At 42.3% G+C, this 115,343-nt stretch carries 115 protein-coding genes, 1 riboswitch and 1 other annotated feature (2 of these 117 cut by a window edge); of the genes, 9 read left to right on the top strand and 106 right to left on the bottom strand.

The genetic code is table 11. The features are described 5' to 3' along the window. The 4 genes from sdaAA to ACP7A0_RS01475 form a co-directional block, all read right to left on the bottom strand. Window positions 1-333 carry the beginning of an L-serine ammonia-lyase, iron-sulfur-dependent, subunit alpha gene (sdaAA, locus tag ACP7A0_RS01490; protein WP_034663849.1) on the bottom strand. 570 nt of this gene lie to the left of the window's left edge, so 333 of the gene's 903 nt are visible here — the first part of the coding sequence; it begins with the start codon at window positions 331-333; its stop codon lies beyond the left edge, outside the window. A gap of 20 nt (window positions 334-353) precedes the next feature. Then, complete coding sequence (sdaAB, locus tag ACP7A0_RS01485; protein WP_034662425.1) at window positions 354-1,016, bottom strand: L-serine ammonia-lyase, iron-sulfur-dependent subunit beta; 663 nt, start codon at window positions 1,014-1,016, stop codon at window positions 354-356. 149 nt (window positions 1,017-1,165) lie between these two features. Further along, window positions 1,166-2,839 (bottom strand): DAK2 domain-containing protein, encoded by a 1,674-nt coding sequence (locus tag ACP7A0_RS01480; protein WP_106061508.1) that lies wholly within the window; start codon window positions 2,837-2,839, stop codon window positions 1,166-1,168. Window positions 2,840-2,854: 15 nt separating this feature from the next. Then, the gene (locus ACP7A0_RS01475; protein ID WP_003211680.1) at window positions 2,855-3,217 is read right to left on the bottom strand and encodes an Asp23/Gls24 family envelope stress response protein; all 363 of its coding nucleotides are present in this window, start codon (window positions 3,215-3,217) and stop codon (window positions 2,855-2,857) included. Between the two features lie 271 nt (window positions 3,218-3,488). On the opposite strand from ACP7A0_RS01475, the gene rpmB reads away from it, so the two are divergent. Then, on the top strand, window positions 3,489-3,677 hold the full coding sequence (gene rpmB, locus ACP7A0_RS01470; RefSeq protein ID WP_003212514.1) for a 50S ribosomal protein L28: 189 nt from the start codon (window positions 3,489-3,491) through the stop codon (window positions 3,675-3,677). 69 nt (window positions 3,678-3,746) lie between these two features. Here rpmB and spoVM read toward each other — a convergent pair whose 3' ends face one another. From spoVM to ACP7A0_RS01385, 17 genes are all read right to left on the bottom strand, one after another. Then, the gene (spoVM, locus tag ACP7A0_RS01465; protein ID WP_008354550.1) at window positions 3,747-3,827 is read right to left on the bottom strand and encodes a stage V sporulation protein SpoVM; all 81 of its coding nucleotides are present in this window, start codon (window positions 3,825-3,827) and stop codon (window positions 3,747-3,749) included. A 71-nt stretch (window positions 3,828-3,898) separates the two neighbouring features. Continuing rightward, window positions 3,899-4,543, bottom strand: a complete 645-nt coding sequence (locus ACP7A0_RS01460; RefSeq protein WP_106047784.1) for a thiamine diphosphokinase — start codon at window positions 4,541-4,543, stop codon at window positions 3,899-3,901. A gap of 60 nt (window positions 4,544-4,603) precedes the next feature. Next, entirely contained in the window at window positions 4,604-5,254 is a 651-nt protein-coding gene (rpe, locus tag ACP7A0_RS01455; protein WP_106038753.1) for a ribulose-phosphate 3-epimerase, read from the bottom strand. A 3-nt stretch (window positions 5,255-5,257) separates the two neighbouring features. After that, window positions 5,258-6,154: a ribosome small subunit-dependent GTPase A gene (rsgA, locus tag ACP7A0_RS01450; RefSeq protein ID WP_106061509.1), complete on the bottom strand. Its 897-nt coding sequence runs from the start codon at window positions 6,152-6,154 to the stop codon at window positions 5,258-5,260. A 12-nt stretch (window positions 6,155-6,166) separates the two neighbouring features. Further along, window positions 6,167-8,122 (bottom strand): Stk1 family PASTA domain-containing Ser/Thr kinase, encoded by a 1,956-nt coding sequence (gene pknB / locus ACP7A0_RS01445; protein WP_426004015.1) that lies wholly within the window; start codon window positions 8,120-8,122, stop codon window positions 6,167-6,169. Further along, the gene (locus ACP7A0_RS01440; RefSeq protein ID WP_034662439.1) at window positions 8,116-8,886 is read right to left on the bottom strand and encodes a Stp1/IreP family PP2C-type Ser/Thr phosphatase; all 771 of its coding nucleotides are present in this window, start codon (window positions 8,884-8,886) and stop codon (window positions 8,116-8,118) included. The genes pknB and ACP7A0_RS01440 overlap by 7 nt, the downstream gene beginning before the upstream one ends. Window positions 8,887-8,889: 3 nt before the next feature. Beyond that, entirely contained in the window at window positions 8,890-9,972 is a 1,083-nt protein-coding gene (gene rlmN / locus ACP7A0_RS01435) for a 23S rRNA (adenine(2503)-C(2))-methyltransferase RlmN (RefSeq protein ID WP_034662441.1), read from the bottom strand. 3 nt (window positions 9,973-9,975) lie between these two features. Continuing rightward, window positions 9,976-11,319, bottom strand: coding sequence for a 16S rRNA (cytosine(967)-C(5))-methyltransferase RsmB (gene rsmB, locus ACP7A0_RS01430; protein ID WP_106061511.1), 1,344 nt, complete (start codon window positions 11,317-11,319; stop codon window positions 9,976-9,978). After that, a complete protein-coding gene (gene fmt / locus ACP7A0_RS01425; RefSeq protein WP_426004012.1) occupies window positions 11,306-12,259 on the bottom strand; it encodes a methionyl-tRNA formyltransferase in 954 nt (317 codons plus the stop codon). Before fmt ends, rsmB begins: the two co-directional genes overlap by 14 nt. 5 nt (window positions 12,260-12,264) lie before the next feature. Further along, window positions 12,265-12,747: a peptide deformylase gene (def, locus tag ACP7A0_RS01420; protein ID WP_034662448.1), complete on the bottom strand. Its 483-nt coding sequence runs from the start codon at window positions 12,745-12,747 to the stop codon at window positions 12,265-12,267. 15 nt (window positions 12,748-12,762) lie between these two features. After that, a complete protein-coding gene (priA, locus tag ACP7A0_RS01415; RefSeq protein ID WP_426004010.1) occupies window positions 12,763-15,171 on the bottom strand; it encodes a primosomal protein N' in 2,409 nt (802 codons plus the stop codon). Next, window positions 15,168-16,385 (bottom strand): bifunctional phosphopantothenoylcysteine decarboxylase/phosphopantothenate--cysteine ligase CoaBC, encoded by a 1,218-nt coding sequence (gene coaBC, locus ACP7A0_RS01410; RefSeq protein ID WP_034662453.1) that lies wholly within the window; start codon window positions 16,383-16,385, stop codon window positions 15,168-15,170. Before coaBC ends, priA begins: the two co-directional genes overlap by 4 nt. 117 nt (window positions 16,386-16,502) lie before the next feature. Continuing rightward, window positions 16,503-16,706, bottom strand: a complete 204-nt coding sequence (gene rpoZ, locus ACP7A0_RS01405) for a DNA-directed RNA polymerase subunit omega (protein WP_003211647.1) — start codon at window positions 16,704-16,706, stop codon at window positions 16,503-16,505. A 3-nt stretch (window positions 16,707-16,709) separates the two neighbouring features. After that, window positions 16,710-17,324, bottom strand: coding sequence for a guanylate kinase (gene gmk, locus ACP7A0_RS01400; RefSeq protein ID WP_003212381.1), 615 nt, complete (start codon window positions 17,322-17,324; stop codon window positions 16,710-16,712). A 9-nt stretch (window positions 17,325-17,333) separates the two neighbouring features. After that, window positions 17,334-17,603 carry an extracellular matrix/biofilm regulator RemA gene (gene remA / locus ACP7A0_RS01395; RefSeq protein WP_008344898.1) on the bottom strand — a complete coding sequence of 90 codons (270 nt, stop codon included), beginning with the start codon at window positions 17,601-17,603 and terminating at the stop codon, window positions 17,334-17,336. A 76-nt stretch (window positions 17,604-17,679) separates the two neighbouring features. Beyond that, the gene (locus ACP7A0_RS01390; protein ID WP_106037773.1) at window positions 17,680-18,555 is read right to left on the bottom strand and encodes a YicC/YloC family endoribonuclease; all 876 of its coding nucleotides are present in this window, start codon (window positions 18,553-18,555) and stop codon (window positions 17,680-17,682) included. An 83-nt stretch (window positions 18,556-18,638) separates the two neighbouring features. Then, the gene (locus ACP7A0_RS01385) at window positions 18,639-21,314 is read right to left on the bottom strand and encodes a calcium-translocating P-type ATPase, SERCA-type (RefSeq protein WP_034662458.1); all 2,676 of its coding nucleotides are present in this window, start codon (window positions 21,312-21,314) and stop codon (window positions 18,639-18,641) included. Window positions 21,315-21,478: 164 nt separating this feature from the next. Here ACP7A0_RS01385 and ACP7A0_RS01380 point away from each other — a divergent pair, with 164 nt between their 5' ends. Continuing rightward, window positions 21,479-23,188 (top strand): Rqc2 family fibronectin-binding protein, encoded by a 1,710-nt coding sequence (locus ACP7A0_RS01380; protein WP_034662460.1) that lies wholly within the window; start codon window positions 21,479-21,481, stop codon window positions 23,186-23,188. A 30-nt stretch (window positions 23,189-23,218) separates the two neighbouring features. Here ACP7A0_RS01380 and ACP7A0_RS01375 read toward each other — a convergent pair whose 3' ends face one another. The 59 genes from ACP7A0_RS01375 to ACP7A0_RS01085 all read right to left on the bottom strand — a co-directional run bounded on the left by ACP7A0_RS01375 (window position 23,219) and on the right by ACP7A0_RS01085 (window position 85,139). Continuing rightward, entirely contained in the window at window positions 23,219-23,722 is a 504-nt protein-coding gene (locus ACP7A0_RS01375; protein ID WP_106037774.1) for a precorrin-2 dehydrogenase/sirohydrochlorin ferrochelatase family protein, read from the bottom strand. Further along, on the bottom strand, window positions 23,703-24,488 hold the full coding sequence (locus tag ACP7A0_RS01370; protein ID WP_106037775.1) for a sirohydrochlorin chelatase: 786 nt from the start codon (window positions 24,486-24,488) through the stop codon (window positions 23,703-23,705). Before ACP7A0_RS01370 ends, ACP7A0_RS01375 begins: the two co-directional genes overlap by 20 nt. A 73-nt stretch (window positions 24,489-24,561) precedes the next feature. Continuing rightward, window positions 24,562-25,317, bottom strand: a complete 756-nt coding sequence (gene cobA / locus ACP7A0_RS01365) for a uroporphyrinogen-III C-methyltransferase (RefSeq protein ID WP_034662468.1) — start codon at window positions 25,315-25,317, stop codon at window positions 24,562-24,564. A gap of 29 nt (window positions 25,318-25,346) precedes the next feature. Then, window positions 25,347-25,940: an adenylyl-sulfate kinase gene (gene cysC, locus ACP7A0_RS01360; RefSeq protein ID WP_034662471.1), complete on the bottom strand. Its 594-nt coding sequence runs from the start codon at window positions 25,938-25,940 to the stop codon at window positions 25,347-25,349. A gap of 14 nt (window positions 25,941-25,954) precedes the next feature. Continuing rightward, entirely contained in the window at window positions 25,955-27,091 is a 1,137-nt protein-coding gene (sat, locus tag ACP7A0_RS01355; protein ID WP_034662474.1) for a sulfate adenylyltransferase, read from the bottom strand. Between the two features lie 57 nt (window positions 27,092-27,148). Then, window positions 27,149-28,213: an inorganic phosphate transporter gene (locus tag ACP7A0_RS01350; RefSeq protein ID WP_065097246.1), complete on the bottom strand. Its 1,065-nt coding sequence runs from the start codon at window positions 28,211-28,213 to the stop codon at window positions 27,149-27,151. Between the two features lie 13 nt (window positions 28,214-28,226). Continuing rightward, on the bottom strand, window positions 28,227-28,928 hold the full coding sequence (locus tag ACP7A0_RS01345) for a phosphoadenylyl-sulfate reductase (RefSeq protein ID WP_309415522.1): 702 nt from the start codon (window positions 28,926-28,928) through the stop codon (window positions 28,227-28,229). Window positions 28,929-28,969: 41 nt separating this feature from the next. Then, on the bottom strand, window positions 28,970-29,107 hold the full coding sequence (locus ACP7A0_RS01340; RefSeq protein ID WP_113754944.1) for a DUF2292 domain-containing protein: 138 nt from the start codon (window positions 29,105-29,107) through the stop codon (window positions 28,970-28,972). 68 nt (window positions 29,108-29,175) lie between these two features. Beyond that, a riboswitch (SAM riboswitch) is annotated at window positions 29,176-29,278 on the bottom strand. 295 nt (window positions 29,279-29,573) lie between these two features. After that, the gene (gene pyrE, locus ACP7A0_RS01335; RefSeq protein ID WP_113767646.1) at window positions 29,574-30,212 is read right to left on the bottom strand and encodes an orotate phosphoribosyltransferase; all 639 of its coding nucleotides are present in this window, start codon (window positions 30,210-30,212) and stop codon (window positions 29,574-29,576) included. Between the two features lie 7 nt (window positions 30,213-30,219). Continuing rightward, on the bottom strand, window positions 30,220-30,924 hold the full coding sequence (gene pyrF, locus ACP7A0_RS01330) for an orotidine-5'-phosphate decarboxylase (protein ID WP_034662484.1): 705 nt from the start codon (window positions 30,922-30,924) through the stop codon (window positions 30,220-30,222). Beyond that, complete coding sequence (locus ACP7A0_RS01325; protein WP_095285154.1) at window positions 30,896-31,828, bottom strand: dihydroorotate dehydrogenase; 933 nt, start codon at window positions 31,826-31,828, stop codon at window positions 30,896-30,898. The genes pyrF and ACP7A0_RS01325 overlap by 29 nt, the downstream gene beginning before the upstream one ends. Continuing rightward, window positions 31,822-32,598, bottom strand: coding sequence for a dihydroorotate dehydrogenase electron transfer subunit (locus ACP7A0_RS01320; RefSeq protein WP_375567425.1), 777 nt, complete (start codon window positions 32,596-32,598; stop codon window positions 31,822-31,824). Before ACP7A0_RS01320 ends, ACP7A0_RS01325 begins: the two co-directional genes overlap by 7 nt. Continuing rightward, a complete protein-coding gene (gene carB / locus ACP7A0_RS01315; RefSeq protein ID WP_426004000.1) occupies window positions 32,595-35,810 on the bottom strand; it encodes a carbamoyl-phosphate synthase (glutamine-hydrolyzing) large subunit in 3,216 nt (1,071 codons plus the stop codon). The genes ACP7A0_RS01320 and carB overlap by 4 nt, the downstream gene beginning before the upstream one ends. Continuing rightward, the gene (locus ACP7A0_RS01310; RefSeq protein WP_106037781.1) at window positions 35,795-36,889 is read right to left on the bottom strand and encodes a carbamoyl phosphate synthase small subunit; all 1,095 of its coding nucleotides are present in this window, start codon (window positions 36,887-36,889) and stop codon (window positions 35,795-35,797) included. The genes carB and ACP7A0_RS01310 overlap by 16 nt, the downstream gene beginning before the upstream one ends. Beyond that, window positions 36,886-38,172 carry a dihydroorotase gene (locus tag ACP7A0_RS01305; protein WP_375567421.1) on the bottom strand — a complete coding sequence of 429 codons (1,287 nt, stop codon included), beginning with the start codon at window positions 38,170-38,172 and terminating at the stop codon, window positions 36,886-36,888. The genes ACP7A0_RS01310 and ACP7A0_RS01305 overlap by 4 nt, the downstream gene beginning before the upstream one ends. Further along, a complete protein-coding gene (locus ACP7A0_RS01300; protein ID WP_034662498.1) occupies window positions 38,156-39,079 on the bottom strand; it encodes an aspartate carbamoyltransferase catalytic subunit in 924 nt (307 codons plus the stop codon). The genes ACP7A0_RS01305 and ACP7A0_RS01300 overlap by 17 nt, the downstream gene beginning before the upstream one ends. A gap of 130 nt (window positions 39,080-39,209) precedes the next feature. Next, window positions 39,210-40,538 (bottom strand): solute carrier family 23 protein, encoded by a 1,329-nt coding sequence (locus tag ACP7A0_RS01295; protein ID WP_106037782.1) that lies wholly within the window; start codon window positions 40,536-40,538, stop codon window positions 39,210-39,212. Window positions 40,539-40,693: 155 nt separating this feature from the next. Further along, window positions 40,694-41,236: a bifunctional pyr operon transcriptional regulator/uracil phosphoribosyltransferase PyrR gene (gene pyrR / locus ACP7A0_RS01290; RefSeq protein WP_024424234.1), complete on the bottom strand. Its 543-nt coding sequence runs from the start codon at window positions 41,234-41,236 to the stop codon at window positions 40,694-40,696. A 170-nt stretch (window positions 41,237-41,406) separates the two neighbouring features. Continuing rightward, window positions 41,407-42,321 carry an RluA family pseudouridine synthase gene (locus tag ACP7A0_RS01285; protein WP_034662506.1) on the bottom strand — a complete coding sequence of 305 codons (915 nt, stop codon included), beginning with the start codon at window positions 42,319-42,321 and terminating at the stop codon, window positions 41,407-41,409. Then, window positions 42,318-42,785 (bottom strand): signal peptidase II, encoded by a 468-nt coding sequence (lspA, locus tag ACP7A0_RS01280; protein WP_012009890.1) that lies wholly within the window; start codon window positions 42,783-42,785, stop codon window positions 42,318-42,320. Before lspA ends, ACP7A0_RS01285 begins: the two co-directional genes overlap by 4 nt. A 94-nt stretch (window positions 42,786-42,879) precedes the next feature. Then, window positions 42,880-43,254: a TraR/DksA family transcriptional regulator gene (locus tag ACP7A0_RS01275; RefSeq protein WP_034662509.1), complete on the bottom strand. Its 375-nt coding sequence runs from the start codon at window positions 43,252-43,254 to the stop codon at window positions 42,880-42,882. A 160-nt stretch (window positions 43,255-43,414) separates the two neighbouring features. Further along, a complete protein-coding gene (ileS, locus tag ACP7A0_RS01270; RefSeq protein ID WP_034662512.1) occupies window positions 43,415-46,180 on the bottom strand; it encodes an isoleucine--tRNA ligase in 2,766 nt (921 codons plus the stop codon). A 59-nt stretch (window positions 46,181-46,239) separates the two neighbouring features. Then, window positions 46,240-46,477: a binding site (T-box leader), on the bottom strand. Window positions 46,478-46,536: 59 nt separating this feature from the next. Continuing rightward, window positions 46,537-47,031: a DivIVA domain-containing protein gene (locus tag ACP7A0_RS01265; RefSeq protein WP_003211323.1), complete on the bottom strand. Its 495-nt coding sequence runs from the start codon at window positions 47,029-47,031 to the stop codon at window positions 46,537-46,539. Window positions 47,032-47,057: 26 nt separating this feature from the next. Then, complete coding sequence (locus ACP7A0_RS01260) at window positions 47,058-47,834, bottom strand: RNA-binding protein (protein ID WP_034662515.1); 777 nt, start codon at window positions 47,832-47,834, stop codon at window positions 47,058-47,060. A 53-nt stretch (window positions 47,835-47,887) separates the two neighbouring features. Beyond that, window positions 47,888-48,169 (bottom strand): YggT family protein, encoded by a 282-nt coding sequence (locus tag ACP7A0_RS01255; RefSeq protein ID WP_095285147.1) that lies wholly within the window; start codon window positions 48,167-48,169, stop codon window positions 47,888-47,890. A gap of 6 nt (window positions 48,170-48,175) precedes the next feature. Continuing rightward, window positions 48,176-48,634 (bottom strand): cell division protein SepF, encoded by a 459-nt coding sequence (locus tag ACP7A0_RS01250; protein WP_034662521.1) that lies wholly within the window; start codon window positions 48,632-48,634, stop codon window positions 48,176-48,178. 1 nt (window position 48,635) lies between these two features. Then, on the bottom strand, window positions 48,636-49,325 hold the full coding sequence (locus ACP7A0_RS01245; protein WP_066031761.1) for a YggS family pyridoxal phosphate-dependent enzyme: 690 nt from the start codon (window positions 49,323-49,325) through the stop codon (window positions 48,636-48,638). Window positions 49,326-49,331: 6 nt separating this feature from the next. Beyond that, a complete protein-coding gene (gene pgeF, locus ACP7A0_RS01240; RefSeq protein ID WP_106042319.1) occupies window positions 49,332-50,171 on the bottom strand; it encodes a peptidoglycan editing factor PgeF in 840 nt (279 codons plus the stop codon). A 237-nt stretch (window positions 50,172-50,408) separates the two neighbouring features. Beyond that, entirely contained in the window at window positions 50,409-50,645 is a 237-nt protein-coding gene (locus tag ACP7A0_RS01235; RefSeq protein WP_008344958.1) for a YlmC/YmxH family sporulation protein, read from the bottom strand. Window positions 50,646-50,724: 79 nt separating this feature from the next. Further along, entirely contained in the window at window positions 50,725-51,504 is a 780-nt protein-coding gene (locus ACP7A0_RS01230) for an ABC transporter ATP-binding protein (RefSeq protein WP_106036777.1), read from the bottom strand. A gap of 127 nt (window positions 51,505-51,631) precedes the next feature. Next, on the bottom strand, window positions 51,632-51,988 hold the full coding sequence (locus ACP7A0_RS01225) for a PTS glucitol/sorbitol transporter subunit IIA (RefSeq protein ID WP_106033186.1): 357 nt from the start codon (window positions 51,986-51,988) through the stop codon (window positions 51,632-51,634). 26 nt (window positions 51,989-52,014) lie between these two features. Then, complete coding sequence (gene srlE / locus ACP7A0_RS01220; RefSeq protein WP_060596196.1) at window positions 52,015-53,025, bottom strand: PTS glucitol/sorbitol transporter subunit IIB; 1,011 nt, start codon at window positions 53,023-53,025, stop codon at window positions 52,015-52,017. Between the two features lie 13 nt (window positions 53,026-53,038). Beyond that, window positions 53,039-53,569, bottom strand: coding sequence for a PTS glucitol/sorbitol transporter subunit IIC (gene srlA, locus ACP7A0_RS01215; protein ID WP_003210918.1), 531 nt, complete (start codon window positions 53,567-53,569; stop codon window positions 53,039-53,041). An 18-nt stretch (window positions 53,570-53,587) separates the two neighbouring features. Next, on the bottom strand, window positions 53,588-54,019 hold the full coding sequence (locus ACP7A0_RS01210; protein WP_034662530.1) for a transcriptional regulator GutM: 432 nt from the start codon (window positions 54,017-54,019) through the stop codon (window positions 53,588-53,590). 12 nt (window positions 54,020-54,031) lie between these two features. Next, complete coding sequence (locus ACP7A0_RS01205; RefSeq protein ID WP_066030942.1) at window positions 54,032-55,276, bottom strand: NAD(P)H-dependent oxidoreductase; 1,245 nt, start codon at window positions 55,274-55,276, stop codon at window positions 54,032-54,034. Window positions 55,277-55,722: 446 nt separating this feature from the next. Beyond that, window positions 55,723-56,661 (bottom strand): sugar-binding transcriptional regulator, encoded by a 939-nt coding sequence (locus ACP7A0_RS01200; RefSeq protein ID WP_066030943.1) that lies wholly within the window; start codon window positions 56,659-56,661, stop codon window positions 55,723-55,725. Between the two features lie 152 nt (window positions 56,662-56,813). Then, the gene (sigG, locus tag ACP7A0_RS01195) at window positions 56,814-57,593 is read right to left on the bottom strand and encodes an RNA polymerase sporulation sigma factor SigG (protein ID WP_003211879.1); all 780 of its coding nucleotides are present in this window, start codon (window positions 57,591-57,593) and stop codon (window positions 56,814-56,816) included. A 142-nt stretch (window positions 57,594-57,735) separates the two neighbouring features. Next, window positions 57,736-58,455, bottom strand: a complete 720-nt coding sequence (gene sigE, locus ACP7A0_RS01190) for an RNA polymerase sporulation sigma factor SigE (RefSeq protein WP_268421182.1) — start codon at window positions 58,453-58,455, stop codon at window positions 57,736-57,738. A 58-nt stretch (window positions 58,456-58,513) separates the two neighbouring features. Continuing rightward, window positions 58,514-59,443: a sigma-E processing peptidase SpoIIGA gene (gene spoIIGA, locus ACP7A0_RS01185; RefSeq protein WP_060596194.1), complete on the bottom strand. Its 930-nt coding sequence runs from the start codon at window positions 59,441-59,443 to the stop codon at window positions 58,514-58,516. 248 nt (window positions 59,444-59,691) lie between these two features. Further along, the gene (locus ACP7A0_RS01180) at window positions 59,692-63,198 is read right to left on the bottom strand and encodes a S8 family serine peptidase (protein WP_426003988.1); all 3,507 of its coding nucleotides are present in this window, start codon (window positions 63,196-63,198) and stop codon (window positions 59,692-59,694) included. 292 nt (window positions 63,199-63,490) lie between these two features. Beyond that, entirely contained in the window at window positions 63,491-64,636 is a 1,146-nt protein-coding gene (ftsZ, locus tag ACP7A0_RS01175; RefSeq protein ID WP_024424252.1) for a cell division protein FtsZ, read from the bottom strand. Window positions 64,637-64,669: 33 nt separating this feature from the next. Further along, complete coding sequence (gene ftsA / locus ACP7A0_RS01170) at window positions 64,670-65,992, bottom strand: cell division protein FtsA (RefSeq protein ID WP_034662541.1); 1,323 nt, start codon at window positions 65,990-65,992, stop codon at window positions 64,670-64,672. A gap of 159 nt (window positions 65,993-66,151) precedes the next feature. Further along, window positions 66,152-66,520, bottom strand: coding sequence for a small basic family protein (locus ACP7A0_RS01165; protein WP_003210988.1), 369 nt, complete (start codon window positions 66,518-66,520; stop codon window positions 66,152-66,154). Beyond that, window positions 66,520-67,245, bottom strand: coding sequence for a DUF881 domain-containing protein (locus ACP7A0_RS01160; RefSeq protein WP_106030807.1), 726 nt, complete (start codon window positions 67,243-67,245; stop codon window positions 66,520-66,522). Before ACP7A0_RS01160 ends, ACP7A0_RS01165 begins: the two co-directional genes overlap by 1 nt. Before the next feature lie 20 nt (window positions 67,246-67,265). Beyond that, entirely contained in the window at window positions 67,266-67,955 is a 690-nt protein-coding gene (locus tag ACP7A0_RS01155) for a DUF881 domain-containing protein (protein WP_060596192.1), read from the bottom strand. Next, complete coding sequence (locus tag ACP7A0_RS01150; RefSeq protein WP_060596191.1) at window positions 67,952-68,731, bottom strand: cell division protein FtsQ/DivIB; 780 nt, start codon at window positions 68,729-68,731, stop codon at window positions 67,952-67,954. Before ACP7A0_RS01150 ends, ACP7A0_RS01155 begins: the two co-directional genes overlap by 4 nt. Window positions 68,732-68,858: 127 nt before the next feature. Next, on the bottom strand, window positions 68,859-69,770 hold the full coding sequence (gene murB, locus ACP7A0_RS01145; RefSeq protein WP_034662552.1) for a UDP-N-acetylmuramate dehydrogenase: 912 nt from the start codon (window positions 69,768-69,770) through the stop codon (window positions 68,859-68,861). Between the two features lie 31 nt (window positions 69,771-69,801). Beyond that, window positions 69,802-70,896 (bottom strand): undecaprenyldiphospho-muramoylpentapeptide beta-N-acetylglucosaminyltransferase, encoded by a 1,095-nt coding sequence (murG, locus tag ACP7A0_RS01140; protein ID WP_095285129.1) that lies wholly within the window; start codon window positions 70,894-70,896, stop codon window positions 69,802-69,804. A gap of 197 nt (window positions 70,897-71,093) precedes the next feature. Next, complete coding sequence (gene spoVE / locus ACP7A0_RS01135; protein WP_003212197.1) at window positions 71,094-72,194, bottom strand: stage V sporulation protein E; 1,101 nt, start codon at window positions 72,192-72,194, stop codon at window positions 71,094-71,096. Between the two features lie 59 nt (window positions 72,195-72,253). Then, window positions 72,254-73,600 (bottom strand): UDP-N-acetylmuramoyl-L-alanine--D-glutamate ligase, encoded by a 1,347-nt coding sequence (gene murD, locus ACP7A0_RS01130; protein WP_375567678.1) that lies wholly within the window; start codon window positions 73,598-73,600, stop codon window positions 72,254-72,256. Window positions 73,601-73,609: 9 nt separating this feature from the next. Then, on the bottom strand, window positions 73,610-74,584 hold the full coding sequence (gene mraY / locus ACP7A0_RS01125; RefSeq protein ID WP_003211854.1) for a phospho-N-acetylmuramoyl-pentapeptide-transferase: 975 nt from the start codon (window positions 74,582-74,584) through the stop codon (window positions 73,610-73,612). Between the two features lie 135 nt (window positions 74,585-74,719). After that, a complete protein-coding gene (locus tag ACP7A0_RS01120; protein ID WP_375567676.1) occupies window positions 74,720-76,195 on the bottom strand; it encodes a UDP-N-acetylmuramoyl-L-alanyl-D-glutamate--2,6-diaminopimelate ligase in 1,476 nt (491 codons plus the stop codon). Between the two features lie 212 nt (window positions 76,196-76,407). Next, window positions 76,408-78,327 (bottom strand): stage V sporulation protein D, encoded by a 1,920-nt coding sequence (locus ACP7A0_RS01115; RefSeq protein WP_106061525.1) that lies wholly within the window; start codon window positions 78,325-78,327, stop codon window positions 76,408-76,410. A gap of 125 nt (window positions 78,328-78,452) precedes the next feature. Further along, window positions 78,453-80,603, bottom strand: a complete 2,151-nt coding sequence (locus ACP7A0_RS01110) for a penicillin-binding protein (protein WP_060596402.1) — start codon at window positions 80,601-80,603, stop codon at window positions 78,453-78,455. 7 nt (window positions 80,604-80,610) lie between these two features. Next, complete coding sequence (gene ftsL / locus ACP7A0_RS01105) at window positions 80,611-80,958, bottom strand: cell division protein FtsL (RefSeq protein ID WP_426003983.1); 348 nt, start codon at window positions 80,956-80,958, stop codon at window positions 80,611-80,613. A gap of 37 nt (window positions 80,959-80,995) precedes the next feature. Then, entirely contained in the window at window positions 80,996-81,928 is a 933-nt protein-coding gene (gene rsmH, locus ACP7A0_RS01100) for a 16S rRNA (cytosine(1402)-N(4))-methyltransferase RsmH (protein WP_034662564.1), read from the bottom strand. Between the two features lie 66 nt (window positions 81,929-81,994). Then, window positions 81,995-82,426, bottom strand: a complete 432-nt coding sequence (gene mraZ, locus ACP7A0_RS01095) for a division/cell wall cluster transcriptional repressor MraZ (protein ID WP_003211163.1) — start codon at window positions 82,424-82,426, stop codon at window positions 81,995-81,997. Window positions 82,427-82,554: 128 nt separating this feature from the next. Further along, window positions 82,555-84,174, bottom strand: a complete 1,620-nt coding sequence (gene bshC, locus ACP7A0_RS01090; protein WP_375567413.1) for a bacillithiol biosynthesis cysteine-adding enzyme BshC — start codon at window positions 84,172-84,174, stop codon at window positions 82,555-82,557. 65 nt (window positions 84,175-84,239) lie between these two features. After that, window positions 84,240-85,139 (bottom strand): 2-dehydropantoate 2-reductase, encoded by a 900-nt coding sequence (locus tag ACP7A0_RS01085; protein WP_375567411.1) that lies wholly within the window; start codon window positions 85,137-85,139, stop codon window positions 84,240-84,242. 210 nt (window positions 85,140-85,349) lie between these two features. On the opposite strand from ACP7A0_RS01085, the gene ACP7A0_RS01080 reads away from it, so the two are divergent. Then, complete coding sequence (locus ACP7A0_RS01080; protein ID WP_003211702.1) at window positions 85,350-85,829, top strand: N-acetyltransferase; 480 nt, start codon at window positions 85,350-85,352, stop codon at window positions 85,827-85,829. A gap of 46 nt (window positions 85,830-85,875) precedes the next feature. Here the strand turns inward: ACP7A0_RS01080 and gerR are convergent, their stop codons facing one another. From gerR to ACP7A0_RS01065, 3 genes are all read right to left on the bottom strand, one after another. Next, the gene (gene gerR / locus ACP7A0_RS01075; RefSeq protein WP_060596186.1) at window positions 85,876-86,415 is read right to left on the bottom strand and encodes a sporulation-specific transcriptional regulator GerR; all 540 of its coding nucleotides are present in this window, start codon (window positions 86,413-86,415) and stop codon (window positions 85,876-85,878) included. 138 nt (window positions 86,416-86,553) lie between these two features. Beyond that, window positions 86,554-86,727, bottom strand: a complete 174-nt coding sequence (rpmF, locus tag ACP7A0_RS01070) for a 50S ribosomal protein L32 (RefSeq protein ID WP_008354700.1) — start codon at window positions 86,725-86,727, stop codon at window positions 86,554-86,556. A gap of 21 nt (window positions 86,728-86,748) precedes the next feature. Further along, window positions 86,749-87,267 carry a YceD family protein gene (locus ACP7A0_RS01065; protein ID WP_034662575.1) on the bottom strand — a complete coding sequence of 173 codons (519 nt, stop codon included), beginning with the start codon at window positions 87,265-87,267 and terminating at the stop codon, window positions 86,749-86,751. 206 nt (window positions 87,268-87,473) lie between these two features. Here ACP7A0_RS01065 and ACP7A0_RS01060 point away from each other — a divergent pair, with 206 nt between their 5' ends. Continuing rightward, a complete protein-coding gene (locus ACP7A0_RS01060) occupies window positions 87,474-88,718 on the top strand; it encodes a nucleotidyltransferase (RefSeq protein ID WP_426003978.1) in 1,245 nt (414 codons plus the stop codon). Between the two features lie 38 nt (window positions 88,719-88,756). Here ACP7A0_RS01060 and ACP7A0_RS01055 read toward each other — a convergent pair whose 3' ends face one another. Together ACP7A0_RS01055 and ACP7A0_RS01050 are read right to left on the bottom strand one after the other, a co-directional pair. Continuing rightward, the gene (locus ACP7A0_RS01055; RefSeq protein WP_060596185.1) at window positions 88,757-89,785 is read right to left on the bottom strand and encodes a SepM family pheromone-processing serine protease; all 1,029 of its coding nucleotides are present in this window, start codon (window positions 89,783-89,785) and stop codon (window positions 88,757-88,759) included. A 4-nt stretch (window positions 89,786-89,789) separates the two neighbouring features. Further along, window positions 89,790-90,569: a patatin-like phospholipase family protein gene (locus ACP7A0_RS01050; protein ID WP_034662583.1), complete on the bottom strand. Its 780-nt coding sequence runs from the start codon at window positions 90,567-90,569 to the stop codon at window positions 89,790-89,792. Window positions 90,570-90,727: 158 nt separating this feature from the next. On the opposite strand from ACP7A0_RS01050, the gene ylbJ reads away from it, so the two are divergent. Beyond that, window positions 90,728-91,936 (top strand): sporulation integral membrane protein YlbJ, encoded by a 1,209-nt coding sequence (ylbJ, locus tag ACP7A0_RS01045; RefSeq protein WP_060596184.1) that lies wholly within the window; start codon window positions 90,728-90,730, stop codon window positions 91,934-91,936. 18 nt (window positions 91,937-91,954) lie between these two features. Here ylbJ and coaD read toward each other — a convergent pair whose 3' ends face one another. The 9 genes from coaD to ACP7A0_RS01000 all read right to left on the bottom strand — a co-directional run bounded on the left by coaD (window position 91,955) and on the right by ACP7A0_RS01000 (window position 97,013). Next, window positions 91,955-92,437 carry a pantetheine-phosphate adenylyltransferase gene (gene coaD, locus ACP7A0_RS01040; protein WP_212040968.1) on the bottom strand — a complete coding sequence of 161 codons (483 nt, stop codon included), beginning with the start codon at window positions 92,435-92,437 and terminating at the stop codon, window positions 91,955-91,957. 3 nt (window positions 92,438-92,440) lie between these two features. Then, complete coding sequence (rsmD, locus tag ACP7A0_RS01035; RefSeq protein ID WP_258182064.1) at window positions 92,441-93,028, bottom strand: 16S rRNA (guanine(966)-N(2))-methyltransferase RsmD; 588 nt, start codon at window positions 93,026-93,028, stop codon at window positions 92,441-92,443. 280 nt (window positions 93,029-93,308) lie between these two features. Further along, window positions 93,309-93,581, bottom strand: coding sequence for a YlbG family protein (locus tag ACP7A0_RS01030; RefSeq protein WP_003212137.1), 273 nt, complete (start codon window positions 93,579-93,581; stop codon window positions 93,309-93,311). Between the two features lie 66 nt (window positions 93,582-93,647). Next, window positions 93,648-94,097: a YlbF family regulator gene (locus ACP7A0_RS01025; RefSeq protein WP_007499807.1), complete on the bottom strand. Its 450-nt coding sequence runs from the start codon at window positions 94,095-94,097 to the stop codon at window positions 93,648-93,650. 57 nt (window positions 94,098-94,154) lie between these two features. Then, entirely contained in the window at window positions 94,155-94,562 is a 408-nt protein-coding gene (locus ACP7A0_RS01020; protein WP_375567404.1) for a hypothetical protein, read from the bottom strand. Window positions 94,563-94,634: 72 nt separating this feature from the next. Beyond that, the gene (locus ACP7A0_RS01015; protein ID WP_034318044.1) at window positions 94,635-94,883 is read right to left on the bottom strand and encodes a YlbE-like family protein; all 249 of its coding nucleotides are present in this window, start codon (window positions 94,881-94,883) and stop codon (window positions 94,635-94,637) included. Window positions 94,884-94,902: 19 nt separating this feature from the next. Further along, window positions 94,903-95,316, bottom strand: a complete 414-nt coding sequence (locus ACP7A0_RS01010; protein ID WP_375567401.1) for a YlbD family protein — start codon at window positions 95,314-95,316, stop codon at window positions 94,903-94,905. 108 nt (window positions 95,317-95,424) lie between these two features. Then, entirely contained in the window at window positions 95,425-96,468 is a 1,044-nt protein-coding gene (locus tag ACP7A0_RS01005; protein WP_060596180.1) for a CAP domain-containing protein, read from the bottom strand. Window positions 96,469-96,590: 122 nt separating this feature from the next. Beyond that, window positions 96,591-97,013: a CBS domain-containing protein gene (locus ACP7A0_RS01000; protein WP_034663862.1), complete on the bottom strand. Its 423-nt coding sequence runs from the start codon at window positions 97,011-97,013 to the stop codon at window positions 96,591-96,593. Between the two features lie 161 nt (window positions 97,014-97,174). On the opposite strand from ACP7A0_RS01000, the gene ACP7A0_RS00995 reads away from it, so the two are divergent. Continuing rightward, on the top strand, window positions 97,175-97,540 hold the full coding sequence (locus tag ACP7A0_RS00995) for a YugN family protein (RefSeq protein WP_060596179.1): 366 nt from the start codon (window positions 97,175-97,177) through the stop codon (window positions 97,538-97,540). Window positions 97,541-97,619: 79 nt separating this feature from the next. Here the strand turns inward: ACP7A0_RS00995 and ctaG are convergent, their stop codons facing one another. The 6 genes from ctaG to cyoE form a co-directional block, all read right to left on the bottom strand. Beyond that, complete coding sequence (gene ctaG, locus ACP7A0_RS00990) at window positions 97,620-98,498, bottom strand: cytochrome c oxidase assembly factor CtaG (protein WP_426003972.1); 879 nt, start codon at window positions 98,496-98,498, stop codon at window positions 97,620-97,622. Between the two features lie 30 nt (window positions 98,499-98,528). Beyond that, window positions 98,529-98,858, bottom strand: a complete 330-nt coding sequence (gene ctaF, locus ACP7A0_RS00985; RefSeq protein WP_003211520.1) for a cytochrome c oxidase subunit IVB — start codon at window positions 98,856-98,858, stop codon at window positions 98,529-98,531. 2 nt (window positions 98,859-98,860) lie between these two features. After that, complete coding sequence (ctaE, locus tag ACP7A0_RS00980; RefSeq protein ID WP_034662610.1) at window positions 98,861-99,481, bottom strand: cytochrome c oxidase subunit III; 621 nt, start codon at window positions 99,479-99,481, stop codon at window positions 98,861-98,863. After that, the gene (gene ctaD / locus ACP7A0_RS00975) at window positions 99,481-101,352 is read right to left on the bottom strand and encodes a cytochrome c oxidase subunit I (protein WP_034662613.1); all 1,872 of its coding nucleotides are present in this window, start codon (window positions 101,350-101,352) and stop codon (window positions 99,481-99,483) included. Before ctaD ends, ctaE begins: the two co-directional genes overlap by 1 nt. 170 nt (window positions 101,353-101,522) lie before the next feature. Beyond that, window positions 101,523-102,590 (bottom strand): cytochrome c oxidase subunit II, encoded by a 1,068-nt coding sequence (gene coxB, locus ACP7A0_RS00970; protein ID WP_034662616.1) that lies wholly within the window; start codon window positions 102,588-102,590, stop codon window positions 101,523-101,525. A gap of 279 nt (window positions 102,591-102,869) precedes the next feature. Beyond that, complete coding sequence (cyoE, locus tag ACP7A0_RS00965; protein ID WP_003211774.1) at window positions 102,870-103,787, bottom strand: heme o synthase; 918 nt, start codon at window positions 103,785-103,787, stop codon at window positions 102,870-102,872. A 394-nt stretch (window positions 103,788-104,181) separates the two neighbouring features. On the opposite strand from cyoE, the gene ACP7A0_RS00960 reads away from it, so the two are divergent. Further along, window positions 104,182-105,105 (top strand): COX15/CtaA family protein, encoded by a 924-nt coding sequence (locus tag ACP7A0_RS00960; RefSeq protein ID WP_060596176.1) that lies wholly within the window; start codon window positions 104,182-104,184, stop codon window positions 105,103-105,105. A gap of 40 nt (window positions 105,106-105,145) precedes the next feature. On the opposite strand, the gene ACP7A0_RS00955 is transcribed toward ACP7A0_RS00960, so the two are convergent. The 5 genes from ACP7A0_RS00955 to glsA all read right to left on the bottom strand — a co-directional run bounded on the left by ACP7A0_RS00955 (window position 105,146) and on the right by glsA (window position 112,961). Further along, window positions 105,146-106,579, bottom strand: coding sequence for a cryptochrome/photolyase family protein (locus tag ACP7A0_RS00955; RefSeq protein ID WP_106030796.1), 1,434 nt, complete (start codon window positions 106,577-106,579; stop codon window positions 105,146-105,148). Window positions 106,580-106,678: 99 nt separating this feature from the next. Further along, on the bottom strand, window positions 106,679-110,125 hold the full coding sequence (gene pyc, locus ACP7A0_RS00950; protein ID WP_106037795.1) for a pyruvate carboxylase: 3,447 nt from the start codon (window positions 110,123-110,125) through the stop codon (window positions 106,679-106,681). An 80-nt stretch (window positions 110,126-110,205) separates the two neighbouring features. Further along, the gene (gene ftsW / locus ACP7A0_RS00945; RefSeq protein WP_034662626.1) at window positions 110,206-111,417 is read right to left on the bottom strand and encodes a putative lipid II flippase FtsW; all 1,212 of its coding nucleotides are present in this window, start codon (window positions 111,415-111,417) and stop codon (window positions 110,206-110,208) included. Window positions 111,418-111,627: 210 nt separating this feature from the next. Beyond that, on the bottom strand, window positions 111,628-111,909 hold the full coding sequence (locus ACP7A0_RS00940) for a YlaN family protein (protein ID WP_003212509.1): 282 nt from the start codon (window positions 111,907-111,909) through the stop codon (window positions 111,628-111,630). 122 nt (window positions 111,910-112,031) lie between these two features. Next, window positions 112,032-112,961, bottom strand: a complete 930-nt coding sequence (gene glsA, locus ACP7A0_RS00935) for a glutaminase A (RefSeq protein WP_106038779.1) — start codon at window positions 112,959-112,961, stop codon at window positions 112,032-112,034. Window positions 112,962-113,081: 120 nt separating this feature from the next. Here glsA and ACP7A0_RS00930 point away from each other — a divergent pair, with 120 nt between their 5' ends. Next, window positions 113,082-113,564, top strand: coding sequence for a peptidyl-prolyl cis-trans isomerase (locus ACP7A0_RS00930; RefSeq protein ID WP_426003965.1), 483 nt, complete (start codon window positions 113,082-113,084; stop codon window positions 113,562-113,564). Window positions 113,565-113,580: 16 nt separating this feature from the next. Here the strand turns inward: ACP7A0_RS00930 and ACP7A0_RS00925 are convergent, their stop codons facing one another. Beyond that, complete coding sequence (locus ACP7A0_RS00925; RefSeq protein WP_106036760.1) at window positions 113,581-114,903, bottom strand: PhoH family protein; 1,323 nt, start codon at window positions 114,901-114,903, stop codon at window positions 113,581-113,583. Window positions 114,904-115,043: 140 nt separating this feature from the next. Here ACP7A0_RS00925 and ACP7A0_RS00920 point away from each other — a divergent pair, with 140 nt between their 5' ends. Further along, window positions 115,044-115,343, top strand: the beginning of a protein-coding gene (locus ACP7A0_RS00920) for a YhcN/YlaJ family sporulation lipoprotein (protein WP_034662638.1). The gene runs 318 nt beyond the window's last position; only the first 300 of its 618 coding nucleotides appear in the window; its start codon is at window positions 115,044-115,046; the stop codon falls past the right edge of the window.

Genomic DNA, 115,343 nt, shown 5'->3' with positions numbered 1-115,343 from the left:
TGCACAAATCGTCCCCATTGCGGCATTGACTTCATTCGTTGCCACTGCCTTACTGACAGCATCTAATATAGTATGTCCAGACAGCGTTTTGCCTGATGCGATATATGCTTGAAGCTTGACCGCATCTCCGCCTGTTAAACCTGATAATGATTTCACACCTTTCAGCCCGTTTTCTACGGCCTGTTCCATCACTTCTAGGTTGCGGTACATCTGGGAGAAAATATCTTCACGTGACTTCCCTGTCACTTCCATTTCTTGCGCGATCATTATTTCTGAAATGGAGGTATTCCGTTCTTCTGTTAGCTGCACGAGTTCTTTGACGTTTTTAAACATCATTCATAACCTCCTTGTTGTTACTCTGCAATTTGTGTGACTTGAATAATGTTTGGCAGCGTTTCAAGCTCTGATAGGACAGCTGGGTCAATATTTTGATCCACTTCGATGGTCATCAGAGCCTCTTGCCCGACATCTTTACGTGCCACTTCCATATGACCGATGTTGATGGCGAATTTCGCTAACACATTGGCCACTGCTGCAATCGTGCCGTAGCGATCGTTATGAACCACAAGAATGGCAGGATGATTTCCTGAAAGCCTGAGCTCAAAGCCATTCAGTTCAGTGATTTCAATTTTACCACCGCCGATGGAAATCCCGATTAATTCAAGCTTTCCATTTGCATCTGATATCTCTACTTTTGCTGTATTCGGATGCGCTGGCACCGCATCTTCTTCTTTAAATTCAATGTCGATCTCTTTGCTTTTTGCAATATCAATCGCTGTTTTGATGCGTTCATCAAATGTATCAAAGTCAAGAACACCGCCGATAATGGCGACATCTGTACCGTGTCCTTTATACGTATCTTTAAAAGAGCCATAAAATGAAACGACAATTTGTTTCGGTTCTCTTCCAAATAAGCTGCGAGCCACTCTTCCTATACGAGCCGCACCCGCTGTGTGCGAACTTGATGGACCAATCATGACGGGTCCAATAATATCAAACACACTTCTAAATTTCATAGGTCTTCCCCTCTCATAACCACTCACATATTGGTTTGGTTCTTTCTTTAGACTAATGGATTCATTCGTTTCCCGCAACTCATTTCACCGTTGAATCACTAGTAAAAAATTGCAAAAGAAGAAGAAGGGCTTTATTTGCCCTTCTTTCGTTATTCAACAGCCAAAATATATGAATAAAGCGGCTGTTTTCCATCGTGGACTTCAACTTCTACCTCTTCAAATGTTTCTTCAATAAAGGCTTCTAACGCATCCATCTCTTCAGATGATGCATCTTCCCCTTTAATGATCGTGACAATCTCATCATCTTCTGTCACCATTTTGGTCAAAAGCTCTTTTGCTGCATCTAATTGATTTTTCGCGGTTAAGGTAATTTTCCCGTTAAAGAGACCCATATAATCGCCTTTGGCAATATCAATACCATCAATTTGGGTATCTCTCACTGCAAAGGTAATTTGGCCGCTTTTCACGTGGTCAATCGCTTCTAGCATCGCTGCTTCGTTGTCTTCATTTGAAGCTGCTTCATTTAGAGAAAGAAGTGCCGACATTCCTTGGGGAACGGTCTTCGTCGGAATGACAACGACCTCACGACTTGAGACAGTTGCCGCCTGTTTCGCTGCCATGACAATATTAGAATTATTAGGTAAGATAAAGACGGTTTCGGCATGTACGCTTTCAATTGCTGTGACAATGTCTTCTGTGCTCGGGTTCATCGTCTGTCCGCCTTCAATGACGACGGAAGCTCCGATACTTTTAAACAAGTCAGCAATTCCTTCTCCCATTGCGACACTGACGACTCCAAAGCGCTGTTTTTCAGCAGCAGGTGCCTTTGGTGCAGCGGGCGCGTGTTCTCTTTCTTCGTTCACAATCGAGCTATGCTGCTCTCTCATATTTTCAATTTTCATATTGATCAGGCTGCCGTAGCGCTGTGCATAGGATAAGACATCTCCAGGCTGCTCTGCATGAATATGAACTTTCGCCAGCGTTTCATCAGACACCACAAGAAGTGAATCTCCGAATTCGCTTAAGTCTTCTCTGAAGGCATTCTCATCAAAGGACTGTTTGTCTTCTTCAAATTTCACCATAAATTCAGTACAATAACCAAATTCGATATCTTCAGTGTTCATATGGCTTTGTGCACTTTTATGATGCTCTGCACTGACAAGTTCTTTTAACGTTGGCAAAGAGGCCGCTTTCAGATGGAGGTCCTCTCCTCTTAATGAAGCAAGGAAACCTTCATATACGCACAGAAGTCCTTTACCCCCACTATCGACAACGCCCACTTCTTTTAAAACAGGAAGCAGATCTGGCGTTCGATCAAGTGATGCTCTCGCTTCCTCAATCGTTAACTCAAGAACGCGGTCAATGTCATTTTCTGCTACTGAAACAGCAACCGCTTTCTTTGCTGCATCCTTTGCAACCGTTAAGATGGTCCCTTCAATCGGTTTCATCACGGCTTTATATGCTGTATCAACACCTGCCTGTAAAGCAAGGGCAAATTCTTTTGCATCAATCGTTTCTTTTTGTTCAATATGTTTACTGAAACCTCTAAAGAGCTGTGAAAGGATCACGCCTGAGTTTCCTCTTGCGCCCATCAACAGCCCTTTTGACAGGGCCACGCCGACCTTCCCAATATGATCGGTATTTGTTTCTTCAACTGCTTTTGCCCCTGAAGTCATCGACAAATTCATATTTGTCCCCGTGTCTCCGTCTGGCACTGGAAAAACATTTAACGCATCAACAATTTGTGCGTTTTGAGAAAGATGGTGAGCACCTGCAAGAATCATTTTTGCAAATGAGCGGCCATCAAGATTTCTAATAGACAATATATTTCCTCCTTACTACGGGTTCGTAACTCTTACTCCTTGTACATAAATGTTGACCGAATCAACAGAAAGTCCAACTGTGTGAGAAATCGTATATTTGACTTTCGTTTGAACATTATGTGCGACTTCTGATATTTTTGTACCGTAGCTGACGATGATGTACATATCAATATGAATGCGGTCTTCTTTTTGACGCACAAGAACACCCCGGCTGAAGTTCTCTTTGCGGAGAATATCCGTCAAACCGTCCTTGATTTGATTTTTGGACGCCATCCCAACAATACCATAACAATCGATCGCAGCGCCTCCTGCCACCATTGCAATGACTTCATTTGATATATCAATTTGTCCGTATTTCGTTCTAAGTTCAATGGACACATTGGTTCCCCCTTTTTGAGAAATTGCCCTGAGTTATCACTATTTTACTATAAGACCCTTCTTTTTAAAAGAAATCATTCAATCCGACCCAATCCTACTTATACTATAGCCTAGATTTTTTATCAAGATGTCAAGGTATTTTTCTTGAAAGAGGAGTAAACAATCCTTGCAAACCCCTTGAAGCTGTGGTAAATTATTAAAGTATCTTGAGGCATCTCTAAGTACGTATATGAAGAATATGATGATGTTTTCGCAGTTAGGAGGGAAACAAATGGCACGTAAATGCGTTATTACAGGCAGAAAAACAAAAGCTGGGAACAACCGTTCTCACGCAATGAACTCTACAAAACGTACATGGGGCGCGAACCTTCAAAAAGTTCGTATTCTAGTGGACGGTAAGCCTAAAAGAGTATATGTATCAGCTCGAGCTTTGAAATCTGGTAAAGTTGAGCGTGTATAAGCAAGAGTAAACGCCTGCTACAATTAATTGTAGCAGGCGTTTTTATGTGGAAATAAAGGAGATTACTCATTAATCTTTCTTAAATGAACCAAGCATCGCACGGACAATGCCGCCAAGAAATCTAGGCAGTTTGATTGTATAAAATTTCATTTTGTCCCCCTCCTAAAAGTACCGCTTGCAGCACAATTGAGCTTAATCAGCCATCCACATTGATAGGTTGGTCAATCTTTGCTTCTTACCATTATTAATATGCCTTCATGAAAAGAAAAAGTACCATTTGAGTGGATGAGTTCGTTACTAATACATAGTGTGGAACCAGGCTCAATATGACAATTTTTCAGAGGATATTTGAAACCTTTTAATGTCAGCTTTTCAACCGGTGTTCCAAAGGGTAGAAACGACACATATTTTTTATCCTGATCTTCTTTTATTTCGTATGTACCAGGTTCAAACATTTGAATGATATTTTGTTTGTCTACAAGGGTGATATTCTGCTTGTGCTGAATCCCTTTGTAAAGAAGATGGATATTTCCTAGAAAATGATCAGCCCTTCCTCCCGTAATACCGTAGATGTAAATATGTGCTGGATGCTGACTCAATGCCCAGTTCAGTGCAAGCTCTAAATCGGTTTCATCCTTTTCAGCTTGAAATACATTCAGGGCAGGCAATTTTTCTTTCAGCTCCCGAAGCTCTTCTTCTGTCACACTGTCAAAATCACCAAAGGCTTTGGCAGGGATGATGCCTTGCTCTAGTAAGAAGAGGGTTCCACGGTCTACGCCAATCCAGAGAATATCCTTCTGTGATGCTTCATGTTCAAGTGGCGGAATGTATCCAAAAGGACCGCCGGCTACGATATGTATGTGCATGATATACGCTCCTCTCTATATAAAAAGAACCAAAGATCACAATGACTTTGGTTCCTTTCTTTACGCTTCTCGAATTGCCTGGATCGCTGCTGCGCGGTTGTCTTTACTGTATACCGCTGAGCCCGCTACAAGTAAATTAGCGCCTGCTTCTTTGCAATCCTTTGCAGTTTCTACATTGACACCACCGTCTATTTCTATCAGTAAATCGGTTAAGCCCTTTTGTTCACTCAGTGCTTTTACTTCTTTTACCTTCGTGAGAACAGATGGAATAAATGCTTGTCCCCCAAAACCAGGATTTACCGTCATGAATAACACAAGGTCCACATCCTCTAATACATGCTCAATGTGAGAAACAGGTGTGTGAGGATTCAAGACGACCCCTGCTTTTACACCTTGTTCTTTAATGTGCTGTATTGTTCGGTGTAAGTGCGGACAAGCTTCCACATGAACAGAAATAATATCAGCGCCTGCTTTTGCGAATGCAGGAATATACCGGTCTGGCTGCTCAATCATTAAGTGAACATCAAGCGGAAGACGCGTATGCGGTCTGATCGCTTCGACAACATTCGGCCCAAATGTCATATTCGGTACAAAATGACCGTCCATGACATCGATATGAATGTAATCCGCACCGCCTTGTTCCACATCACGGATATCTTTCTCCAAATTGGCAAAATCTGCTGATAAAATGGAAGGGGCAATATAAACCATGATTTAGTACCTCGGCTTTCTGTCTTTGATTTCAGTTAAAAACTCTAAATAATGCTGATAGCGATACTCTCTGATTTGATCATGCTCGACCGCATCTTTTATCGCACAGCCAGGCTCTTTCACGTGCAGGCAGCCTCTAAATTTACAATCTGCACTCCGCTCTCTGATGTCTAAAAAGTATAGACCTAGATTTTCTGCTTCGATGCCAGTAAATTCGAGCGAGCTAAAGCCAGGAGTATCTGCAATGAGCCCGTCTGCTGTTCGAATAAGTTCAACATGCCTTGTCGTATGCTTTCCTCGTCCGAGATGGGATGAGATATCATTTGTTTTCAGCGCCAATTCAGGACTCATCGCATTTAAAAGGGAGGACTTGCCTACACCAGACTGACCGGCAAATACAGTGATCTTATTGTGAAAATGCGGGGTCAGCTTCTCAATTCCGTCTCCCTCCATCGTAGAGGTTAAATGAACATCATAGCCAATTTGCCGATAGTCGTCTGCATATGCCTCGATAGCTTCACGCTCTTGATCTGTTTTCAATAAGTCCATTTTAGTGATGCAGATAATCGGCTCAATATGATTGGCTTCAACAAGCACTAAAAATCTGTCTAAGAGTGATGTGCTAAAGGTTGGTTCTGCTGCTGAGAAAACAAGTACCGCTTGATCGACGTTACTAATAGGGGGACGAACAAGTTCGTTTGTCCGTTCTTTTACTTCTAATAAGTAGCCTTCTTTATCGTTGTCTGCTTGATACACGACATAATCTCCAACAAGAGGTGTGATTTTGTTTTTTCGAAAAATGCCTCTTGCTCTGCACTGAACCACTTTTCCACTTTCTTTTGACTCATCCAGCACATAGTAGAATCCGCTTAATGCTTTAATAATTTTGCCCTCAGGCATAAAGTCCCTCCTTTATTCATCATCAGGGTATTCGATCGTTTTAGAGCTTACGACTTTATCATCAACCGTCACTTGATAATATCCTTTTTGACCTGGTTCAATCTTAAACTTAATGGTCCGCTCAGTCGGCGCAGTGATTTTAAAGCTTTCATATGAATCAGAGATGCTATGCTCCGCATCATCAATGGAAATTTGGACCTTCATCTCCTGCCCTTCCGTTTCTGGTTCATAAGGGATCGCAATCTTTTCAGTCACCGTTTTGGCTGGTTTTTCCTTCGGTCCAAGAGAGAATGTAATCTTGACCGTATCACCTGGTTTAACAGCAGTTCCTGCTCCTGGTTCCTGCTTCATGACCTCGCCTTTTGGTACTTCGTCAGAATGCGCTTCTTTTTCATAAAGCTTTAATCCGTTATCCTCTAAATAATTCGATGCCGCCTGCTTACTATACGTCGTTAAATCACGTAATGTAATATCGGCAGGACCTATGCTGACAGTCAACGTGACTTCTTCATCTGCTGCTACAAGCTCTGTATTCGCTGAAGGATTCTGTTCCATGACAATCCCAGATTCGGTGTCATTATCATTCACTTCCTCCACAACGACCTGTTTAAACCCTTTTTTCTCTAATAATTCTTTTGCTTTATCGACCTTTTCGCCTGTAACATCAGGTAATTCGGTCTTTTCCTTGCCAGTACTTTCGTAAAGCTGAATTTCTGTCCCTTCTTTTACCTTTGTGCCGATTTTCGGATCTGTTTTGACGACAAGCCCTTTTTCAATTTTCTCATCAGCGATCTCAATTGGTTCCGAAGCGACGGTGAACCCAGCTTTCTTCAAGGTATCTTCTGCTTTTTCAACCGTCATGCCAGATACATCCGTGACCTCAACATCTTTTGGAAAAAGCAGCCCTGGAAACACAGTGATGGCTAAAATCGTCGCAGCGGTCAAAATAAATAAGATGGATGCCACAATCCATGGCCATTTTTTTCGTTTCTTTTTCGGCTTTTGTTTCTCTTTTTTCTTCGGTTTTTGAGCCGGGTGGACAGCTGTTTTTTCATTGTCTTGATCGATTAGATGATCTTGAATGATTGGGATCGCTTTCGTTGCTTCATGGTCTTCTTCAATGACAAAGCGTTTTTCTTTTAATCTGGCTGGATCGAAAGCGGTTTTTAAGTCTTTTTGCATTTCAGATGCATCTTCATATCGATAAAATGGATCTTTGGCCATCGCCTTTAAAATGATGTTTTCCACGCTTTGTGGAACAGAAGGATTCCATCTCCTCACAGATGGAGGCTCTGATTGCAAATGCTTCAGTGCGACACTGACAGCCGATTCCCCTTCAAATGGCATGCGTCCTGAGATGAGTTCATAAAGCACAATCCCAAGCGAATAGATGTCTGACTTTTTCGTTGCAAGACCTCCGCGTGCTTGTTCTGGAGACAAATAGTGCACGGAGCCTAGGACAGAATTTGTATGGGTAATGGTCGCTGAGCTGAGTGCCATGGCAATCCCAAAATCAGTGACTTTGATATTCCCCATATTGTCTATTAATATATTGTGAGGCTTAATGTCACGGTGGACGAGCTGTTTCGCATGGGCTTCTTCCATCGCCGCAACGACTTGCTCCATGATGCGAACGGCTTCTTTCGGATGAAGCGGGCCATTGGCGTGTATGTATTCTTTCAGCGTCATCCCCTCGACATATTCCATCACAATATAATAAATATCATCTTCTTCCCCTACATCGTAGATGCTGACAATATTCGAATGATCTAAGCTTGCAGCTGATTGCGCTTCCCGTCGGAATCGTCTAATAAAATCATCATCGCTCGCAAAGTCAAACCGCAAAATTTTAATCGCTACTTCGCGATCTAAAATCATATCCTCCGCCAAATAGACGTTTGCCATTCCGCCTCCGCCTATGACGCGAAGAATCTGATAACGGCCGCTGATCCTTTTTCCGATCAACACTTGCTGTCACCCTCCTCTGGCTGGGAGGAGATTTCTAACAGTACTGCTGTAATGTTATCTTCACCGCCGTTGTCATTCGCTGTTTGAATTAACTCTGTTACTTTTTCCTCTGGTGCGTTCGTTTGCGTTAAAATATGAATCAAATTCTCTTCTTCTACTTTATTCGATAGACCATCTGAGCAAAGCAGGATTTGATCTCCTGGGTCCACTTCAAAGGTGCGTGCATCAATTTGAACACGTTTATCTGTTCCTAATGCTTTCGTGAGCACATTTTTTCTTGGATGATATTCTGCATCCGCTTTTGAAATTTCACCTGTTTTCACAAGTTCATTCACAAGTGAATGATCATCCGTTAATTGGGTCAGCGCTCCTTCTCTTAGCAGGTAGCAGCGGCTGTCTCCAATATGCGCAATTGTGACCGTTTGCAAATGAACGAGCGCACACACAATGGTCGTCCCCATTCCTTGGCACTCCTCATTGTTTTTCGCATGTTCATATACTTGGTCATTAATGTCACTGATTTTTGAGATTAACCAGCTTTCTTGATCGGCTGGCTTTTCTGGAATTGAAGATGTTTTTTCCCAGTATTCTTTCAAAGAAGAGACTGCCATCTTGCTGGCGACATCACCAGCAAGATGACCTCCCATGCCGTCTGCTACAACAGCGAGAAGTGAGTCTTCTTTTGCTTCAAAAATACCTGCATCATCTTCATTATGCTGACGGACTTTTCCTGTATCGGTTAGAAAGGCTGCCCTTATCAACATTCGTCACCTCGTCTCTTCCTGACGCTCCTTCGCTCTTAGCTGACCGCAAGCAGCATCAATGTCATGGCCTTGCTCTCGTCTAATCGTTACGTTTACGCCGCGTTCTTTCAGCGTTTTTTCAAATAGGAAGATTTGTTCTCTAGGTGTTCTCACATAATCTCTCTCTGGTACATAGTTCACCGGAATGAGGTTTACGTGGCACTTGATTCCTTTTAAAAGGTCTGCAAGTTCTTCCGCATGGTGAACTTGATCATTTACTCCGCCAAACAGGCCGTATTCAAAGCTGACACGTCTACCCGTCTTTTGAATGTAGTATTCAATGGCTTCCATTAATTTTGGCAGCTTATATGCCTTATTGATCGGCATCAGGCGGCTTCTGATCTCTGTGTTCGGTGCGTGCAGAGATACAGCAAAGTTGATTTGCATTTGCTCATCAGCGAATTGATAAATCTTTGGAATGATTCCGCTTGTCGAAACTGTAATATGACGTGCACCAATATTTAAGCCGTTGTCATGGTTGATGATTTTAAGGAAGGCAAGCATTTCTTCAAAGTTATCAAACGGTTCGCCAATTCCCATGATGACAACAGAGCTGACTCTCTCATCTGTTTCGTCAAGTGCCTGCTGCACTTTTAATACTTGTGCAACGATTTCTCCCGCTTCAAGGTTTCGTTTTAAACCGCCAAGTGTAGATGCACAGAATGTACAGCCAATTCTACAGCCAACCTGAGTCGTGACACAGACAGAGTTTCCATATTCGTGACGCATAAGCACTGTTTCAATTGTATAGCCATCATGCAGTTCAAATAAAAACTTGATCGTTCCGTCCTGAGACGTTTGTTTGATCACGGTTTTTAAAGTTGTGATTGTAAATTGATCTTTTAATTTTTCTCTTAAATCTTTGGAGAGGTTAGACATTTCATCAAAGGATGTCACACGTTTCTCATAAAGCCACTCAAAAATTTGAGCTGCGCGGAAAGGCTTTTCGTCTTGTTCTTTTAACCATTCTTTCATTTCGTGAAGCTCAAATGAATAAATCGACGGCATATCTGTTTTCAGTTCTTTTCTTACTTTTTGTTCTGTCATTTTTTATCCCTTCTTTCTCATGCTGCAAATAAAGAAACCATCTGTTCCGAAATAATGAGGAAGAATTTGTACACTTCCGTTTTGAACAAACGGAGCAACCTGCTCAGGCAGCCGTTCATTAAGAGATAGATCGGGTTCGAAGTCTTGGTGTTCTTGTAAAAACGCATGAATCACTTGTTGATTTTCTGTTGGGTCCATTGTACATGTACTATATACAAGGGATCCGCCAGGCTTTAAAAGCGGAGCTGCTTCTTTTAAGATTGCCTGCTGAATAGCAGCAAGCCTTGCTGAGTCTTCTGGAGACTTAGTATATTTCATATCTGGTTTTCGTCTGATGACACCAAAACCAGAACACGGCGCATCAATCAGAATACGGTCAAATGAAGCTTCGCTGTAATAGTCATTCGCTTTCCTCGCATCAAGCGCTTTTGCCTCAATCTGAGTAAGGTTCAGGCGTTTTGCTGCTTGTTTGATGAGTTTCACTTTGTGTTCATGTAAATCAAGTGAAACAATTTGTCCTTCGTCGTTCATACGCTCTGCGATATGTGTTGATTTTCCGCCTGGAGCCGCACAGGCGTCAAGCACTGTTTCTCCCGGCTGAGGGTCTAGTGCTCTTGCGACAAGCATTGAGCTTTCATCTTGAATGGTCACATAGCCTTCTTGAAAAGAAGGGGTTGAAACGATGGACCCTTTCATCAGCTTGAGTGCATCTTCAGATAAGTCGCCGAGCTCCGTTTCGATTCCGGCATCCAGCAGTTCTTGCTGCAATACCGCGCGGCCGGTTTTCATTCGATTGACACGGAGGGTTTGCTTTGGCGGTACTAAATGAATGCGGCACATGCTTTCTGCCGCTTCAAATCCGTACGACTGAACCCATTCCTGCACGAGCCATAATGGGTGGCTTGTCTCAATTGAAAGCCGCTTGACCGGATCTTTGATGTCATCAAAAGCCGGAACACCTTCTCTTTGCACGGAACGAAGAACGCCGTTCACAAGTGAAGAAATGCCCTTGTGCCCTCTCTTTTTCGTTAGCTCAACTGCTTCATGGATGGCTGCACGGTCTGGAATCTTTTCAAGGTAGACCATTTGATAAAGAGACATTCGCAAAAGCTGCATGACCCATGGAGCCACCTTTTGCGGTTTTTTCACAAATGGTGCCAGCATATAATCTAATGCCAGCTTATTTTGCAGTGTACCGTACACAAGCTCTGTTAAGAGCGGTTTGTCCTGATCTGCCAAGTCTTTGTCTTTCATGACTGACTGCAAAAGCAAATTACTGTAAGCTTGGTTTTGTTCGAGTTTGATTAAAGCGTCCAGCGCTACTTCTCTCACATTACTTTTCTTCATTCATTAACCCTAATTTCTGTCCAATTTCGATATTTGCGCCTCTTAAGAAGTCTTCGCCGCTCATTTTTTTCTTACCAGCTGGCTGCACACCTGTTAATAAAAGGCCTTGCTTATTCCCAGTTCCAATGACCGGACCTTCTTTTTGAAGCACAATCACTTTCCCAGGTTCTTCTTGCACTTGAAGTGGAACTTTTTTCGCTTCCCATACTTTTAGATGAGCCCCGTTCCATTCAGTATAGGCAACTGGCCATGGATTTAAGCCGCGAACTTGGTTGTAAAGCTCTTCTCCGGTCTTTGTCCAGTCTAACCTTTCTTGCTCTCGCTTTATATTAGGTGCGTACGTTGCCGCTTCTTCATTTTGCGGAATTGGAGAAATAGATCCGCTCAGAACATTTGGCACAGTATCTTTCAGCAATGCGGCGCCTGCTACACTTAATTTGTCATGTAATGTACCGACATTGTCTAATTCGTCGATTTCTACTTCTACTTTACTGATCATGTCCCCTGCATCGAGTCGTTCCACCATGTACATGATGGTGACGCCTGTTTTCTTTTTACCTTGAAGGATCGCATAATGGATCGGCGCGCCGCCTCTTAGTTCTGGCAGCAGTGAGGCATGAACATTGATACAGCCAAACTGAGGTTCATCCAGTAATCGTTTTGGTAGAATTTGTCCAAATGCCGCCGTTACAATTAAATCGGGCTTTAATGAAAGCACTTTATCAATTTCTTCATCAAGACGCACCTTTTCAGGCTGCAGTACAGGAATGCCGTGCTTTAAGGCTTCCACTTTCACAGGAGGCGGTGTGAGTACTCGTTTTCTGCCTTTTGGGCGATCTGGCTGCGTGACGACCCCGACAACTTCGTATCCTTCTGTTATGAGTGTTTGCAGCACAGGTACTGAGAAATCAGGGGTTCCCATAAATACAATACGTGCCATTTTCTTCACCCTTCCATTTCCGCAAGTTCTTTTTCTGTATAGGTTTGAATGATTTTCGACGTGAATAATATACCGTCTAAATGATCAATTTCGTGCAATAAGGCTCTTGCTAAAAATCCTTCTGCTTCTATTGTAAATGGTTTGCCTTTCTTATCAAAGGCTTTTACCTTCACATAGCTCGGTCTTTCTACTGTGCCGTATAAAGATGGAAAGCTCAGGCAGCCTTCAATATCTGTTTGACTTCCTTTCACTTCAAGAACCTCGGGATTCACTAAATCAATTCTGCCAGGTTCCTCTCCGATATCGACAACAGCCATTCTTTGTGAAATGCCGATTTGTGGTGCTGCTAGTCCGACTCCATCTAGCTCAAGCATTGTATCATACATATCATCAAGCAGTTTTTTGAGCTTTTTATCGAACGTATCAACAGGCTCTGCCTTTTGTTCAAGTACTTCTGCCGGATGTATGACTATTGGTTTTACTGCCACTTAAAGCCCTCCGTTTTACATCATCATATATGGATTCATATCTATTGAAATCATCAATTGTTTTTGTTCCATTTCCTTTTGATAATGATCTTGTATTTTCCGTAGTAAACTTGCCAGTTCATTTTCCCTTTTGTATTTTATCACGCATTGATATCGATATCTATCTTTGATCTTAGCGATTGGTGATGCAGCCGGACCAAGGATTCTTGTATTCGGTGCACAGTTCATTTTTAGGAACTGGACAATTTGATCAGTGACATGCGCTGCCTTCGTCACTTCCTCGTGTGATACCGTCACCATTGCCAAATAGTAATACGGCGGATAGGACTGGTGGCGGCGATGCAGCATCTCCTGTTCATAAAAGGCTTCATAGTCATGGTGCTTCGTTAATTCAATACTATAGTGAGAAGGCGTATACGATTGAATGATCACAGAACCCGCTTTTTCATGACGTCCTGCCCTGCCGCTGACCTGCGTGAGAAGCTGAAATGTTTTTTCACTTGAACGAAAATCAGGAATATGAAGAGACGTATCCGCACTGAGAACACCAACAAGTGTGACATCTGGGAAATCTAGCCCTTTTGCTATCATCTGCGTCCCGAGCAAAATGTCCGCTTCTTTATTGCCAAAAGACGTGAGGAGCTTTTCGTGAGCACCTTTACGAGACGTTGTATCCACATCCATTCGGATCACTCTTGCCTCAGGCAGTACTTTTGTAAGCTCTTCTTCTACACGCTGCGTACCCGTCCCAAAATAGCGAATATGCTCACTATGGCATTCTGGACATTCAGCAGGCACCGGTGCTTCGTGCCCGCAATAATGGCATTTCAGCCGTTTTTGATAGCGGTGATAGGTGAGAGAAATTTCGCAATGAGGACATTGCTCCACATATCCGCAATCACGGCACATCACAAAGGATGAATAGCCCCTTTTATTCAGAAATAAGACGGCTTGTTCTTTTCTTTCAAGCACTTCCTTTAATCTGAGCATTAATTCTTCTGAAAACATGGACCTGTTGCCATTTCTCAATTCTTCTCTCATATCAATTAACGAAACGTGCGGCAGCTGCTGCTGGTTGACCCGGTTTTTGAGCGCCAGCAATGTAAACACGCCTTTTTTCGCACGCGCATAGGTTTCAAGTGAAGGGGTTGCACTGCCTAATACGACTGGGCATCGATGCCTTCTGGCTCGTTCAATGGCGACATCCTTGGCATGATAACGAGGCATTTCTTCTTGTTTATAAGAAGATTCATGCTCTTCATCTATGATAATCATGCCTAGATTTTCAAATGGAGCGAAAACAGCAGATCTCGCGCCCACGACAAGCTTGACTTCCTTGCGGTGGATTTTCCGCCATTCATCATATTTTTCCCCTGTCGATAAGCCGCTGTGAAGTACAGCCACATTTGAGCCGAATCGTTCTTTAAACCGCTGAACCATTTGAGGGGTTAACGAGATTTCAGGAACGAGGACGATCGCTTCTTTTCCTTTTTGAAGGGCATGATCAATCGTCTGCAAGTATATTTCCGTTTTACCGCTTCCTGTCACCCCGTGCAGCAGAAAGGTTTCATGCCGGTCATCACTGACTGCTTGATGAATATGTTTTGCCGCTTCTGCTTGTTCTGGCATGAGATCAAGTGAAGCAGATGGTGTAAACGCCCGGCCACGATAAGGATCCCGGTAGACCTCTTCATAGCTTTCTGTTAGCAGCCCTTCTTGAATAAAGGTTTTAAGCGTTTGAGAACTCGCGCCTGTTTGCTGCTGCAAGTCTTTCGCTAAAAAGGCCGTCTCACTCGCTTGAAGCAAAAAGGAGAGCAGTGCCTTTTGTTTCACCGCATTTTTCTTAAGCTGCTGTTGTTTTTCTTCAAGCTTATCTTTCGATACAGCTAGATGGAGCATGCGTACCTTTTTCTTTCCAGATTTTTGCGAGACATGATACCTTACCTCTAGATGACCTTTTTGGACATGCTTTTGAATCTGTTTTAGTTGTTCGGCCGGGATGTCAGCGTAAAGAATGCTATCTCGCTGACCGAAAAGCTCTTTCAATGACTGCGGAAGTTCTTCATCTGACAGCACCTGAATTTCTTTTTCATACTTCGCCTTCATGGCTGCAGGCAGCATCGATTGAAGTGCCGTAATGTGATAGGACAATGTTTTTTCCGTCAGCCAGTGGGAAAGCTCCAATAGCTCATCTGTCAGAACAGGTGATAAATCAAATAAATCGACAATGTCCTTGATGTTTCCTGTCTTTATGTCTGTTTCGTCTTTGACTTTTGTCACAAACCCTTGAATCTTCCTTGGGCCAAAGGGAACGACCACCCTCATTCCCGCTTTGACGAGATCTTTGAATCGATCTGGTACACGGTAATCGAATGGCCGGTCAATGGCTTTCGTTGTGACATCCACGATGACTTCAGCAATCATGCTCGATCACGCTCTTTTGGCAACAGCTGTTTTGCCTCCTTTAAGATTTCAAAAGCGAGGTCTTTTTTGCTCATCATCGGCAGCTCTTTTGTTGTACCATCTGCTTTGATGACGGCTGCTACATTTGTGTCTGTGCCAAAGCCTGCACCTTCTTTTGTGACGTTGTTGGCCACAATCATATCTAAATGCTTGGATTCGATTTTCTTTTTCGCGTAATATTCTACATCCTGCGTTTCAGCTGCAAAACCGACAAGCACTTGATGCTCTTTTCTTTTCCCCAGCTCTTTTAAAATATCTTTTGTCCGGGTGAATTCAATCTCTAAGGCGCCGTCCTGTTTTTTCATTTTATGAGGATATGATGTCACAGGGGTATAGTCGGCGACAGCTGCTGATTTAATGACAAGGTCCGCTTCCTCGTACACATCTAATACGGCTTGATACATGTCCTCTGCCGATTCAACGTGCACCACATGTACATGGTCAGGTGCCGTTAAAGAAACAGGTCCTGAAATGAGCGTGACATCAGCCCCCATTTGCTGCGCAGCCTCTGCAATCGCATAGCCCATTTTTCCTGACGATCGATTTGTAAAGAAACGCACAGGATCGATGACTTCTCGTGTAGGACCTGCTGTCACCACGACTTTTTTACCTGAAAGCGGTAAGCTTTTTGGCTTTTCAAAAAATGCACGGATGTGCTCAACAATTTTTTCAGGCTCCTCTAACCGCCCTTTTCCAATGTAGCCGCAGGCTAAATAACCTTCACTCGGCTCAATAAACCGGTAGCCGTCCTCATATAATGTGCGAATGTTCCGCTTTACAGCCGGGTGATCATACATATGCACATTCATTGCTGGTGCGATCCATACAGGAGCGGTTGAAGCAAGTAAGGTCGTCGTGAGCATATCATCTGCAAGCCCTGCCGCCATTTTACCAATCGTATGTGCTGTTGCAGGGGCAACAAGAATGAGATCGGCCCAGTCAGCTACGTCAATATGCGCAATGACTTTTGGATTGTTTTCTTTAAATGTATCCACATACACCTCATGTCGAGACAGAGCTTGGAAGGTAAGCGGAGACACAAATTCACGGGCAGATTCCGTCATAATCACTCTTACATTTGCGCCCGCCTGTACGAGTTTACTAGTAAGAGCAGCTGCTTTATATACGGCGATTCCTCCGCTGACGCCGAGCAAAATATTTTTTGACTGTAACATTTGTTTGTCCCCCTTAAAGGCCTTTTTCACAAATTCGTCTACAATTCAAAAAAGTCAAAACCAATCATAGTTTTGACTTTTTTGAACGTATCGTATCTGCATAGCAGAAGCGATGTGTTATTCTTGATCCTCTTTTTCAAATGTCAAAAGACCGGCATCGATTTCTTCCAGTGCTTTGCCTACGAATTTGTAAGACTTTGTATTTTCGATTTGCTGATCTTGGTGGATCTGCATTTCACGTGCACGGCGTGCAGACACTGTCACAAGTGTATATTTTGAATCAAGTTTGTTCATCAATGAGTCAATTGAAGGATCTAACATAGTTTATTCTACCCCCAGCATTTTTTTATATCTTGGTGCGACTCTGTCTCTGCGCAGGTGTTCTGCAAGGACGATCGCTTTGATTCTTTCACAAGCAAGCTCGACATCATCGTTTTCCACGACATAGTCGTAAGCATCCATCATTTCAATCTCTTCTTTTGCAGCAGCCATTCGATTGCGAATGAGTTCCTCAGACTCTGTACCACGTGTAATGATGCGGTTTTGAAGTTCTGAAAGACTAGGCGGTGCAAGGAAAATAAAAAGACCTTCTGGGAATGCTTCTCTTACTTGAAGTGCACCTTGCACTTCGATTTCAAGGAAAACATCTTTTCCTTCGCTTAATGTCTGTTCTACATAGTCAACAGGCGTGCCGTAGTAATTCCCGACATACTCTGCCCATTCTAACAGCTTTTTGTTTTCAATCATATGTTCAAATTCTTCCCTGGATTTAAAGAAATAATCGACACCATTTCTTTCACCTTCACGCGGTTTACGTGTCGTCACAGAAATAGAGTATTCAAATTTCGTATCTTCCTGGGAGAAAATGGCTTGTCTGACCGTTCCTTTTCCAACTCCCGAAGGTCCAGAGAGAACGATTAAAAGTCCTCTTTCTTTCATAATGGCGTATTACCCCTGCCCTTCATCTATGATTTCTTCTTTTACAGAAAGTCTTTGCGCGACAGTCTCAGGCTGAACGGCAGATAAGATGACATGGTCACTGTCCATAATGACAACAGCACGGGTTCTTCTTCCGTATGTAGCATCTATGAGCATGCCTCGATCTCTTGCGTCTTGTATCATTCGTTTAATCGGTGCTGATTCTGGACTGACGATCGAAATCATCCGATTCGCTGAAATGATGTTTCCAAATCCGATATTGATCAACTTTATGGTCATCTTCTAACGTCCCCCTGTAATATAAACGTCTCTAGTCTCGCCGAAAGAGACGTACTGTAAACAGCATACACAATGACTATTCTATATTTTGCACTTGTTCTTTTATTTTTTCAATAGCACTTTTCATTTCAACCACCAGCTTTGTTAAATGATGATGGTTCGCTTTTGAGCCAATGGTGTTCACTTCACGGTTGAGCTCCTGTACAAGAAAATCAAGTTTTCTGCCGGCAGCACCGCCTTGCATCAAGATTTGCTGGAACTGTTGAAAGTGACTTTTCAATCTCGTAATCTCTTCTGTAATGTCACAGCGGTCAGCAAAGATGGCAGCCTCTGTTGTCAATCTGCTTTCGTCAAGCGCCTCTCCGATCCATTCTTGCAATCGCTGATTGAGCCTGTCTTTATACTGAGTCACAACTTCTGGTGCAAAGACTTTGATTTCTTCTGTATAGGCCTCTAATTCAGAAAGCCTCAGCTCACAGTCTTTTTGAAGTGATGTCCCCTCCTGCTCTCTCATGAAGCAAAGCTCCTTGACAGCCGTTTCACAAGCATCCATCAGCAATTGCTCTAACTGCTCATTTCGGCTGGCCGACTCTTCTACTTGAACGGCATGCTCCAGCCCCAGTAAGTCATGTACATGCTGAATGCCTGAAATGTGATAGCGCTTCTCGAGGTCTTTTGCGGCTTTCATGTATTCATCAAGCAGCGGCCAGTCGATCTGCAAGGACCGGCTTGCTAGTTTACCGCCTTCAATCGTGACAAACAGCTCAATTCTACCGCGCTGCACGTAACGAAGAATGATTTTTTTTAATGTGTCTTCGAAATATAAAAGCGGCCTCGGCAAACGGGCATGAACCTCTTTAAAACGGTGATTGACCGATTTTAGCTCAACTGACACTGTCAGTTCTCCATCCGTTTTACTCGCTTGGCCGAATCCCGTCATACTGCGTATCATGTCAAAACACCCAATTCTTTCATATTAATAAAATGAAAAAGGTAATAGCAGACACTATTACCTCAAAATTATACCATAACGAATTATTTTTTTCTTGTCAAAAGTGATCCTGCCAGTAAAAAAGTTGGCAGTGCAGACATACCGATGATCAGCAGCCAATCAATTGGTGCAATGGCCACCGTTTTGAAAATCGGCTGAAGCGGCGGATAATAAATGACCACAAACATAAGTAAAAGTGATGACAAAACCGCACCGATCAAGTAAAGATTCCCGAATGGATTGCGTTCAAAGATGGACCGTTCACTGCGGCAGTCAAATACATGAATGAGCTGCGCCAAAACAAGCGTACTAAATGCAACAGTCTGTGCATATTGCAGGTTGTTTGGATCGCGGTGATACACAAACATAAATGCTAAAAGGGTCGCAAGCCCGATGAGGAATCCTCTAGATACAACCTTCCAGCCGAGCCCTCTAGCAAAAATGCCCTCTTTCATGTTCCTCGGCTTTCGCTTCATGACATCGCCTTCTGGCTTATCCATGCCAAGTGCCATCGCTGGAAGACCATCTGTGACAAGGTTGACCCATAAAATTTGAATAGGAACGAGAGGAAGCGGAAGCGCTAGGAGCATCGCGAACAGCATAACCAAAATTTCTCCAACATTGGATGCCAGCAAATACCGGACAAACTTCCGAATGTTTTCATAAATATTCCGGCCTTCTTTAATGGCGGATTTAATGGTCGCAAAGTTGTCATCAAGTAAAATAAGAGAAGATGCTTCTTTGGCTACGTCTGTTCCAGTGATGCCCATGGAGATGCCGATATCTGCTTGCTTAATCGCAGGCGCATCATTGACCCCGTCACCTGTCATCGCCACAATATGTCCATTTTTTTGATAGGCCTTCACAATTCTCAGCTTATGCTCAGGTGATACCCGTGCAAAGACGTATACATTTTCAGCCGTTTGCTCAAGCTCTTTGTCACTCATCTGATCCAGCGCTTTTCCGTCGAGCACCTTTCCTTGCTTTGGTAAAAGGCTCAAGTCTTTGGCAATCGCTTTGGCTGTTTCCACGTGATCCCCTGTAATCATGACTGTTTTTATGCCAGCATCCCTGCACTCTTTAATCGCTCGTCTGACTTCAGGACGAGGTGGATCGATCATGCCCTCTAACCCGATAAATGTCAAATCGGTTTCAGCCTGCTGGACAGAGTTGATTTTTTCTGTCAGACCGACTTTTTTATACGCAATGGCAATCGTTCTCAGCGCTTGTCTTGCTAAGCCTTGAATCGCAGCCTCTGTTTCTTGCCTGTGAGTGGTTGAAAAAGAAGCTGTGCGGCCGCCGTGCATGATATGACTTGAACGGTTCATCAGGACATCCGGCGCACCTTTTGCAATGACATACCGCTCTTTTTGATTCGTTTCGACGACGACTGACATCATCTTTCTTTCTGAATCAAAAGGAAACTCCTCTACAACGTGAAATCCGGCTTCGATGAATTGCTCTGTAAACCCTGCTTTACGTGCTGCGGTGAGAAGTGCCCCCTCTGTCGGATCTCCATCAAGCCTCATCTCCCCATCTTTTTCAATGATGGTCGATGTATTACAAAGCGCCCCGTATAATAACACCTTTTGCAGACTTGGATGTTTGTCTACATGGACAAGTTCTCCGTTTAAGGTGAAATCACCAGATGGCTCATAGCCCGTACCAGAAATATTCCACGTTTTGCCCTCTGCCCATACATGTGTCACAGTCATTTTATTTTGCGTCATTGTTCCTGTTTTATCTGAGCAAATGATCGACGCGCAGCCAAGTGTTTCCACCGCCGGAAGCTTTCTGACAATCGATTTTTGTTTGATCATCCGCTGCACTCCTAAGGAAAGTGCGACGGTAACAATCGCCGGCAGTCCTTCAGGAATGGCAGCAACTGCAAGAGATACTCCCGCCAGGAACATATGATACAAATCATGTCCTTGCACAACGCCAAGAACCACAACGAGCACCGTTAAAAATAAAGCAGCAACAATCAGGATTTTCCCCAGCTGTTCGAGACGTCTTTGCAGCGGTGTTTCCATATTCCCTGCTGCATCCAGCATGCCGGCAATTTGTCCCATCGCTGTATTCATTCCTGTACCAATCACAACGCCCACGCCGCTTCCTCTAGTAACAAGCGTCCCCATAAAGGCCATGTTCGTCAAATCTCCAAGCGAGACATGGTCTCGTGAAAGCGGACTTGCGTGTTTGACCGCAGGGATGGACTCGCCAGTGAGAGCGGACTCTTCAATTTCTAAACTTTTGGTTTCTAGTAATCTAATGTCTGCCCCAATCCGGTCTCCACTCGAAAATTTCACAATATCCCCTGGCACGAGATGTTTAGACGGGATCTTGACCCATTCATTATTTCTCCTTGCATACACATGCGGGGTTGATAATTCCTTTAGCGCTTGAAGAGATTTTTCCGCGCGGCGTTCTTGATAAAAGCCGAGCACTCCATTAATCAGAACAATCGCTACAATTGCTACAGCATCAATGTATTCGCCTAAAAAAGCAGAAATGATCGTTGCCGCAAGCAAAATTAACACCATAAAATCTTTAAATTGCGCTAAAAAAATGATCAGAGCCGACGCCTTTTTCCCTTCCTGCAATTCATTTGGCCCGTGTTTTTCAAGCCGTTTTTGCACATCTTTTTCTGACAGTCCGTCACCTATCGATGTATTCATTGTTTTTAATAAATCGGTTTGGTTCAGTTCATGCCAATTCATTTGACCTCGTCCACTCCTCTTTTGTTCTCTCTCATATGCAGTGTTCTATAAGCCAGTTTATTCAGACTCGTCCTAAATCATGCTATAATAATAAGACTGCCTAAAGAACGAGAAACGGAAGGTTCTTTCAGTAGATTTGTGTGAAAGAAGAGGGTGTATCCAACATGTCATTTGACGGCATTTTTACATATGGTATGACAAATGAATTGCAAGAGACATTAACTGGCGGAAGAATTTCAAAAATTCATCAGCCATATAAGCACGAGCTGATTTTTCATATCCGGGCAAACGGAAAAAATCATAAGCTCCTTTTATCCGCTCATCCGAGCTACGCTAGAATTCAGCTCACAGAGCATCAATATGACAATCCAAGCGAACCTCCAATGTTTTGTATGCTCCTCAGAAAGCATCTTGAGGGCGGATTCATTGAACGTTTTGAACAGATTGGATTTGACCGGGTAATCGTACTTCATGTACGAAGCCGCAATGAAATTGGCGACGAACAGACTCGAAAGCTCTACATTGAAATCATGGGAAGGCATAGTAATTTGATTCTTGTCGAAGATGACACGCAGCAGATCATCGATGGCCTAAAGCATCTTTCTCCATCTGTGAACAGCTATCGAACGGTACTTCCTGGTCACGAATACCTTCTGCCGCCTGCACAGCAAAAATTGAATCCGTTTGAAGTGACGAAGGATGATATTTTAAAGCATTTACGCTTTCAAGAAGGAAAGATCGCAAATCAAATTGTCGATACATTCTCTGGGGTTTCTCCGCTGTTTGCAAAGGAAGCTGTACACAGGGCCGGTCTTGCCAATAAGGAAACGATTCCAAATACACTGCTCGACATGTTCCAGCTTATTCGCATGCACTCCTTTACCCCGCAGCTCACAAGAAAAGACGGGAAAGAATATTTCTATTTATTAGAACTTCAGCATGTCCATGGCGAGATGAAGACATTCGACTCTCTCAGCCAGCTGCTTGACCGCTTTTATTTCGGAAAAGCTGAGAGAGACAGAGTTAAACAGCAGGCGTCTGACCTTGAACGGTTTGTCGTAAATGAAAAAAAGAAAAATGAAAACAAGCTCAAAAAACTGAAAAGAACTCTTGAAGAATCTCAACATGCACATAAATATCAGCTCTATGGCGAATTGTTAACAGCCAATTTATATGCCATCAAAAAAGGGGATAAAGAAGCGACTGTCATCAATTATTACGATGAAGATGGCGGAGAGATTACGATCCCGCTTAAAACAAACAAAACCCCTTCTGAAAATGCACAGGCATATTTCACAAAATATCAAAAGGCAAAAAATGCAGTAGAAGCGGTCAATGAACAAATTGAGCGGACGCATGAAGAGATTGCTTATTTTGAAGAGTTGATTCAGCAGCTATCCTCTGCCTCACCGAAGGATTTAGAGGAAATGAGAGAAGAACTTGTTGAAGGAAAATATTTACGCGCCAAACAAAAGCGCAACGCCAAAAAGAAAAAACAGGCGGCCATTCAGCTTGAAACGTATGAATCGTCTCAAGGTATTCCGATTTTAGTCGGAAAAAACAACAAACAAAACGAGTATTTAACCACAAAGGCTGCTGCCCGTGACGACATTTGGCTGCATACGAAGGATATTCCTGGATCACATGTCGTCATCCGTCATCAAGCGCCTGATGAAGAGACGCTGCTTGAAGCGGCTCAAATCGCTGCCTACTTCTCGAAAGCAAAAGAGTCGAGCTCCGTTCCTGTCGATTATACGAAAATCCGGCATGTGAAAAAACCAAATGGAGCAAAGCCAGGATTTGTGACGTATGATCAGCAGCAAACATTATTTGTCACGCCTGACGAAGATGTGGTCCTAAAGCTGCGAAAATAATAAAAGCCGATAAAATCCATTAAAGAGATTTTATCGGCTTTTTCTTTGTTGTTTTTTTCTTTCGATATAGAGATCGTCAAGTGCATCTACATCCTCTTGTTCAAGCAACGCCTCAATTTCCGCAGCCAGTTGTTTTGTCCGAGCTGGGCTCGCACCGCTTGTAGAGACTGAAATCGTCACTTTCCCTGCTTTGACCACCTTTGGCACGATCACATTGCCAAGCTCTGATTGGCTCACACAATTCACAAGCTGGTGAGGCCGGGCTGTTTGTGCAATCCATTCATTTACCGCTGGATCGTTTGTAGCAGCTACAATGAAAAATGCACCCTCTAAATCTTCCACGTCCACTTTCTTTTCCTTCCAATTCAGGTTGTATGTATCAATGAGACGTGCCATCTCTTTAGAAATATCAGGACTCACGACGGTTATATGGCAAGGCTCTATGCATAGCGCCTCTGCCCTTCTTGCGGCTATTCGTCCACCGCCGGCGATGAGCACTTGTTGATCGGTTAAATCAAGATGGACTGGAAGCATGGCTTTCTCCTTGGAAATGAAACGCATCGTCTTTGTTTAAAATGGTTTCTTGCACGCGTTCAATATAAGCCGCTTTTACATGCGGATGAAAGCCAATATACCGGCATACCCGGACATCTTTCAGCCTCTTTCTCGCCTGAGCCGCTTCATTTTCAATCTCTTTCATTAAAATACCCGTAAACAACAAGTAAGGAACGAGATAAACAGGCGCATCATCATCTGCTGTTAATTGCGCAAGAACATCTCGGTAATTTGGCTCACATGCCGTAATAAAACATGGCAAGACCTCTGCGAAAGGGAGCAGGCGCCGGACATCGTCCGCAATGCCAAACACATCCCGCTTCACATCGGGGTCAGAGCTTCCGCGGCCAATTAAAAGAATCTGTGCTTTCCCGCCTTGATATCCTGCCTCTTCAATTCTTGCAGCAACCGCTTTTGTCACTTCTTGATTGACCCCGATTGGTTTTCCGTATGTGACCTTCACTTGCGGATATCGCTTTTGTACTTTCTCAATCTCGACTGGAATATCTGATTTGGCATGCATGGCAGTTAAAAGGAGGAGCGGGACGATCGCAATGTGTATAGCTCCTTTTTTCACACAGGCTTCAAATCCTTCTTCTATAGAAGGGGCTGTCAGTTCTAAAAAACAAATTTCTTGTATATCTGCTTCTACTAACGGCATACAGCTTTTCATAAAAGAAATGGCTTTATCTTGTGCTTCTTTTACTCTGCTTCCATGCCCGACATAAAGTACAGCTTGTTTCATGTGGCTCCTCCCTCTACTTGTTTTGATCAGACGAAAAGACACGATCGATGTACGTGTCTTTTCTTTATCATTCTCATTTCTCGATTAAGGCGGGTTCAAACCAGCTCAGTTTTTGGTGAAAATGAACGACATCTCCAACTACAATTAAACTTGGATGCTCGATGCCTTCTTTTTCAACTGTTTCAGACAGTGTCGCCACAGTGCAGCAAGTCGTCTTTTGCCTCGTCGTAGTTCCCCAGTGTATAAACGCTGCTGGCGTTTCAGGATCGCGTCCATTTTTTAAAAGAAGCTGCTGCACTCTTTTCACGTTTTTGACGCCCATGTAAATCACAAGGGTATCAATCCCTGTAGCCAGCGCTTCCCACTTTTCTTCAAAATGCTCATCCTTTTGATAGTGACCCGTGACAAAAGCGACATTTGAGCTGAATTCACGATGCGTCACGGGAATGCCTGCATAAGCGGCCGCTGCAATACCAGAGGTAATTCCAGGGACGACTTCATACGGAATTCCGTGCTCAGCTAAGCATTCGATTTCTTCACCGCCTCGGCCGAATACAAAGGGGTCGCCGCCTTTCAGCCGAACGACAACGTTCCCTTCCTTTGCATGGGCCACAAGGGCTTCATTGATGGCTTCCTGTCTCATCGTATGATGATTCGGCAGCTTGCCGCAATAGATTAATTCCGCCTCGGGTTTGGCGTGGGCGAGTATTTCTTGATTGACAAGGCGATCATATAAAATGACATCTGCCTGCTGTATTGCCTTATGGGCTTTTAATGTAATTAAGTCTGGATCTCCAGGTCCAGCCCCCACAATGTATACTTTCCCCATCGTGCTTTTCTCCCCCTGCCATCAGGCGATTATTTCGCTCTTCCCTTTACATAATCAACAAGACGCTGTTTGGACTCTTCACGAGATAATTCACCTGTATCTAGAACGAGCTCAGGTGCTGCTGGTTCTTCATACGGCGAATCAATTCCGGTGAAAAATGGAATTTCGCCATTTCTAGCTTTTTTATATAAGCCCTTTGGATCACGCTCTTCGCATACGTTCAGATCACATTTCACAAACACTTCGTGAAATTCTCCCGCTTCAACTAACTGTCTGACAATGCGGCGGTCTTCTTGAAATGGAGAAATAAAAGCCGTGATGACAATCGTTCCTTGTTCAACAAATAACTTTGCCACTTCTCCGATGCGGCGGATGTTCTCTTTTCTGTCATCATCTGAAAACCCTAAATCTTTATTCAGTCCATGCCTTACATTATCGCCATCAAGAACGGTGACTTGATAGCCTTGTTCAAACAGCTCTCTAGCCGCTGCATTTGCGATTGTTGATTTACCGGACCCACTTAGACCCGTGAGCCAAATAATGCCGCTCGTATGATTGTTTTTCTGTTGATATTCTTTTTTTGTAATAGATGAATCATGCCACACGATATGTTCATTGCTCATGTCATACCCTCCCATTAAGATACCGTCGTTTTTAATCCTTCGATTAATGTTTCAATAACTTCTTTTCGGCTGAACGTGCTTGGCGGTAATTCTCCGTTTCTCAGCATCGTTCGAACCTTTGTACCTGAAAGAATGACATGCTCGCTTTTATCGTGAGGACATGTTTTTGGTGTTGCCATTGCTTCACATGTATTACAGTAGAAGCTATGTTCAAATTTTAACGGGGTAATGCCAATTTCTTCACTTGTAAATTGTTCAAATAACTCCTGCGCCTCGTATGTGCCGTAATAATCACCAACACCCGCATGATCTCTTCCCACAATAAAATGAGTGCAGCCGTAATTTTTACGAACAAGCGCGTGAAAGATTGCTTCCTTTGGTCCAGCATAACGCATTGCCGCAGGAAAAACACCTAAAAAGACGCGATCCTTTGGATAATAACCGTTCAATAACACTTGATAGCTTTTCATTCTCACGTCTGCCGGAATATCGTCTGATTTTGTTTCACCGACAAGTGGATTTAAAAACAAACCATCTACTGTTTCAAGTGCTGTCTTTTGAATATATTCATGGGCACGGTGAACAGGGTTTCTCGTTTGGAAACCAACAATGGTTTTCCAGCCGTTTTCTTTGAAATGCCGTCTTGTTTCTTCTGGCTCATACGTAAATTGAGGGAATGGTTTTTCACTGCGTTTCGTCAGTGTAATTTTACCACCAATGTATATGTCACCGCGTTCAAATAATTTTTTCACGCCTGGATGATTGCGGTCATCAGTTTTATATACATTCACCGCTTCTTTTTCCTTATCTGGTGTGTATTGATCCTCTACTTCAATCACCCCATATACAGTTCCATTATACGATAGACGCACAATATCGCCTTGATGGATTTCCGCTGCCTTTTCCTTTGTCACTGGCAGTGTAATAGGAAGAGACCAAACGACACCACTTGCTAACCGCATACTGCTCACAACGGCTTCATAATCAGCTTTTGTTAAAAACCCTTCAATTGGACTATACCCGCCAATTGCTATGAGTTCAAGGTCTGCAAATGAGATAGCATCTAGTTCAATTTCCTTTGCAGCCGTGCTGAGATCATACTCTTCATTTACTCGATTAATTAATACGCCACCATGTGGTGTTAAACTCATTTGTTCATCTTCCTCTCAATGTTCATATTTATTAGATGTAAATAGTCGGATTTGTCGTTAAATCCCGCCGCCCTGTTCATGAATCGAGCTGCTTTCATTTTTGACTGCCTTCATCAGACTCAGCGCACCAAGTGAGGCAAGCAGTACACTCATCATAATAAAGATAGAATAATAGTCTCCTTTTAAGAAAAGGCTCACCAGCAAATACGATAGGCTGAGTGATAAAAAGGGTGACACTACCCACACTTTCAGCATTTTTTTCACCACATGTTTATGAAAAATATTTGGTCCGCCTTTTGCCATTCCAAGCCCAATGATAGACGAGGAGGTGATTTGGGTAAGTGGAACTGGCAGCCCAAAAATAGAGCTGACGATGACAAGTCCAGCACCGGTACTCGAAAGCAATATCCCTTCGCCCGTTTGATAGCGGGTAATTTTCTTTCCATTTGTTTCTAGTACTCTTCTACCAAGCAAGAGGGCTCCAATGGCGACAAAGATTCCGCCGTAAAGCGTTCCTTGCCCAACTGACAAAACGCCCGCGGCAACAAGTGGACCGACTGCATTTGCCACATTGTTCATGCCTGCTGAAAATGCTTCTAAAAATCCACTAAGGATTAAAACAATGGATAAAATAATTGTTCCTTTTTTAGACAACTTACGTTTAGGGAACATTCTGATGATTTTGACTACAACAAAGGTAAAAAGAAAGGCGACAAGCGGAATGATGACCCAAAATGCCACAATGACTAAAATGGATTTCACATACAATACTTTATATGCGACCGCGACACCAACTACAGCTCCTACTGTCACCTCACTCGTTGACAAAGGAATGGCCATCAGATTCGCTATAAAGAGAGATAATGCAGCAGAACCAATAATAATACAAACAATTTCAAGTGTAATGACGGATTCAGGCATAATCCCAGAGCTAATCGTTTTGACAACCTCACCACCGCCAATAACTGAACCTGCTAAAATCCCAACTGCGCATACACTGAGTGCATAGATCGGCTTTCGAATCGCACCTGATCCGTACGCGATTCCCATCGAAGCTGCTGCACCACTCGCGCCAATGTTTAGAGCGAAAAATAAACTAAATAAAATTGCGGCAATTTCCATACACTATGCTCCCTTACTCATGTAATCCGCACTCAGTCTTAGCTGTGCCTGACCATCTGCCAGACCGCAGATCTTCGGCAGTAAATGCTGGCTGTGTACACGGGGCACACCCGATACTTGGATATCCCTGATCATGCAGCGGATTATAAGTAAGTTCCTCTCTAGATGCATATCTCCATATGTCCTTCCACGTCCAGTGGATAAGCGGACATACTTTCACTGATTTGAATTTTTCATCCTTATTTAAAAAGTTCGTCCCTGCTCGCTTAGGTGACTGCTCTCTCCTTAAGCCAGATAGCCATGCCGGATAGCCAGATAGCGCTTCTTGCAAAGGAATGACCTTACGCATATGGCAGCAGCTTTGAGGATCTGTTTTCCATAGCTGATCACCATGCTGCTCGTTTTGCTCCTCAACCGTCAGCACAGGGGTTTTCAGCACAATATCTAAACCCGGGTATCTTTCCTTTACCGCATCAATTGTGTCGTACGTTTCCTTAAAATGCAGACCTGTATCTAAAAAGACAATTCTTGCATCCTTTTTTACTTTCGCAATCAGATCAATGAGGACGATGCCTTCAATACCAAAACTGCATGCATAAACGAGCTGATCACCATAATGACCGTATGCCCATTTCAGCACAGATAAGGCCCCTTTATACAAATCATCTTCTTGAAATGTAATGGACGGCTCTTGCCAATTTTCATAAGTTAACATTGTTTCTCCCCTTCCGGAGTATCACTACTCTCCGCACTACGTCAACTGAATTTTTTTCTGTCTTCTGCCACTTGAATCACTTGACCGTCCTGAACAATCAGTGTAACTAAACTGAATTCATATCCCCAATCAGTTTCTGCATAGGCTTCAATTAAGTCTTCATCCTGCTTTTGCTTCACTTCCCCCTCACCGTTAAAATAAAAAAACTTCCTTTCAGTCCGAAAGAAAGATGAGGAAGCTCACGATTTCCTTATCTTTCAAAATAGAATCATTTTGCAGGAAGTAGCACCTTGCAAATCGCAGGTTGCCGGGCTTCATCGGGCCAGTCCCTCCACCTCTCTGGATAAGTGTTTTAATTTGTCTTAAATATTAACACAATTCAAACAAAAGTCAACCCGACTTTATTGATAGGATTAGTTTTTATTTAAATTTGAGTCTATTTTACTATTTTTAACCAAATAAAAAAGCTGTGCGGGGAGGCGCAGCTTCAGATTGTATTCAGCGTGATAGAAAACCTTTGCAGTCTAGGAAAGACGAGTACCGGAGCGGAGCGAATTGAACATTCGTGAGCACCGGCACGCAGTCCTGACAAAGAATGCGAGGGTTTGTCCGCGCGCTGAAAGCTGTGCGGGTACGCGCAGCTTTTTAGACGGTTTCTTCCATCCAAGATTCAGAGGAAGGATCTTGTCTCCAGCGTTTCAATTTATTCATAGCAGAAGGCTCGATCGCTTTCAGATCAAGTGCCACGTCTGTGAGGGTATCATAGTCTGTTAGGGTGACATATAGAATGTTTTTCTCTTGGAATGCTGCCGCAGCTTTTGGCAGACCGTATGTGAAGATCGCGGCAACGCCTAGTACGTCACAGCCCGCTTCTTGAAGAGCAGCGACCACTTCAAGCACACTGCCTCCTGTTGAAATCAGGTCTTCTACGACGACCACCTTTTGGCCTTTAGATACGGCGCCTTCAATTTGATTTCCTTTTCCATGTGCTTTTGGCTTACTTCTGACATAACACATTGGGACGTTCAGACGGTCTGCCGCTAATGCCGCATGCGGGATGCCTGCTGTTGCAGTACCAGCAATCACCTCTGCTCCCTCAAAATGAGTGAGAATCAGCTCTTTAAGACCTTCAGCAATGTCATGTCTGACTTCTGGATAGGACAAGGTGAGACGGTTGTCACAATAGATCGGTGATTTGATACCGCTTGCCCATGTAAACGGTTCGTCTGGTTTTAATGAGACCGCTTTGATTTGTAATAGGTGTTTAGCGATTTTTGTTTTCATCTGGCAGTCACTCCCACTCTTTTAAAATTTGATGATAGGCTTCCAATGGTTTTTCAGCTTTCGTGATTGACCTTCCGACAACAATTTGTGAAACACCTTGCTCTTTTGCATAAGCAGGAGTCGCCACACGCTTTTGGTCATCGGTTTGATCATTTTGTAAGCGAATCCCCGGCGTTACAGTGAGAAAGGCAGGTGAGATGTGCTCATGAAGGGCTTTGGATTCATGAACAGAGCAAACAACACCGTCTAGTCCACTTTCATATGCCAATTGACCGTACCGGATGACAGTCTCTTGCAGCGGACGGTCTATGAGTAATTCGCTCCTCATCATGTCTTCTGACGTACTCGTCAGCTGTGTCACTGCAATAATGCCTGGACGTTTTTGTCCAGCAGGCGTCCCGCTTTCAAGCCCTTCTAACGCAGCTTGCATCATATGTTTCCCGCCAGCAGCATGCACATTGACCAAATCAACACCAAGTGCGGCAAGCCGGTTCATTGCTTTTTGCACCGTTGTTGGAATGTCATGTAATTTGAGATCGAGGAAAATGCGGCAGTTTTTTTCTTTGAGCTCGTCAAGGATAGCAGGTCCTTCTTGGTAAAACAGCTCCATGCCGACCTTCACAAATAATCGTGTCCCTTCAAAGGGTTCTAAAAAGGCGAGCGCTTCCTGCGCTACCGGAAAATCAAGCGCGATGATGGGCAAGTGCTTCATGTTTCCAGCTCCTTCCGATACATTCCTCTACAGATGAATAGCCATATGCTGCTAACACTCTTGGCAGTTCTTCAATGATTTCTGGGCAAATAAATGGGTTCACAAAATTGGCTGTGCCAACAGCTACTGCACTCGCACCTGCTAGTAAAAATTCAAGTACATCTTCAGCATTTTGTACCCCACCCATTCCAATAATCGGAATAGAAACCGCTTGACTGACCTCATGTACCATGCGCACAGCGACAGGTTTTACTGCCGGGCCTGATAATCCGCCTGTTTTATTGGCAAGAATCGGTTTCCCCGTTTTTAAATCTAAACGCATACCGATTAACGTGTTAATCATCGTGAGTCCATCCGCTCCAGCAGATTCAATCGCTTGAGCAATCTCCACAATATTGGCTACGTTAGGAGACAGTTTGACATAGACAGGTACCGAAGAGACTTCCTTCACCGCTTTTGTCAATGCTGCTGCCATATGAGGATCTGTACCAAAGGCAATTCCGCCTGTTTTGACATTCGGACATGAAATATTCAGTTCAATGGCATGGACATTTTTTGCTTGGCTGATTTGCTTGGCTACTTCGACATAATCATCAACCTGTGAGCCAGCGACGTTTGCAATGATCGGCGTATCAAACTGCTCAAGCCAAGGCAATTCATTTTCCAGCACGCCTTTTAGGCCTGGATTTTGAAGACCGATGGCATTGAGCATACCGGCACCTGTCTCCGCTACCCTTGGTGTCGGATTGCCAAATCTCGGTTCAAGGGTTGTGGCCTTGATCATGATACCGCCAAGCAAGGATAGGTCATATAATGAAGCAAATTCTCTCCCGAATCCAAAGCAGCCTGATGCAGGGATAATCGGATTCTTTAAAGATAAGCCGGGTAACTCAACGTTTAGCATGACAATGCCACCTCCTCTGCTTTAAATACAGGTCCATCCAGACAGACTTTGACGTAAGATTTTTCGTGCTGGTCGGTATGACAGACACATGCAAAGCAAGCACCAATCCCGCAGCCCATTCGTTCTTCCATTGAAATGTAGACAGGCTTATCAGGGTAAGAGTCTTTTAGTGCTTTTAACATAGGGGTCGGCCCGCAGGAAAGCATGACATCAAAGCTCAAATCATTCTCTTCAATCACACCTGTCACGAAGCCCTTTGCGCCATATGTTCCATCAACTGTCGCGATAAATGTATCTCCGAGTGCTTGGAATTTCTCCTCGTAAAATACATCCTTTTTCGATTGAAAGCCAAGGACATGCTTGACGATGACGCCTTTTTTCGTTAAACGCTTGGACAGCTCATATAAAGGCGGTACTCCAATTCCACCACCGACTAGTAACGCTGTCTGACCTGGCTGAACAACTGATGGATCATACCCGTTGCCAAGCGGCCCTAATACATCGATGGATTCCCCATCGCGCCTTTGGGAAAGGAGCTTTGTGCCCTCTCCCTCTGCACGGTAGATGATGGTTGCTTCTTGTTTCTCGGCATGAATATTGGCAATACTGATCGGTCTTCTCAGCAGCGGTGTCATGGACTCGCTGACCTTGATATGAAGAAATTGTCCAGCCGTTTGAAAGGAGTCCACAAGGTCACCTTTTAATGTCATTTCGTAAATATGATCAGCGATCTCTCGATTTGAGACGACCGTCAAGTATGCTTTTTTCATATCGTTACTGTCACCTCAGCATTCGTTTTCACTTCTGGCATTTCGTCCGCTCTAAATGTCATGCTTTCTAGTACTCTTAAAATCGCTTCTGCTGTATCTAGCGACGTTAAGCAAGCTACGCCATTTTCAACAGCTTCACGCCTGATTCTAAAGCCGTCTCTTGCCGGCTGTTTTCCTTTCGTCAGAGTGTTGATGACAAATTGGGCTTCCCCGTTTCGAATGACATCGAGAAGGTTTTTGCCTTCTTCTCCTATTTTGCCAACAACACTTGATGGGATGGAGGCTTGTTTTAAGTACTTCGCCGTTCCTTCTGTCGCTAAAATATGGTAGCCGATTGAATGGAATCTTCTCGCAATCTCAAGTCCTTCTTCTTTATCCTTATCAGCAACTGTCAGAAGAACTGTCCCGTCTTTAGGAATTTGAATGCCTGATGCAATTAACCCTTTGTAAAGAGCTTTTTCGATTGTGACATCTTTCCCCATGACTTCACCTGTTGATTTCATTTCAGGTCCGAGTGTAATATCGACTCTTCTTAGTTTTGCAAAAGAGAAGACTGGAACTTTGACATACACCCCTTCTTGCTCTGTATGAAGTCCTTCTTCGTAGCCATAGTTTTTCAGTTTTTCTCCTAAGATGACTTTTGTCGCAAGGTTTGCCATCGGGATGCCTGTAATTTTACTTAAGAAAGGAACTGTCCGGCTTGAACGAGGATTCACTTCAAGTACGTACACTTCACCTTTCGAGAGAACAAATTGAATGTTTAGCAGCCCAATAATATTGAGGCCTTTTGCAAGCTTGATCGTGTATTCTGCGATCTTCGCTTTGATCTCATCAGACAATGTTTGCGGCGGGTAAACCGCAATCGAGTCACCGGAGTGGACCCCGGCTCTTTCAATATGTTCCATAATGCCTGGGATCACGACAGTTTCCCCATCAGATACGGCATCTACTTCAATTTCTTTTCCCGTCAAATATTTGTCAATTAACACTGGGTGCTGCGGATTGACTCTCACCGCATTCTCCATGTAGTGAAGAAGCTCTTCTTCTTGATAAACGATTTCCATCGCACGACCGCCTAATACATAGGAAGGACGGACAAGGACTGGGTAGCCGATCTGATTGGCAATCGCTACAGCTTCAGGCACAGACGTAGCTGTTTTCCCTTTAGGCTGCGGCACGCCGAGTGCTTCTAATGTTTGTTCAAACTTGTCTCGGTTTTCGGCGCGGTCTAGGTCTTCAAGAGAAGTGCCGAGAATCTTCACCCCTCTATTTGATAATTCATCTGCTAGGTTGATCGCCGTTTGTCCGCCGAACTGGACGACGACTCCTTCAGGCTGCTCAAGATCAATGATGTGCATCACATCTTCTACAGTGAGTGGTTCAAAGTAGAGCTTATCTGAAATACTAAAGTCTGTTGAGACCGTTTCAGGGTTGTTGTTAATAATGATTGCTTCATAGCCTGCTTGTTTAATTGCCCACACAGAATGAACCGTCGCATAATCAAATTCAACTCCTTGACCGATTCTGATAGGACCTGAGCCTAATACGATGACGCTTTTCTTGTCTGTGCGTTCTGATTCATTTTCATCTTCATACGTGCTATAGAAATATGGCGTCTCGGATTCAAATTCAGCCGCACAAGTATCTACCATTTTGTAGACAGGTACGATGCCTGCTTCTTGTCTTAGCTTGTAGACATCCGCTTCATTCATATTCCACTCGCGGCTAATATAGATGTCTGAGAAACCTTTATCTTTCGCATCTTTTAATACGTCTGTATTGCCTTTGTTTTCTTTTAATGTCTTTTCAAATGCGATGATGCCTTCCAGCTTATGAAGGAAGAAGTAATCAATTTTTGAGAATTCATGTATTTGTTCAACCGTATAGCCTCTTCTAAGCGCCTCGGCGATATAGAATAATCGTTCGTCTCCCGCCTTGATAATCCGCTTTTCAAGCACTTCGTTTGTGATATCTGCTTCATCTTTTAATTCAATGTGATGCACATCAGCTTCAAGTGAACGGACAGCCTTTAGAAGGGACTCTTCTAATGTACGTCCGATCGCCATCACTTCACCAGTTGCTTTCATTTGCGTCCCAAGACGTCTGTTAGCAGATTCGAATTTATCAAACGGCCAGCGCGGGATTTTAGACACAATATAGTCAAGTGCCGGTTCGAAGGCAGCATAGGTTTTCCCTGTGACTGGATTCATCATTTCATCAAGCGTTAAGCCGACAGCAATTTTCGCTGCAAGTTTGGCAATTGGATAACCAGTTGCTTTCGACGCAAGTGCAGAAGAACGACTGACGCGCGGGTTTACTTCGATGATATAGTATTGAAAGCTGTCTGGGTCAATCGCCAGCTGTACGTTACAGCCGCCTTCAATGCCAAGTGCCCGGATCAGCTTGAGCGACACATTGCGAAGCAGCTGATATTCACGGTCACTTAATGTTTGGCTTGGCGCCACAACGATACTGTCACCTGTGTGGATACCGACAGGATCAAAGTTTTCCATGTTACAAACAACGATCGCATGATCACCGCTATCACGCATGACTTCATATTCAATTTCTTTAAAACCTGCAATGCTTTTTTCAAGTAAGCATTGTGTGACTGGGCTTAACTTCAGGCCGTTTTCGACGATTTCCTTCAGCTCTTGCTCGTTTGTACAAATTCCGCCGCCTGTTCCGCCTAATGTATAAGCTGGTCTCACAATGACAGGGAAACCGATTTGATTCGTAAACGCTATCGCTTCTTCAAGGTTATGGATGATTTCACTTTCTGGTACAGGCTCATTTAGTTCATTCATCAGATTACGGAATAAATCTCTGTCCTCTGCTTTTTGAATAGCTGACAGCTTTGTTCCTAATACTTCAACACCGCATTCAGCTAATACGCCAAGGTCTGATAATTCAACAGCAAGGTTAAGTCCAGTTTGTCCGCCAAGTGTTGGCAAGATCGCATCAGGACGTTCTTTTCGAATGATTCGTGTTAAGAATTCTGGTGTCAGTGGTTCGATGTATACCTTATCGGCCATTTCTGTATCTGTCATGATGGTCGCTGGATTGGAATTCACAAGAACGACTTCATAGCCCTCTTCTTTCAGTGCTAAGCAAGCCTGTGTGCCTGCATAGTCAAACTCCGCTGCCTGTCCGATGATGATTGGACCTGAACCGATGACTAAAATCTTTTTGATGTCTACGCGTTTTGGCATACTTCTTCCCCTTCTTTCTCAGTTGTATGAATCATGTCCATGAACTGGTCGAATAAGTAGTTCGCATCTTCTGGACCTGGTGACGCTTCTGGGTGATACTGGACAGTGAATGCTTGTGCTTCTTTATGTTTTAACCCTTCAATCGTATTGTCGTTTAGGGCGATATGTGTGACTTCGAGCACGTCCTCGTTAATTGCACTAACTGTGTAGCCGTGATTTTGAGATGTCAGTGTCACCTTGCCGGTGGCTAGTTCTTTGACTGGGTGATTCGAGCCTCTGTGACCGAATTTCATTTTTTCAGTACTTGCGCCGCACGCAAGAGCGAATAATTGATGTCCAAGACAAATGCCAAAGAGCGGAACCTTTCCAATCAATTGCTGAATCATCTCGACTGCTTCCGGTACATCAACAGGATCCCCAGGGCCGTTTGAAAGCATGATTCCATCAGGCTTTAACTGCAGCACTTCATCTGCCGTGATATTGTACGGCACCACGATGACATCACAGTCACGTTTATTGAGCTCGCGCAAAATGCCATGCTTCATGCCGAAATCGACAAGGACAATTCTTTTTCCTCTTCCCGGGCTTGGATACGCATTTTTCACAGATACTTGACTCACTTGATCAGTCGGCAGCTGCATTGTTTGAAGGCGGCGGACTACGTCTTCCACTTGTTCTTCCGGTCCTGCAAACGCCCCTCTTAAAGTCCCTGCACTTCGAATCATTCTCGTCAGCTTCCGTGTATCGATTCCGCTAAGACCTGGAATGTTTTTCATTTTTAAGTATTCATCTAGTGAATATGAAGAGCGCCAGTTTGAGGGCTTTTCACAAAGCTCCTTCACAATCAGCCCTTTTACAAACGGTGTGATCGATTCAAAATCATCACGGTTAATGCCATAGTTGCCGATGAGCGGATAAGTGAGTGTGACAATTTGTCCGCAGTATGATGGATCAGACAAAATTTCTTGATAGCCCGTCATCCCTGTATTAAAGACGACTTCTCCGACTGACGATTCTAAGCTGCCAAAGCCTGTTCCTTCGAATACTGTTCCGTTTTCTAGCACTAAGCGTCTCTTCATTTTACTAGTCTCCCCTCTTCATACACGACTTTCCCAGATGCAAGTGTCATGACCGGCCATCCTGATACAGTCAATTTGTCAAACGGTGTATTTTGCCCTTTTGATAAGAAGCTTTTTTTATCGATTGCCATTTCTTTGTTTAAATCAATGAGTGTGATATCAGCTGTTTGTCCTTCTTCCAGCTTTCCATATGGAAGAGAGAAGGCTTCTGCTGGCTTGATTGTCATATAATCAACGAGTTCTTTTAATGTCCATTCGCCTGTTTTGACAAATCGTGTATACAGAAGCGGGAACGCTGTTTCAAGCCCGACAATTCCAAAAGGTGCACGCTGCATCGTTTCGTTCTTTTCTTCTTCAGTATGCGGCGCATGGTCTGTTGCGATGAAATCAATCGTTCCATCTAAAAGTCCCTCGATCAGTGCCTCGCGATCCTCTTTTCCTCTGAGCGGCGGGTTCATTTTATAGTTTGTATCAAGACCAGGGATGTCCGCATCACATAACAGCAGGTGATGCGGTGACACCTCAGCTGTCACACGGATGCCTGCTTTTTTTGCATCGCGAACGACTCGCACAGATTCTTTCGTACTGATATGACATACATGATAATGGCAGTTCGCTGCTTCTGCTAAAAGAACATCTCTTGCAATATGCACCGATTCACAAATGGACGGTATACCGTTTAATTCATTTGCTTTTGAATATTCTCCTTCATGAACGCATCCTCCGTAAATGAGCGAGTTATCTTCACAGTGTGCCACAATCGCTTGATCAAGACTTGCTGCCTTTTTCATCGCTTCGTACATCATGCCTGCTGTTTGGATGCCAACCCCGTCATCTGTGAAAGCGAAGGCGCCTGCTTCTTTTAGTGCTGCAAAGTCTGTCATCTCTTCCCCAATTTGCCTAGTTGTGATGGAGGCGTATGGCAGTACTCTGACAGAAGAGGTCTCTTCGATCCGATTCATGAGCCATTCCATTTGCTCTTTTGTATCCGGAACTGGGCGTGTATTCGGCATCGCTGCAATCGTTGTATAGCCGCCTCTTGCTGCTGCTTTAGAGCCTGTTTCAATCGTTTCCTTTTTCTCTCCACCTGGCTCTCTTAAATGTACATGCAGATCAATTAAGCCTGGTGAAACAAATAGCCCTTTAGCATCAATGACCTCTTCTCCATCTTCTCTTTCTAAGTGACCAATCGCTTGAATCACTTCTCCTTCTACCCTAATATCCTGCTGCACTTTTTCACCTGTGCTTGTTAAGATAAAACCGTTTTTAATGAGATACGACATAGACAGAATCTCTCCCTTTTTGATGTAGTCTGCTATTTTGAAAAGCTCTTTTTAATACGGCCATTCGGACATAAACGCCATTTTCCATTTGCTTGAAAATTCGTGACTGCTTTGATTCCACTAAAGAATCATCTATCTCCACACCTCTGTTTACTGGTGCTGGATGCATAATAATGGCTCGTTCTTTCATGTTGTTTGCCCTGTCTACTGTTAATCCATAAGTCGATAAGTAATCTTCACTGCCCATTTTTTCAGCATGTCGTTCATGCTGAATTCTGAGCAGCATCACCACATCAGATTGTGTGATGGCTTCATCTACCTGGACATACGTTCCGTGAGGGTTTTGCTCATCTTGGAAGGAAGCAGGCCCTGAAAAAAGGACTGTTGCTCCCAGCCTTGAGAGAACCTCAGCATTTGACCTTGCCACCCTGCTGTGTTTGATGTCTCCATGAATCGAAATCGTTAAGCCCTCAAAGCCGCCAAACTCTTCATAGATGGTCATTAGGTCAAGCAGTGATTGGGTCGGGTGCTGCCCGCAGCCATCTCCAGCATTGATGATGGGAATCCCAACCTTCCCGATCAGCTCATTGTAATATTCATCGGTGCTGTCTCTAATCACACATGCTTTCACGCCGATGGATTCGAGCGTTTTTACCGTATCGTAAAGTGTTTCGCCCTTTTGAACGGAGGTGCTTGCTGCATCTAAGCTCAGTACATTCATCCCCAGTTTCTTTTCGGCAACTTCGAAGCTAAATCGTGTTCTTGTGCTTGGTTCAAAGAAGAGGTTTGCTACAAATTCTCCCGCTAAGCCAAGTTCTTGCTTCCCCTTTTTGAGAGCCGCTGCTTCTTCAATCAGCTGTAAAATCTCTTCTTTAGACAAGCTGCTCATTGTCGATAGATCATTCATTTTTTCTTCCCCCTCTAGTTTTTCATCACTTTCAGGTTCAAAAAAACCCTAAGCCTCGGCAGCTTAGGGTTCTCCAAAAGAAGCAGCGGCACTTTCGTGCATTCTGCTCATTTTAGAACCCTTGTCAGCCTCACTGGACTTCTTTTAAAAGGTTTTCTGTATTCGATTCATTTGACTCGTCATCCTCCGCTTTTTGCTGTGGCAGGATCAGGTTTAACAGGACACCCGTGATGGCAGCAAGTGCCATTCCAGATAGAGTGAGGTTGATTTGTTTCACCTCAATGAATGCCCCGCCAATTCCGATGACTAAGATGACTGATGCGATAATGAGATTACGCTTTTCTTCAAAATTCACTTTATGATCAATCAGGATTCTCAGACCGCTTGAGGCAATGATCCCAAAGAGCAGGAACGAAACGCCTCCCATGACCGCGGACGGCACTGTACTGATTAATGCTGAAATTTTTCCGACAAAGCCGAAGCAGATCGCAAAGACTGCTGCTCCGCCGATGACGAAGATACTGAACACTCTTGTGATGGCAAGGACCCCGATGTTCTCTCCATACGTTGTTGTTGGCGGTCCGCCAATGAGTGAAGCGAAGATCGTCGCTGCACTGTCTCCTAAAATGGAGCGGTGAAGACCAGGTTTTTTAATAAAATCTTGCCCTACAACTTTACTTAACACCACTTGGTGGCCGATGTGCTCAGACATTGTCACAAAGGCAACCGGCACCATCACTGTGAGAATGCTTAAAGTCACAGCAGGTGTGTAGTCGGCAAATGGTAAGACGAAGTCTGGTACAGCAAACCATTTCGCGTCAATGACCGGCTGGAAGTTCACAATGCCTTGTGTTAAAGCAAAGAGATAGCCGCTGATAATTCCGATTAATACTGGGATCAAGCTTAGGAATCCTCTTAGGAAGATCATGCTGATAATCGTGACAGCCAGTGTGAAGCCGGCGACCATTAGGTGCTTAAGGCTGTAAACAAGCTCGGTTGCATTCGGATCAACATACATCGCCATGTTGACAGCTGTTCCAGCGAGTCCGAGTCCGATGACCATAATGACTGGCCCTACGACGACCGGCGGCAGAAGTTTCATCAGCCAGCCTGTGCCGAGCCATTTAATAAATAGTGCAATGAGTGCATAAGCGACACCCGCCATGAAGGCACCAACCATTGCGGCTCCAGGGCCGCCTGTTGCTTTGACATTCAGTATGGGGGCGATAAAGGCAAAGGACGATCCAAGATACGCCGGAATTTGTCCTCTTGTGATGATTAAGTAAACAATGGTTCCAACACCACTTGAGATGAGCGCGACGGCCGGACTCATATCAATGATTTTTGGTACAAGAATGGTCGCGCCAAACATGGCAAACAAATGCTGAAGGCTAAGTGAAAGCCATGTGAACGGTTTTGGGATATCTCGAATGCCTAAATTAGCTTTTTGCTGACTCATGATTTTCCTCCTAGATGTGTCCTTTTTCATTAAAAAAGCCTCTTTGCGAGTATGCGCAAAGAGGCCTAGAAAAACCGTACACGTCACTTAAGCCGTGTGCTCGGTGTCTCTGTTATTGCCCTCTTTGCAAACTCTCTGGAATGCATTTAAAAAGGTTATTTTTCATATATAGCGACAAGGTCGTTTTGATCTACTTCATTCAGCTGAACCATGACGGTCTCTGCTTTTGATGTCGGAATGTTCTTCCCGATATAATCCGCTCGAATCGGAAGCTCCCGGTGTCCCCGGTCAACGAGAACAGCAAGCTGAATGGAAGATGGTCTTCCTACATCCACAAGGGCATCCATGGCCGCTCTGACGGTTCTGCCTGTAAACAGGACATCGTCAACGACGATCAGTGTTTTGTCATTAATGTCAGCTGGGATGTCTGCACCCTTTACAAGCGGGTCTTGGTTGTCTGTCTTTTTTGTCAGGTCATCACGGTATAGCGTAATATCAAGTTCACCCACTGTGACTGGATTTCCTTCAATTTGCTCGATGCGCTCTGCAAGGCGCTTTGCAAGATGAATGCCTCTTGTCTTGATCCCCGCAAGGATGACATCTTTCATCCCTTTATTGCGCTCAATCATTTCATGTGCAATTCGGGTAAGCGCTCGTCTGATCGCTTGTTCATCAAGAATGACTGCTTTTTGTTCCATCTTTTACACCTCTTTTTGACAAATAAAAAGCCCCTTCTGCAAAGGGCAGAGAGGGGCGTTCATTTGTGCATACACGTGCACAAATTGATCCGTTATCCTTCTCAGCCTCTCTGGACTGTTTTAAAGAATCTTCATTTCTTCGTTTATTATTTCAAAAAAAGAACTGCCTGTCAATCGTTATTTCTTAATGAATCGATAAAAGCTTGCATATCAGCAGGAATCGGTGCTGTGAACTCGATATATTCTCCTGTTCTAGGATGATCAAATCCTAGAACACCTGCATGAAGCAGCTGTCCATTAAAATCGACTGTCTTTCTCGGTCCATATTTCGGATCTCCTGCAAGCGGATAGCCGATATATTTCATATGAACACGAATTTGGTGTGTTCTTCCTGTTTCAAGACGGCACTCCACAACCGTGAAGTCCTGAAAGCGTTCAATCACATCAAAGTGAGTGACTGCTTGTTTTGCACTTTCTTTTGTAACCGTCATGCTTTGGCGGTCTTTTTTGTCTCTGCCAATTGGGGCATCAATTGTGCCTGTATCATGCTGGATAATGCCATGGACAACGGCCGTATATTTTCTTGTGACGGTCTTAGCCACGAGCTGATTGACGAGTGATTCATGCGCCATATCGTTTTTCGCGACCATTAACAGTCCAGACGTGTCTTTATCAATTCGGTGGACAATTCCAGGACGCATCACACCATTAATGCCTGATAAGTCCGTGCAATGTGCCATCAGGCCATTTACAAGTGTTCCAGAGACGTGACCTGGCGCTGGATGAACAACCATTCCTCGTGGTTTATTCACCACTAGCACATCTGCATCCTCATAATAAATATCAAGATCCATTGGTTCTGCTTCTACATCTAGTACTTCTGGGTCTGGAATCTCGACTTTAATCTGATCTCCAGCTTGTACTTTGTAATTGGCTTTCACTTGTTTCCCGTTTACTTCGATCAGCCCATCCTTTACCCACTGCTGGACTTGGGTTCTTGACCATTCTGGTTCTGTCGTGCTTAGAAATTTATCAAGCCGTTCACTCGTTTGTTCTTCTGAAACGGCAATATTTACTTGATTCATGTAGTTGACTCCTTAGTTTTCTTTCCATCTAACAGCATTTGAATGAAGAGCAGAATAACCCCTACACATAGAGAAGAATCTGCAATATTAAAGATTGGGTAGTGATAATTCCCAAAGACGAAATGAGCAAAATCTACCACTTCCTGACGGAAAACACGGTCGATAAAGTTTCCAATTGCTCCGCCAAGCATTAAGGCCAGTGCTACTCCAAGCAGCTTGTCCTTTTGCCCATGCTTTTGCAAATAATAAACAATTCCCGCAATAACAACGAGTGTGATCACATAGAAAAACCACATTTGTCCTTGGAGAATTCCCCATGCGGCTCCTGAATTTCGGTGAGACGTGATATAAAAGAAGCCATCAATCACTGGATAAGAATCTCCGAGCATCATATTTTTGACAATGAGCCATTTTGTTAATTGATCTAAACAAATCATCACGAATGCGATTATGTAATAGAACACACACGTTCCTCCATCTTCATACTTTGGTCTTTAAGCATTTTATCAAGAAAACAGGAAGGAGTAAAGAAACTTTAGTTGACAGACAAAAACCTCCCTACATGTGGAAGGCTTCAAAATGAGAATCATCTGATTCATGAGGATAAGGAGTGAATGCTTTTTTCTCGTATTGCTTATGATATAGAAAGTCGTCAGCCGTGCGGGCGGTAGGAAGAATACTCATTTGTTCAAGCGGAATGGCATCACCTGTCGCCTCACATATACCATAGGTTCCCTGCTCAATTTTTGCAATAGCGAGAGACACATCTTGCAGCTCTTCTTTGATGTGATAAAGAAGCGTGGTCGTTTGGACCTCGTTCATTGAGACATGCTCAGCGGGTGAACGAAATGATGCGTATTCAAACAGTTTAGATTGCAGCTCTTCTTTCATTTGAAGGAGTTCCGTGTAAATCGTCTCTAGATCGCCATTCATGTCGCTATTTCAACTCCTGCCCTGTCGTGATAATCATATTGTTGCCCCGGCTGCTCACTTTAAAGCCATAAGATTTTTCCTTTCGTTCTAAACGCTGTCATTTTCGCAAAAAAGAAAACGCCCCGCATATGGCGGGGCGCTAGTTGATCATATCACACTGTTAATTCTGGTAATATTTTTCCACGATTTCAGCATTTTTCAGTGACAATGTTGGGTATTTCGGATTTGCACCAACATCTTTTGAAATAATGCGGGAACGTTCGCACAGTTCTCCTTCTGCTTTTTGAACCAGAATCCGTCCTGATGTGTATTCAGGCGCTGAAGCGTCAGCATTTTGCTCATCTTCTACCGTTAATTCTGAGATGATAAAGAGCTGCTTCACATCTTCTTTGATAGATTCAAGAAGATTTTTCACTTCATCTGTCGCATAAAGGGTCACACTTGCTTCAAGTGAACGTCCGATGACTTTCTCATTACGCGCAATTTCGAGCGCTTTTAGAACATCGTCACGCACTTCCATAAAGCGGTCAAACTTCACTTCTGTCGCTTCCGCTTGAGGAACAGTCACACCTTCTGGCATATCTGTTAACTGAACACTTGGCTCTTCAACAAAGCTTAAGTGGCTCCATAATTCATCTGCTGTATGCGGAAGAATTGGTGCAGTCAGCTTCACTAATGCCATTAATGTTTCGTAGAAGACCGTTTGCATGCTGCGGCGGTCTGGATGATCTGCATGCTCAATGTACACGACATCCTTTGCAAAATCGAGATAGAAAGAGCTTAGCTCAATCGTACAGAAATTGTGAATCGCATGATATACGACCGCAAATTCGTAATCATCATAGGCCTTTTTCACTTTATCAATCAATTTGTTTAATTTGATCAAGATATATTGATCCACTTCGCGAAGCTCTTCTACCGGCACCGCATTGACTGCTGGGTTAAAGTCAAATAGGTTTCCATGCAGGAATCGGAACGTGTTACGGATTTTACGATAGACCTCTGCTACTTGTTTCAAGATATCATCAGACACTGGGTGATCGGCTTGATAGTTGACAGAAGATACCCAAAGTCTAAGAATCTCCGCCCCAAGCTGCTTCGCTACCTTTGTTGGGTCAATCGTATTGCCTAATGATTTACTCATCTTGCGTCCTTCTTTATCAAGCGTAAAGCCGTGGCTTAGAACACCTTTATACGGTGCTTTTCCAGTGACAGCAACTGCTGTTGATAAGGAAGAGTTAAACCAGCCGCGATATTGGTCAGAGCCTTCAAGGTAAAGGTCTGCCGGACGGACAAGGTCATCTCTTTCTTCTAAAACGGCCTGGTGAGAAGAACCGGAATCAAACCATACATCCATGATGTCCTGCTCTTTTGTGAATTCACCGTTCGGGCTTCCTGGATGTGTAAAGCCTTCTGGCAATAGTTCTTTCGCTTCTTTTTCAAACCAAATATTAGAGCCATGTTCTCTAAATAATTGAGAGACATGCTGAATCGTTTCATCTGTGATGATCGGCTCGCCATTTTCCGCATAAAAGACCGGAATTGGAACGCCCCATACACGCTGTCTTGAAATGCACCAGTCGCCTCTGTCTCGCACCATGTTGAATAGGCGTGTTTCGCCCCATGCTGGAACCCATTTCGTTTCTTTAATATTGTCTAATAGCGCTTCTCTGAAATCCTTAATCGATGCAAACCACTGAGCTGTCGCACGATAAATGGTTGGTTTTTTCGTTCTCCAGTCATGCGGGTAAGAGTGCGTGATAAAGTCGAGCTTTTTCAGTGCGCCTTTTGCTTCAAGCTGTTCTGTGATCGCTTTATTGGCATCCTCGTAGAATAATCCTTCAAAACCAGGCGCTTCTTCTGTCATCACACCTTTTTCGTCTACTGGACATAGCACATCAAGACCGTATTTCATACTGACAATAAAGTCATCTTCCCCGTGACCTGGAGCTGTGTGAACACAGCCTGTTCCTGCATCCGTTGTCACGTGGTCGCCAAGCATGACAAGAGAATCTCTGCCGTAGATCGGATGCTCTGCAACGATGGTATCTAATTCTTTTCCTTTTAATGTTTTCACGACTTCATACTCTTCAAAGCCAAGTGTTTTTGCCACTTGTTCAACTAGCTCAGATGCGACAACATATCGCTCAGCACCCACTTGAAGAACGCTGTACTCTAGGTTTGGATGAACACAAATCCCAAGGTTTGCAGGAAGTGTCCAAGGGGTTGTTGTCCAGATGATGAATTGTTCGCCGTTTTCAAGTACGCCTTTGCCATCTTTCACTTTAAATGAAACGTAAATGGATGGTGAACGTTTGTCTTTATATTCAATTTCCGCTTCAGCAAGTGCTGACTCACTTGAAGGAGACCAGTTAACAGGCTTTAGTCCTTTGTAAATATAGCCTCTCTTCGCCATTTCACCAAAGACAAGAATTTGCTGCGCTTCGTACTCAGGCTTTAAGGTTACATATGGATTGTCCCAGTCTGCTCTTACGCCTAATCGCTTAAACTGATTGCGCTGACCTTCGATTTGCTTCCAAGCATACTCTTCACATAGTTTGCGGAATTCAGCTGTCGACATTTCTTTACGTTTGACTTTTTTATTTTTAGTAAGAGCCGTTTCAATTGGTAAGCCGTGTGTATCCCAGCCCGGTACGTACGGTGCGTGGAACCCATTCATTGATTTAAAACGGACAATAAAATCTTTTAGGATTTTATTGAGTGCGTGCCCCATATGAATGTCACCATTCGCATATGGAGGTCCATCATGCAAAATAAAGGTCGGGCGTCCTTTTGTCCGCTCTAAAACCATTTGATAGATGTCTTTTTCTGCCCACTCCTCTTGGATTTCAGGCTCTTTGTTCGGCAAGTTCCCTCTCATTGGGAATTCTGTTTTCGGCATTAATAAGGTGTCTTTGTAGTTCATACCCATTCCTCCATATGCAAATACTTATTAAAAAACAATAAAAAAAGCCCTCTCATCCCATAAGGGACGAGAAGGCTTGTCTCGCGGTACCACCCTTTTAGACAAGCGCTATGAAACAGCCGCTTATCCACTCTAAAATCGTAACGTGATCAGACGCCTTTTCTTACTCATTCATTTCAGAAAAGGAACTAAAGGGGTGATCTCATTGCAGCGTCTCGTAATGTCAGGCTTCCACCATCCCTGATTCGCTTTATTACGCATATGACAACTGCGAGTGTCCCTTTCAAACGTTTATCTCTTGTTAATTTATGATGGTATTATATGCAACATCTGCACGTCATGTCAAGATGATGCGCTTATTCTTTTTCGTCAAAGACAGCGTCAACTTCATATTCCAGTAAATGATCCCAATCGTCATTTTTTAGAAGATCAAGCTGAGCTTCGATGAGCATTTGGAAGCGAGTTCTAAAGACCTTCGACTGCTTCTTCAGTTCTTCGATTTCCATCGCAATCTTTCTTGATTTTGATAGCGCTTCGTTGATAATACGATCTGCATTTTTCTCTGCTTCACGAATAATCAATTTCGCTTCTTTATCAGAATGACGTTTGACGTCTTCTGCTGCTTCCTGCGCCACAAGAATTGATTTGTTTAATGTCTCTTCAATTGTCGCAAAATGACCTAGTCTTTCGTCAAGCTCGTTTACTTTTTCTTCAAGTTCATTCTTTTTGCGAAGCACGATTTCGTAATCTTTACGTACTTGGCTTAAAAACTCGTTTACTTCATCTTCATCATAGCCGCGAAAGCTTTTTGTGAACGTTTTATTATGAATATCATTAGGTGTTAATGGCAACCTCGCCACCTCCAGATTCAAGTTCGTTATGTCAGAAGCTCAAATGTTACTTTAAATTTATCTTTTTTGGTCTTCCCATCAATCGTTTTCAAGCTAAATCGGCCAAATCCCCGTACAGAGAGCTGATCGCCTTCGCCGATTGTAAAGGAAGGGTCCTCAGTGACTTTCCAATTAACTTTGACAAGCCCATTTTTGACCAAAAGCTGTGCCTTTTGCCGAGACTGACGGCTGATTGCAGCACATACCGCATCAAGCCGCAGTGAAGAAATAGTATCTTCTTTGATGTCAGTCTTGCTCATAACCGGTTTTAAATCTGCCTGCGTGATTTCCTCTAATGAAACGGAAGCTCTGCCAACATGCGTCAGCTGCGCCCGCACAAAATCAGCGACATCACTTGTACAAATAAACTGCACATCTTCCTCTGAAAATAACAGATCTCCGAATTTTTGACGCTTCAAGCCTGTCCCAATCAGTGAGCCGAGAAGCTTCGGGTGTTCTAAGGAAATAAACTTTTTCGCATAATTCACCTGAAAATAAGACAGCTCAACATCCTGAGTAGCCGGTTCTAAATATTCAGGATAAATGAGAGCTCTTTTGCGCTCCGCTCCTTCATACCCGCCAAAAAACATGATCCCAAGCTCATCAGCATGCTGGATGACGGACTCGGTAATAAACTGCTCACGCGGATCAAGAAAGTCTGTTAATTTCATTCGATACTGGTCGAGTGCGATTTTTTTCCAGCCTAACACTTGGTCGACAAATGGCTGTTCGTCTTTTCTAAAATGTTGATAAATATCGCTCATTTTGTTCCCCTCTTATGTAAAAGAGCCTGGCAGCGCCAAGCCCGGCAGCCTGTCTACATGAAGCGTACAATCATATTGTAAAGACCAGTTAGTCCATATGATGATGCAAAACGAATCACAAGCAATGCCACAATTGGCGAGATGTCAATCATGCCAATTGGCGGAATAATTTTACGAAATGGTTCTAAATACGGTTCGCAAATATTTGTCAGAAAACGCCCAATCGATGTTTCTCTTGCAGATGGCACCCATGACATAAAGATGTAAATAATAATCGCGAATGAGTAAATCGTTAATACAGTCTGTAAAAGCTGGAAAATGTAATATAAAATCACTATGATTTACCACCTCTGAGGTTCTTCCTCTGTCAAAAGTTCTGATATTGTGCCAGATACATCCACATTATCAGGTGTGCAGAGGAATATATTCGAGCCAATGCGCTGGATGTCTCCACCGATTGCATAAACAGTTCCGCTTAAGAAGTCAATGATTCGCTTTGCTTGATCGTGCTGAATGCGCTGCAAATTCACGACGACTGCACGTCTGTTTTTAATATGGTCTGCAATCTCTTGCGCTTCTGCATAAACACGCGGCTCACTTAACACCACTTTAGAGGATTTCTGCAAGCTTTGCAAGCTGACGACATTTTGTTTTCCAGTCTGCGGACGCTCTTGAAATGCCGCTTTGTCCTTTGTTCCTTTTTCTTCTTGGACTGGTTCTCTTTCTTCATCAATATATTCGTACTCATACTCTTCATCGTCGAGAGTGAAAAAGCTTTTAAACTTATTTTTTATGCTCATGTCACGCACCTCCTGTTTCATTTCCAACAAGTGAAGAGCCAATCCGAACGAATGTCGCACCTTCTTCAATTGCGATTTCAAAATCATTTGACATGCCCATCGATAAATGCTGACAAGGTGCATTTACTTGGTTAAGATGTTTTACTTCTTCTTGAAGATTTTTTAATGTTTGAAAGCAGTTTCGTATCACAGTGTGATCATCTGTAAATGGAGCCATCGTCATCAGTCCAGCAATTTCAATCTTTTTGAAATCAGCGAGCTGCTTCACAAATGGAATCACGTCTTCACTTTGTAAGCCGTGTTTTGACTCCTCCAGCGATGTGTTTACCTGTACAAAACAGCGAACCGTGTGATCCGCTCTTTTTTCAATTTCATTCGCAAGAGACATCCTGTCGAGCGAATGTAAGTAGTCAATTGTTTGAATGACAGATTTTACTTTTCGTGTTTGTAAACTGCCGATGAAGTGCCAGCTAATGCTTTCATCGGTTATGGCCGCTTGTTTTTCAAGTAACCCTTGGTCACGATTTTCTCCAAAGTGCAAAATTCCTGCTTCCTTGGCTTCTTGTGCTCGCTCAATCGAGACATACTTTGTGACAGCGACGACCGATACATCCGCTGGGTTCCGGCCGGCTCTTTTACATGCTTCGTTTATTTGTTCATTTATTTGTCTGAGATTCTCTCGTACATTCAATTGCACTTATGCCTCCTTAAACCCGACAAAAGACATCATACGTCCTGTTTTCCCTTGATCACGGCGGTGTGAGAAGAAAAGCTGATCACTGCAGCTTGTGCACATCGAACTGACATGTATGTTTTCTTCTTTCATCCCTGCATGAAGCAATACGTTTTTGTTTAATGTTTTTAAGTCTAATTTATATTGTCCTTGTGAAATCTCGGAATACACATCCTCTGTTGAAAAGGGAAGCTGTTTCACTTGATCCATGACCACGTCATCGACTATGTAGCAGCAGCTGCCAATGGATGGTCCAATGACGACTTGTATTTGATCGGTCTTGGCACCTTCTTGGTTGACCCATAGATCTACCATCTTTGCACCAATTTGCTTGACGGTTCCTTTCCATCCGGCATGGCCTGTTCCGATAAGTCCATGTTGCGGAGCTAGAAAATAAAGCGGAACACAATCGGCGAAACAAAGAGCGAGCATCATGTTCGGTTCAGACGTATATAAGCCGTCTGTTCCAGGCAGTGCCTCATGATAATGAAGACTTCCTCTTCCTCTTTGCTCCTTGGTGACTTTCTTGATGCGGTCATCGTGTGTTTGGTCTGCAAACACCCAATCAGAGAGCGGCACAGCAGTAGCATCTGCTATGACTTGACGATTCATTTGGACACTAGAAGCATCATCTCCTACATGGAGTCCAGTGTTCAATGATTGATATGGAGAAAGGCTGAAGCCGCCATTTTTTGTCGTAAATCCGGCCAATACCTCTTTACCAGAACATGTCATGTTCGTCCAATCATGAATGGTCATTGCATAAGGTGATTTCTGCTGAAAGGGGTCATATTTGTGTGTCAAAGCTGCCCTCCCACCTTTCATTCATCTCTCTTTATTTCGCTCCTATTTTACCACAAGACATGCGTAGACAGTTAGTGGGATTCATTAAATATTACACTCAAATGTGCCCTTTCTACAGGTTTTTTTTCAAATTGATATGAAAACGTAATCTTTTTACCCGAAAAAGACATTGTTTGCTAAGAATGGAGAGCTTATTTTAAGGATCATTGAATAATTCATTGAGGAGTTATACGAATTTTAAGAAGACAATCGGACAAGTATCACATCTTCGCCAATTTTTACTATATTTCGCCACGGCACAATCATTTCCTCTTCTTTTCCGAAAAATCCCATCATTTTACCTGTGCCGCCGATAATGATCGCTTGTATTTTACCGCTCGTGACATTAATATCAATGTCCCCAATGGTGCCTAGTTTTTTTCCGCTCGACACATCGACGACATCCTTGATTTGGAATTCAGAAATACTGATCATCTGTCCTTCCCCGCCTTTCGTTTTCTACTATAATATGTATGATGGAAAAGCAGGGATACAGACCAATAGTTTCTTTCATCTACAATTTACTTAAGTGAGGACGGCCATTTCTCCACATCACATCTACCGGACATTCAAAGAAGGAAGAAAGCAAATCGCTTGTCATCATCTCTTTTGTTTCTCCTTGATCAAAAACAGTCCCATCTTTTAATAATAAGGTGTGCTGAAAAACAGGCAAAATCTCTTCTGCATGATGGGTCGTATAAAGTAAAGTAGGCGCATCAGGCTTTGAAGCAATGAATGAGATGGTCTCCAGCACCTGTTCTCTTGCTAAAAAATCAAGACCCGTCACAGGCTCATCTAAAATCAGAAGCTTGGGATCATTCATTAAAGCCCTCGCAATCAGGACTTTTTGCTTTTCTCCTTGTGAGAGTGTTTCATATGTCCGGTTCGCATATTTGAATGAACCAAATGCTTTTAATAGATCAATGGCTTTCTCTCTTATCTCATCTGTCGGGGTTTCATAAAGCCCGATCGAAGCAAATGCTCCGCTGAGAACTATTTCAAATGCATTGTCGTCTCTGTGCAGTTTCTTTTCAAGTCCCGCAGAAATGAGGCCAATTTTCTTCCTGAGCTTTTCGCCAAGCGCCTCCTTGCCAAAGACATGTCCCAGCACGGTCATCTCACCTGACGTGGGGAAGTAATATGAGCAGAGCATATTTAATAAAGCGGTTTTTCCCGCACCATTTAAACCGTAAAGCACCCAGTGCTCCTCTTTGTTCACCTGCCAGTCAACAGATTGCAGCAGCCATTTCCCATTTCGTTTTAAAGAAACATCCTTCAATTCAAGTGACACCATCATTTCCCCCTGAGTAAAAATTCTGAATAAACAAATAATGAATGTTTACAGCATATCGCAATTGCTCTTTCTGGTAAACCTCACATAAAAAAAGCTGCTCCTTTTACGGAACAGCTTTTCTTTATCGTTACGAAATTTCAATTCGTACGCCTTCTTTTATATCAGGAAACGTGTGCGGGAATGCAAAGACAGCTCCCGGTAATACATCATCAAACGGCTCTTGGAAGTAGATCGAAATATGGCCGAGCTCTTTAAAGTTGTCATTTGCTTTATTGCCGAGGGCTGTGATCGTGTACGTTTGATCGCCCACTTGAATGGTACCGCCCAGCTTCAGCGGCTCTTCTTCTAAATGTTCGAACTCATGAATGACGGACATATCTCTTAATTCCTGCGGCGCTGCGGGTCCAAATAAAACAATCAGCTTATCTTCTTTAAATTGCGGGACTAAGATCCCAATTTCTTTTACGACAGATTGTGTTACCATGTATCTCGATTCCTCCTTTAATACGTTTAATACATACCGAAGCTGGCAACGTATGCGATCACAACAGATAGAACCCCTGTAATGAGACGGCTATACAAAACAGCTGGTACCCCATATTGTACCGTTTCCGGCTTCGCTTCACCAAGTGACAGACCAACTGGAATGAAATCACACCCTACTTGACCGTTGATGGCAAATAGTGCAGGGAGTGCAAATTGAGGCGGGATATTCCCTAGTGCAATTTGACTACCAATGAGAACACCGATGACTTGTGCAATGACTGCTCCAGGTCCTAAGACAGGCGATAGGAACGGCAATGTACAGACCACGACGAGCAGTAAGAGCCCCCATATAGATCCTGCCAGTGGCGATAGAAAATGAGCAATCAAGTCACCGATTTTTGTATAATTGATAATTCCAATTAACATACTGACAAATGCCATGAATGGAATAATGTTTTTCAAAAGCATATCAACGGAATCACGGCCAGCCTGATAGAACGTACCGGTGACTTTCCCGATTCCTCTTGAGAATCTCATGAGGAAATTACCTTTTTCCTGACGCTCGATATTTTCCTCTTTCAGTTTTGAATAGGTTTCTTTGAAATTCTCCTTGTCAATTGGCTCACTGTTTTCCTGACCTTCTACTTTCGACTCACCATCAGATGCTTCCGCAAAGGAAATATCCTTTTCTGTTACGCCTGATACGAAGATATCCTCTGTAATATGTTTTGCAAGCGGTCCAGAAGGAGAGGATGCCAAAACGTCTACAGTTGGAATGCGCTTCATTGGATACAGTCCGATTCGCGCAGTTCCACCGCAGTCAATGACAACACACATCATTTCATCTTCTGGTATCGAGTTTTTAAAGCCGTCACATGCTTCTGTCCCTGTCATTTCTGCAATTTTACGTGCAACTGGGTGAATGCCTCCCCCTGTAATGGAAACAACCTTTCTTCTTTTACCAGTCGGTTCAAGCTCCAAGCCTTTTCCCCATCCGCCAGCACCTTTTGCAACAAATACTTTGTGGTTTGTCATGTCTAACCCTCCCCTATTGTGAATTCGCTTTCATTTTTCCTGCTAAGTATTTTGTAATCCATTCAGTAATAATACCGCGAAGTAAAATGACGACGATCCCGACTAAGAAGTAACGAACAGCAAGTTCTGACATTGAATATCCTGCTTCTTTAATCCCGTTTGCAATCCCTAAGTAGACAAACAGTTCTCCTGCGTTGGCATACGGGAACAGTGATGTCACCGGATGAACAAATGAAACAGCTGAATCATAGAATGCTGGTTTTTGTTTTTCAGGTAAGAAGCGGCCAAACGTATAAGCCATTGGGTTTGTCAAAATAAGAACAGATAAGATCGGCATTAACGTGTAGCGCAAAATCGTATATTTCGCTGCAAACTGGATCGCTCTATTCACTCGCTCTTCTCCAATAAACTTCATGACAGCATAAGTGAAAGTAAGTAACACAACAAGCGTTGGAACGATGCCTGTAACAAGACCCATGAATTGCTTTCCACCGGCTTCAAACATTCCGATAAAGTGCTCTCCAAACCATTGAATCCATTCCATGTTTCATCTCCCCTTTCTTTAGTTCACATTTGTTATATTTTTTTTCGAAATCGAGACAAGTGCTTGTTCAGCCGCCATGGAAAGTGCGTGCATGACAGCTGGCCCCTTTTTGCGTTTTTTCAATGTCTGCTTCATCATATGGTGCTCGTCTAGCACTGCACCAACATGCTTTCCTTCATATGAAGGAACTTCTTTAAATTTAGATAAGATCGACACACCGCCAAGCACATGGCATTTTTGAATGATATAAGATTCATCCACAATGATGAGCGCTATGGCTCCAGGGCCAACTTTGCGCCGTTCCATTCCCGAAAACAAGTGATAGCCTTGCTTCCCTTTGTAGTCATCAATAAGTGAATCCATGCTCTTGCGGTAGTACTTGATTTGAATAAAAGATAACCCATACTGCACAATGAGAATGATACAAAGTACGATTGCTAATTTTTCCATAGCTTCACGTCCTTATGATTGAAATAAATGATCTTGTAATGAACGCAGCTTCCAGACCGTTGTGTTTGAATCAAGTTCTACATCATCATGAGTCAGGAATTGTCCTAATTTGATGTCTTTTTTCGCTACGACTTTTCCGCTGATTAAGCCAATTGGAATGTGGCCGTTCGTTTTCATGTCTTGATGTGTTTCAAGTACACCTCTTACGGAGTACCCGCCAATTCCGTCAAGTGATTCCCCTGCTTTAATCTCTCTTTTCGCAACAGCTACTGTTTCTGACACTGGTACACCAATTGGGTGGATGGATGAATCATGCTGTAAGATCGCTTTTGCGATGGTGACAGGTGTTTCAAGACTCGCTAAGTGGAAAGGACGGTAAAGTGTATAGTGCGGACCTTTTCCAACTTTTAAGTAGCGCAGTTCTTCATCCACTGGCTCAAGATCACTCTTGACGATGACAAATACGCCTGGTGCAAGTCCATTTACATATTCAACGACTCCGAAGTTATCCAGCACGCCGCCTTGCTGTTTTTGATTCAATTTATCTGCTACATTCTCTAAATTCGCTTCGACTCCGTGCATACCGACTTTATCAGGCAGAAGCCCTGTCGCATTACTTAATAAGTTCATTTCGGCCATTGTTTTTGTGCCGTCCTGGAATGCAGCCAGCATATGTGCACTCATATGTTTACTATCTGCTTCTGCTTTACACGTATCTGGATTTGCTTCTGGGAAGAATGGGTTGTTCTTTCCTTTCCCGGCAACGAGCACCTCAAGACCCATTGTTTTCGCAAATTCATATAATTCTAGTGTTGCTGCTGGTTCGTCTCCAGCTGATCCTGAGTAAACAAGCCCTGCATTTGTGAATAACTTATGCATGACCAAACCGATAGTAATATCAACTTCTACATTTAAAAGAACGAGATGTTTTTTCGAATTAAGCGCTTCCAACGAAATGTTTGCTCCGACCTCTGGGACACCTGTTGCATCTACTACAACTTCCACGAAATCTGATTGAATCACTTCTCTGTAATCATTTGTGACAACCATTTGATGCGGCTTCGCATGCTGCTTGTAGAAATTTGCTGCCTTCTCTGCTGCACTAAGGTGAATATCACAAACACCAGCGACAATCATGCCTGGAATTTTAGAAATTTGTGAAATGAGTCCAAAGCCCATTTGGCCTGCTCCAATAATCCCTACTTTGATTGGATCTCCACTGCGTTCTCGAGCTAACAACTGTTGATAGATTGACATCTAAATCATCCTTTCAGGTTTTCTTGCTTCTCAATAGATTGCTAGAAATATAATCTGAAACTTTTAACAAATGTTATAAAAATTAACAAAGATCTGCTTATTGTAACATTTGTTATTTTATTTATCATTTGTTATGAACTTAGTTTATATGATGTGTCAACTTTGTGTCAAGCTAAAATCGATAAAATTTTCAATCTTTTTGAGTCTTTAGACTCAAAAAAAAACTACCTAATGATATTTAGGTAGTTACAGATTGTTGACAAAGGGCTAAAATGATCTTCATTTTAGCCTTTTGTCTTCTTTTCAGCGTGATAGAAAACCTTTGCAGTCTAGGAAGGACGAGTATCGGAGCGGAGCGAATTTGACATTCGTGAGCACCGGCACGCAGGACTGACACCGAATGCGAGGGTTTGTCTACACGCTGACTACCTAATGATATTAGGTAGTTACTTTAATAAGGCATCTCCTGTTCGTTCATCGGTAATTAATACATGAATTAATCCACCTGCTAATGCCGCCCGGATCGCTTCAATTTTTTCTTCGCCTCCGGCGACACCTATGACCAGCGGAATTTCTTTCAGCTTTTGCGGGCTTATGCCCATCACCCGGTCGTTCCATGGGTGGGGATATACTTCCCCTTGATGATCAATAAAGTTATAGCAAATGTCACCTGCTACACCCTTCGCTTGAAGGATGTCCTCTTCGCCGCTTGTCATATAAGATTTCACCATCGTTGAATGCTGCGGAACACCGCCAATTCCGACAACCGCAATATTTGATGATTCTCCTAGTTCAATCACTTTTTTGATCGACGGCTGTCTAATCAGTACTTCCTTCGCTTCTTTCGTATCAAGCATGACGGGAACATGTAAAAACTCACATTTAGATTTGAGTGCCTCTGTGCATCTCGCAATAATATAGTTGGCGTGGATATCGACGTCTTCATTTCCCACACCTCCGACAAGCGGAACAAATGTCACGGATGGATAGTACTGAACAGACGTAAGCGCTTTCGCCATTTCATGCAGCGTTGTCCCTGAGGAAAAGCCGATAACTTGTCCATCCTTCATCACTTTTAATAAAAAGCCCGCCGCCGCCGCACCGATTCGGCTTTTGGTTGTGTCTTTGCTAAGCGTTTCCACACAGACGACTTCTCGCAGCCCATATTTGCGTTCTATTTTTCTTTCTAACGATCCATACTGTTGATTGACTTCATCATGAATAATGATTTCCACGATTCCTGCTTCACGTGCTTTTGCCAAATATTTCGATATGAGCGAACGGCTAACCCCAACAGCTTCTGCAATGTTAGATTGAGTGGCGCCTTCTTCGTAATACATATGCGCAACCTTAATGAGCAGCCTTCTTTCATCATGGAATGTCATAATAACCCTTCTTTCCGCTTAAGTGTTCCCTAACAAATGATATCTAAAATAACATTTGTTAAAAACAGATTAAATGAAAAAAATAACCGAGTCAATACTAGGGGCATGTTCTCTAACAAGAATGAAAAAAGCCGCACATGAAGCGGCGGCTTTTAAAAGATGTTTTTATTCATTTGTTTGATGGCTGCTTTTTCAAGCCTTGAGACCTGTGCTTGAGAAATCCCGATCTCTTCAGCGACTTCCATTTGCGTTTTGCCCTGGAAGAAGCGTTTACGAAGAATCATTTTTTCCCTGTCGTTCAATCTGCGCATGCCCTCTTTTAAGGCCAATTCTTCCACCCATTGTGTGTCTTTGTTCCGTTCATCACTAATTTGATCCATCACATAAATCGGATCTCCTCCGTCATTATAGATCGGTTCAAACAAAGATACAGGATCTTGAATCGCATCTAGGGCAAAGACAATTTCCTCATGAGGCACTTCCAGCACTTTGGCAATGTCTTCTGCTGTTGGCTCCTTGCTTGTCTCACTAATCAGCCTCTCACGGACCTGAAGTGCCTTATAGGCAATATCTCTTAGTGAACGAGACACCCGAATCGGGTTGTTATCACGCAAGTATCGACGGATTTCTCCTATGATCATAGGAACCGCATAAGTTGAAAATCTGACATTGTGGCTTAAATCAAAATTATCAATTGATTTCATTAATCCGATACAGCCTACTTGGAAGAGATCATCGACATATTCGCCTCTGTTGTTAAAACGCTGAATCACACTTAAAACCAACCGTAAATTGCCATTGACTAGCTTTTCTCTTGCTGTATCGTCACCCTCATCTTGCAGCTGTCTGAACAATTTTCTCATCTCGTCGTTTTTCAGAACAGGCAGTTTGGAGGTGTCGACTCCGCAGATTTCCACTTTATTTCTGGACACTTTTTTCCCTCCCTACAGGAGCTGTTGTACAAAGTTCAGTATCTCCTTGGGATGGAAAAATATGCACGAGCGATGACGAGAATCATGTGAAAAAATGGTTATCCCTTTGATAGTAAAGGGATCGAGCTTTCAAAAAATTTTTTTAGACCATTTTATTAAATTCTTTTTGTAATCGTTTAATGATTCTTTTTTCAAGCCTCGAAATATACGACTGGGAAATCCCAAGCATGTCAGCGACATCTTTTTGGGTTTTTTCCTCACCGCCGACCAAGCCAAATCTTAGTTCCATGATCTGCTTTTCGCGGTCATTTAATTGCTCCAGCGCTTTTTTCAGCAGTTTTTTATCTACATTTGCTTCAATATCCCGCGTGATAATATCATCATCTGTTCCAAGTACGTCTGATAAAAGCAGTTCATTTCCGTCCCAATCAATGTTGAGCGGTTCATCAAACGAGACTTCTGAACGGATTTTATTATTTCGCCTCAAGTACATCAGAATCTCATTTTCAATACATCTCGAAGCATATGTTGCCAGCTTGATCTTTTTTTCAGGGTTAAATGTATTGACTGCTTTGATCAGGCCAATGGTTCCGATACTAATTAAATCCTCAATATTAATACCTGTGTTTTCAAATTTCCTTGCGATATAAACGACTAAACGCAAATTTCTTTCGATCAGAATCGCCCTTGCGGTTTGATCACCTTTTGGTAATTTGACAAGCAGTTCCTGCTCTTCATCCTTTGATAATGGAGGCGGCAGCGCTTCACTTCCACCAATATAATAAATTTCATCACTCTTTAGACCTAGCTTCAAGAGGAGTTTATACCAGTAGTAAGTGAGTTTAAATTTTAATTTTTTCATCTTCTTCTCCCTTCTAAATGTCAAGTTGACCTCGTAAGATAAAAGACATCACAAAAAACTACGACACCCCCTGGATGATTTTCCCGTCTAACATATCTGGATGAATGATGGATTGAAATTCCTGATCTGCTGATAAACCGCTCAGACTCAACCCTACAAAACACTTGGCTGGCTGAATCATAAGCGTCTTTGAATAAATGAAGACTGTATCTGGTTTTAGGCATAGTAGAAAACCGTGATCATGACCGACTGCTCGATATGGAACAAGTCTTAATCGATCAAGAAGGGGGAATTGATCATCGATCTTTTGCATCACTTCAACAGGATGAGACTGTTTCATGAGCTCTATAAATGGCTCTCCGCAAATGGCCGTTAGCTGATCGGCCTGGACGATCATGACAGGTGTTTTTGTCATAGGATCATACAGCTGATTGCCAGAATCGACGAGTCCATTTAAGCGGATGGTCTCCCCGTGAATGTGTATCTCTACAAGCACTTGTTCATCATATTGTCTTTTTTTCGCACCAACCTCTCCTAATCTTTTCTTTGAAAACAGCCATATCGCAGGAAAGCCGGTTAAAACAAAAAGCCAGCTAATGGGATCACCAAAGCCATCATTTTGTGAAATGAGCAGGCCATCTTGGATCACTGTGTTGGTTTGCAAAAACGAATGAACCCCGATCATGCCTCCTCCCATCAAAAATGTTACAAAGTAAAAAGCAAACAGATTTTGAAAAAAGGAACGAAATCTTTGAAAACCAAAGGTTGCAAGAACGATGAAGACAGAAAAAAATAGTTTGCCTAAAGGGTGTGACACAACCATTGCAAATGGTGTAAAGAGCAAGAGAACAATGCTCGATCCAATGAGAGCTCCTAACATATATCGCCTTTTTTTTACTTGTCGTTTGAGAATAAATGCAGTGAGTAAGAGAAGCAATAGATCAAAACAAAAGTTTAACAGCCAGATCACATCTAAATAAATGACCACCTTCTGCTCCTTTCATCTGAAACAAAGAATCAAAAGCAGTACTTGCACTTGTTTGTACCAGTATAAAACAGTCAAGAGATGGAAGTCTGTCAATTCTTGTTGGGGATGATAGAGAACTTTTGGTGGATTGTTATTGTTTTTGTCGAGGAATGAGAGCGCGAAGCAAGAGAGTGTTCTTCTGGACAAGCTTTCAAACAATTGCTCGAAAAAAAAAGACACGCTCCTGGAAATCGTGTCTTTTGTTTAAGTTACTTTTCATTGATGTTTAATGTGCCTGAAGCCTTTTGTCTTGTGACATTTCCATAATCATCTCGCACAATTACTTCAATGACCGCACCTTTTGCTTTGGCGGTAGAAGTAGCTGTCCAGTAGCCTTCATATGTTCCGCTAGATACTTCGCGAAGCGGCAGCTCTGTTGTATTTTGAAGCTTTGATCTCGCGTTTGTCAGCGGCATGTGAATAACAAACGTTGCGTCTAGCTTTTCCCTGCTGTTAAATGAAATTTTAACAGACTCTCCTGATGATAGATGGACATTCTCTGCTGGAGTCAGCTTAGAAATTTCAGGTGCCTCGTATTGGACATCGATATTGACTTTTTTAGTCGTTTTGTTTCCTGCTGCATCTTTCGCTGTTACTTTTATTGTATTTTTCCCGTTCTCAAGCAGTATTCTTGCGGAATATTTTCCATCTTTTACGGTTGCCTTTTTTCCATTTACAGTGACTTGATCAAGATGATCATCTGTGACCTTTCCTTCTACAGTGAGTGATTCTTTATTAGACTTTCCCCCTTTTTTAGGTGTATCTATGGTGAGTGCTGGAGCTGTTTGATCAATGATGACCTTTACTGGTTTTGATCGTTTCGTTGCGCCTTTATCCGTAACAGTCGCAGCTGTGAATACATGCTCTCCACTTGAAACTGTGACCTTTTCTTTGAAAGCGCCTGACTGATCTGCTTTCACTTTGGCAATCTCTTCATCGTTTTGATAAATCGCTACATCAAGCCCAGGGGAGGCTTTGCCTTCAATCTCCAGTTCACCTTTGTTCGAAATGGTTCCGGCCTTCGGAGATATAATCTCTGGCACATCTGCTTCATAGTCAACAAGCGCCCGAATCATATAATTCCCTTCTTCTTTTGGAGAAGGAGAAAAAGCACCGCTTGTCAGCTGCCAGCTTCTTTCAGCATTTGGACCATCTTCGTCCGTTGCAAGTCCTGGAGACTCCGTATTCTTTTTCGTTTGAATATAGACAAGATAGAAATCTCCATCCACCGTAATGGCTTGATCTTCTAAATCTACTTTTGTCCATTCACCATTACGCAGCGCATTCGCTTTTAGAGGTCCTGCAATTTTCTCCCCTGGAGCTCCATTCTTCCCAGAAGCATCATACACCTCAACCGCAAATTCATTCCCGCCAGGAGCTGGCCACTCTGATGACCAGAAACGGAAAAGCCCCCCTGTGAGTTGCGCTTGTTTCTTCCCCTTTTCTAATGAAAACTTCACAGCCCAGCCATTGCCAGGATCATAGAAGGCTCGCGCATTTTCAGCTGTTCCGTCATCGTAGCCAATTTCACCAGCAAAGCCGATGAATGGCTCCAGCTGAATGGCTTTTTTAACCGGCTTTTCTGTCACATCTGCTGTAAAAGAATAACCTTTAAACCCTTTCGCAAATACTTTGACGGTATAGACACCGCTCAATGCCTCTAGAGAAAATTCGCCAGCTTCATCTGTTTTCACCGGCTTAATTTTCGCATCCTCTACAAGATAAACCGTGGCATCCTTTACTTTTTCACCCGTTGCTTCATTGACAATTGTACCGGATATCGTTCGTTTCTTAAGTGGCTGTAAGGCGAAATTTGCCTCAGCCGTTTCATTTGAAGAAATATTGACTGTTTGTTTGCGTGATTCAAACCCGTAAGCTTCCGCTTTCACTGTGAATTCCCCTGCACTGTGAGTAAGCTGATATCTCCCTGTCGCTTCATCTGTGTACGTTGATTTTCCGCTTTCAAGAACACTAATTTCCGCTTTCATAGGAAGAGCTTTGATGGACGGAGCATCAAGATTTTTTCCCTTTTTCAATTCTTTTGTTTTTGCAGGCTTCTTATGTGGATGTACAGCCTTTTCTTTTTGAGGCAGGGCTTGATCTGTTATTTTCATATCACCTAAATTAACATCTTCGTTTGTCACCTGTCCTTCAATCGTGCCAATTCCATCTGTTAATGCCGTAATCGCCTCTTTTGCATCAACTAAACCTGCCCCATAGCCATTGTTAGGGGATTCCGGGAATTGCTGATCAGTCAACGGCTTCGCTGTATCAATGAGAATTTGTTCAATCTCTTCAACAGAAAGATCTGACTGTACTTGGCGAAGAAGAGCCACAACAGCTGAAACATGCGGACCAGCCATCGACGTCCCATTCCAGCCATCTTCATACCCTTTCCCTGGAATGGATGAACGAATGTTTACCCCTGGGGCCGCAATATCTGGTTTCATGACGCCATATGGAGACGGACCTTGCAGCGAGAAAGACCCCAATTTGTTGTCTTGATCCGTTGCACCCGTTGCAAAGGCCTCCTGATAGTTCGCAGGATTTGCAATTGATCCCTCACCACCAGGGTTAAATAAATCGGTATTGCCAGCTGAAAACTCTGGGAAGATGTCCGCCGCTCTCCAAGCATTGACGACATCTTTATACCAATCATCAAGACCAGGCCCACCGCCCCAAGAATTATTGACGACATCTGGTGCCTTTTCTGGATGTGGGTTTCCGTCCTCATCTTTTGGTGCTAAAATCCACTCTCCTGCGTCAAGCAGATCAGCATCTGAACCACCATCTTCTGAGAAAGCTTTCACCGCAATCCATTTTGCGCCTGGTGCGACTCCGATTTGATTCTTTCCATCTGGCTCAGAGCCAACCATCGTTCCCGTCACATGTGTACCATGCTCTAAATCGTCGTATGGCGCTTCAGATCCTGTTGTAGCATCGTACCAATTGAATTCATGAGATGGATCATTCGGGTGTGCTGGATCAAATCCGCGGTATTTTTCCTTTAAAGCAGGATGATCCCATTCCACTCCTGTATCAATACTTGCCACAACAGTACCAGTACCGTCATAGCCTAAAGCCCACGCTTCTGGAGCATGAATCTGAGAAATGTTCCACTCGACTCCATCTACTGCTTTCATTTGTTTTTCCTGCTTAGACGTCTTCAAATCAACGGGCCGATGAATTTGACGGGTTTCATTCGGCAGCACTTGATCTACTTCTGGGAAGGAAGCCACCTTTTCCATGACTTCTTTCGTTCCCGTCACCGCTAGACCATTCACAATATAGTACGAATGAATCTCCTTCACTTGCTTTTTCTTTTGTTCCTTTTGTAAATACGTAAGCAGCGCTTGCTGCGTTTCCTCAGACGTTGCTCTTAATTCTGATACGACAGCTGATCTTTTTGTGTACTGCGTTTTAGCCGCTGTTAATTTCTGTTTTTTGGCTCTGGACACAGCTTCCTTCGCCACTTTTTGCGTATTTGTTTGCTCCTTCATTTTGATTAAAAAGGTCACCTTGTCATCCTGTTGAAACTGTTTCATTAATCTAGATGAGATCTTTGCTTTTGTTGTCTTAGAGGAAACAGCTTCCTCCTGATATGAGATAGAAGTCGATTTTGCTTGAACCATCCCAAAGCTTGTCATCGTTAAAGTACCTATCACCAAAAGACTCATCAAACGATAGCCGGCGGTTTTGCGAAACTTCAATTTCAATCAAATCCCTCCTCCTCAAATGGCCAAACAGAGTATATGTCTCACTCCTTTCCTTCTTTTGTTCATGACAAGATTCATGGTGTTCTTTTTAATGTAGTCAAATAAAGGTCATCATCTTGTCGTTTTTTGTAAGAGGGGTTAAAAATGATTCTTTTTTCTTAAGCACCTTAAGTCAAATTACATATGAAAGATGAAGTGGCTCTCACACATTTAAGACTTTTTGATTAGAGTCCCCTTATACGTTGAGACATGAAAAAACCCCTTCCAATGGAAGGGATTAAGCTATACTCGATTAGCGTTTATTGCGGTTGCGTAAGAACGTTGGAATGTCCAGCGTATCATCACTTGATTGTGTATTTTGTCTCGGCTGAGATGATGGCTGCTGATGTTCCTCACGTTTTACTTCACGTTTTTGAGGAATGGATTGATTTTGCTTTAATCCTTGTCCTAGTGGATTTCTTTGTGGTTTTGTCACTTCTGGCTCTTGCTCAATAAATCCAGTTGCGATCACAGTCACCACAATTTCATCCTTCAAGTTATCATTGATGACAGACCCGAAAATCATGTTTACATCTTCGTCAGATGCAGAAGCCACAATATCCGCTGCTTCTTGCACTTCATAAAGACTTAGGTTTGTGCCACCCGTAATGTTCATGATGACGCCTTGAGCACCATCGATCGCTGTTTCTAGAAGTGGTGAAGAAATGGCTTTCTTCGCTGCTTCAGCAGCACGGTTTTCACCTGTTGCGACACCAATACCCATAAGAGCCGAACCTTTATTGGACATGATTGTTTTCACGTCAGCAAAGTCAAGGTTAATCAGACCTGGTGTTGCAATTAAATCGGAAATCCCTTGAACACCTTGTCTAAGCACGTTATCTGCCGCGCGGAATGCTTCCAGCATTGGCGTGTTTTTATCAACAATTTCAAGCAAGCGATCGTTTGGAATCACGATTAATGTGTCAACTGCTTCTTTCATAGAAGCAATTCCTTCAACTGCTTGAAGCTGACGCTTTCTTCCTTCAAATGTGAAAGGACGAGTCACGACTCCAACTGTCAATGCACCAGAATCTTTTGCGATTTTTGCAATGACAGGTGCAGCACCCGTACCAGTTCCACCGCCCATACCAGCTGTAACGAAGACCATGTCTGCGCCTTTTAGTACTTCTTCAATCTGCTCTTTGCTTTCCTCAGCAGCCTTCTTACCGACCTCAGGATTCGCACCTGCTCCAAGCCCTCTTGTCAGCTTAGCACCGATTTGCATTTTAGTTTCTGCTTTTGATAGATTTAACGCCTGTGCATCTGTATTGACTGCAATAAAATCGACACCTTGTACGTCATTTTCGATCATTCGGTTGACAGCGTTATTCCCGCCGCCACCTACTCCGATTACTTTAATTGATGCTAGGCCGTCTATATTTGTTTCAAACTCCAACATGCTGAATCCTCCTAATCCGTCGAAAATCTAATTCTATTCCCAGAACATATTAAATAGTTTTTTCATTTTGCCCGGTTTTTTATTTGTCTCTTGTTGTGCTTTTTGTTTTACTTTCGGTCTTGGCTGCGCTTCTTTCACTTGTGGTGCAGAAGAAACCGGCTCCATGGATGCGCCTACTTCATGAAACGCCTCATCTGGCATTTGGAATCCAACCTGTCTGCCCTGAATCTTTGCATTGCGATAAGCAAAGTGGATCAGACCCACTCCTGTCATATATTGAGGCTCTCTCACCCCGATATAATTAGGACTTGCAATCCTGACATTGTTTTGCAAGACCGTTTGTGCAAGAGAAAGGATACCTGGTATGGCTGCCTGTCCACCTGTTAGAACGAATCCACCAGGCAAATCATGGACACCCATATTTCTTAATTCCTCTGCCACAAAGAGCAGGATTTCCTCCAGCCGCGCTTCAATAATGTTAGCCGCATCAAGTTGTGTATACGTTTGTTTTTGATCGGTACCGATCACAGAAACTTCAAATGTCTCCTCAGTCGATGCCTCATCATAAAACGCATGCCCAAATTGTTTTTTGATTCGTTCAGCTTCTTCAGTGGAAGTTCTAAGTCCTATAGACAAATCTTTTGTAATGTTCTCTCCGCCCAAAGGGATACTGTGAGTAGAATAGAGATGCCCGTTTTCAAATACGGAAATCGTTGTAGATCCGCCGCCAATATCGACAAGAGCTACCCCGAGATTTTTTTCATCTTTCGATAATGCTGCTGAGCCCGATGCGATTGGCTGCAAGCAAATATCCATAATTTCAATTCCAGCTCTTTCTACACAGCGGAGCCAGTTATGTAGAATCGTTTTAGAACCTGTAATTAACGATCCTTCCACCTCTAGCCGAACACCAAGCATTTTTTTCGGATCTGTGATCTCATCTCTTCCGTCGACGATAAATTGTCTCGGAATCACGTCTACGACGAGATGTTCTTGAGGAATAGATACTACTTGTGCTGCATCTAAGACACGTCTCACATCTTCAGCATGTATTTCTTTGTTTTCACTAGATACTGCGACCACGCCGCTCGTATTCTGAATATGAATGTGGTTTCCGTTAATTCCGACAATCGCCTTTTGTAAAGGAAATCCTACCATTCTCTCAGCCTGTTCAAATGCTTGTCTAATAGAATGAACTGTCTCATCTATATCAACAATCGATCCTTTTTTTAACCCCTCTGAAGGGACATTTCCAACACCTATAATGTTAAGCGAATCATCCGCCATTTCTCCGACGATGACTTTTATATTGGATGTACCGATGTCAAGGCTGACGTAAATTTCATTGTTGTTCATTCTATGGCACCTCCTCACATATCAATACTTTCTATTCTATTATTTGCTGAACAACAATACAATGAATGTGTTTTTACAAGTGTGTAACAAAACTTAAAAAATCAACATTTTTTATTAGGATTACTGAAAATATTCGTTACATCATATGTATATCCTTTTTTATGACTCACTTTTTTTCTTTTTTTCTCTTGAAATTGTCCATTTTGTTAGTAGAATTCTTCTGATAACTGCTATATTTTGAAACAATCTAACGCCGAATGCAAACATTCCGACTAAGTACAAGTCTACACCAAGATGGACGCCCAGAAAAGCTAAACTTATTGCGAGTATAATATTAAAGAAGAAGCCTGATACAAACACTAGTTCATCGTATGCCCCTTGCAGATGTGCTCGGATTCCACCAATCAATGTATCAAGCGCAGCAAGTACAGCGAGGGAAAGATAGTTAGAATACTCATTCGGTATCGTAAAATTTGTTAAGAAACCGATCGCAACTCCTATGATTAAGCCAAGTACAGGAAGCCACATTAAGATTTTCCCTCCTTTACATCTTCAAGAGGCTTCAATTCGTTTACTTGAATTGCACCGTCATATGCTTTTAAATGGATTTTTTTCTTCGGCTGGCTCATACTCAAGCTGAAGTTTTCCTGAGCAAACAAATCACCAATATCTGATACATTTAAACGGCTGTATAATTTGTCGGCCTGCTCACTAATCATTTTAATGTTGACTTCATCACTATCTAAGCTGTAACCATCTATTTTTGTCGTGCCATTAATATCTCGAATCACACTTGTATTAATTACACGGCGATCATTGATGGAAATATGTTTTGCCCCAAACATATTGGCTTCATTAATTAACTTTTTCAGAAGATCAGGCGGGATATTTTTCACTTCTTCTCCGGTAAGGTCCTTTGAAAAAAGCTGAGAAATTTCAATTTCAATCCCCTCCCCTTCCACTTCTGTAAAACCAGCCTTTTCTTTTAAATCTTTTAACGTTTTTGTTAATTGTGCTTCTTTTGATTGATCTCCTTGATGACCATATTTTTTTAGCATCTCGTCGTATTTATCAATTTCTCTGAGCAAATCCAATTCCTTACTTTTAGATGCAGATAAATCCTCTCTCAGTTCCCAAACATCACGAGTATCACGAACTTTGGGCTTTTGTAAAGAATTAAACTGGATGGAGACCATGATGCCAAATATGATCATTAAAGCTGTTAAACTAAGTAAAGGCTTCTTTTTCCTCAACACCACTCACCTTTTCACTTTTAATCTTTGTTTCTTAAAAGAGGGTTCATACGAATATCCGTTTTCTCAATCGTCATTGAAATGTGATCACTTGTCAGCTGATCGACCACTCCTCCTGCAATATTTAAAGCAGGTATTAACACAGCCGGATCTCCAATACCAGAAATGACAAATGGTGCTGGATGCTGAACACCATCAACAGTGACAACTGGACCATTACAATGTATGTATGATTGGTGTGTGATTCTTTGCCCATTAATAGATACAGCAGAAGCCCCTGATATAAATAGTTCGTTTATCACATGAAAAATGTGGCTCTCATGCACAATGTAATTATTGACATTTTGTCCACTCGGGATATAAGATGCATCTTCAAGAGATACTTTGACCCCTTTTCCTTTTACACCAATCTCTCCTGTAAACATTCTGTATTTCTCAACATCTTCCAGTACATTAAAATACTGCTCTTTTTCATTTTTCAAATTGGACTCTGTCGCTTGAACCTTTGATTGAAGACTATATAATTCTTTTTCGAGTTTCTGATTCGCCTTTTCTTGCTTTGTGAGCTGACTTTTCAGAGAGTATTCTTTTTTCCATTGCTCTGTTCGAATGACATCTGCCTGATGCTGCTTTGTATATTGGTATGAAAAAGAAATCAGAAAACCAAGAACAAGCATGACAATTGAGAATATAACTGTTTTGCCTCTCAACGCTCATCTTCCTTTTTCTTAGATTTAAACGCTTCAAAATACGTAGCGACTTCCATATGGATTGTGCCTTTTTCAGAAGACGAAAGTTCTTTTACAATGGCTGGATAGGTTTTCATTTTATCACCGAATGTTTTAATTGATGCAATCACAGTGTTTCCGTCATTCATATAAAATTTAACTAGCCACTGGTTTGAATTTGTCGGCACATAATATACTTCTGAGATGAGTTCCTGAATAGAGGCTGGCAGCTGATTTAAAGATCTAACGGTTTGCTTCAGCTTCTCCTTGTTGTCCCAATCGACAAAAATAGGTCCTGCATGACTCGGTGTAACTTCTTCTGGTAAAGCGGTCCCATTTTCAAGAAGCTCATAATATAGATTTCCCTTTTGAAGATACGCAATATTTGCATATTCTTTGACAGCAATACTGACCTTATTTGGGAAATGCTTTTTGATCCTAACGCTTTTAATCAGTTTATTTTGTTTAATATGATCTGCTGTTATATCTTTATTTAAATTCCAAAACTCTGTTTCGCCTTCTTTAATTTGTGAAAGTTTAACAAGCTGTTTTGTAGAGACATGCTCGTTACCTGTGATGGTTAAAGAAGAAATTTTGCTGATTGGTGTTTGCAAATAAATAATAATTAAAACCATGATAAAAAACAGTAGTATAAAAGAGATCAGTCTACGATTCGCTTTTTGCTTCCTTTGTTCTTTAATTTTAGGAATTCGCTCTTCTATATTGACGATCTTTTCATTTTCATGATCAGGCCGCATATATACTCTTCACCTCATTCAAAGCTGCTTGTCCACACCTTTGGGTCATCATTTTGATGAGAAAACAAACGGCATTCTTTCATGCCGTTTGTTTTCCTGTGATGCCATCATTCATAAAAACTAGCTGTTAATTTTCTTCACCGATAATTTCTACCTCTGTATGCATATCTACGTTGTAGTCTTCTTTAATTTTCTTTTGGATGTACTGAATTAAGTCCAGCACGTCTTGAGCAGTAGCTCCACCAGCGTTGACAATAAAGTTGCCGTGCATATCAGAAATTCTAGCTCCGCCGATTTGGTATCCTTTTAAATTCGCTTTTTCTACAAGCTGTCCTGCATATTCAGGCAGCGGATTTCGAAAAATACTGCCAGCACATGGCCGGTTATAAGGCTGGGTTTCTTTACGATAATCTTTATTTTGCTGCATTTTCTTAGTGATTTTTTCGCGATCATCCTGTTTGAGCTTAAACACGGCTTCGAGAACAATGCCAGGTCGTTCCTTTTGAAGGACTGATGTTCGATAGCTGAAATTCATCTGTTCATTTGTGAGCCACTCGATGCTTCCATCCTCAAATAAGATTCTAGCTTTCACAAGAATCTTACTGATGTCAGATCCATGTGCACCTGCGTTCATATAAACAGCGCCTCCAATAGACCCTGGAATACCAGCTGCGAATTCCAACCCTGAAAGACCCTGCTTACTAAGAGATGTCGCGAGCCTTACGACAGAATAGCCGCCGCCAACTGTAATTTCTTCATCATTTACAGTTAGGTGATCCAGTCCAGCACCTAGCTTGAGAACAACTCCACGAATTCCCTTATCAAGTACAAGTAAATTCGATCCTCTTCCAATGACCGTCCAATTCGTATGGTGTTTTTTCACCTGATCCATGATCGTTTTAACTGCATCGATATCTTTAGGGATGATCAAAAGATCTGCTGGTCCGCCTATTTTCATTGTTGTATGATTAGCAAGCGGCTCATTTTCAAGTACTTTACCAACTTGCGCTTCTAATAATTCATTCTTCAAGTTCTCCATATTACCCTCCGCCTTACCTAATATCATTCCATCATGTAGTCGTAATTTCTTTTAACACATTATATAAACGTGCAGCCGCATCTGGTACTCCGAGTTCTTTCGTTAAACGGCTCATTTGGTTGAGTTTTTCTTCATTACCGGCAATTTCATCAATTGCATGCAGCAGACGATCCCCTGAAAGCTCTGATTCTCTTAAAACAATCGCAGCATCATGTTTTTCAAGTGATCTTGCATTGATTTCCTGATGATTTGCCGTCACGTATGGGCTCGGAATAAAAATGGTTGGGATTCCAAGAGCCGTTACTTCAGCAATTGTTGTAGCTCCCGCTCTTGCAACAATCACATCGATCGATTTCAGGTACTCCGGCATTTGATGCAAGAAAGGTTTTGTGATCATATTAGGTGCTGCACCTTTTTCCTTTAGTTCATTCAACACTTTTTCATAATGAACCTCACCTGTGATATATAAAAGCTGGTAGTTTTTAGCCTTTAAATCATCTTGCATTTCGATCACTGCTCTATTGATAGGAGCAGCACCTCGGCTCCCGCCGAAAATAAGAACCGTTTTTTTCTGTTCATCGAGCCCAAATTCTTTAAGAGATTTCCCCTCTTTTATAGAGACGACTTCAGAGGCTCTAGGGTTTCCCGTAAATACAACCTTTTCAGAAGGAAAATGTGCCTTTGCTTCGTCAAAGCAGATGGCTACTTTATTAACATATCTCGCTAGGAACTTATTTGTAATACCAGGCAGGCTGTTTTGTTCGTGTATAATAGTCGGGATCTTCAGCTTAGAAGCCGCATAAACCACAGGCCCACACACATAACCGCCTGTTCCAATGACCGCATCAGGTTTGAATTCTTTTAAGTAAGATTTGCTTTTTTGAACGCCTTTCAAAAATCTCATCACCGTTTTGACGTTATCAAAGGAAAGCTTTCGTTTAAAACCTGAAATTTCTATCGCCTTGAAAGGGATATTTTCTCTTTCTACAATTTTCTTTTCAAGTCCATTTTCAGTACCGATATATAAAAATTCCACATCAGGATGCAGTCTTTTCACTTCTTTAATAAAGGCTAAGGCCGGATAAATATGTCCGCCTGTTCCGCCTCCACTGATTACTATACGCATTATACCATTTCCCCTCAATTTTTTTCTGCTCTGAACAAAGTATAAACCCTGTTTTAAACAACAGGGCTCCGTTAAAACCTGTAAAGAAGAGTCAAAAAACACGTTTTCGAAACAAAAACTGTCATTTTCACTCTTCAAATCATTTTTTTGTACTTTTGCAAAATAAACGTCAACATGGTTTCATGAGCTTCAGCACGTTAATATCTTGCGTACCTGCTTACATTCAAAAGTACGCCAATCGCCATCAGCATTAATGTCAGTGATGAGCCGCCATAACTAAGGAATGGGAGCGTGATACCTGTCACAGGAATAAGTCCAGTGACAACTGCGATGTTAATCATTACTTGAATGGCAACCATTGAAATAATACCAACTGCCAGGAAACTTCCATATAAATCTGGGGCTCCAAGTGCTATTCGTATGCCTCTCCATAATAGAACACTAAAGAGGAGTAAAATGAGTGATCCCCCTATAAAGCCAAGCTCTTCAGACAATATCGCAAAGATGAAGTCCGTTTGGGGCTCAGGTAAATAGAAGAATTTTTGTCTACTTTGACCAAGTCCCATTCCGAACAGACCACCTGGACCAACAGCGTATAAGGATTGAATAATTTGAAACCCACTGCCTAGCGGATCTTCCCAAGGATTTAAGTACGATGTAATTCGTTTTATTCGGTAGGGTGCTGATAAGACAAGTGCAGCAAACCCGCTGAGTCCTATAAGACCGAGAAATATAAAGTGAGCAATTCTCGCACCTGAAACAAATATCATAATAATACAGGTTCCAACCATCACCGTTCCTGTTCCCAGATCCGGCTGAAGCATAATGATGGCAAATGCAGAAAATACAATGCCTAAAGCTGGGGCAAAACCTTTGCGAAAGGATGTGATATTTTTTTGTTTTTCAGATAAGAATTTTGCAAGAAACGCAATCATCGCAAGCTTCATAAATTCAGAGGGCTGAATACTAAACGCACCGACACCGATCCAGCTTCTTGATCCATTTCTCTCCATACCGATACCAGGAATGAGTACAAGCAGCAAAAGGAGAAAACAAACAGCAATCAATATCTTTGACCAAGTCCGCCACGTCCAATAATCGACTCGCATAATGAAAAACATTGCGATAACTCCGATTCCGGCAAACAAAAGCTGTCTTTTTGCAAAATAAAACGAATCATCAAATTTATACGATGCCCACACAGCACTAGCGCTGTACACCATAATTAAACCAATCGTCAATAAAAGTAACGTAATGACAACAAGCAAAAAATCCGGAGAAGTTTTCTTATTCGTCAAGAGACCGACACCCCAAGCATAATTTCATTTGGGCTGTCAGTCATATGAGAGACAAGCCCTTATTTAAGCATATGCACGGCGTTTACAAACATGTCTCCACGTTCTTCAAATGTTTTATGTTGATCCCAGCTTGCACAAGCCGGAGATAATAAAATCACGTCTTCTTCTTCAGATATGTTAAACGCCGCAGGTACTGCTTGTTCAACATTATCGACATGTTTTACGTGATGTATTCCAAGCTCTTCACCAAGCTTCACAAACTTAGGTGCAGTCTCACCAAATGTGATAATTCCTTTTACATTTTTCATGAAAGGTTTCAATTCATCAAATTCATTGCCGCGATCAAGTCCACCTGCTAATAAAATGGTCGGTTGTTCGAAGGCTGACAATGCTTTACTTGTTGCCAAAATATTGGTTGCTTTACTATCGTTATAAAATTTCCGACTTTGAATTGTATCTACAAACTGCAGACGATGCTTCACTCCACTAAATGTCGTGAGAACGTGTACGATTGCTTCATTTGAGCAGCCTGCATTTTTCACAACACAAATAGCTGCCAGAATGTTTTCTTGGTTATGCTCACCAGGAAGGACAACATCCTTTACATCAATGATATGTTCATTCATGTAGTAAATTGCACCATGTTGAATAAACGCACCATGTTCTACTGGCTCTTTCACTGAGAAAAACACTTTTTTTGCTTTTGAACCTTCTGCCAGTTTTACGACCGATGGATCATCTAGGTTAATTACAGCGATATCATCTTCATGTTGATGTGCGAATACTTTCTGCTTTGCTTTTTCATACTCATCACGAGTGTGGTGATAGTCTAAATGTGCATCAAAAATATTTAATATTAAACTGATTTTAGGTCTAAACTCAACTGTTCCCATTAATTGAAAAGAAGAGAGTTCCGTTACGATCCACTCATCGCCAGCTGCATTTGCAGCGACTTCGCTGGCAACTGTTCCAATATTACCCGCCACTAATGTTTTTTGGCTGTCTTTTTTCAGCATTTCATAAATCAAAGTCGTGGTAGTGGTTTTTCCATTCGATCCAGTAATCCCAATAAAAGGGGATGAGGTTAAATGATACGCTAATTCTATTTCCGTCCAAACTGGAATTTGGCGGCGAAGCGCTTCTTGAACCATCACATTTTCATATGGAATTCCTGGATTTTTAATTAAAATCGTAATTTCTTTATCTTCGAATATACGAAGAGGATGACTGCCACAAACGACATCAATCCCCTTTCCAGAAAGTAGCTGAGCAGGTTCGTTTTCTTCAAACGGTTTTTGATCATTTACCGTCACATTTACTCCATGTTCATGAAGAATTGAAGCTGCCGCATATCCGCTTTTTGCAAGACCTAATACTAGTACATGTTCGTTTTTTAACATTTGCATCTTATTCAATTATAACCACACCTCGATGTAAATTCCTAAAACAGCAAGTAATAAACCAGCTGTCCAGAAGGTGACAACTACTCTCCACTCTGACCAGCCAACTAACTCATAGTGGTGGTGAAGCGGACTCATCTTAAAGATTCTTTTGCCGGTTGTTTTAAAGGAGATCACTTGAAGAATAACGGATAGCGTCTCAACAACAAATACTCCACCAATAATGACAAGTAAAATTTCAAGCTTCGTTAAAATCGCAATTGCTACAATGGCTCCGCCTAATGCTAGAGAACCTGTATCACCCATAAATACTTTTGCAGGATGTGCGTTAAACACAAGGAAACCAAGGACGGCTCCTGCAACAGCTACTGAAAAGATCGCTACATCATACTGGGATTGATTCCAAGCCAGTATGGCAAAAGCTCCGAAAGCAATAGCAGCGGTTCCAGATAAGAGACCATCCAGTCCATCCGTTAAGTTCACGGCATTAGAACCTCCGACAAGCATGAAAACGACAAGGATAAAGTAAGCCCATCCTAAATCAAAGCTGACGTCTGTTCCTGGAATGCGAATCGTCGTTGCAAACTGATAATAATGGAAAACTGCATAAAAGATCACTGCGATCACAATTTGACCGATTAATTTCTGTTTCGATGTTAATCCAAGATTTCGTTTCATCGCTACTTTAATATAATCATCTAAAAATCCTAATAGGCCGTAACCAAGTGTGACAAATAACAGTAAAAACATTTCTGGACTAATCTCAGAGAATTTGTTGATCATCACAATCGTAGTAATGGTGATAGAAAAGATAATCATAATTCCGCCCATTGTCGGAGTACCAGATTTCTTTTGGTGAGACTGCGGGCCTTCTTCTCTAATACTTTGACCAAATTTAAGTCTTCTTAAAAACGGTATAAAAATCGGGGATAAAAGAACACTGATTAAAAATCCCATTATGATTGTAAACAATATCACCTGTTCAAGCATCGTTCTTTACTCCTTCCGAATTTCCAAAGCCGTTTTCCATCAGAAAATTGCATTCATTATTATGGTATTCATTCGCGTTCTTCGTATGTTGTTTTTGTACAAAATGCTTCATTTCATTACACTCTTTTCATCATTTTAAGATTTGTTTAGATCTAAAATAGCGTCAACAGCAACCTTTGCATCATCAAAGTCATAGACTTGATCGCCAATGATTTGATATGTCTCATGGCCTTTACCCGCTATTAAGACTGTATCGCCTTTTTTCGCATTGGCAATGGCAAAGAAGATGGCTTGTTTCCGATTCACAAAGCTATGATAATATGCGTCTGGCACCCCATTTTCCATATCTTTTAAAATGGCTGAAGGATCTTCGCTTCTTGGGTTGTCTGATGTAAATACAGGTTCATCTGCATATTTCACAGCGATTTGGGCCATTTGAGGGCGCTTTGTTTTATCACGGTCGCCACCGCAGCCAATCACACAGAAAATTTTGCCCTCTGTTAATTCTCTACACGTTGTGAGGACATTTTCTAAACTGTCAGGTGTATGCGCGTAATCGACGATGACAGGGAAATCTTGATCGCAGTTTACAAGTTCAAATCTGCCTTTGACTCCCTCCAGCTCTTCAATCGCACTAACGATCGACTCAAACGTTAAGCCAGATACGATCCCGACTGATACAGCTGCCAGGATATTATACACATTGAACTTTCCGACGAGGGCAACCGTCACATTCTTGGTGCCGATTGGAGTGACCAAATCAAATTGAGTTCCCTTTGGCATAATTTGAATATTCTTTGCCATGACATCTGCTTTTTGCTCTAAGGCATACGTCATGACTTCAGCAACTGTGACTTTTTCAAAATAACTCGAAGCCTCATCATCTGCATTTAAAATCGCATGCTTGGGTTTATTATGATGAAAGGCGCTTCCGAGCTGAGAAAATAGCAAGCTTTTCGCATGTTTATATTCTTCCATTGTGTTGTGGTAGTCAAGATGATCCTGCGTAAGGTTTGTGAAAACAGCAATATCATAATCACATCCATGCACCCTGCCAAGATGGAGTGCATGTGATGATACTTCCATAATGGCTGTATCTACATCTTGATCAAGCATCTGTTTAAACGTTTTCTGAAGTGTGACACTTTCAGGTGTGGTGTTTTTCACGTTGAGAATGTCATCATTCACCTTCATATACATCGTACCGATTAAGCCTGTTTTCTTTTCGGCTTTTCTCATCATTTGTTCGATCATGTGTGTTGTTGAGGTTTTTCCGTTTGTGCCTGTGATCCCGATGAGATTCAGCTTATGAGTGGGCTGTTCGTAAAACGCATCAGCTATTCTTGCAAGTGCTCTTTGAGAGTGTTTCACAATAATGACTGGTACATCTGTTATGTTAAGAGGGTGTTCCGCTACAATTGCTGCAGCCCCGCTTTTCACCGCTTTTTCAGCATAATCGTGTCCATCTACTGTATAGCCTTTTATACAGACAAAAAGGCTTCCCTTTTTCACCTCTCTTGAATCCATTTCAATGGAAGTGATATCAGGATTTTCGTTTATCAATTCGTTGTTTTCACTTTTAAAGTATGTAAGTAGTTCTTGTAATTTCATTTTCATATCAAACCTCTCAAATTCGTTCACGTGCATGTCTTGTGAAAAAAACACACAGTCTATATTTTATCGTAAAAAAAAGGATACATCCAGCGTATTCCTTAAGTTTCTGTTGGAAAAAACACACTTTGGACTCTTTTTTTCAAACTGTCCTTCTCTTTCAACAAAAAGAGGCAGCCGAATGAGTGCGGCTACCCTCTGTTCATTCTTTATTATTCATCGTTTAAGTATAATCTGATCGTGGAGCCTTCTTTGATCTTTGTCCCAGCAGCAGGTGATTGCTTCACTACTTTACTGCCAGTTCCTGAGGCATCGATCTTTAGGTTGATCAAGAGGGATTCAAGATCTGAAACAGATCCTCCTACAAGATTCGGTACTTCAATGGTTTTTGTGTCCAGCCACTGGTACTTCTTTTCAATTTGCCCTTTTCTTTTTTTCACACCCATCTCTGGCAGGCTGTCCCGCATAATATGACCAACAATTGGTGCGGCCACGGTACCACCAAATTGAATGGTGCCTTTTGGGTTATCCACAGCCACATAGACTACAATACTTGGGTCATCTGCAGGCGCAAATCCGATAAACGACACAATGTGGTTATTCTCCATATACTTTCCGTCCTTTACCTTCTGTGCTGTTCCTGTTTTTCCGCCGACCCGATACCCTTCAACAAATGCATTTCGGCCAGTTCCTTGGGCGACTACACTTTCAAGTGCAAACCTGATTTCTTTAGATGTCTCTGCTGAAATCACTTTCTTTTTGGCAATCGGTGATTGCTTTTTCACGACCTCTTTTGTGATTGGATCTATCCATTCTTTTGCAATATAAGGCGTGTAAAGTGTCCCGCCATTTACCGCAGCTGCTACTGCAGCTACTTGCTGAATCGGCGTAACAGATACACCTTGCCCAAAGGCCGTGGTCGCCTGCTCTACAGGACCTACACGATCAAGCGGGAACAAAATCCCCCGCCCTTCCCCTTGAAGGTCGATTCCTGTTTTTTGGCCAAATCCGAAATTTTTAATATAGGAAAATAATTTATCTTTCCCAAGACGGTCTCCTAGCTCTACAAAGCCGGGGTTACAGGAATTTTGAACCACTTCCAAGAATGACTGTGATCCGTGCCCGCCTTTTTTCCAGCACCTGAGTCTTGCACCATCAACTGTCACAGATCCGCTGTCAAAAAATGAATCGCGCTTTAAATTTACTTTCTTTTCTTCTAATGCTGCTGCAAGTGTAATAATTTTAAACGTCGAACCCGGCTCATATGTGCTCCACACCGGAAGATTTCGGTTAAACACTTTTGGGTCAACTGATTGATAGTCAGCTGGATCAAAATCTGGTCTGCTTGACATTCCCAGCACTTCACCATTTTTCGGATTCATCGCAATCGCAATCATACCATCTGGATTATACTTTGCCTGCGCGTTGTCTAATTCTCGTTCTATGATGGTTTGTACTTTTGAATCGACTGTTAATTTCATATCAAGACCATCTTTAGGCGGTGTATAATCGTCTGCTTCATCTGGCATTTTCTGCCCTTTTGCATCGGAATAAAACTTTACAGAGCCTTTTTCGCCTTTTAGGTCATCGTCATAGTAGGCTTCAAGTCCAAGTAAGCCTTGATTATCGATTCCAGCAAAGCCCAGTACATGTGAAAGAAAGCTGCCAAACGGATAATGTCTGATGCTGTCTTCTGCTACATACACACCTTCTAAATCAAGCTCTCTTACTTCTTTTGCTTTTTCATGAGATACCTTTCTGCCCTCAGGAGAAATTCGTTCAATTGATGTTTTCTTCGTGACATGCTTGTACGCTTTCTCTTCAGACATATTCAGTACTGCTGCCAATTTCTTGCTTGTTTCTGCGGGATCTTTAATTTGCCGAGGGACGACCAATATAGATGGGGCACTTTTGTTCGTCGCAAGCTCTACCCCATTCCGGTCCAAAATATCTCCCCGTTCCGGTTCGAATGGAAGGTTTCGGCTCCATGAATCTTTTGCTAAGCTTGTCAGCTTCTCGCCCATTATAAACTGTACATATCCTAATCTAGTATCTATGATGAAAAAAATGATCACCCCAAACAGCAGCACGAAAAGCAATCGTTTTCTCACTGTTACACTTGACACTCGCACGCCCGGTTCACTCCTTACATATGGCTTGTTTTCATCATATGCAGGCCCGTCCTTTTGTAGAACGCTACGTGATATTCAGCTGGAGCAAAAGAAAAAACCTAGCAAGCGGTTTGCTAGGTTTAAAGTTAATTTGGGCTTTTAAATGTCACAGTGACGACTTTGTCTGAAATCTCCGCTCCACTTTTGACACTTTGTTTTACAGCATATCCTTGTCCATTTGTTTCTATATGCACACCGGAAATCGAAGCATATTGAAGGACTTCCCTTCTGGACCAGCCTGTCATATCAGGCATCTTAATGGTTTTCCCTGCTGTTTTCAAGAAGACTTTCTGGCTTTCAGAGAATTCAGAGCCCGCACTCGGCCACTGGCGTTTAATGGAGAGGCCGTCTCCAATGACAACAGGCGCTAAGTGTTTATTTTTGGCTTCTGTTTCCGCCTGCTTCACTTCTAAATCCAGGAATGAAGGCATCGTTTCTTGTTTCACTTTTTCTGCGCCTGATTTTTTATCGTCTGTTTTTGTTGGTGCAATATTTAAATATAGCAGACTATTTTTCATCACAGGGTTAAAGATTTGAGAAACCGGGGCAGACCCTGTTTCTGTTTCAGACAGCTGCGGCTGCTGTACAGCTACATAAACAAGCAGCTTCGGATCATCTTTTGGCGCCATTCCCATAAATGAAAAGACGTAATCGTTTCTTCCTTGGAGGTAACCGCCGGCACCGCCAATTTGCCCCGTTCCTGTTTTTCCAGCAACGTCGAAGCCTTTGATTTGGTAAGGCTGACCTGTTCCAATTTTTGAGGAAACAACCTCACCTAATATGTCGCGAACTTGCTTCGCTGTATCAGATGAAATCGGTTTTCCTGCTGCTGTTGGTTCGTGCTGCAAAATCGTTTTGTTTGTATTCGGGTCTGTAATATGGTCAATGACATATGGCTTCATCATTGTTCCGCCGTTTGCTATCGCTGTGGCTGCTTCGATTTGTTGAATCGGTGTGATGGCTGACGCTTGACCATAAGCCGTCGATGCTTTGTCATATTCGTATCTATAATTGATTTTGCTAGACGCTTCGTTCGGCAAGTCAATCCCCGTTTTGTCATAGAAATGGAACTTCTGCAAATATTGTTCGTATCGTGTGAAGCCTAGTTTTTCTTTCGCCAGCTTTGCAAAGGCCACGTTTGATGAGCGAAGAACCCCTTGATGAAAGTCAATTTTCCCCCAGCCATTTCCGTTGTTGTGGTCCCTCACAAGGCCGCCGCCTACTTTATAAGTACCAGATTGATATTTGTCACTGCCTTGGTAGACCCCTTCTTGGATCGCCGCTGCTAGGGTAAAAATCTTCATCGTTGAACCTGGTTCAAACGCATATGAAATGACATCATTGTTATAATTCGTAATGTCTAGTTCATTTAAATTAAAGCTTGGCCGCTGACCCATCGCGAGTACCTTTCCAGTTTTCGGATCAACGACTGTGGCAATGATTTTCTTCGGCTTATACTTTTTGGCAACCTGCGTCATACTTTCTTCAAGAAACGCTTGAATTTTCTGATCGATGGTCAGCGTGACATTTTTCCCGTCTTTCGGGGCAACAATGTCTTCTTTACTATTCGGCAAGGCCCATCCGCTTCTGTCACTGTTATATGTCACATAGCCGTCTTTCTCTTTTAAATATTTGTTCAGTGCCTTCTCAAGTCCCATTGCACCTGACATGTCCTTTGTCGCCTCATCTAATCTGGCATAACCGATCAGGTTAGAAGCAAACATGCCGTTTGGATAATATCGCTTCGTGTCTTTTTCAAATGCGACCCCTGGAAGCTTTAGCTTTTCAATTTTTTCCTTCGTTGAAAAACTAATATCTTTCCCCGCTTTACCAAACTCAACTTGGAATGCATCTTTTGTATTGAGACGCTTTAAAATTTCATTTTCACTCATGTCGATGACTTTTGAGAGCTCTTTTGCCGTCTTTTCTTTATCGACGACATGCATTGGATGCTTAGGGTCCACTGTCATTTTCTTGCTCATGACCGCAATGAGCTTATACACAGATGTATCCTCAGCAATCACATTTCCATTCCGGTCTAAAATAGACCCTCTTTTGGCTTCAAGTGTTTTCTTCGATTGATATTGTTCATTAGCCTTGGCGGCTAATACTTGTCCATCAACCGTTCCTGTAATCTGAATATAGATAAAACGTGCTAGGATGATAAAGAAAAACAGGGCGAAGCAAATACTTGCAATTGCCGCGCCTCTGTTCATCATTTTATTCTTTTTAGGCATCGCCATGTTAATCGACCTTCTTAACATCTTTCGATATGCTTAAGCCTGCTTTTTTCGCGGCTTCGATGATTCTTCCTGGTTCACTCAGCAAGTCTTTTTCCTTTTGAAGCTCAGTGATCTTCTTCGATTCTAAAGATACTTGCTGTTCTAATTTCTGCACTTCAATATTGGCGTGATAGACAGCAAAGGCTTTAGAAATGATGAGAATGGAGCTGCACATAAGAGCCATGACAAACATGACAAGTAAGATTTTTTCACCAAGTGTGATAGAACCTCTTCTTTTAATGACAACCGATTGGCCTTGCTGCTCTGTTTGATGTTGCTTCACTTCTCTTTGATAAGCCAAATTACTCATAAGAAACCTCCTTTTTATCATCATCTATGGTGTCGTTTTACTTTTTTTCTGCAATTCGGAGCTTCGCTGAACGGGCACGGTTGTTATGTTCCAGCTCTTGTTCTGATGCAACGATCGGTTTTCTCGTGATCAGCTTCAGCTTTGGTTCAAGTCCTTCTGGAATCACTGGTAGTCCGTGCGGAAGTTCTGGAAGAGAAGACATTTCTCTAAATGTACTTTTACAAATCCGGTCTTCAAGTGAATGGAATGTAATGACAGAAATTCTCCCCTTCGGATTGAGTAACTCTATTGCTTGTTCTAGTGCTTCTTCAAATACTTTCAATTCATCATTTACGGCAATTCGGATCGCTTGAAATACTCTTTTCGCTGGATGTCCGCCAGTTCGTCTTGCAGGTGCCGGAATTCCTTCTTTGATAATGTCGACAAGCTCACCCGTTGTTTCAATTGGCGCTTTTTTTCTTGCTTCTTCAATTTTGCGTGCGATTTGCTTGCTGAATTTTTCTTCCCCATATTTGTAGAAAATCCGAACTAGATCTTCAAATGGCCATTCATTCACCACTTTTTTTGCCGACAATGCGGCTGATTGATCCATTCGCATGTCAAGAGGTGCATCATGGTGATAACTAAAGCCTCTCTCTGGTGTGTCGAGCTGAGGAGATGAAACCCCAAGATCAAAAATCACACCGTCTACGCTTGTAATACCTTGTTCATTCAGACGTTCTTTTAAATATCGGAAGTTGCTTTTTATGAAAAGAATGTTCGCTTTAGCATCCGCGAGCTTCTCTCGTGCATGATCCAGTGCAGCATCGTCTTGGTCAAATCCAATCAATGTTCCTTTTTCTGATAATTGAGATAGTAAATATGAGCTATGACCTGCTCCGCCTAGCGTGCAGTCCACATATGTACCGTCTTCTTTTACGTTTAAACCGTCAACTGTTTCTTTTAATAATACTGTCTCATGTTGAAACATGATGTTATGGTCCCACCTTTTTCAAATAGAAATGAATGTGTAGAAAGCTTGCTGCACAAGGGATTATTATATATCAAATCCAATCATGTTTTCAGCAATTTCAGCAAAAGAATCTTCTTGCTCTTCTGTATATTGTTCCCAGATCGACTTACTCCACAACTCAATTCGATTTGAAACGCCGATGACCACACATTCTTTTTCGAGTTTTGCATATTGGAGTAGGTTTGATGCGATGTTTATACGCCCCTGCTTGTCCAGATCGCATTCGACTGCGCCAGAGAAGAAGAACCGGGTAAACGCACGTGCATCTTTTTTCGTTAGCGGTAGTGCTTTGAGTTTCTCTTCGATTAGTTTCCACTCACTCATAGGGTAGCCAAATAAACATTGATCAAGCCCTCTCGTCAGCACAAACTGTTCTCCGAGACCGTCTCTAAATTTAGCAGGGATGATCATGCGCCCTTTTGTATCAATCGTATGCTGGTATTCACCCATGAACATGATAATCAGAGCCCCACTTTCTCACCCTTACTCTCCACTATCCACCACTTCTCTCCACAAAACTTATTCTACACTGTTTCTACATAAAAAAAAACCCTGAACTAGTCAGGGTTCATTAAAACTTTATTTCAAAGTTTGACAATTTGTTGCTTGTTTTGAAATGAAAATGGCAGATTTTTGAACGTTTTGAAGAATTCTGGTCCATATTTGTTTAAAAAATACATGATATTCCAAATTCTTTCTTGCGGGGCGTCCAGTGGTTTTAAACTATTTTCAATCCGTTCAAAGTCCCGAAGGATATATCCTTCCTTCTCTTCCACACGCTGCGCCACCTTTTGATAAACAAATTGAAGCTGGTCTTCGATAAATTTGGCATTTTTATCTAGCAGCTGCTCGAAGTTTGGTTCAATCTCCAGTGCTTCTTGTCTCATCACACCATGAGCATTCGCTAATTCACGTTTGGCCTGTTGAACTGCTTGAACAAAGCTGTCTGGAAGACTTTGTTCAAAGTGCGATTCTTTCTTTTCATTCACTCCGCTTGTCAGCACTTCTTCTACCGACAGTTCTCTAACCGGCAGTTTCTTGTTGATGTGTCTTTCAAGAATGGTCACATGCAGTCTTGGAAGAACAGGCGCCATCTTCAATTTAAAATGCTCAAAGATTCCTTTCAGTTCTCCCCAATAGTTAACCTCACCGTGTCCTGCCATAAAAGCAAGTGTTGGGAGAAGGGTTTCCTGCATCAAGGGACGCGTCACCACATTGTTGCTAAATCGTTCTGGGTGCTCCTCGACTTCCTGCAGAAGCTCTTCCTTTGTCCATGTAAGCCCCACTTCTGATATAGAAAACCGGCCGTTCTCTTTCTCAATTAGGAAACGTTCCTCATCATATTCGTAAAATAGGTTTGCCTGACTGTCACCAGCTTCAATGATCGGCTGATATCCTGCTCGTTTCATGGCGGCCTGCGTGTCTTTTAAGCGAGCAGTGACTGCATCATTTGTCTCGACAATGTGCTTGAATAACGCACGCTCAAGCGGTTTGACACCTAAGTCGCCTGAATTAAATAAAAGCAGCCCATCTTCTTCAAAGAGGTCACTTACAATCCATTCAAAGAAATCAGTAAAGGTTTGTGATTTGCGTAAACATCGAAGAAGCTGATCAAGCAAGTCATTGGTATACGCAGATTCTTCATATGTTGAAAACACATCACGGAGCCATTTCTCGGTTTTTTCTTGATCAAGCGGGATTCTTTTCGCAGCCGCTTTTTTGACGTTATGTAATGGCAGCTTTTGTTTCACTGGTCCTTTTTCGCCAGACGTGTATACAAAATTAATTTCATCTACGTCATGATCCTCACCGGCTACCCAAAAGACCGGAATCACAGGGACCCCAAGCTCTGTTTCTTTTTCTTTTGCAAACTGAATGATGGATATGATTTTATGTATGGTATAAAGCGGTCCTGTTAATAGACCAGCCTGCTGTCCTCCAACCACCATGACACTCCGTTCATCACGGATCTTTTCAATGTTCTGACGCATCGCTTCCGATTCAAACTTTGCATGGTATGCGCTCATATAATCCGCTAAAGCCTCGCGCGGGAAGCTCATTTCCATGAGATCGTCGTATCTCTTTTTCCATGTGTGCTCAGAATGTAAATCATAATCAAAAAAAGTCGTCATCTCTTTTTTTTCTTCTATATAATCACGTATGAATAAATTCTGACTTCGGATGGAAAGTTCAGTCAATTGCATGTTTAGAACTTCCTTTCTTCAATAAATAGTTAGTTTCCCGAAAAAAGTATAGCATGTAAATGATCTCACTCAAAAGATTTTGTTTGCTTTTTTTCCAATACTTCCAAGCTTCGATAAAAGAAAGTGAGATGTGGCGCCAGAATCTCTTGAGCTTGAGCCTTTTTTAAAAGATAGCCAACGATGGCTTTTCTTTCGGTTTGGCGGCCTTTCACTATATCTTGAAGCATAGACGACTGATTAGCAGCCGTTTTCTCACAAATAGAGATGACATAAGGCCAGAGCCGCTCTTTTTCAGACAAGCCCAAGATGGATACCGCTTCTTCAAATGCACATTTCATCATGTATTCATATGAGGGGTTTGCGATCAATTCCCCGTTTCTCACATGGAGCAAAGCTGTCAGCGGGTTAATACAGACATTGACAAGCAGTTTTTCCTCCAGCACCTTTTTCCATTCATCCGTATAGATCATTTGAAAATGAGATGATGTCTCATTCAATGCATTTTTTATACCAGCTGCTTCCTCATGCTGAAATGCCCCCCACTTGATGACACCAATACCTGTATGGTTCACTGCATGATCTGACATCTTCATAGCCCCGTGTTCTACCACACCTATATATAATGAATGTGCCGTTTTCCAATTCTCCAAATCTAATAAGTGAGCCATTCCGTTCTGTAAAAATAAGATACGCTGACGAGGTAATGTCGATAATTCATCGAGCACATCTTGCAAATGATGATATTTCACCGTCACGATGAGCAAATCAAATACTCCTGTTATTCCTGTCTGTGCATGAACAGCCGCCTGACATGTTTCTCCTTTTACTGTTCGCTGAATGCCTGATGCTCGAATCTCTTCTGCCTGCTCTTTTCTTCTTGTAAAGACCGTGATGTCATGATGCTGTGATAAATAACTAGCACAAAGCAGACCAATCGCACCGCCGCCAATGATTCCAATGTTCAACTGCCGCACTTCCCTTTTTCTGTTTACTTCATTATATCAATTATTGTAACAGGTTCATGTCGTGATGCAAAAAGCAGATGGCGCGCTATGATTGAATTTTTTTAATTTAAAAACTATAATAATAAGTGTAAAAACTTTTCGAGGCGGATGGGATGAAAACGCCTTCAATGACATCACTGTCGACATTATGTGTGTAAGGGGGAAGATCATATGGCACAAGTAAAACGACTTCTAATTAATTACAAAACTTTAGAGGAATTTAAACAATTTAAGGAATACGGCATACAAGAGCTATCCATGCTTGAAGACCTTGAAAGCAATATGATTGAAAATGACAGCAACTCTCCATTTTACGGGATTTATTTTGGAGATAAGCTAGTGGCACGTATGAGCCTTTATCAAGTGGACGGCTCAACGACAACGTATTTTAACCACAATCATGATTATTTAGAGCTGTGGAAGCTGGAAGTGCTTCCTGGGTATCAGCGCAAAGGGTACGGCGAAGCACTTGTTGAATTCGCCAAATCGTTCGGATTGCCAATTCGGACCAATCCGCGCGTCAAATCAGCCGGTTTTTGGGATAAAATGGGCTTTGAAGCAGTAAAATATGATATGGAGCGCGATAAGGGTGAAAATCCACTCATCTGGGAGCCCGCTCATATTCAAAAAAATACAGGTGAATCCGCTTAAAGACTGATCACAAAACGCCCCTCCTTTCTCTGTGAGGGGCGTCTCTTTATTTAGCATATTCTTTTAAGCTGATATTCTGTTTGACTCTTTCAACAATACCAATGAGTGCCCGGTAATCTTCTTCTGTCATTTTTAATTGCCGCTTTAAGTGTTCATTTTCTTCTGTAAGTGACTTCAATTGATGCTGTGCATCTGCCAGTTCCTCGCGTAAATGAGCAGGTCCATCAGGTTCTTTTTCAAGCTGCTCTAAAAACTGAATCACTTCTCGAAGGGTCAATTCAGCCTGAATTGAAGATGTCTTCTCTTCTATGGTTAACGCATGCTGTGGTAAACCAGAGGAATGAATACCGATTTTTTTACGCAGTTCTTTCCGCTGTTTTTTCGCCAGCTCTATGCCTGCCTGATATTGTTTTCTAACGTATGAGTTCCACCTGAAACCACATGCTGCAGCTGTTCTTGACAATGCTTTCCCGACTTCCTCAAATGCGGAAAGCTGCGTTCCTCCATCTCGAATGTGCCTTAAGACGACTTCTGCTAAAAGTAAATCTTCATCTTGTGTCCATGCGTCCTGCCTTGTAATCGTCAATTGATCATCCCCCCTGAATCTGAATACCACATCATATGCGCCTACTAGAGTAGATAGACTATTTGCAGGAGAGAAACCTAAAAAATAGACAAATAAAAAAACGCAAGGGAAGATTCCCTCACGTTTTTTTATCAAGCATTAGTTGCTTTTTACGTCTTTGCCTTTGTATGTTCCGCAAGATTTGCAGACACGATGAGAAATTTTCATTTCACCGCATTCTGGGCAAGCTACCATACCAGGTACTTGTAGTTTGAAATGCGTACGACGCAATCTTTTTTTCATTTTAGAAGTTCTTCTAAAAGGTACAGCCATTATTCCCACCTCCTTAAAGAGTTAAGATTCATTATTTTCTTCTAAGAGCTTCTTCAAGCCTTCCAGACGCGGATCAATTCGGTTTTGATGTGCATCTTCCGAAATGACCGCCCAGTCATTCCCTTCTTGTGGTGCAGCACCTTTTACATCCGTTTGGTCGCAAAAGATTTGCATCGGCACTTCAAGAAGAATTTCTTCCTTGACTATAGGCGTTAAGTCGATGATGTCGTCTTCTACAATAGAAACGTCTTCATCTTCTATATCGTCTGTCTTATGAAGTACAAATAGTTCTTTCGTTGAAATCGCAAATGGATAATTTACATCAACAAGCGTTCTTGAACAAGGCAATGTCATTTCACCTGTGATGGTTAAATCAAATGCGACTTGCTTTGATTCGATCACTCCAGTCCCTTTCACCTCTACCGGTGAAATTCGACGTATATCTGAATGAAGGCTAGTAAGTTCATTTAAGTCAACCGTCTCATGAAAATCGAAGCTGTTTTTAGCTTTTTGATGTAACTGATAAACTGTCCATTTCAATTGTATCACCTCTAAGAGCAACAAACATGATTATAGCTTTCATCATGTTATTTGTCAATATTTTTTCTTTACAGTCCTTTGTGATGTCAGAGGGTTGTTTGACATCAGTTCGCGGAATGCCTACACTGAAAAAAATGGGCTTCATTTTTCCCTTATGCTACTTTAGCATAGACCATTTAACCATAGCAAGAAAGGCGGAACATCTATTGAAAGCAACAGGAGTCGTTGTCGAGTATAATCCATTTCATTATGGACATGCCTATCATGTTCGTCAGGCGAAAACACATACCTCCTCAGATGTTGCCATTGCCGTCATGAGCGGTTCCTTCCTCCAGCGTGGTGAGCCTGCCATCGTCTCAAAATGGGCGCGGACAAAAATGGCGCTGCAAAACGGTGTAGACATTGTGTGTGAGCTTCCATACATATACGCAGTGCAAAAGGCAGAAACCTTTGCAAACGGTGCTGTGGCGATTCTAGATGCTTTAAAATGCCGCTCCCTTTTTTTCGGCAGCGAGGATGGTGACATTAAAGCATTTGAGCGAACGGCTCATGCTTGGCTTGAGAAAAAAGGAGAAATTGACCTTTTCACAAAAGAAAAGGTGAAAGAAGGCCTTAGTTATCCAGCAGCTGCAGCAGCTGCGTTTCAAGAGGTGATTGATCCTAAGCACTTACTGGATCTGTCCAAGCCAAATAACATTTTAGGTTTCCATTATGTCAAAGCCATCTTGGAGAGATCCCCTCACATGCAGCCCTTTACCTCTCAAAGGATTTCATCTGGTTATCATGATGAAGAACTTCCTAAAAATCAGAAAATCGCAAGCGCAACAAGTATACGAAAAGCCTTAAAAGATCACGGCACATTTGAAACAGTCGCCCCATATCTCCCAGAAGCTACGCTCAAGCAATTACATGACTTTCATTCTTCTTATGGTCTTTTACATACGCAAGAAGCCTACTTTAGCTTCTTAAAACAAGTCTTTCACACAATGGATACAGCAGAACTAGAAGGCATCTATGAAATCGAAGAAGGCATCGAACACCGCATGCAAAAGGCGATTTCACATGCGTCCTCCTACGAGGAATATCTATCTCTTGTGAAAACAAAACGATATACGTGGACAAGGCTGCAGCGGATGAATACACATCTCTTAATGAGGGTGAAAAAGAGTGCCATGCATGAGCTGCTGAAAGAGAGAGAAGCGCCTTACATTCGTTTACTTGGTATGTCAAAGAAAGGGCAGCAATACTTATCTCTTGTGAAAAAAGAATTGGACGTGCCGCTCATAAGCAAGCTGTCTGCCTTTTCACATCCCGCACTTGATCTTGATATTCGCGCGTCCCGCGTCTTCAGCCTGCCCGTTAGTGAGCCAATGCAAACGGACTTAACGGAAGCGGAGTTTAAAACCTCACCGATCCGATATGATGAAGAGACTGGTCTCTTCCAGTCTTAACAAAAAGAGCAGCCTTGATGAAGGCTGCTCTTCTTTGTTTAAGATGCTTTCTCTTTTAATTTGTTTAAATAGTTCAGGGCATCTTGCATCGTATCTACAGGCACAATTTTCATATCACTTTTAATATCTTTCGCTGTTTTGACAGCATTTCGGTAGTCTGAATTTGAATCACCTTTATCGTTTGGTGCAAAGAATATATCTTTTCCGGCTTTATCTGCCGCCACGACCTTTTGATCGATTCCGCCAATTGGACCGACCGTTCCATCGGCGTCAATCGTCCCCGTTCCCGCAATCGCATAGCCATGTGTTTCGTCTTCTTTTGTGAGCTGGTTATAAATTTCAAGTGACATCATGAGACCTGCTGATGGGCCGCCGATATTTTCAATATCCACCTTAATGGAAGGCGAGACTTTCACATTTCGATCTGTAAATAATGATACACCGATTCCAACTCGATTCGGCTCTTCTTTAAATGGTTTTAACGTCACTTTCTCCGTGATGTCTTTGCCATTTCGTTCAAGGACAAAACGGACAGATGTACCTGCTTTTTTGCTGCTGATATACGAAACCATTTTATCAGCAGAATCATAGGTCTTGCCATCAACGCTTTTGATTCGGTCGCCCACTTCAATTTTGCCGTAAGCAGGCATTCCTTTCATCACGTAGCTTGCATATACCCCGTTAAACGTATAATCTACTTTTTTGCCTGCTTTTGTATACGCTGCAATCATGGCATTTTCTTGAGAGCTTTTCATCAGCTGAAGCTGCCTTTTCATATAATCTTCATCCGACTCCCCGTCCGCTTTAATATTTTCTTCCGGGACGATCTCGTCATATTTATTCATTTTCGCAAGCAAATACGTATACGGATTGGCTGGACCTACTTTTATCGTCATAAGTGAGAAGCTGCCCTTCTCGTCATATCCGCCGTCTACTTGAATGTGGGGAGCAATCTCGGTTGCATCACCCGGCTTTGTCACGTAATATGGCAGTTTGACAAAGGTTAAGCCAAATAATACAAGGATAACGACAAAAAAGCTGAGCCAGCGAATATTCAATTTTTTCATTCGATTAACACTCCCATTTATCAATGACATCTTTCAGTTTACCTGTTAGTTGATCTGCGGCGAGCTCACCTGCTTCAATCATCTCCTGTACCTGTGTAAATGCACTCGAGCTAAATGTTTCAAGCCTCGGCCGGATCATGACATCAGCGTGAATGGTTTGATGACGGACCAATTCATTTTGAAGGATGTCCAAACTCTGCATAATCACATCCGATAATCTCGTCGCCTTTTCTGTTTTTTTCACCCTTGATACATCAGAGGCGATAATGAGGTCCGCGCCCATTTCTTTTAAAACAGACACAGGAATGCGGTCAACAACCGCTCCATCGACTAGCTGTCTGCCTCCCATTTCATGAGGAACAAACACGCCCGGAATGCTGATGCTTGCTCTGACTGCTTGTGAAACAGACCCTTTTTTAAACACGACCTTCTCCCCTGTCTCGAGGTCACAGGCAACCACCGCAAGGGGCATTCTTAATTCTTCAAATTTCTTCCCATATGTAAACGTGTGAATCAGCTGCAACATTCGATTCCCTTTTAAAAGACCGATTTTTGGCAGTGTATAGTCAGCATAATACTTTCTTCTGAAGACAAGTGCAAGTTTTTTCATTTTTTCTACGTCTTGTCCTGCCGCATAAAAGCTCCCAACAAGTGCGCCAATACTGCTGCCAGCGATCATATCTACCTGAATTCCTTGTTTCTCAAGACTAGATAAAACTCCGATATGCGCCATTCCCCTCGCACCCCCGGAGCCTAACGCAAGTCCAATGACTGGTCGCCTCATGAAAATCCACCCTCCTCTTTTCTATGCATATATACGAATCTATTGGTCTAAACATGCCCCTTCTGCTCGTATAGTAATAGAAGACAGGCTCGGCTAGTGTCTTTCTTTTTTGATCACGAGCTCGCCAATAGATCATAACGGCAAGGGGCGAAATCTCCATGAAAAAATGGAACACTCTGTTCATCGCTGCTTTTTTTATCTTTTTAACAGCCACTGTGATTACACATCCACAAGCCTCTTTGCAAGCGTCTAAAAATGGACTTGCAATGTGGTGGGAGGTTGTATTTCCATCATTGCTTCCTTTTTTTATTTTGTCCGAGCTATTAATTAGTTTCGGGATTGTCAGATTTGTCGGGGTATTATTAGAGCCATTTATGCGCCCCATCTTTCGAGTGCCTGGTGTAGGGGGATTTGTCCTAGCAATGGGAATGGCATCAGGCTTCCCTTCTGGTGCGAAATTAACCACAAGACTCAGGCAGGAAGGACAACTGACACAAATCGAAGCAGAGCGCCTCGTTTCTTTTACAAATTCATCGAATCCATTGTTTATTTTCGGTGCGGTGGCTGTTGGTTTTTTTCATCATCCAGCTTTAGGGATTGTTTTGGCATGCGCACATTATTTAGGGAATCTCGCTGTTGGTGTGACGATGCGGGGATATAAAGCGCGGCATGATGCACATCTGAGAAGCCGTAAGCGATTTTTATTCCCACCGTTTCAAGAGGCATTCAGCGCTCTTCATACAGCAAGACTCGCAGAGAAAAGACCGCTCGGCCAAATTTTAAGTGATGCGGTGATGTCATCAGTCCAAACTCTCTTTATGATTGGCGGCTTTATTATCTTATTTTCTGTATTTAGTAAAATGCTGTCAGTTGTTCATGTGACGGACCTCTTATCCATAGGGATCGGATATATGCTGCAAACGATGCATCTTCCGCCAGAATTAGATCTTGCGATGATTGCCGGTTTATTTGAAATCACATTAGGAAGTCAGCTGACAGGGTCACAGGAAGTCACCCTTCTTGCTAAAACGATTGTCGTCAGCTTTATATTAGGATTCAGCGGGTTTTCTGTTCAAGCTCAGGTCGCCGGCATTCTGGCGGCAACAGATATACGCTTTAAACCGTTTTTCTTCGCTCGTTTGCTTCACGGAATTTATGCAGCTGTTTTTGCCTTTTTATTGTTCAAGCCTCTTTATGTCTCTCGATCTGACATGGCTCTCCCAGCAGGTGCCTTTGAAGCAAGCCAGCAGGTCGTCGTGTACAGCAGTGTGCTTTGGAATCAGCTTGTGACAGCTGGCCCATTGATCACGCTATGCAGCTTGATCTTGTATATCGCGCTATACTATCAGAAATTAAAAAAAGGATGAGTGCACGGTGCGGTGCACTCATCCTTTAAATTTTCCTTTCAGCGCTGCTTCTACCTCTTTTGGGACAAGATCTTTGACTGATCCATGATATTTCGCTACTTCTTTGACAATGCTGGAACTTAAGAAGGAATATTGATTGTTGGTCATCATGAAAAACGTTTCAATTTCATCGTTTAACACTTTATTCATTGATGTGCCTTGCATTTCATATTCAAAGTCCGTCACAGCTCTTAATCCGCGTAAAATAACTTTGGCTTCTTTTTGTTTCGCATAATCAATAAGCAGACCGTGAAAGGATTCAACTTTGATATTTGGCAGATCCTTCGTCGCCTGGCGAATGAGCTCACACCGTTCTTCAACGGTAAATAACGGTTGTTTGGATGAGTTATTTAGTACACATACATACACTTCATCAAAGATATTTGCACCTCTTTTGATGATATCCAAATGGCCCAATGTGACTGGATCAAAGCTACCCGGACAAACGGCTATGTTTCCCATGCTTTAATTTCCCCGCTTTCTATAGATCGTAATACCAGTCAACCCGTACAGTTCCTGTCTTGATATGTAAAGCTGTCCAGCTTCCTCTGGCAGTGTGACGTCCTTATCATGCTCACACACGATCACGCCGTCATCTGTTAATAAGGCATGCTCGTCAATCATTTCAAGAAGTGCTTTCAGCTGTTGATCTTTATAAGGCGGATCAAGAAAGATCGCTTGAAAGGATTCCTCTCGTTTCACAACGGCTGAGAGTGCACGCTTTGCCTCGTTTCGAAACACTTCACTTTGATCGAGCAGCGACAATTGATTGAGGTTTCCTTTAATCGTCTGAATTGCCTTCATATCTCGATCAACGAAAATGCAATGATCGAATCCTCTGGAAAGCGCTTCAATTCCTAAACCACCGCTTCCCGCAAATAAATCAAGGGCCCATCCGCCATCAAAATACGGGCCGATCATATTAAATATCGATTCTTTTACTTTATCTGTCGTCGGTCTTGTTGATTGACCTGGTACCGCTTTAAGTGTGCGGCCTTTTCTCGTTCCAGAGATGACTCTCATTTTCCCACCACTTTTTCTGCTTGCTTCTATTGGTTATTGTTTATGACAAAAAATTCAACATTATCTTACCACAACACTCCGCAGGGGACAATGCAAGGATTTTCATTCATTTTCTATGTATAGATCAAGGAATGCGGGGTCATACTATTTATAACAGCATCTGATGTGGTGCTGTTGCCAACCGCGGAGAAGACTTACGTTTCCCCATAAGTTCTTCCTCCGGTTTCTCCTCTCCCTTTGCCTTCTCCTTAATGAATCATTAAGAATAGAAGGACCCCGCGGGTGATGCCGCGGGGATTTTTTTGTGTCTTTAAAAGCCCACTTTATAATCATACTCTTTTGCTTTGTCCAATTTGGATTCGTACTCTAATTTAATAAAAGGTTTATATGAAGGCTCAACACGCTTCACAAATGGCAATGAGCTGAGCTTAGCCATATGACGCTCGAGATCATTCATATCACAATAGATCACTGCATACTTCATTTTCCTTGAAATATAGTGAACATTTCCAAATTTTCTTAGCGCCTTTGACTGCTTTAACGAATGCAGCCAAACGACCATCCCTTGACGTTTGGTTTCCATCTTTTCACCTGCCGCTTTTTCAATTCTTTTCAGTCATTATGTAAAAGACGAGACATTCAAGTCTCGTCAAGATACTTTACAGCCACAGCTGCCACCTGATCCACAGCCACCGCCGCATGATGATAGACCATCAAAATATGGGTTCCCTGTTGGAACTTTGATATATGCTGATACAGCTTGACCGATTTCAATACTAATCTCATCTAAGATGGATTGAATCGCTGTTTCTGCTTTTTTGAAATCAACCACTGTATCGTGAAGATCTAACTTTCTTTTGACCTCACGCATTTCCTTTGAGATCGTTCTATAGTCCGGATGGTATTTGCCGAACCGCTGCACATCCTCATATTGCTCTTTTACTTTTGTAAAATGGGCAATAATTTGTTGGGCTTCTTCGTCTTGCTGGAGACGCTTAAAGCAGTTGCGGTAATGTTCAGCCTCCTCCGACTGAAGAATCATGGCAGCCAATTGATTCGCTTCCTCTTGGAGCTCCACAGATTCGATTGTCGCATACATAAATGTTGCACCTCCAATTCATAGTTTACCACGAAACCTATGGATTAGAAAATGCTTTTACGTGATAAATACATCCCATGTTTCTCTTTTCTGCTTATATTCTGGATGACGGGAATTGAGCACAACGGTCATTTTATGCTTTCCTTTTGAAAGATGCTTGACCACAAATGCAGCAGTATACTCATTGCCTGCACGTTTTCCGTCTACATACACTGTAAAATATCCCGTCTTCTCATTCTTTTTTAGACGCGAAGGTTCAAGATGAAAATCTTGTAGTGTACTTTCTATATAGACAGAAGACCCCTGCACTTTGTATTTTAAAAAGCCTTGCTGCTTCATTTCGCTTTCGGCTTGCTGCATCACTGGTACAGCTGGATCTTGCTTCATGACTTGCTTCTCTCCATGTTGACTTTGACACCCGGTGACAAGAAAAAGCAATGCGCATATTGACAGCATCCATTTCATCTTCTGATTCTCCTTTCATCTACTTTTATAGGATGCTCAGGAAATAGACATCTTAATCAACTCAAAAAAGCCTCACCCGGCTCCATTTTGATTGCGCATTGCTTGGAACATTTGAATCATCATTTCAGCCATTTGAACACTGTTGCTCAACTGACTCACACGATGAGGAATGGTTTTTTCGTAAAAATTCATTTTATCTAATTCAAAGGACGATAGCTTTTCAGGATGTCGAGTCAGCTGTCTGTACCAGAGAGGACGCTGTCTGATGAATTTGATTCGATCCTCTTCGGCCATGACAAACTCCTGTACTTCTTTCCGCACCAAAAGCATCCCCTTTCAATTAATCTTTCCTGAAGGAGAATGGGTGCTGACTGCCTCCAGATGAACCTTTCTTTGAGCCATTTGATGAAAATTGTCCGATTAAGCTTTGTAAAGAGGAAATAGACTGGCTCATTTTGTTGATTTGTTCATTCATTTGATCAGCGTCCATTTTTTTCACGGCAGAAACCATTTTAGACATAAAATCTGCTTTTCCCAATTCACTTGGCTTAGAGGCTTTTTCTTCTTTACCGCCTTCAGATTGCGTTTGCCGGTAAGGAGACCACATCTCGTCTTCTTCACCAAACATGATCCAATTTTCGTATACACTTTGCCAGCTTTTTTCTTGCGTTTGCACTTCTTGAATTAACTTCGGATGGCGTCTGACGAATTGTTTAAATTCATCAATGGATGTTTGTTTTTGTTTGTTTGTCATATCCTCACCCCCCATACAAATGCCTACTATACTATATACACCAGCAGCTATTTTGGTGAGCCTCTTTTTCAATCAAAAAAACAGCTGCGATTGTGCAGCTGCTTTCGTTTAAGATGTTTTCTTGATGAAGTTTTGAGTGTAGTATTTTTCTTTCACACCTACGCCAAGGTGTGTGTAATCTTTATTTAATAACGCCTTCCTATGACCTTCACTATTGAGCCAGCCTTCTACCGCTGCAGGTCCATCTACATAATTATAGGCAATGTTTTCACCTGCGAGCTGAAATGCCACCTCGCCTCTTTCTAACCGATCTTTCAGCGTACCGTATTTTTTTGATTCATGGGAGAAATAATGATTCTCTTTCATGTCCTCACTATGCATGAATGCCACTTCAGAGGTTTCATCATCCCACCTTAAGGTCGGCAGTTTGTACTTATGACGGATAATATTGGTCATATCAAAAATTTGTTTTTGACTGGAAGCTTCGATCTCTTTCCATTTTTCACCTGATATTGCCTCAGGTTCTATCAATTGACCACGATAGACGACCTCATATGGCTTTTGTTTCACAAATGTATCTGCGTTAAACGCCCTGATACTTGAAAGAGTGCTTTCAAACTTATCCATGTAAAGCTGAACATACACATCATCTCCCACTTTCACAGTGGGTCTTGTATTCATATCATCTTCTGAGAATTCAAAGCGGTATGAATTTTGTTCATCCTCTACATGAATGTAAGGTGCAATTTGTGTTTTTTTAAATACTTCACTTGTGGCTTGACCGATTTTAAACGGTTCGACATTGAGCCCGTCTCCTGTTGCAAACAGGGTCACCACTTTACTATCCTTTACCCCTACTTGAATATAGTGCTTCTTCGATTGGTTGTATATCCACCAGTCATAATCATATGCGGAAGGATCAATGCGATCTGGTTCTCCCAGCTGTTTAAGCACTTCGTTTGAAGATTTCCCCATAAAGGACATGAGCCCCTTTTTCGGGATGTTGATCGGCTTATCGCTAGATGTTTCTTCATTAGACACCTTCGGTTCATTGCTGTTTTCTTTTTCTGGTGAAGATCCATATTGAATAAACAGAACGTACGTTCCAGATATAATCAGGAGGATGAGGAGTGTTTTGAGCACAGTTTTCAAATAAACACCTCCGTTAAATTGGCAAGGTACAAAAAGTACCTTCTACTGTCATTTAAACAAAACTCGCTTCATTTATCAACGACAATACAGCCTATTTAACACGAATTTAAAATATGCCCCTCTTAATGAAGAAATCCTTGCCCGTGATCTTGATCCTGTTGAGAGATTTCTGTCAGTGCATCTCCCGCGCGATCATTTGATAAATCTTCGACTGATAAATCTCCAAGAGCGACAATCCCTGTTAATGCGCCATTTTTCACAACAGGAATGCGGCGGAGCTGGTGCTCTGACATCAGCCGGACAATTTCTTCAAGCGTTGCATCTTCTTCAGCTGTCAGTACTTCCTTCGTCATCAGCGAGCCCACTTCCTGTGAGTTTGGCTTTTTTTCTGCAATGCCTCTGAGTACAAGGTCACGGTCTGTCACTATGCCAACGAGCTGATCTCCGTCAACCACCGGAATGGCCCCAATGTCCGCGTCTCTCATTTTGACTGCCGCTTCATACGTATTGTCGTCTTGCTGACATGTCACTACTTTTTTTGTCATAATATCTTTGATTTTTTTCGTTTTCACATCGATTCCTCCATCTATTATTTTCTTTATTACTGTAACCAGGTTATAAAAGAACATACCTTTCACAGTTGAAAGTTTAACGCTTTCATACTATGATTGTCAGTAAAGGGAATTTTTATAAGGAGGGGTTTTGGGTGAAGTTTGAAGGTACGGGGATTGAAAAGGTAGCAGCTGACTTAAATAAATTAGATTTCATCATGGAAAGTGAAGGATTTGTACGAGCCGATCAATGGGATTATGAGCGTGTGACGTACGACAGAAAGTATAACATGGTAGAGGGAACCTTTTATTTACGGATTTCCGGCTACGCCACCGAAGGAGATGTTGGTTCCAAAAGAGCACACATACAGCTTCTAACACCTTTACTTGGAAAACATTATTATCCGCACGGTGTTGAATACGGCGAAGGCGAAGATTTCCCTAAATCTCTCATCCAATCAAGCAAGAAAACGCTTGAACAGCTGAAAGATAAACTAGAAGCAATGACTGCTGAAGCATAAAAGAAGACAAAGGGCTAAAATCAAGATCATTTTAGCCCTTTGTCAACAATCTGAGCACAGCCATACGGCTGTGCTTTTTTCATTCATATTTCGGAATCAGCGCATCTGGTACGGCATCTTTCGCTCTTTCTTTTCTTGCCCAGTCAAAGAACACAACAGCAAGGATCGAGCCGTACACAATCTCCTGAATAATTTTCATCAAAATCGCGCCTAGCTGCTGGTCCTCTAGCAGAGGCAAGGTATGGAACATTTCAGGACCTGTGAGCGCAAGGCCTGCCAGCATATCACTTGGCACGCATAAGTGCAGTGCCTGTATCCAAGCGCCAGCATCAGAATAGGTTGCATAGATCGGTGCCTCACTAAACATGATGAGAGCACACGCAGGAGTCATCAATATTCCGTCTGCCATGATATAACCAAGCTTTAAAATGCCTGTAATCTGCGGCTGACTTTGGACTTTATGAACGAGCGGCCACCACATGAAAAAGGCAGCGATAAAAATGACCACCGTCATCAACGCATGATAAAACGGATCTGTTTTCACAAAATCAAACACAAGCGGAATGTGATACATCGAAAACAATCCGTTAAATCCAAGCAATGCAATTAAAGGCTTGGAAAACAAACGAAAAATTTGCTGAATGCCTGGTGTTTGTATGATCCACTCCCAAATGGCCGCAGGTAATCCTGTAATAAGGAGAGGCGGAATGACTAAATAGAGCACCGCCATTTGCGCCATATGTGCACTAAACATAATATGCCCCATTAAATCAATTGGGCTTCCTTTCACGGCGTATAACAGGACAAGCCCCGTCAGAAACAACGTTTTCTCTTTCACCGTCGCACGGTGCTTTCCCTTTGTCACAAGAAGCAAATAAAGAGCAGCTGCTATGACAATACTAGTCAAATAGTAAGGGCTCCATAATGCCCGAAATCCGAATATTTCTAAGTTCTCCATTGCTGCGCCTCCTTCAAGGGCAAAGCGGGCTTACCACCAAATAATGGTCAAAAAGGCTAATACGGTAATAAACGCGACAAACACACCTGAGTAAAGAAACAATGCGGGTGTTTCATGCCCTTTTTGGTTCATGTGCATAAAATAATAAAGCTGAAAAGCCACCTGAATAACTGCAAGCAATAAAATAAATGGTACTGCGAACCAGTTCCCAACGTCTTCAGAAGCGATTGTTAAAAAGGCAACAAAGGTTAATCCAATCATCAAGCCGAAAGAAATGAGCTGATGCTTCATTTCTTCGGCATTTTTCTTTTTACGGTATACAAGATCGACTTTAGACTGATTTGTGTTTTTATTTCCCATTCTTATCCCACCATTCCCATTAAATATACAACGGTAAAGATGAAGACCCACACAACATCAATGAAGTGCCAATACAGACTTGCCACATAATATTTCGGCGCATTGTATAAATCGAGTCCGCGTCTCATATTTCGAATCATAAGAGCGGTAATCCAGCAAAGTCCGAAGGCGACGTGAGCCCCGTGAGTTCCGACAAGTGTATAGAAGGAAGAACCAAGAGCTGAGCTGGTAATTGTAAATTCATACGCATGCACATAATGATAGAACTCATAAATCTCAACCCCTAGAAATGAAGCACCTAATAGCACAGTCACGCCAAGCCAAAGCTGCATCTTTTTAAAGGCAAAGTTTTTCATATGATACATTGCATACACACTCGTTAAACTGCTCGTCAGCAGAAGCATCGTGGCAATAAAGACAAGTGTGAGATCAAACATATCAGTTGTTTTTGCTCCGCCTGCATTAGAGTTTTTCAGCGCCAAATACGTGGCAAAGAGCGATGCAAACAGAACGGTTTCTCCCCCAAGAAACAACCAGAACCCGACGAACTTATTCTTTCCTTCTAACGTGGCTTTCTCAGGAGAAGCCGGAAAGGTTTCTGCTGTCATTTTTTGTGGTTCCATTATGCTTTCACCCCTTTATCATCGTCATCGGTCAAATCTTCTTTGTGAATATGGTACCCATGATCATCTTTAAGAGAGCGAACCAGCATGGTCGCAAATGTAATGCCAAGACCAATGAAAATCACTGGAAGTCCCCAGCTGTGCTCTTGACGATACATGAAGCCAAACGCTGAAACAAATAGACCGAATGAGATAATGACAGGTAAGATGGAATTATTCGGCATGTGAATATCATCGAGCGGTTCAGATGCTGTCATTCCTGTTTTACCATCCATTTTTTCAATCCATAATGGATCTAGTCCTCTGACAAGCGGAAGCTGTTTAAAGTTGTATTCTGGCGGAGGTGAAGACACTGCCCATTCAAGCGTTCTTCCGTCTCCCCAAGGATCGCTTGATACACGCTCTCCTTTTGCTGTAGTCCAGATGATGTTAATCAGCATGATGACAACAGCTACAAACATAAACAGTGCCCCAATCGTACTGATCAAGTTCCCAAGGTCTAGCCCCTGACCTGGCAGGAATGTAAAGACTCGGCGCGGCATGCCCCAAAGCCCGAGAAAATGCTGGATAAAGAAGGTTAAATGGAAACCGATGAAAAACAGCACAAAGCCAATTTTCCCAAGCTTCTCATTCAGTATTTTTCCAAACATCTTCGGCCACCAGTAATGCACACCAGCTAAAATACCGAATACGACCCCGCCAATAATGACGTAGTGGAAATGCGCCACGACAAAGTACGTATCATGGAACTGATAATCTGCTGCAGCTGCTGCAAGCATGACTCCCGTTACCCCGCCAAGCAAAAACGACGGTATAAAGGCAACGGAATACAGCATCGGCGTTGTAAACTTCACATTACCGCCCCATATGGTGAGCAGCCAGTTGAATACTTTAATTCCTGTAGGCACCGCAATCGCCATTGTGGCTACAGCAAAGATCGCATTGGCAATCGGACCAAGTCCTGTTGTGAACATGTGATGCGCCCATACCATGAATCCAAGGAAACCAATCAATACAGTAGCGAACACCATGGACGAATAGCCAAACAACCTTTTTCTTGCAAACACTGGAATGATTTCAGAGAATATTCCGAATGCTGGCAGGATTAAGATATATACTTCTGGGTGTCCGAAAATCCAGAACAAATGCTCCCAGATGATTGTATTTCCGCCGAGCTCTGGATTGAAAAAGCTCGTATCAAACATTCTATCAAGCATCAGCATCGCAAGCCCTGCTGTAAGTGGCGGGAATGCGAATAAAATCAGTGCTGAGGCGACAAATGTCGTCCATGTAAAGAGCGGCATTCTCATATACGTCATACCAGGCGTTCTCATATTAATAATCGTTGCAAGAAAGTTGATCCCGGCAATCAGCGTACCAATACCCGCTATCTGCAAACCTAAAATATAGAAATCCATGCCGTGCCCTTCTGAATTCAGCGTGAGCGAGGCGTATGCAGTCCAGCCTGCATCAGGTGATCCACCCATAAACCATCCAAGGTTTAAGAAAATTCCTCCGAAAAAGAACAGCCAAAAACCAAGTGAATTCACAAACGGAAACGCTACGTCACGTGCACCAATTTGAATGGGTACAACCGCATTCATTAATGCAAATAAAAGCGGCATTGCTGCAAGGAAAATCATCGTTGTTCCATGCATCGTCATGACTTCATTGTAAAACCCTGCACTTACAAAATCATTTTCAGGGATGGCTAGCTGAATACGGATAATCATCGCTTCCAGGCCGCCAATTAAAAAGAAAAATCCCCCTGCCACTAAATATAGTACGGCAATTTTTTTGTGGTCAACCGTCGTCAAGTAATCCCATAAGACAGCGCCAAACCCCCGCTTTTTAGCTATTGTACTCACCATGAAATCCCCCTCTTATCTCCCATTTGCCCCTTTTCATATAGATGTCTATCTTAACTTTACACAGACTGTGTCTGACAGATGGCTACTTCTCGGTTGTAGAGACATATTCGGGAGCTCTTAACAAAAACTTCACATCGATCACATACCCTCTTGCACATTCGCATTAGAAATTACTCGATTTTAAGTCCTTTTAAATACTCATAAAGTGCATCTGCTTCTGAGTCATTTAATTTAGGGTACGTCCCTGTCATTTTATTCCCTGGTTTAAAGCTCTCTGGATCTTTCAGCCATGCTTTCACATTTTCTTTGTTCATATCTTTGATTCCTGCTACTTTCGTTCGGTCTCCGAAGGTCGCAAGGTTTGGTGCCGTCCTTGCCGCTTCCGGCCGTTCGTCACCAGGCTCTACTGCATGACAGCTCAAGCAGTTTTTCTCTTTAAATAATTTTTCACCTTCAAGTGCGAGATCTTTTGTGGATGTAGGCTTCTTGTAATCAGCCATTTTTTTCGTCCATCCCAAAAACTCATCTTGAGAAAGCGTTTTAACTTTAAAGTCCATTAAAGCATGCGAGGGACCGCAAAGCTCTGCACATTTCCCGTAGAAATATTCTCCTGCATCTTTCGTTCGTTTTGAATCAAAGGTTAAATAAAACTTGTTTTCATTTTCTGTGTTTGTATCAATTTTACCGCCAGCCGATGGAACCCAGAAAGAGTGTTTCACATCGGATGCTTTCAGCTTAAAGTACACCTTTTGATCTGTCGGTACAATCAATTCCTGACTTGTGACAATCCCATAATCAGGGTATTCGAATTCCCACCAATATAAACTGGCTCTTACATTGACAACAAGTGTCTTTTCAGGATCTCGTTTTTTCTTATCCATAGCGCTTGTATCCCCAAGCTCAAGCGTGTATGCCACAACAGGCACAACGAGAATAATGAGGAGAAGAATCGGAATCGCTGTCCACGTAATTTCTAGGTTACGGTTCCCTTCCACCTGCTTTGGAATCGTATCTTCTCCCACTTTAGAACGTTTGAATTTAATGATGACGTAAAAGAAAATGATCGATACAACAATGACGACAAGAACCATAATGAGTGTACTCAGTACCGTTAGGAAAAACTGTTTATCTGCTACTTCCCCAACTGGTTTGAGTGTTGATAAGTATGGTTCACCACAGCCCGCCAAAACGAGCGTCAGTAAGAGAAACAGTGAATAAACACGCCATTTTCTTATCATAATTTGTCCCAACCCCTTTTGCTTGATCTCCTTTGCCTTTCGCTTTTTACCTCTTATTTATAAAATCACTTTTCACCCATTCATAACCCCCGCCTCTTATAAAAGCACTTACATTTCCTCTTTTCATAAAAAAATGATGTTTTTACTCAAAATACCATCTATGTATAAACAGAAAGCCGCCTAAATAGAACTGAATATCAGGCGGCTTTCATAGTTGTTAGAAAATGTTGTGTTATAAGATATAGCCATTGTTTTGATGTGATCAAAGTGTATTTTACTCTAGAATAGTGTAATGATAATCATCGCGACGAAAAAGATGGTTAAGTAGTTTAATGAATAAACGAACATGAGCGTTGACCACTTCATGACGTCTTTCATTTTAAAGCCCATAAGGCCAATGACGAGCCATCCAATATTCAGCAATGTGCCAAGTGCGACAATCGGCCATCCTAATCCACCTAAGAAAAATGGAAGTGGAAGAAGACATGCTGTCCAAATGATAATTTGGCGTTTCGTGACTTCAAAGCCATAAACGACTGGCAGCATTGGAATACCTGCCTTACGGTAATCTTCCGTTTTCTTAATCGCAAGTGACAGGAAGTGAGGGATTTGCCAAATGAACATAATCATAAACAAAACCCAAGCCGTTGTGTCAATTGTACCTGTGACAGCTGTCCAGCCGATTAATGGCGGCACCGCACCAGATACACTTCCAATAACGGTATTGATGGTGTAATGACGTTTAGACCACATGGTGTACAGAACTGCATAAGTAAAGACTCCGATAAAACCAATCACTGCTGATGTTATGGTTGTCATCAGAAGCATGATGAGTCCAAGTACAACAAGCAAAATACCAAATGCATACGCTTGCCCCGGCTGAATCTTACCTGTAACCGTCGGTCTTGTTTTTGTTCTTTCCATTAATATATCAATATCACGGTCAAACGCATTATTAATGGCGCATGAACCGGCAATAATAAGAGAAGAACCAATCATTGTTAACAGCACAATATCAAGATTCCCAAGGAAACTCATACCTGTAAAATAAAAAGCAAGCCACATTCCAGTAAATGTTGTAATGAAGTTGGAATTGACGATGCCCATTTTAATCAGAGCAAGAAAATCTTTCCAAGCTGTTGTTTCTTCTATTTGTCCATGAATAGCTGCTTCCGCGGCTGTTTTGGAATTTGCCAATGTGTATAACCTCCCTTGCCCAAACCTTCAAACGAACAAATGAAACGTAAATTCGTTACAACTCTATCATACAAGATAAACAGCTGTAAAAAAACATCCTATTAAATAATAAACGACAATCTTGAAGTTATTTGTGAACTTTTCGTGAATTTATAAGGATTTATGTGTGTTTCAGAAGGCGGTGCAAAATGAAATATTCTCTCCTCTATTTCTATCAGACTGTCAAAGAAAGATCAAGCACTCTAAATCTGTAAACTTTGTGAACTAACATATCATTTTTTTGTGAACTTTGGTCATTATGAATTGCAACAGAACACGCATTTGGCTTAAACTTGAGAGCATATGAGGTTTTTCATTTAGATCAGAAGTTTTTTAGAGAAGGTGAAATAATTTGATGAAATTTGCTTTAAGGTTATTGAGCGTGATCACAACGTTTGTGATGCTGATCGTTTTGATTGGCGGTGCGCTTGTGACGAAAACCGGCTCGGGTCTTGGCTGCGGCCGGCAGTGGCCCCTTTGCCACGGACGTTTCTTCCCTGAAATGAACCCTGCTTCCATCATCGAATGGAGTCACCGCATGTCAACAGGGGTTTCCACCATTCTTGTTCTGGCACTGGCGGTCTTATGCTGGAAAAAGATTAGTCCAGTATTCCGTGAAACCAAATTTTTGGTCATCATGTCGATTATATTCTTACTGCTTCAAGCGCTTTTAGGAGCTCTAGCCGTCGTGTTTGGTTCTAACGCCCTTGTGATGGCACTGCACTTCGGTATTTCACTCATTTCTTTTGCTTCAGTGTTACTGCTTGCGCTTCTTGTATTTGAAGCAACCAGATCTGAAACAAAGCTTGTGAAGCCGCTTCATATCGGCAAAAAAATGCAGTTCCATATTTATGGTTTGATCACCTATACGTATATCGTGGTGTATACGGGTGCTTATGTGAGGCATACAAAGTCAAGCCTTGCTTGTTCTGTCTTCCCGTTTTGTTCAAAAGACGGTGCACTTCCAGCGTACTTTAATCAGTGGGTACAAATGTCTCACCGAGCAGCAGCACTTCTTTTATTCGTCTGGATATTTGTTGCGATGTTCCATGCCATGAAACATTATAAAGAACAGAAGCAGCTGTATTATGGATGGATTATTTCAGCCATTCTGATTACACTTCAAGCCATTTCAGGTGTGATGTCTGTTTATTCTCAGCTTGCACTTGGTTACGCGCTGGCTCATTCATTCTTTATTTCCGGTTTGTTTGGGATACTTTGTTACTTCTGCTTACTCATTGCCCGGTTTAAATATGAAAGCAAAGAACCATTCAAATAAGAATTTGTATCCCCCTTTCATGCGGAATGGGGGATTTGTTTTATTGTTGTTTTGCTTCTTCAAATAGCGAAATGGCTTTTTTGCGTCTTTCCTGATGATCAACTGTCGGCAGCGGATATGTATCACCTAGCACACATCCCGATTTCAATTGCTCATCAATCGGCATTTTACTTGGTTCATGAATCCATTTTTCATCGACATGCTCTAGCTCTGGTACATATCTTCTAATATATTCCCCGCTCGGATCAAATCGCTTCGACTGGGTCGTTGGGTTAAAAATACGGAAGTACGGCACGGCATCTGTCCCGACAGATGCAGCCCACTGAAATCCTCCGATATTTGACGCCTCATCATAATCCACAAGTTTTTTTGCAAAATACGCTTCGCCCTTTCTCCAATCAATCAAATAATCCTTTGTTAAAAATGAGGCTGTGACCATTCGCAAGCGGTTATGCATCCAGCCCTCCTCATTTAACTGTCTCATCCCTGCATCAACGAGCGGAAAGCCTGTTTCCCCTTTACACCAAGCTTCAAACAGCGTCTCATCTTCATTCCATTTCATCCCTTGAAACGCCGAATTGATTTCTTTTTCTTTCATCTCAGGATAATGCGCATAAATCATATGATAAAAATCACGCCATGCCAGCTCTTTGATAAAGGTCTCTCTGCCCTCGTCTTCAAATAGTGCTTCTTCATACATCGCATGAAAAATCGTTCGGATCGAAATAGTGCCTGTTTTTAAGAAACGCGACAGCTTGCTCGTTCCAAAAAGAGACGGAATATCTCGTTTCTCATGATAACGCGTTAATCTTTTTTGGATAAAGTGATGCAGCGTGTTCATCGCTTTGTCTGAGCCGATTTGATCAAACTTCCTTGAGCAGCCCTTTAACAAGTCTCGCAGTTTGTCATTTCCTTTTTGCGAAAGCGACTCATCACAAATCGTATGCTCACTGCTGAAAAATGATTTGTCAACTTTTATCACAGGCTGCTTTTCTTGCTTACGCCATGATTGATAGTATGGGGTAAACACTTGATAATGTGACCCATCTGCTTTTAAAATATCTCGCGCCCCGTGAAGGTGTGTATCTTGCCACGTTGACACATGAATGCCCTTCTTTTCTAAAAAATCGGTTACTTGCTGGTCACGCCTTTGGCCGATACCCACTTCATCTTCATTAAAAAAGACGGCTTTGATGTCATACACATCCATGACCTGTTGAAAGACGCGCAGGACATCATCATGGAGAAGGTGAACATACACTTGAGATTCTCTTGCTTCCTTGACGAAATGCGCCAAGTTTTGAAAGAAATGTTCGTTGTTTATATCCAGTTCCATTTCAGTAAAAAATGGATCTAGATGATAAAGAGCCAATAATTTGTACTCGTGTTTTTTTGCATATGTGATCGCTTTTGATAGGGCGATATGATCATCCAAACGCATATCTCGGCGAAACCAAATCACAACAATTTCCAACTTTCTTCACCTCACTCTATAGTGTAATTACTCTCGCAGGCTGCTGCACATTTTAATGCGCTCAAAAAAAGACACATCACGATGGATGTGTCTCACTTATTATTCAGGCTTTAACACAATCAGCAGATCACCGGTTTGAATCGGTTCTCCATTTGTCACATGTATTTCATCTACGACCGCAGTGAATGGCGCTTGTACAGTCGTTTCCATTTTCATGGCTTCATTGATCATCAAATGCTCGCCTTGCGAGATTTTCTGTCCTTTTTCCACGAGCACTTTGATGACAGTGCCTGGCATTGATGCGGCAATGTGATTTGGATTTGAACGGTCCGCCTTCATTTTTTCTTGAACGGAGGATTTGATGCTTTCATCCTTAATCACGACTTCACGCGGCTGTCCATTTAGCTCAAAGTAAAGAACTCTTGTGGCATCTGGATTCGGTTCTCCAATCGACACGAGTTTGACAATCAGGGTTTTTCCTTTTTCGATTTCTACCTCAATCTCTTCACCAAGCCTCATCCCATAGAAGAACGTTGGAGTGTCAAGAACAGAGATGTCCCCATAGCTTTCTGCTGTTTGGACAAATTCAGAAAAGACTTTTGGATATAAGGCATACGCAATCGCGTCTTGCTCTGTCAGCGTCAGGTCATGAGATTCTTTGAACTGCTGCTGAATAGCTTCAAAGTCCACTGGCTTCAGCTTCTCACCAGGTCTGACAGTGAGCGGTTCTTCTCCTTTTAAAATCAGCTTTTGTAATTTTTCAGGGAATCCGCCATGCGGCTGGCCTAAATAGCCTTTAAATAATTCCACAACAGAATCCGGGAAGTCTAATGTTGCTCCTTTTTCATAGACATCTTCCTCTGTTAAATCATTTTGCACCATATAAAGTGCCATGTCTCCAACTACTTTAGAGGAAGGTGTGACCTTCACAATATCACCAAACATGTCATTCACACGTCTGTACATTTCTTTTACTTCGTTCCAGCGGTCGCCAAGGCCAACACCTTTCGCCTGCTGCTGCAAGTTACTATACTGACCGCCAGGCATTTCATGCTCATAAATTTCTGTATGAGGTGAGTTCATGCCGCTTTCGAATTCACGATAGTATTTTCTGACAGAATCCCAGTATTGAGAAAGGTGTTCGACAGATTGGACGTTCATGTCTGGCTTTCTTTCATGCCCATCTAAAGCATAGTACAGTGAGCTTGCACTTGGCTGCGATGTGAGTCCGGCCATAGAGCTGACGGCCACATCCACAATATCAACGCCTGCATCAATCGCTCTTGCATAGGTGAACAGTCCATTTCCACTCGTATCATGCGTATGAAGATGGATAGGGATCGTGAGCTCATCTTTTAAAGCAGAGACTAACTCATAAGCTGCCTGCGGCTTTAATAATCCCGCCATATCTTTAATACCTAAAATATGTGCACCGGCAGATTCAAGCTCTTTCGCAAGAGATACATAATACTCAAGATCATATTTCGGACGAGATGGATCAAGAATGTCCCCCGTATAACAAATGGCTGCCTCTGCCACTTTGCCTGATTCACGAACAGAATCAATGGCAAGCGTCATGCCTTTGACCCAGTTTAAGCTATCGAAAATACGGAAGACGTCAATGCCTGCTTCGGCCGACTCCTTTACAAATGCTTTAATCACATTATCCGCATAGTTTGTATATCCGACAGCGTTTGATGATCTTAAAAGCATTTGGAACAACGTGTTTGGCACTTCTTGGCGAAGCTCTTTTAATCGTTCCCAAGGATCTTCTTTTAAGAAACGGTACGCAACATCAAATGTAGCACCGCCCCACATTTCCATACTAAACAGCTCTGGCCATAAACCTGCTGTTGGCTGGGCAACTTTCTTTAAATCATGTGTTCTGAAGCGTGTCGCAAGCAGAGACTGATGCGCATCCCTAAAGGTTGTATCTGTTAAAAGGACGCTATTTTGTTCTTTCACCCAATTGGCAAGGCCCTCAGGTCCATGTGTGTCTAACAATTGTTTTGTCCCAGACGGAATCTCTTGATGAAGAGGAAGCTTCGGTACAATTGGCTTGTCAAAATGAGGCTTCTTTTTCTCCGCTATACCAGGGAATCCATTAATGGTCACGTTACCAATATAAGTCAGCATCTTCGTTCCACGGTCTTTTTGCTTAGGGAAATTAAATAGCTCTGGCGTTGAATCGATAAACGACGTATCGTATTCCCCTTTTAGAAACTTCTCATGCTTTGCCACGTTTTCAAGAAACGGAATGTTTGTTTTAATCCCGCGAATCCTGAATTCCTGTAAATTTCGGACCATTTTAGCAGCCGCTTGGTCAAATGTGAGCGCCCATGTGGACAGCTTGACCAATAGTGAATCGTAATAAGGTGTAATGACTGCACCTTGAAAGCTGTTCCCTGTATCAAGTCGTACACCAAATCCCCCGCCTGAACGGTAGGCCATAATTTTTCCTGTGTCTGGCATAAAATCATTTAAAGGATCTTCTGTTGTGACCCTTGATTGAATGGCAAAGCCATGTGTAAAAATATCTTCTTGCTTTGGTATACCGACTTCCTTGCTGTGAAGGTCATGACCCTTTGCGACAAGAATTTGGGTTTGGACGATATCGACACCTGTGATCATTTCAGTGATCGTGTGTTCTACCTGTACCCTTGGATTGACTTCAATAAAGTAAAACTCTCCATTTGCGACAAGGAATTCTACAGTCCCTGCATTAATATACGATACATTCTGGGCCAACTGAACAGCCGCTTCACAAATATCTTCACGCAGTTGATCTGTAAGAGACACACTTGGCGCCACTTCAATGACCTTTTGATGCCGCCTTTGAACAGAGCAGTCACGCTCATATAAATGAATGATATTGCCGTGATTGTCACCAATCACCTGCACCTCAATATGTTTCGGATTTTCAATCAGTTTTTCAACGTATACTTCGTCATTTCCAAAAGCAGCTTTTGCCTCTGACTTCGCACGGTCATAGGCTTCCTTCAGCTCCTCTTTCGTTCTGACAATCCGCATACCTCGGCCGCCGCCGCCTAGTGAAGCTTTAATAATAAACGGGTAACCGTATTCTTCACCGAATTTTTCGACTTCTTTGACCGAATCAACTGGTCCGTCACTTCCTGGAATGACTGGAATTCCAGCTTTTTTCGCTTCATCTCTTGCCTTTACTTTATCTCCAAACATATCTAAATGCTGAGAAGTTGGACCGATAAATTGAATGCCTTCCTCTTCGCATCGTCTTGCAAAATGAATATTTTCAGATAAAAATCCGTAACCTGGATGGATCGCATCCACGTCATTTCGTTTTGCAATTTCGATGATCCCCTCGATATCAAGGTAGGCATCAATCGGTTTTTTCCCTTCTCCAACTAGATATGCTTCATCTGCTTTATAGCGATGATAAGAGCCCGAGTCTTCTTTGGAATAAATGGCCACTGTACGTAAATTGAGCTCCGTACAGGCCCTGAAGACTCTGATAGCAATTTCCCCTCTGTTTGCAACTAGAACCTTTTGAATTGTTCTCTGTGACATTTCTCACTCCTCCATATCCCTTAAAATTTTATATGTACTCTATAATAAAGGAAGAAATGAAAACTGTACACTTTTGTTTTCTAAAGATTCAAAGTTTTCTGCAATCCATTTTTTTGAACTGATGGCTTGCTCATTGATTTTTTCTTTTTGTAACGCTCTTTATATTCAGTAAACATGCTGATATTCAGCAATATTCCCATACAGCCGCTCAGTAAAATGATAGACGATCCCCCGTAGCTGATAAACGGAAGTGTGACCCCAGTAATCGGAATCAGACCTGAAACACCGCCTAAATTAATGCATGTTTGGATCGCAATCATGGAGGAAATTCCTATTGCAAGCAAACTTCCAAATGGATCTTCACACTTTCTTGCAATATAAAAACCTTTCACGACGATGAAGCCAAGGAGAGCGAGCACAAAAAATACTCCGAAAAAGCCAAGCTCTTCTGAAATGATTGCCATGATAAAATCTGTGTGCGGCTCTGGAAGATACCCGTACTTTTGAACGCTTTCTCCTAGACCCAGTCCAAAAAAGCCGCCTGATCCAATAGCGTAATAGGAATTAATCAATTGATGTCCAGTCGCCCCTGCATCTTTAAATGGATCTTGGAAACTCTCAAAACGCCCGAGACGATTTTGCGTGAAAATTTTATCCCAAAAAAGAATAATAAATGGGGTCACGACGACCATCACGGCACTAAATAGCGCCAGCAGCTTCGCAAGTGTTTTCCCGCTAAAGCCTGAGCATAAAATCATCGCAAGGGCAATCATTCCAATGATAAAGGCTGTCCCATAGTCTGGCTGCAAAATGATAAATCCGCATAAGATCGAGACAATCACGATGGGAGGTGTGACTCCTCTTAAAATATGATCAATATAATGCTGCTTTTTTGCATACACAGCAGCAAGATAGATAATGACGACAATCTTCACAAATTCCGCTGGCTGAAGACTAAATGGGCCTATTTTGATCCAGCTTCTTGCGTTCCCTGCAATATGACCGCCAAAGTACACATAGATGAGTGAAAACACTGATAGCAGCAGCATACCGATCTGGAATTTCTTATTTGAAAACAGCTGATATGGAACTAGTGCTGTAAAGAACAAGATGACCGCTCCAACGATCATAAATAAAAGCTGTTTCTTAAAAAAATTATCTGGTGCGGCATCGTATCTGATCACAGATGTAATCATACTTGAGCTATACACCATGACCAAACCGAATGCGCTAATTAAAATAATGGCGAACAATAATGAGTAGTCATACGATTTTAGCATTCTCTTTAACATATAATCCTCTTCCTAACGTCTGTTTCTACTGCTTGATATCCTCTTAGCTGTTTTTATTCTACTACATTTTCTCCGTTTGATCTCGTTTTACCTCTTTTATATTGTTCGTCATTCATGAAAGAATCAAGTCCGTTTGACATCAATCAATGAAAAGAAAATAGAGGACAAAAAAACTCAAACTTATGTTGAGGAAGTTTGAGTTTTCAATCATTATTTTTTTGTGAACGCATCATGAAGTGCGGAAAGCTCTCTCTCAAGTTTATCGAGTAGTTTCTTACCTTCATGTTGATCAACTAATCCAAGCCGGACAGCAAAATCAATTTCTCTCGATAATCCGAACATTTGAGTATCTAAAACCTCTTCATAAAGAGGACATTGCGGCATCGTTAAGTTGTCCATTTGCACTTGGATCAATTTTAAAATTTTATCTGCATCCAATTTTAATAAAGCCAGTGCTTTTTGCCGATGATCGACTAAAATTTCTGACGCCAAAAGTATCCCTCCGTTCCCCAGGCGAGTACCTAATTCTTCTATTTATCATAAAGCGAAACGCCCAAAATTGCAAGCAGATTTGTACAGTTCGCTTTGTAAAAATAAAAAGAAGCCTTCCTTCATTAAAAGATACTCATCTCATATTTTTCACTCATCAGCTCAAGCAGCTTAATCCCAGCAATACTATTCCCTTTTTCATCCAGAGCTGGACCGAAGATACCGATCCCGAAATCATATGGTGCCGCCCCCATAATCCCACCTGAGACACCGCTTTTAGCAGGAATTCCGATGTTAATGGCAAATTCTCCGCTCGCATTGTACATGCCGCACGTCACCATAAAGGTTTTACAAATTCTAGCGACATCTTTCGAAAGAATCTGCTTACCCGTCTCTGGATGTCTGCCGTCTAATGAAAAAACACAAGCAATTTTCGCCAAATCCAAGCTGTTCATCATGATGGCACATTGTTTCGTATAGACGTCCATGACTTCTTCTACGTTCCCTCTAATAATATGATATTGCTTCATATAATAGCACATCGCCCGGTTAATCATGGATGTCTCAAATTCGGAGGCAGCTGTTTCTTTGCAGTATGTAATGCTTTTGTCATTTGCCAGCTCTCTAATGAAGCCAAGCAAACGGCTCAGCTGATCTTGCGGAGTCGCTCCTCTGATTAAACTCGTGACTGCGAGCGCCCCTGCATTAATCATTGGATTCAGCGGTTTATTCGGGCTCGCTGTTTCCAGTTTGATCATCGAATTAAACGGGTCACCTGTTGGTTCTTGTCCAACAAATTGAAATACTTTTTTTGGTCCTTCTTCTGAGAGCACGAGCGCAAGTGCTAATACTTTTGAAATGCTTTGAAGAGTAAACCGTTTATCTACATCTCCTGCCGAGTGGCACGTATTACTCACATGATACACAGCCACAGATAAATCCGTCTGATCCGCTTTGCCGAGTGCGGGAATATAGGATGCTACTTGACCATCTTTGGCCACTTTTTTTGCTTCTTCTACAAATCGATGAAGCTCTTCATTGTCGCGACATGCCATGCCTAATATCCTCCCTATCCTTCATGTAAGATTAGTGTGTACAAGGAGACGCATGTTTATGAAAGTGACAAAGCGGGGGAAAACTTCTATAATTTATGTTGGAAAGGGGTTGTCTTGAACATGAGCATCATTCAAATCAAGGGGAACGTACAGTACAAGATCACCATTGATCCAAGTGTATGGATTTTTGATGACCGTAAATTTTTAATGGATTCATTCTTTGAAAAAAGTGCAGAAAGTGAAGAGAATCAGCTAGATCAGGAGCTTGACCAAGAGCGGGTCATAAGAGAAGGTCAAACACTTCCACCCACGTTAAAAACAGAGAAGAAGTACGAAAAGGAAAGACTCGTCACAGGCAGCTTCGGGATGAAACTTGGCGATATGCTAAAAAATGCTGAGCCGCTTGAACATGCGGATACATGCGAATTTGTCACAGAAACAGGTAAAATTGCTGTGCCGCTTTCTCAGGCAATGGAGAGCATTGCTCATTTCAGTCAAAATGGTAAGCCAATCACAGAAGAAGGACCAATCCACGTCTATTTCGCGGATCAGTCCAACCTCACTCAGCCGATAAAAGGTGTCAAAGAGCTGATGATTACATAAAGTCAGAGGGTCTGGACTATAGCAAATCAGCGGCAAGCTGTGCAAGTCCAGACCTTTCTCCTTTGACAAGCTTGACATGTCCAGAGATTTGCTGTCCTTTGAACCGCTCGATCACATACGTAAGCCCATTATTTAAGCTGTCTAAATAAGGATGATCAATCTGCTCTGGATCTCCCATCAGCACAATTTTACTTCCTTCTCCGACTCGCGTTAATAATGTTTTCACCTCGTGCTTTGTTAAATTCTGTGCCTCATCAATGATGATAAATTGATCAGGTATACTTCTTCCCCGGATATACGTTAATGCTTCGACTTGAATAGATCCAATTCCCGCCAAAATCGCATCAAGCTCACCTGGTTTTTTTGTATTAAATAAAAACTCTAGGTTGTCATAGATCGGCTGCATCCATGGTCTGAGCTTTTCTTCCTTTTCTCCTGGCAAGTAGCCTAAGTCTTTCCCAACAGGCACGATTGAGCGCGCCACGATCAACTTTTTAAACATACCGAGATCCTCTGTCTGCATTAATCCGGCAGCAAGTGCAAGCAATGTTTTACCAGTCCCTGCTTTTCCGATCAGCGTCACGAGCGGAATGTCACGGCGCAAAAGCAGCTCGAGTGCCATCGTCTGCTGGACATTTTTTGGACGGATTCCCCAAATATACTCTTGATCATAAACGAGACGTTTCATATGCTCTGCCTTTTGATCAAGCATTCCTAAAGCAGAACCGCCTTCATTTCCCTTCATGATGACAAATTGATGAGGGTTAAATGGTGCACTTGTGACCTCTTTTATTGGTAATTGATTGTGCTTATAAAATGTATTCAATTGCTCAGTCGGAATGTAGAGCTCATGATAGCCATTATCGATGTCTTCATTTTGCAGGACACGGTCACTTAAGAAGTCTTCTGCTTGAAGCCCTATAGCATCTGCCTTTACCCGCACTAACACATCCTTGCTGACCAAAATGACAGGCCGGCCATGAGGCTTTGTTTCTTCCTCTAAGCTCAAATTTTTCGCGACTGCCAAAATCCGATTATCGTTCGTTTTTTCAATAAAAATTTCTTGAAGCTCATGGAAGGAGCGGTGATTCAGTTCAATGCGCAGCGTCCCTTTTGATTCTAGTGTAATTTTTTCATGCAGTTTCCCTTTCGATCTTAAACCGTCGATTAAGCGTGAGACACGCCGGGCATTTTGCCCAACCTCGTCCATATATCTCTTTTTCGAGTCTACTTCTTCTAACACAACGGCTGGTATGACGACCTCGTTGTCTTCAAATGAAAAGATTGAATTCGGATCCTGTAATAACACATTTGTGTCTAATACATAAATTTTACTCAGGTCCTTCGCCTCCTGATCGGGGTTTCATTCATCCTTGTCTTTCCCAAAACGATTGTTAAAATATATGTTTTCATGAATAAAGTTAGAAGGTTAATTCAACAATAAAATAAATCATGCAGTTTGTGAAGGAGGGAATATAGATGCGACTATTTATGACATTATTCATGATTCAAGCCATCATTCTGTTGGGCGCTTGCCAGCAGCAGGAAAAGCCAGAAGCACTGGACAAGCAAGATGGACGCCAGCACGTAGTACGGGTGTCAGACTCAACAAAGAAAAAGACCAATCAAGCCCGGTCATCCACAGATGTTGCGCAGCATCTTGTCAAAGTGACAGAGAACGTAGCAGATGTCAATGATGCAACGGCGATCGTCATCGGCCGCTATGCTGTTGTTGGTATTGATGTAAAAGATGATTTAGATAGAAGCAAAGTAGAAACC

Origin of the sequence: Bacillus sp. DWP3-1 (assembly GCF_049896565.1) — a bacterium.
In the GTDB taxonomy this organism is placed as follows: Bacteria; Bacillota; Bacilli; order Bacillales; family Bacillaceae; genus Bacillus.
The sequence above is the reverse complement of the archived record's forward strand: the minus strand, read 5'-3'. Positions and strand labels throughout refer to the sequence as shown.

Coding starts and splice junctions, on each gene's coding strand:
- ACP7A0_RS01200 (WP_066030943.1), bottom strand. CDS start 56,661: ATGACATTCCATGATGAAAGAAGGCTGCTCATTAAGGTTGCGCATATG.
- ACP7A0_RS01165 (WP_003210988.1), bottom strand. CDS start 66,520: ATGTGGCTTCCTGTACTTGGCTTAATCATAGGAGTTGCGATCGGTTTC.
- ACP7A0_RS01375 (WP_106037774.1), bottom strand. CDS start 23,722: ATGCTTCCAGTCCATCTTGATTTAACCGATCAACAAGTGCTCATCGCC.
- ileS (WP_034662512.1), bottom strand. CDS start 46,180: ATGAACTACAAAGACACCTTATTAATGCCGAAAACAGAATTCCCAATG.
- ftsZ (WP_024424252.1), bottom strand. CDS start 64,636: ATGTTGGAGTTTGAAACAAATATAGACGGCCTAGCATCAATTAAAGTA.
- ACP7A0_RS00930 (WP_426003965.1), top strand. CDS start 113,082: ATGAGCATCATTCAAATCAAGGGGAACGTACAGTACAAGATCACCATT.
- carB (WP_426004000.1), bottom strand. CDS start 35,810: ATGCCAAAACGCGTAGACATCAAAAAGATTTTAGTCATCGGTTCAGGT.
- ACP7A0_RS01295 (WP_106037782.1), bottom strand. CDS start 40,538: ATGAGTCAGCAAAAAGCTAATTTAGGCATTCGAGATATCCCAAAACCG.
- gmk (WP_003212381.1), bottom strand. CDS start 17,324: ATGAAAGAAAGAGGACTTTTAATCGTTCTCTCTGGACCTTCGGGAGTT.
- ACP7A0_RS01050 (WP_034662583.1), bottom strand. CDS start 90,569: ATGAGGCGACCAGTCATTGGACTTGCGTTAGGCTCCGGGGGTGCGAGG.
- mraZ (WP_003211163.1), bottom strand. CDS start 82,426: ATGTTCATGGGTGAATACCAGCATACGATTGATACAAAAGGGCGCATG.
- ACP7A0_RS01230 (WP_106036777.1), bottom strand. CDS start 51,504: ATGGTGTCACTTGAATTGAAGGATGTTTCTTTAAAACGAAATGGGAAA.
- glsA (WP_106038779.1), bottom strand. CDS start 112,961: ATGGCATGTCGCGACAATGAAGAGCTTCATCGATTTGTAGAAGAAGCA.
- ACP7A0_RS01020 (WP_375567404.1), bottom strand. CDS start 94,562: ATGAAATGGATGCTGTCAATATGCGCATTGCTTTTTCTTGTCACCGGG.
- ACP7A0_RS01380 (WP_034662460.1), top strand. CDS start 21,479: ATGTCATTTGACGGCATTTTTACATATGGTATGACAAATGAATTGCAA.
- remA (WP_008344898.1), bottom strand. CDS start 17,603: ATGACCATAAAGTTGATCAATATCGGATTTGGAAACATCATTTCAGCG.
- murB (WP_034662552.1), bottom strand. CDS start 69,770: ATGGAGAACTTGAAGAATGAATTATTAGAAGCGCAAGTTGGTAAAGTA.
- coaBC (WP_034662453.1), bottom strand. CDS start 16,385: ATGTTACAGTCAAAAAATATTTTGCTCGGCGTCAGCGGAGGAATCGCC.
- ACP7A0_RS01110 (WP_060596402.1), bottom strand. CDS start 80,603: ATGCCTAAAAAGAATAAAATGATGAACAGAGGCGCGGCAATTGCAAGT.
- ACP7A0_RS01285 (WP_034662506.1), bottom strand. CDS start 42,321: ATGAATCAAGTAAATATTGCCGTTTCAGAAGAACAAACGAGTGAACGG.
- ACP7A0_RS01225 (WP_106033186.1), bottom strand. CDS start 51,988: ATGGTAACACAATCTGTCGTAAAAGAAATTGGGATCTTAGTCCCGCAA.
- rlmN (WP_034662441.1), bottom strand. CDS start 9,972: ATGACAGAACAAAAAGTAAGAAAAGAACTGAAAACAGATATGCCGTCG.
- ACP7A0_RS01460 (WP_106047784.1), bottom strand. CDS start 4,543: ATGCACATACATATCGTAGCCGGCGGTCCTTTTGGATACATTCCGCCA.
- ACP7A0_RS01030 (WP_003212137.1), bottom strand. CDS start 93,581: ATGGAAACCAAACGTCAAGGGATGGTCGTTTGGCTGCATTCGTTAAAG.
- coxB (WP_034662616.1), bottom strand. CDS start 102,590: ATGATAAGAAAATGGCGTGTTTATTCACTGTTTCTCTTACTGACGCTC.
- bshC (WP_375567413.1), bottom strand. CDS start 84,174: ATGCAATTGACTGAACTTTCCATCCGAAGTCAGAATTTATTCATACGT.
- ACP7A0_RS01080 (WP_003211702.1), top strand. CDS start 85,350: ATGGCACAAGTAAAACGACTTCTAATTAATTACAAAACTTTAGAGGAA.
- ACP7A0_RS01310 (WP_106037781.1), bottom strand. CDS start 36,889: ATGAAGAGACGCTTAGTGCTAGAAAACGGAACAGTATTCGAAGGAACA.
- ctaF (WP_003211520.1), bottom strand. CDS start 98,858: ATGGGAAATAAAAACACAAATCAGTCTAAAGTCGATCTTGTATACCGT.
- murG (WP_095285129.1), bottom strand. CDS start 70,896: ATGCGTATAGTAATCAGTGGAGGCGGAACAGGCGGACATATTTATCCG.
- ftsA (WP_034662541.1), bottom strand. CDS start 65,992: ATGAACAACAATGAAATTTACGTCAGCCTTGACATCGGTACATCCAAT.
- sdaAB (WP_034662425.1), bottom strand. CDS start 1,016: ATGAAATTTAGAAGTGTGTTTGATATTATTGGACCCGTCATGATTGGT.
- rsmB (WP_106061511.1), bottom strand. CDS start 11,319: ATGAAGAAAAGTAATGTGAGAGAAGTAGCGCTGGACGCTTTAATCAAA.
- rpoZ (WP_003211647.1), bottom strand. CDS start 16,706: ATGTTAGATCCTTCAATTGACTCATTGATGAACAAACTTGATTCAAAA.
- ACP7A0_RS01210 (WP_034662530.1), bottom strand. CDS start 54,019: ATGGAAAAATTAGCAATCGTACTTTGTATCATTCTCATTGTGCAGTAT.
- priA (WP_426004010.1), bottom strand. CDS start 15,171: ATGATTGCTGAAGTCATCGTGGATGTCACAACGAAAGCCATTGACCGG.
- ACP7A0_RS01370 (WP_106037775.1), bottom strand. CDS start 24,488: ATGAAACAAGCTGTACTTTATGTCGGGCATGGAAGCAGAGTAAAAGAA.
- srlE (WP_060596196.1), bottom strand. CDS start 53,025: ATGACAAACCACAAAGTATTTGTTGCAAAAGGTGCTGGCGGATGGGGA.
- srlA (WP_003210918.1), bottom strand. CDS start 53,569: ATGGAATGGATTCAATGGTTTGGAGAGCACTTTATCGGAATGTTTGAA.
- ACP7A0_RS01305 (WP_375567421.1), bottom strand. CDS start 38,172: ATGTCGTATCTCATTAAAAACGGTTTTATCTTAACAAGCACAGGTGAA.
- ACP7A0_RS01010 (WP_375567401.1), bottom strand. CDS start 95,316: ATGACAAACAAACAAAAACAAACATCCATTGATGAATTTAAACAATTC.
- murD (WP_375567678.1), bottom strand. CDS start 73,600: ATGCAAATGTTAAAAAACGAACATGTACTAGTATTAGGTCTTGCAAAA.
- ACP7A0_RS01025 (WP_007499807.1), bottom strand. CDS start 94,097: ATGTATGCGACAATCGAATCTGTGGAGCTCCAAGAGGAAGCGAATCAA.
- ylbJ (WP_060596184.1), top strand. CDS start 90,728: ATGAAAAAATGGAACACTCTGTTCATCGCTGCTTTTTTTATCTTTTTA.
- sigE (WP_268421182.1), bottom strand. CDS start 58,455: ATGAAAAAATTAAAATTTAAACTCACTTACTACTGGTATAAACTCCTC.
- ACP7A0_RS01390 (WP_106037773.1), bottom strand. CDS start 18,555: ATGATACGCAGTATGACGGGATTCGGCCAAGCGAGTAAAACGGATGGA.
- ACP7A0_RS01275 (WP_034662509.1), bottom strand. CDS start 43,254: ATGAATGGCGATCTAGAGACGATTTACACGGAACTCCTTCAAATGAAA.
- ACP7A0_RS01300 (WP_034662498.1), bottom strand. CDS start 39,079: ATGAATGATCTATCGACAATGAGCAGCTTGTCTAAAGAAGAGATTTTA.
- pyrE (WP_113767646.1), bottom strand. CDS start 30,212: ATGAAAACAAAAATCGCTAAACACCTATTACAAATCAAAGCGGTCTCA.
- cobA (WP_034662468.1), bottom strand. CDS start 25,317: ATGGGGAAAGTATACATTGTGGGGGCTGGACCTGGAGATCCAGACTTA.
- rpe (WP_106038753.1), bottom strand. CDS start 5,254: ATGGTTTATATTGCCCCTTCCATTTTATCAGCAGATTTTGCCAATTTG.
- ACP7A0_RS01325 (WP_095285154.1), bottom strand. CDS start 31,828: ATGCTAAACGTTGAGTTACCCGGCTTATCTTTAAAGAATCCGATTATC.
- ctaG (WP_426003972.1), bottom strand. CDS start 98,498: ATGGAGAACTTAGAAATATTCGGATTTCGGGCATTATGGAGCCCTTAC.
- ACP7A0_RS01350 (WP_065097246.1), bottom strand. CDS start 28,213: ATGGAAATTGCCGCAATTTTATTTAGTTTATTTTTCGCTCTAAACATT.
- ACP7A0_RS01235 (WP_008344958.1), bottom strand. CDS start 50,645: ATGATCAGTATTTCTGAATTCCAAATCAAGGATGTCGTCGATGTGTCG.
- ACP7A0_RS01385 (WP_034662458.1), bottom strand. CDS start 21,314: ATGAATTGGCATGAACTGAACCAAACCGATTTATTAAAAACAATGAAT.
- ftsW (WP_034662626.1), bottom strand. CDS start 111,417: ATGTTAAAGAGAATGCTAAAATCGTATGACTACTCATTATTGTTCGCC.
- spoVM (WP_008354550.1), bottom strand. CDS start 3,827: ATGAAATTTTATACAATCAAACTGCCTAGATTTCTTGGCGGCATTGTC.
- rsgA (WP_106061509.1), bottom strand. CDS start 6,154: ATGCCTGAGGGCAAAATTATTAAAGCATTAAGCGGATTCTACTATGTG.
- pyc (WP_106037795.1), bottom strand. CDS start 110,125: ATGTCACAGAGAACAATTCAAAAGGTTCTAGTTGCAAACAGAGGGGAA.
- mraY (WP_003211854.1), bottom strand. CDS start 74,584: ATGCTTGAACAGGTGATATTGTTTACAATCATAATGGGATTTTTAATC.
- rpmF (WP_008354700.1), bottom strand. CDS start 86,727: ATGGCTGTACCTTTTAGAAGAACTTCTAAAATGAAAAAAAGATTGCGT.
- ACP7A0_RS01205 (WP_066030942.1), bottom strand. CDS start 55,276: ATGTCAATCTATCAACAGTTGTTAGCTCGAGAACGCAGTGGAGATCCA.
- sat (WP_034662474.1), bottom strand. CDS start 27,091: ATGAGTTTAACACCACATGGTGGCGTATTAATTAATCGAGTAAATGAA.
- ctaD (WP_034662613.1), bottom strand. CDS start 101,352: ATGGTGAGTACAATAGCTAAAAAGCGGGGGTTTGGCGCTGTCTTATGG.
- ACP7A0_RS01150 (WP_060596191.1), bottom strand. CDS start 68,731: ATGCGGCCTGATCATGAAAATGAAAAGATCGTCAATATAGAAGAGCGA.
- fmt (WP_426004012.1), bottom strand. CDS start 12,259: ATGGCACGTATTGTATTTATGGGAACCCCTGATTTCTCAGTACCTGTG.
- ACP7A0_RS01000 (WP_034663862.1), bottom strand. CDS start 97,013: ATGACAAAAAAAGTAGTGACATGTCAGCAAGACGACAATACGTATGAA.
- rpmB (WP_003212514.1), top strand. CDS start 3,489: ATGGCACGTAAATGCGTTATTACAGGCAGAAAAACAAAAGCTGGGAAC.
- pyrF (WP_034662484.1), bottom strand. CDS start 30,924: ATGAAGCACTTGCCCATCATCGCGCTTGATTTTCCGGTAGCGCAGGAA.
- rsmH (WP_034662564.1), bottom strand. CDS start 81,928: ATGTTTCAACATGAGACAGTATTATTAAAAGAAACAGTTGACGGTTTA.
- cysC (WP_034662471.1), bottom strand. CDS start 25,940: ATGAGCAATGAACATATCGTGTGGCATGATTCATCTATTACAAAAAAA.
- ACP7A0_RS00960 (WP_060596176.1), top strand. CDS start 104,182: ATGAAATTTGCTTTAAGGTTATTGAGCGTGATCACAACGTTTGTGATG.
- ACP7A0_RS01320 (WP_375567425.1), bottom strand. CDS start 32,598: ATGAAAAAAGCATACTTGACGGTCGTCTCAAATCGAGAGATCGCTGAT.
- ctaE (WP_034662610.1), bottom strand. CDS start 99,481: ATGGAACCACAAAAAATGACAGCAGAAACCTTTCCGGCTTCTCCTGAG.
- ACP7A0_RS01250 (WP_034662521.1), bottom strand. CDS start 48,634: ATGAGCATAAAAAATAAGTTTAAAAGCTTTTTCACTCTCGACGATGAA.
- ACP7A0_RS01260 (WP_034662515.1), bottom strand. CDS start 47,834: ATGAGCGATATTTATCAACATTTTAGAAAAGACGAACAGCCATTTGTC.
- coaD (WP_212040968.1), bottom strand. CDS start 92,437: ATGGGAAACATAGCCGTTTGTCCGGGTAGCTTTGATCCAGTCACATTG.
- ftsL (WP_426003983.1), bottom strand. CDS start 80,958: ATGAGTAATTTGGCTTATCAAAGAGAAGTGAAGCAACATCAAACAGAG.
- ACP7A0_RS01440 (WP_034662439.1), bottom strand. CDS start 8,886: ATGTTGATAAGGGCAGCCTTTCTAACCGATACAGGAAAAGTCCGTCAG.
- ACP7A0_RS01055 (WP_060596185.1), bottom strand. CDS start 89,785: ATGAAAAAATTGAATATTCGCTGGCTCAGCTTTTTTGTCGTTATCCTT.
- ACP7A0_RS01120 (WP_375567676.1), bottom strand. CDS start 76,195: ATGAAATTACAAGAACTACTTACATACTTTAAAAGTGAAAACAACGAA.
- pyrR (WP_024424234.1), bottom strand. CDS start 41,236: ATGGAACAAAAAGCAGTCATTCTTGATGAACAAGCGATCAGACGAGCG.
- ACP7A0_RS01345 (WP_309415522.1), bottom strand. CDS start 28,928: ATGTTAACTTATGAAAATTGGCAAGAGCCGTCCATTACATTTCAAGAA.